This is a genomic window from Novosphingobium sp. SG751A, assembly GCF_013149295.1.
Lineage (GTDB): Bacteria > Pseudomonadota > Alphaproteobacteria > Sphingomonadales > Sphingomonadaceae > Novosphingobium.
The window spans coordinates 171,124-280,629 of the sequence record NZ_JABGCB010000007.1 but is presented as its reverse complement, the minus strand read 5'-3'; the positions used below and the strand labels follow the sequence as shown (position 1 = coordinate 280,629).

Below are 109,506 nucleotides of genomic sequence, written 5' to 3'. Positions count from 1 at the left end.
GGCCCACCACACAAACGTCAGGCTTCTTGTCCGATTTCATGCGCCCCATACCTCCTGCGCCAGCGCGTCCACGATGCGGCGCGAGGACTGCCCATCCCCGAACGGGTTATGGGCGCGCGCCATGGCTTCGTAGGCGGCCTTATCGTCAAGAAGGCTGAAGATTTCGGAAACAATACGTGAAGAATCGGTGCCCACCAGCCGCGCCGTTCCGGCAACAACCCCTTCGGGCCGCTCGGTCGTCTCGCGCATCACCAATACAGGCTTGCCCAGCGCAGGCGCTTCTTCCTGCACTCCGCCCGAATCGGTCAGCATGATTTCGGCCATCGAGAGCAGCCGCGCAAAATGCGGATAATCGAGCGGCTCGATCAGCGCGACATTATCGAGGCCCGCAAGCCGCTCATTCATCACCGCGCGCACATTGGGATTGAGATGCACGGGGAAGATGATCGCCGTATCGGGCCTTTCGGCAATCTGGCGAATCGCGCTGGCGATATTTTCCATGCCTTCGCCGAAATTCTCGCGGCGGTGGCTGGTGACGCCGATGATTCGCTTGCCCTTGAAGCGCTCGGCCAGTTCATCCAGCCCGGTGGCCAGTTCCGGCTGCGCCTCGATTCGCGCCAGCACCCAATGCAGCGCATCGATCACGGTGTTGCCCGTAACATGGACCCGGTCCGCGCTGACGTTTTCACGCAGCAGCGCCGCCTCGCTGGTGGTGGTCGGCGCAAAATGCAAAGAAGCGATGCCCCCGATGATCTTGCGGTTCACCTCCTCGGGCCATGGGTGATAGATATTGCCCGAGCGCAGCCCCGCCTCGACATGATCGACCGGCAATTTGCGGTAATAGGCCGCCAGAGCCCCCGCCATGGCGGTGGCCGTATCGCCCTGAACGATCACGCGGTCGGGCTGAACCTTGTCCATCACGGCGCCCAATTCGGTCAGCAGCGCGGCGGTCAGCCCGTCGAGCGTCTGATTCGGGCGCATCAGGTCAAGGTCATGGTCCGGCACGATCCCGGCAATTTCCAGCACCTGATCCAGCATCGCGCGATGCTGGGCCGAAACGCAGACGACGGGTTCGAATCGCGGATCCTGCTTCAGCGCCGCCACCACCGTGAACAATTTGATCGCTTCGGGGCGGGTGCCGAAAATAACGAGAATCTTGGCCGGTTGATCGGTCATGCGAATACTCTGCTTTCTGGTTGCCTTCATGGGCCGTTTGCCGCGGCTGCTTTAGCTTCGCAGGTGTTAACTGTAATATAAGAGCCTTGGGCCTAAGCCTCCGGGCGGCAAATTCCATGCCGAGCCGCCAGAGGGGGTTCGCTTTGACGTATATGTATTCCAAGGTGGCGGTGGATGATGCCGCGCCTGTATCGCTTGGTTCTGTGGATGCGGTCCAGCGGGTGACCCGCGTGGTGGTGGTTGGGCTGGGCTATGTCGGCCTGCCGCTGGCGGTGGCGCTGGCGGGCAAGTTTGAGACGGTCGGCCTCGACATTGACGTGCGCCGCATTGATGAATTGAACTCCGGCCATGACCGCACCGGCGAAATCGACCGCGACCGCCTTGCCGCCAGCACGCTGGCGTTGGCCGCCGATCCGCAGGTCTGCCCCCCGGCCGATTATTATATCGTGACCGTGCCCACGCCCATCGACGGCGCGAATCGTCCCGATCTGCGCATGGTCGAGGCCGCCAGCCGCACCGTGGGCGCGATGCTGCCCGCCGCTATTGCCGAAGGGCGTGTGCCGGTGGTGGTCTATGAAAGCACCGTCTATCCCGGCGTGACCGAGGACATTTGCGCCCCCATCCTTGAGGCGCATTCGGGCCTGCTGTGCGGGCGCGACTTCTTTCTCGGATACAGCCCCGAACGCATCAACCCGGGCGACCGCGAACATACGATCGACAAGATCACCAAGGTCGTTTCGGGCCAGACGCCCGAAGTGCTCGACCGCGTGGCCCATCTCTATGGTTCGGTGACCAGCGGCGGCACCTTCCGTGCGGCCAGCATCAAGGCCGCCGAAGCCGCCAAGGTGATCGAAAACGCCCAGCGCGACATCAACATCGCCTTCATGAACGAGATCGCCCAGATCTTTAACAAGCTCGACATCTCGATCTGGGATGTGCTGGCGGCAGCGCGGACCAAGTGGAACTTCCTGCCCTTCTCGCCCGGCCTTGTGGGTGGACACTGCATCGGGGTGGATCCGTACTATCTGTCGCACCGGGCTGAACAGCTTGGGCTTGATCCGCGCGTGATCCTCTCAGGGCGCGGCATCAACGATTCGATGGCCGGGTGGGTGGCCAAGGAACTGCACAAAGCGCGCGGCGGGAAACCGGGCAGCGTGTTGATGCTGGGCCTGACTTTCAAGGAAAACATCCCCGATCTGCGCAATTCCAAGGTGGCGGATCTGGTCTCGGCGCTGGGCCGTTTGGGCCATGGCGTGGCGGTCCACGACCCCCATGCCGATGGCGATGAGGCGATGCATGAATATGGCATCCCGCTTGTCCATGATGCGCTGGAGCGGACCTATGACATGGTCGTCCTTGCCGTGCCGCACCGCGAATATTACGAACTGGGCGGGGAGGCTCTGCGCGGGCTGTTGAACGCCGGGGGGACTCTGGCTGACCTTAAGGGTGAGTTGGGGGATGCGGCGGATTGGACTTTGTGATTTAGGGGTTTGATGCCTCCGGCGGGCAAAGGGACTCGTCCCTTTGCAATCCCATTTTTGGGGTGTGGTTCGCAGGGGAGACGTTGAATTTGTGGTTTTGAAAGCCTGCGGCGCGGAGAAGTATACCTTCAAGCGCCGCAGGCTTTATCATTTCAACGCCGCGTTGATCAGCCTTGGCCGAGACAGGGCACGACATAGACAATACCGGGATTGTTAAGGGCCCCCGCCCTTAACCCGCCGGAGGCATCTTTAACCCCTAAAAATCAATGACACCAATCCCGCCGATGCCCGGTCCACCGCTCGGCCAGTCCTTCGCTGACCAATACCGCGCCAAGGCTTTTCCCGCCCCGCGTGATATCGCGCAATTTGCGGCCATATTTGTCCACGTCCCGGCTGCCCTCGACCACCACGGAAAACGCGCCCGCATTGAGCAGGCCCATCAGCCGGTCGCGGGCCTTGTCGCCCAACTGCTCCTCGTAATCGCATTGCGGGTGGCTGATTTCGGGAGCGTTGATGTCGGCGATGCGGATCTTCTCGCCCTGAAACCAGATCGTGTCGCCATCGACGACGCAGGTGACGCGGACATGGCCTTTGCACAGGGCGAAATGGGCCGATTCGCGGTCCTGCGCGGCGGGTTTGAGGTCCGATGCCGTTATGCCTGCGGGTTGCGGCGCGCTCCATTGCCGCCAGCGCGTGCTGACCACACTGATCGCCATCAACAGCAGCACGGCGGTGAACACCGTGCCGATGCCTGCCTTACGCCTTGGCCGCGCGCGCTTGGGCATAGCGGCGGCCCATTCTTCATCCCAACGCTGGCTCATGGTGTTACAGCGACAGGAACAGCCCGGCCAGCGCCGCGCTCATCAGATTGGACAAGGCGCCGGCCGCCAGAGCCTTCAGCCCCATCTTGGCGATCAGGGGGCGTTGGTTGGGGGCAAGGCTGCCGGTCACGGCCATCTGGATCGCGATGGACGAGAAATTGGCAAAGCCGCACAGCGCAAAAGTGACGATGGCCACGGTCTTGGCTGACAATTCCTTGGCCTGCCCAAGGTCGATGAAGGAGACGAATTCGTTGAGCACGATCTTGGTCCCGAACATGCCGCCCGCGCGCATCGCCTCGGCCCATGTCGGCGCGCCCAGCAGGCTGAAGATCGGCGCAAACAGATAGCCCAGCAATTTCTGGAATGAGAGATCGGGAATGCCGAACCAGTGCCCCACGCCCCCCACGATGCCATTGGCCAGCGCCACCAGCGCCACAAAGGCCAGCACCATCGCGCCCACGGCCACGGCCAGCTTCACGCCGGTCTGCGCGCCTTCGCTGGCGGCCATAATGATATTGGCGGGGCGTTCCTCGTCATGGGCCAGCGGCACCGGCTCATCCACATGCACGCCGGGCTGATGCGTCACATCGGCGCGGTTCAATGCGGCGGCGGCAAGACCAGCGGGAGGCACCATGTTTTCGGGCAGATCGCCATCGACCGGCGGGGGCGTGCGCGGATCGGGCATCATGATCTTGGCCATGCAGATCCCGCCCGGCGCCGACATAAAGGCGGCGGCCACCAGATAGTCGATGCGGATGCCCATGCTGGCATAGGCGGCCAGAATCGTGCCCGCCACACCCGCCATGCCCACGGTCATCACACAGAACAATTGCGCAGGCGAGAGCGCCGCCAGATAGGGCCGGATCACCAGCGGCGCCTCGGACTGGCCGACAAAGATATTGCTGGCCGCACATAGCGATTCGATCCGGCTGATGCCCGTCAGCTTTTCAAGCCCGCCCCCGATCCAGCGGATCACCAGCGGCATGATGCGCAGATAATAGAGGATCGAGATCAGCGATGCGAAGAAGATGATGACCGGCAGCGCCGAAATGGCAAAGCTGGCCCCGCCGATTTCCGGTTTCGCCAAGGGGCCGAACAGGAAATCCACCCCCGAATGAGCATAGGCCAAGAGCGAGGACACCCCGCCCGCCACGACCTGCAACGCGGCATTGCCCGCAGGCACATAAAGCACCAGTGCCGCCAGCCCCGCCTGAAGCCCAAAGGCGGCCAGCACCACCCTTGGCCGCACCGCGCGCCGGTTGGAGGACAGCGCAAAAGCGATCCCCAGAATGAGCAGCATTCCCAGCAGGCTATGGATGATCGGCATGAAAAAGGTCTATCCCGTCTTGGCGCAACCGCCCATCCGTAAAGCGGGCAAGGCCGGGCCGCAAGCGGCGTTAATGCGCGGGTTTTCCATGGCGCATCAATGCGCGTCTATGCGCCCCAGCATGCGGAAAAAGAACGAGGTGGACCAGCCCAGCAGCAGCATCCCCAGAATGCTCTCAAACGCCCCGATCAGCCGCCAGTTGGCGGTGATGTGAATGTCGCTGTATCCCACCGTCGAATAGGAGATGGTCGAGAAATAGAGCGAGGGCTCCAGCCCATGCACAGCGCCCACCGCGAAATAGACCAGCGCAAAGGCCCAGATTTCCACCCCGTGCAGCGCGATGATCGCCACCACGATGGACAGCGTGAAGATGGCCCCGCGCGGCGAAAGGGGGCGGATATGGCGCAATCTTTCCACATTGGCCTCGCTGCGCAGCGCGCGCGTCAGGCCGAACAGGCCAAAGCCATGCACGATCACGCAGAGCACGACCATGGCCGAGGATACGGCAAATTGCAGGAGCAGCGTGTTGTGCATCAGGCCTCAGACATGACGGCGCGGGGCCGGTTTGTCCATGTCCCCGATCAAGGATGCGGGGCGGCGATTTCAAACATCATCGGCCATTCTTTGCCGGTAACGTAAAGATGCTTGCCCACCGCGTCCCATGCGATGCCGTTGGCAACCTGATCGGGGCCGGTGGCCCCTGCCTCACGCGCCAGCGCGGCAAGGTCGATCCAGCCCTTGACCCGGCCGGTGACAGGATCGATCCGCGCGATGCGGCTGGTCATCCAGACATTGGCGAGGATCTCGCCGTTGACCCATTCCAGCTCGTTGAGCATGTCCACCCCGATCCCGTCGGCGGTAACGCTGAGCAGACGGCGGGTGCGGAATGTGGCGGGGTCGATGAAGCGCAAAGTGCTGCTGCCGTCCGACATGATCAGTTCGGCCCCATCGGGCCGCGCCGTCATGCCCCATCCTTCGCCCATATAGGTGAAGCGGCCAAGCGGCTTGAACCCGGCGCGGGTAAAGCGAAAGCCCATCCCGTCGCGCCATGTCAGCATCAGGATCTGATCACGCCATGGCGCAATCCCTTCGCCAAACAGCGGGCGCGGCAGGTTGGTCTGCTCCAGCACGCGGCCCGTGGCCAGATCGACCCGCCGCAGGCTGGAGCGGCCCTCCATGCCGGTGCTTTCAAAGAGCTGTCCGTTATGAATGAACAGCCCCTCGGTATAGGCATGGGCATCATGGGGCAGGCGGCGCAAGACCTGCGCCGCCGCCATGGGGGTCTTGGGCGCGCGCGCGCTCTGTGCGTCGGCCGCCCCGGAGGAGGCCAGCCCCAGCGGAGCCAGCAAGGCGAGCAGCAGAGCGAAGGCGCGCTTTTTCATGAGCCTTTGCGGTCCCGGATCAGTCGCGCAGCAGATCGTTGATGCCGGTCTTGGCGCGGGTCTGGGCGTCCACGGTCTTGACGATCACGGCGCAATAGAGGCTCGGTCCCGGCGTGCCGTCGGGCAGCGGCTTGCCGGGCATCGAGCCGGGCACAACCACCGCATAGGGCGGCACGCGGCCGATATGGACTTCGCCCGTGGCGCGGTCGATGATCTTGGTCGATGCGCCGATGAACACGCCCATCGAAAGCACCGCGCCCTCGCCGATGATGACGCCTTCAACCACTTCGCTGCGCGCACCGATAAAGGCGCCGTCCTCGATGATGACCGGCCCGGCCTGAAGCGGCTCCAGCACGCCGCCGATGCCCACGCCGCCCGACAGGTGAACACCCTTGCCGATCTGCGCACACGAACCCACGGTGGCCCAGGTGTCGACCATCGAACCTTCGCCCACATAGGCGCCGATGTTCACGAACGAAGGCATCAGCACCACGTTCTTGCCGATGAACGAGCCCGCACGCGCCACCGCGCCCGGCACCACGCGGAAGCCGCCTTCGCGGAACTTGGCGTCGTCATAGCCGTCAAACTTGCTGGCCACCTTGTCGAAGGCGGGCGAGCCTGCCGAACCGCCCGGCACCACCGCATTGTCGTTCAGGCGGAACGAGAGCAGCACGGCCTTTTTCAGCCACTGATTGACCACCCATTCGCCGTCGATCTTTTCGGCCACACGCGCCGCGCCCGATTCCAGCAGGGCAAAGGCCGCCTCCACATGGGCGCGCACATCGGCGCTGGCGGGGGTGACGGTGTCGCGGGCTTCCCAGGCGGCCTCGATGGCGGCGGCAAGGACGGTAGTGTCGGTCATGGTCTTGGCCTCTTTGCGAAGGGGGACGGCATAAGCCTGTTTGATGATAGCGCCTATCGCCTGATGCGCCGCAGAACAAGGGCGAAGGCGGATCGTTACCCGGTGTTTACTGGAAAGGGTGCAGGAAGGGGGCGCAGGGGGACGGGTTTATGAATCGGGATGGGGTGTACAGGTCTTTGGCGCTGATCGGGCGTTTGCCGCTCACGGCGGTGGTAGGCGCGGGGCTGGCCGGGCTTGCGGCCTGTGGCGGGGGCGGGGGCGGCGGCGCGGTCAATTCCACGCCCAGCGGCACCAGCAGCGCCACCGCCACGCCGACCGCCACCGCGACGCCCACGCCCACGCCAACTGCCACCGTCTCTCCAGGCGCGATCATCACCCCGACCCCTTCGGCCAGTTTCCAGACCGCCGAATACAACCGCTCGACCGGACCCTCGCAGCATGGCGCGATCACCGCATGGGCGGCGGGCGCCAGCGGGCAGGGCGTGACCATCGGCATCGTCGATTCGGGGCTGGACACCACCAATCCCGAATTTGCCGGGCGGATTTCCAGCGCCTCCACCGATCTGGCGGGCAGCCGGGGCCTGAACAATGCCGACAGCGATCATGGCACTGCGGTGGCTCAGGTGGCGGCAGCCGCGCGCAATGGGGTGGGGGTGATGGGCATCGCCTTTAACGCCACCATCGCGGCCATGCGCGTCGATACGGCGGGCAGTTGCGCCAGCAGCGCGGGTTGCAGTTTTGGCGACAATGCCATCGCGGCGGGCATCACCGCCGCCATCGCCGCCGGGGCCAAGGTCATCAACCTGTCGCTGGGCGGATCGAGCCCCAATGCCAATATCACCAATGCCATCGCCAGCGCGGCGGGCGCGGGCGTGGTGGTGGTGGTCTCGGCGGGCAATGACGGGTCGGCCCAGGTCGATCCTTTTGCCTCGGGCGTGCGCGCGGCGGGCAATGGCAATGTCATTATCGCGGGCTCTGTGGGATCGACCAATGTCATCTCCAGCTTTTCCAACCGGGCCGGGACCGAGGCGGCCTCCTATCTGACGGCGCTGGGCGAGCAGATCTGCTGCCAGTATGAAAACGGCGTCATCAAAACCACGGTCTCGGGCGGCACGACCTATACGACGGTCTATAACGGCACGAGTTTTTCCGCGCCCCAGATTGCGGGCGCAGTGGCGCTGTTGCGGCAGGCTTTCCCCAACCTGACAGCGGCGCAGGCGGTGTCGATCCTGCTGACTACCGCCACCGACCTTGGCGCGACAGGCCAGGATGCGACTTATGGGCGCGGGAGCCTCGACATTGCCGCAGCGTTCAATGCGCAAGGGGCGACCTCGCTTGCCGGGACATCGACGCAAATGGCTCTGGGCGGGACCAGCGCGGTGACATCGCCCGCGATGGGCGATGCGGCGCAGAGGGCTTCGGTGGCTTCGGTGGTGCTGGATTCATATGGGCGGGCGTTTGGGGTCAATCTGGCCAATGGGCTGCGCGGCGCGTCGCTGATGCCGAAACTGACCCCGGCGCTGGTGAACCGGAATCGCGGCTTTTCGTTGGGCGACGGCGCGGTGGCAATGGCCTTTACGGTGGATGCCACCGGGCGCAATCTGGCGCTGCCATGGTCGGGCGCGCTGCGGCTTAGCCAGGAGGATGCGAGCGCGGCCCGCGTGCTGGCCGGGCGGGTGATCGCGCGGGTGGCGCCGGGGCTGTCGATGGGCTTTGCCATGGCGCAGGGGGCGGACGGGCTGGTCGCCTCCCTGCAGGGGCAGGACCGGCCCGCCTTCATGGTGGCGGGCAATCCGCTGGAGGACACCGGCTTTTTCCGCAGCGGCGAGACCTCGCTGGCGATCAGGCGCAGTTTGGGACAAGGAGGCCTTGGGCAATGGGGCCTGACGGTGATGGGCCAGCAGGGCTATGGTTGGACCGGATCGCCATGGCAGGCGTTCGGCTCGTCGAGTCAGGGCGAGAGCCGCGACCTTGTACAACGCTTCGGTTTTGCCCTCGACCGGCGGCGGGGCGATATCGAGGCCAGTCTTGGCGCAAGCTGGATGAGCGAGCAGCGCGGCATTCTGGGCGCGCGGTTCAATCCGGCGCTGGGGGCGCATGGGGCGGACACGGTGTTTGTGGATGCCGCGCTGGGCTGGCGGCCCTATCCCGATTTCCATTTTGGCGCGGCGTGGCGGCAGGGCTTTACCCGGGCGCGCGGGTCGGGCTTCATCGGCGCGGGGTCGGGGCTGGTGACCAACGGCTGGGTGGTCGATGGCTCGATCGCGAATTTCTTTAAGGTCGGCGATGTGCTGGCGCTGCGCGTCTCGCAACCTTTGCGTGTGGAGCGTGGAGGCATGAATTTCCATCTGCCGGTCGCCTATGACTATGACACCGGTGCGGTCTGGGGGATGCGGCGCCTGTCTTTGGCTCCGACCGGGCGCGAGGTGGATGCCGAATTGGCCTGGCAGTTTCCGCTCAAGGGTGGCTCGGCGGGGCTGAACCTGTTCTGGCGGGGCAATCCGGGGCATTATGCCATGTTGCCCGATGATCGGGGGGTGAGTTTGGGGTGGAAGAAGGGGTTTTAGGTTAAGTGTCTCCGGCGGGTTAAGGGCGGGGGCCCTTAACCCGCCGGAGGCAGAAAACCTTAAAACACCGTCGGATTCTCAATCGCAGCATCTCCCTTATGCGCCGCTGCATAAACCTCAGCCGCCTTCAGCACGCGCAGGAAATTCCCGCTGGCGATCTTTTTCAGATCCTCCTTGGTGTACCCCTTGCGCGCCAGCTCGACGAAGAGCGCGGGATAGGCCGAGGTGTCGGGCAGGCCTTGCAGCCCCACCGAGCCGCCGTCGAAGTCCGAGCCCAGCGCGATATGGTCGATGCCGATGCGCTGCTTGATATGGTCGATATGGGCGACGACATCGGCCAGCGTGGCGACCGGCTTGGGATTGGCCTTTTCCCAATCGGCGAGGGCTGCGGCGGCCACATCGGGCCGGTCGGGGTGCAGCGCCTTTTGTTGCGCCATCACGCCCGCGCGCTGGGCGTTCCACGCGTATTGGCCGGGGCTGATATAGCCGGGGAAGAAATTGACCGCGACCACGCCGCCATTGGCCTTCACCTTGTCCAGAACCTCGTCCGACACATTGCGCGGATGGCCCGAAATCGCCTGCGCGTTGGAGTGTGAGAAGATCACCGGCGCGCCCGAAACCTCCAGCGCGTCCAGCATCGTCTTCTGGCTGACATGCGAGAGGTCCACCAGAATCCCCAGCCGGTTCATCTCGCGCACCACGTCCTTGCCGAAAGGCGTCAGGCCATTGTGCTGGGGCGCATCGGTGCCGCTGTCGGCCCATGGGGTCGTTTTGAAGTGCGTCAGCGTCATATAGCGCACGCCAATCTCATGCAGAGTCCGCAGCACAGCCAGCGAACCGCCGATCGAATGGCCCCCTTCGGCCCCCAGCAGGCTGGCGACTTTGCCCGCCTTCCACGCCTTTTCGACGCAGGCGGCGTCCACGCAGAGCTGCATCTCGGCCGGATTGGCCGCGATGATGCGCTTCATCACATCGACCTGTTCAAGGGTGGCCTGCACCGCCTGCTGATCGTTCAATGCCGCCGAGACATAGACCGACCAGAATACGGCCTGAAGATGCCCCTGCTTCATGCGCGTCAGATCGGTCTGCATCGGCACGATCTTAGGCTTAGCGTCGGTGTTCCACTTGTCATCGCCCGGTTCGCGGGTGGTATCGTGGAAATCGAAGCCTTTGAGGACGTTATGCCGCCGGTCGCGCAATTGTTCGGGCACGTCGATATGGCCGTCCCACACCGGGGCTTCCTTCAGCGCGGCCGCCGCGATCTGTTCGGGCGTCTGGGCCGGGGCGGCCAGCAAGCTGGAGGTGGAGAGCAGGAAGGCAAGAGCGCCGGAAATCGCGTGTCGCATGAAAGCTCCGCAGGAAGAAGGGTTTGGCGCGCACAAAAGGCCATCGTCCCGCCCCGCGCAAGAGGGGCAAAGCGCGTATCAACACCAGTGTAAGGAAAACTCAGGCGACTTGGGCATTTTCTGATAGGCGACGGGCGGTGCCTTCAGGTCCCTCTCCGCGCCGGGCGCTGGCGTAATCGGCAAACAGCGCCTCGAAATGACCCTGCGTGGAAACCACCTTCACCTCGGGCGGAGCCTTGGGCAGGTTGCGGAGCAGGCGAAGCGTGGCGCGCGCCGCAGCCATGGCGCTGCCCGCGCTATAGGTCACTCCCGCCCCCCCGCGCGCATGGTCGGCCGCCCCGCCGCGATCCGGCACGATCACCGGCACCCCGCTGGCCCGCGCCTCGGCGGCGGCCATGCAGAAGGTTTCGGCCTCGCAGCCATGGATCAGCGCATCGGCGCTGGCCAGAATGGTGGCGAATTTGGCGCGGTCTTTCTCGGGTTTCAGCAGCTTGATATGGGGATTGCCCGCCACTTGCTTCAAAATCCGCGTCTTTTGATTGCCTGCGCCCAGCAGAACGAGGCCAATGGGCATCGACTGGCTGGCCGCCGCCACCGCGTCCACGATCATCGGCCAGCGCTTTTCCGGGCTGAGCCGCCCGACGCCGATCAGCAATTTCGCGCTTTCGGGCAGGCCGCACATTTCCAGCAACCGCCGCCGCAGCGCCGGGCTGCGCCGCTTGGGGCTGAACAATCCCGCCTCGATCCCCATCGGATGCAGCACCGTATGGGCAACGCCCCCCGCCGCCAGACGGTCGCGCAATTCGCCGCTGGCGCAGACCACGCGCTCGAACTGATGGCCCAGTTCGCGCAGGTGCTTCCAGAAAGGCTCGAAGCTGCGGTCGATGGCCTCGCGGCTCATGATCGGTTCGAACCAGCGATAGGCATAGGCCGAGAGCGGGTCGGCATGCATCACCAGCGCGCGCGGCGCATCGCCGGGCCAGCGCGCGACCATGCTGGCGCTGCGCCATGGCGATGAAACCTCAAGGAAATCAGGCTTGAGCGCGGTGATTGCCGCGTGCAGCGCTTCTTCATCCTTGAAATACCAATATTTGCGATCCAGCGGAAAGCGCGGCGCCGGGATCGTCACGATCCGCGCCATCGGCCCGCGCTCGATCACCTCATGCCGGTCGCCGGGGGCAAGGATGATGATCTCATGGCCCAGTTCCGGCCCGATACGCATCTTCTGCTCGACATAGGTTTTTACCCCGCCGCCATGGGGCGTGTAAAAGGCGCAAACATCAACGATCCGCAACTGGCCCCTCCTGTCGCCGGACAGGTCTGCATGTCCGATGTCCGCTCTTGATACCTCGGGCGGCATCCGGGGCGCATGTGGCCTCTGGCGGGGCAAAGCGCAAGAGGGAGGGCGCCGGGTGTGACACGGTGTGTCACGCCTGCATCAGTTGGCCTGCATCAGTTGATCGGCGACATGCCCAGACCGTTGCGATAATTCAGCGTGATCGAAACCCGCGTGGGGCCATTGCCTGCCACCGCCTTGGTCGCGGCGGCCTTGGGCTTGTGCCAGCCAAGGCGCGGATTCGAGGCAAAGCCGATGCCATCGACCCACCAGCCGAACTTGCGGTTATTGTCCCGGTCATGCAGCAGCATGATCGAATAGGGGCCCGCCGCCGGAACGCGCACACAGATCTGGACAGCGCCGCTGGCGGGCGTGTCTTCCTCGACCCGGCGGAACGCCTTGCCCTGATAGACCAGCACGTTGTCGTCCATCAGGAAGTCGGTGTCATTGTTGGGATAGACTTCCAGCTTGAGCTTGCCGGTGCGGTCTTTCAAACCGATAACATCGACAAGGAACGCCGGTCCGCTTTCGCCCGCCCGGCACTTGCCCTCCGCCTTGCCCAGCTCGGGCGTGGAGGCCAGCGGCACCGCCGGCTTGGCCGGCGCTTCGGCGGCAAGGATCAGGGGCAACAACAAGGCCATGCTTTATCCTTCTTTGCGCGAGGTGATAAGGTCGACAGTGGCAAACACCGTGCCAACGATGATATGGGCGATCGGGTAAAGGACAGCCATCATCGCCAGCAGGTATGAAATCTGATCATCATGCCCCATCAGGAAGATGGCAAGACCAGAAAAAGCAGCGTCTTTATAAGGCACAAGCGGCAGGCGCGAAATCAACATACGCAGCGTGGCCAGCACCAGCCAGATACCATAGGCCACATCGGGCAGCACCAGATGCCACAGCAGCGCGGTCAGCCCGACATAGGCGATGATGCGCAGGAAATGAACGCCCGTGATAATGAACAATTCGCGCCGGGGCAGCGAAAACAGCTTTTGCCGGAACAGCAGAATGACAAAGGACGTCACCAGCACCACGCCCAGCGAGGTGAACACGGTGGTCGTATCCTTGCCCATCACGCCCGACTGGATGATCTTCCATGCCGCGCCCAGCATCACCAGCGTGGCGATATTGCCGGTCAGCGCCGAGAGGATCGCCATGTCCTTGATCGCGCCGAACGGGGCCGTCACCATGCCAAGGCGCGCTCGCGCCCAGGCATAGAACTGCACTTCGCCCAGATAGGACATCAGCAATTCGTTCGACACCTGCTTGCGCAGCAGCGCCGGGATGCCCGAGGCCGGAATGCGCCACAACCGGCGATAGATCACCCATTCGGACAGCGGCGGCATCATGTAATTGATGACAAACACGATCCAGAACGGGGCCGAACGCGGCACCATCTCGATCAGCCCCTTGGGGTTGAGATCGAGCAGCCGCACCGCCACCACCACCAGAATGGCCAGCGAGATCAGCGAGCTGGCGAAACCGGCGATGCGCGAACGGCGCTGATTGGCCTTGTCGGCCTCCTCCAGCGCGATGTCGCGCACGGGGGCCGGTTCAGATGCCTCGCCATGGGCAAAGCCTTGGGTCAACATCTGTTGTGCTTCCTGGTCTGCCCCGGTGGGTGTCTTGTCGCTCATAGTGGCGCCGCCTTGGCAGGCTTTGCCCGTGATTGCCAGTAGGCAACTTGAGCCATGCTTATGCCGTTTTGGGTTCTAACGGGGGCTGAACGGGCCATGGGGCGAATGTTCAGCTTGCCAGCAATTGGCCATAGCGCGCCGGACGACGGCGGGCGGCAAAGCTGCTGTAGGTGGCGCGGATCGAGGAAATCAGTTCAGGAACAGTGGTATCGCCCGGATGCACCGCGATGCGCGCCACATCCAGCCCATGCAGCCCCACCCGCGCCAGAGATGCAAAGAAGCGCGAAGAAAGCTGGCGGCCCTTCGTCCTGCTGGCCCATGTCACCACCGGGCCGCGCGCCAATGTCTCGCCTGTTGCGGGGCGCCACACGCGCATATGATCCTCGGCCAGAGGAAAGCCCGATTCGGCCAGCGCGGCCATCGCGCCTGGCCCATAAAGCCACGCAGGCGCGATAAAGCCCGCCGTCTCGCGCCCGATAATATCCTCGATCAGCTTGCGCCCGTCGGCCATCCGCCGCGCCGCTTCGGCCTGCGAAAGGCCTAGAAACTCGCCCTCGCTGGCGGTCATGTGTTTCGCCTTGAAGGCCGCCACGCCGCTGTGCTGGGCCAGATCCTTGTGAAACCAGCCGTGGACGAACATTTCCACGCCCATATCCGCCCACCGCCGCAACTTGGCCTGATAGGCCGCATTGCCCGCCAGCGGCGCCTCGCTCCAATGATCGGGCACGACCAGCATGGCGAAATTCATGCCGTCCAGCAATTCGCAGAGCAGATCGGCCAGTTGATCGACCTGCGCCTCGGCGCGCGGGCCGACATCGTGGATCGAGGCCAAAAGCATCTTCTCGCGGCTCATGGCTTTTCCTTCTTATGCACGGGACCAAGCAGCGCAGGCTCAAAGATCAGCGCGCAGATCAGCGTCCAGACCAGCGAAAGCATCAGGATCAGCCCCATGCTGGCCGTACCGGGATGGGCGCTGAACCACAGCGCGCCAAAGGCCGACCCCGTGGCCAGCGCGCTGCACAACACCGCACGCGCCAGCGATGTCTGCAACAGATCGCCCACGCCCGAACGCCACGCCATGACGAAATAGATGTGAAACGCCACGCCCACCCCGAACAGCAGCGGAAAGGCGATGATATTGGCAAAATTCAAAGGCTGGCCGATCGCCACGCATGTGCCCAGCGTGAGAAAGCCCGAGAGCACCACCGGCGCCAGCGTAAAGGCCACCTCGCGCACCGAGCGCAGCACCAGCCACAGCAGCCCCGACACCAGCGCCAGCGCCAGAATGCCCGCCGTGATAAAGGCATGGGCCACGGTCTTGGCGGCCTCTTGCGTGGCCACGGGCAGGCCGGTGGCGCGCGGCGCCTCGGCGCGCACGGCGGCGGTAAAGCGCGCGATGGCGGCATTGTCGGTGCCATTGCCGGTGCTGTCGATCTTGGGCGTCACCTGCACCAGCGCGCGTCCGTCCTTGGCCAGCCAGTCGCGGCGGATCTCTTCGGGCAGGTTCTCGCGCGTCACTTCACTGGCGGTCAGCGAGGCGCGGATCTTGTCCAGCGTCAGGCCCAGCGGCGGTACCAGCATGGCGCTCACCGCCTCGCGCCGGGCCGGGGATGCGGCGGCCAGCGCGGTAAAGCTGGCGGCCAGATGCGCGGCAGGAGCAGCGGTCACACCGGGCCGCGCGGCCAGAGCCTTGAGCGATAAGGCCGCCTTGTTCAGCGCCGCCACGGTGGCCGCATCATCGCTGGCGGGGGCAAAGTCGAAAGGATTGATCGTCGCGTCCAGCAGCAGCGAGGCGTCCGAAATCAGCGCCAGTTTCACCCCCTGCGCCTCGGGCACGAAACTGTCGATGGTGACCGCGCGGGCCACTTCCTTGCGGCGGCTCAGGCGTGCCTCCAGATCGTCGGCGGCGCTCACATTGGGGGCAAGGATCGTGATCGTGTTGGGTGTGCGGTCCGCGTCCTGCATCAGGATCGAAAGCTCGCGCATCGCCGGGCTGTGCGGATCGCGCAGGTGCAGCGGGTTGAAGTCGAATCTGACCCAGACCAGCGTGACCACAGAAAGCAGCATCGCGCCGACAAAGGCGATCAGCACATCGCGCCGATGCCGATGCAAAAACGCATCGAGCGGCGCGGCCCCGGCCCAGCCCACATCCGCCGCCGGAACAGAAGGGCGCAAGACCATCAACAGCGCGGGCAGCAGCGTGATGTTGAGCGCAAAGGCCACGATCATCCCCATGCCCGCGATCACGCCCAGTTCGGCAATGCCGACATAATCGGTGGGCAGAAAAGCTCCCAGGGCGAGGAAGATCGCCGCCGCCGCCAAGGACAAAGGCTCACCAATGGCGGCGGCCATGCGCTCCAGCGCTTCCATCGGCGCGGCCCCGGCGCGGCGCTCATGGTTGAAACGCACCGCCACCTGAATCCCGAAATCGACGCCAAGGCCAACGAAGAGCGGAATAAACGCCACCGAAATCAGATTGAGCCGCCCGACCGCCAACAGCCCCAGCGCCAGCGTGATCGCCAGCCCCGCGATGATCGTCACCAGAATCGCGCCCACGATCTTGGCCGAGCGCGTCGCCAGCCACAGGCAGGCCAGCATCGCGGCCAACATGCCAAGGCCGATCATCCCCATGCCCTCGCGGATCGAGGCGAATTCCTCGTCGGCCAGCGGCACTTCGCCGGTGATGCCCACGCGCATTCCATGGGCGGCGTCCAGTCCCAGCGCGGCGGCCTGCGCGCGGATGGCCTCAACCGCGGCCGCGCCCGGCTCCAGATCGCCATAATCCATGCGCGGCATCACGATCAGCAAACGGCGCGTGGGCGGGGCGAGCGAACCCTTGTCGGTGGAAAACATCCGCTGCCACGAGAAATACTGCACCTTGCCCGCCAGCTTGGCGTCAATCGCGGCCGACAGCTTGCCCAGCGGGTCGGCAAGCCGCGAGGCATTCTGCGTGCCGCGCGCGGCGCCATCGGCCACGGTGTCGATGGTGGCGGCAATGCCATGCAGGCTGGGGTCGCCCGCAAGGCCGCCCAGCAGGGGCTGGGCATCGATCAGGCGCTGCGTGGTCTGCTGCACCTCGGGCAGATCGGCGAAGAGCAGGCCCGAGCGGTCGAAAAACGCCCCGCCATCGGGCCGCCGCACCGCCACAACCGGCCCCTTCGGCCCCAGCTTGCCCAGCGCCTCACTCAACCGGATCGCGCCATCCTCGGCCAGTTCGGGCGTTTGCCCATCGACCACGACAAGGATCGAATCCTTCAATTGCGGAAAGGCCGCCTCGATCGCCGCGCCATCCTGACGCCATGGCGTTTTGGCGCTGATCAGCTCGCCCGTATCGGTGGTCATCGCGAAATGCCCGGCCACATAGGCCAGCGCGCCCGCTACCAGCGCCAGCGCCAGAACCAGCGTGATCGCAGGGCGACGGGATGCCGCGCGGATGGCGCGCAGGATGGCGGGGGTCAATCGGGCGGTGATCATCGCGGGTTGCTCTGACCGAAAACTGGGGCGCAAACAAGGCACAACCTTGCCCAATGCGCCACATCCGCCTATCGCGCCCGCCCATGAGTCAGTCCAGAACCCCGCGCCGGTGGAGCGCCATCCTGCCCTCGGTGCTTTTGCTGGCGGGGCTGTTGGGCATGGTGGCGGCCAACAGCGGGCTGCGGCACATGTTTGCTCAGGCCGTGGCGACCATCGATCCGCTGGCGGTGCTGGCGATCCTGCCGGTGCAATTCGTGGCGATCCTGCTGTGTACCGCCGCGCAACAGGCGCTCAAGGTCGGTATCCCCTTCCGCTCCAGCCTGATCGCGCGATTGGTGCGCGATGCGGCGCACAGCCTGCTGCTGTTTCCCCCCGGCCTTGGCGATGTGGTGGGCGCGCGGGCGGTGGTTCTGCTGGGCGGGCGAGGGCGCGCGGCCGTGGCCCTGCGCGCGCTCGACATCATTGCCGAGGTGATTGCCGAGCTGCCCTATATGGGGCTGGCCGCCTTTGTGCTGTATCATTGGGGCCATTGGGGGCAACAGGCTGCGCCCGCCGCTTCGTCCTCCGGCGCATCGCTGTGGTGGGGGCTGCTGGCGGTGCCGCCGCTGGCCTATGTCGGATGGCGGATCTGGCGCAGCAGCGCCCATCACCGCCGCTTTATCCAGACCCGCACCGGCCGCCGTCTGCGCGCCGAAATCCACCTGATGCGCCGCGAACTGGCCCGTCAGCGCACCGGCCTGCCGCTGGCCATCATCCTCCACTTCTTTGCATGGAGCATGGCCGGGGTGCAGGTCTATATCGCGGCCCACATGTTCGGCATGAACCTCTCGCTCTTCGCCGCCTTCGCCATCGAAAGCGCGGCCACCGCCGCCCGCATGATCCTCTTCTTCGTCCCGGGCGGGCTGGTCATGCAGGAAGCGGGCGCGGTGCTGGCCGGCGCCGCCATGGGCGTGGCCGCGCCTCAGGCGCTGGCGCTGAGCCTGATCCTGCGGTTGCGTGAGCTGACCTTTGGGCTCTCGCTGCTGATGTGGCCGGTGCTGGAATATCGCGCGCGGCGGGAGGCGTCAGAGGGGTAAGATTTGCCTCCGGCGGGCAAAGGGCGGGGGCCCTTGGCAATCCCGATACTGTTGGCGTGGCGTTTCGTCTTTGGCTGATGGGCGCGGCGTTGGAATGATAAAGCCTGCGGCGCTTTTCAGCGCTTGATTGCCGCGCCGCAGGCTTTGCAACCATTGCCTAAAACACGACCTCGCAAGCCTCTCCCCCCATTAACGGGATTGCAAAGGGACTGAGTCCCTTTGCCCGCCGGAGGCGTTCTTTTTAAGGCTTAACCGGCTTGGCCCCCGGATCTTCCAGCGGATCGTCGAATTCGGGCACTTCGGGCGTCTGCCCCGGCGGGACTTTGAGCGCGGCGATCTGTCCGGCGCGGTGTTGCAGATAGGTTGAGCGCAGGGCGGCGTAGAAATCGACCGACTGGGCCTTGAGCGCCTTCAATTCGGGCTCTGCCCGCGCACGCGCGTCGATGCCGCTGGTGACCAGGGCGATGGCGCCGGGAGTGGAGACGGCCACGGCCTCGGTGACGAAGGAGCGGGTACGGCGGTTAGGGGCGACGGCCACCTGCGGGCGCGACACGCGGTCGAGCAGCAGCGGTTGGGTAAAGGCGTCGCCGCCAAGGCCGATCAGGTCGCGGATGGTGGTCGGCCCAAGGATGGGCAGGTAGAGATAGACCCCCGGCCCGGCCCCGGCCACGCCCAGCGTATTGGAGAAGCCGTTGACATGGGCGGGCGTGTTGAAGGGCTTGCGCTTGGCCACGTCGACCAGCCCGCCAAAGCCCAGCGTTGAATTGAGCACGAAGCGTTTGGCGGTCTGCCATGCGCGCGCCGGTTTCAACTGGATCATGTCATTGGCCAGCGTCGAGGGCATGAAGATATTGGCCAGCGCATTATGCACCCCGTCGCGCACCGGTTCGGGCAGGACGGTGCGATAGACGATGGCCATCGGGCGCAGGATGAAGCGGTCGATCGGCTGGGTGATGGCGAAGAACACGCGGTTCATGCCTTCGAGCGGATCGGGATTGGCCAGATTGGCGATGGTGTCGGGGCCTTCGTCGGGTTCCTCGAAGGTCTTGCCGTCGCGCTCGGCGGCCTGCGCCATGCCCATCACGATGATGGGGGCGTTTTCCTGCGGAGTTTGCGCGGCGATGGCGGCCACTTGGGCTGCGGCTTCGGCATCCTCCGGCGAGGGGGCCGGATCGGGCGGGCTGACGGCGGCGGCCAGCGGGGCCAGCGCCAGCGGCAGGACGAGGGGCAGCGCCATCAGGCCACCTGTCGTCCGGCAAATCGGGCAAAAGGCCCGGTTTCCACGCCGCTGGCCCGCAGCGCCGCGATCACGCCCGGATCGGTCAGCGCGGCCAGTTCGGCGCGATATTGATAGCCGGGCGCGGAGCCGGGATAGGCGTCCTGCGTGGCGGGATGGGTGTAAAGCTCGGTCAGGCCCTCGGGCAGGGCGGCCAGCGCGGCGGCCATGCGATCGGCGGTAAAGGCCCCGGTCTGGATCAGGCCCGAAACATTATCATTGGTGGCGATGCCGCCCTTGCGCCAGCGCCGCCCCAGAAAGCGTGCCCAATGCTCCATCATGCCGGTCCCGGCCTGTGCGGGCATACGGATCGCGGGCAGGCCGTGGCGGCGCCCTTCCTCCAGAATGGCGGCGGCGATCATCGGGTGGAGGTGGAAATGTTTGTGCGCGTTGACATGATCGAGCGCGAGGCCCGTTTCGGCAAAGGCGGCAAATTGCGCGGCGACCTCGGCCTGCATCTGCCCTCTCGCCACCGGCGAGAGGGCGATGGCAAAGGCTGTGCGCACCATGGATTCGTGAAACCAGCCATCCGGCCTGACCAGCATCGAAACCTGCTCTGGCGGCAGCACCGGGCGACCATCGGCCAGCACCACATGCAGCCCCACGCCCAACCCCGGCAATCGGCGCGCCCGCGCCGCCGCGTCCTGCGCCGCCTCGCCCGAAACCATCAGGCTGGCGGCGGTCAGGATGCCTTGCGTATGGGCGCGCTCGACCGCTTCGTTCACCGCCAGCGCGGCGCCGAAATCATCGGCGGTCACCACAAGGCGGCGCATGGTCATCGGTTTACGCGGCTTCCTTGCGCTGACGCAGGAACTGGAAGAATTCCACGCCTTCGCGCAACCGCCGCTTCATCATGTCCCAATCGCGCACCATTTCATTGACGATGGCGCCGATCTTGCGCGGGCGGAAATAGAAGCGCTTGTAGAATTCCTCGACCTTGGCGTGGATCACGCTGGCGGGCAGGTGGGGATAGGAGAGCTGGGCGATCTGGTGGCCGCCATCGTCGGTCATCGGCTTGCCGCCCGCGAACCAGCCGTTTTCCACCGCCTGATTATACAGGAACGTGCCGGGATAGGGCGCGGCCAGCGACACCTGAATCGTGTGCGGGTTGATTTCCTGCGCATAGCGGATGGTTTCCTCGATCGTTTCCAGCGTTTCGCCGGGCAGGCCGAGGATGAAGGTGCCGTGGATGGCGATGCCAAGCTCGTGGCAATTCTTGGTGAACTCGCGCGCCACTTCGACGCGCAGGCCCTTCTTGATGTTGTGCAGGATCTGCTGATTGCCGCTTTCATAGCCGACGAGCAGCAGGCGGCAGCCATTGGCCTTCATGATTTCCAGCGTCTTGCGCGGCACATTGGCCTTGGCGTTGCAGCTCCACGTCAGCGGGAAGCCAGGCTTGCCAAAGCCCAGTTCGCCCATCGCAATGGCCAGCTTTTCCACGCGGTCGATGTCATCGGTCAGCGTGTCGTCGTCAAAGAAGATCTCCTTGGTTTCGGGGATTTCCTTGAGGATGTACTGGATCTCCTCGATCACCTTGGCGACCGAGCGCGAGCGATAGCGGTGGCCCGAAATGGTCTGGGGCCACAGGCAGAAGGTGCAGCGGCTCTTGCACCCGCGCCCGGTGTAGAAGGACACATAGGGCGCCTTGAGATAGCCGATGAAGTAATTGTCGATCTTCAGGTCGCGCTTGTACATGGGCGAAACCATGGGCAGCGCGTCCATATCCTCGATGATGGCGCGGTTCTTGTTGTTGATGATCGTGCCGTCCGGCCCGCGATAGCTGATGCCGTCGATCTCGGCAAAGGGGCGCCCTTCGGCCAGTTCGACGCAGGTGTAATCATATTCCTCACGCGCGACGAAATCGATCGCGGTGCTGGCCTCAAGGCTCTGCTCCGTTTCGATCATCACCTTGGCGCCGACAAAACCGACGAGGCAATTGGGGTTGCGCGCCTTGATCAGTTCGGCCGTCTTGATGTCCTGCATAAAGCTGGGCGTCGAGGTGTGGAGGATGACCAGTTCGGCGGTGTCGAACTCGTGGGCGATGTCTTCCCAGCTTTGATCGTGGGCGGGCGCGTCGATCAGCTTGGAGCCCGGCACCATCGCGGCGGGCTGGGCCAGCCAGGTCGGATACCAGAAGCTCTTGATCTCACGCTTGGCCTGATAGCGGGCGCCGGCGCCCCCGTCGAAACCGTGGAAGGAGGGGGCTTGGAGAAAAATGGTGCGCTTCATCGGTCTCTCTTGGTGCGGGCGGCGATCCGGCCCTTGGAGGTCATTGTAAGGCTTGCGCCGCGCCAATCAATCGCAGTTGCGAACAAGCTGGCGCAAAAAACGCAAAAGCCGATGAGATCGGCGAGGGGTATCAGCCATAGGGGCAGGGTGATAGGCGCATATTTATGAACCTTTGCTGCAAGCGCAAGGCGTACAAGGATAATTGCCAGCAGCAAAGCCCCGCCGATACCGGGCGCCAATACCGCCGCCAGAACCCCCAGCGGCAATCCATGCGTGACAATCGAGCCGTAATGCCCTGCGCCTGCCAGATCACGCACCGTCACGGCCCAGCGCAAATGCTGGCGCCAGAGCGCGCGAAGGGATGATTCTGCCCCTGCATGGACGAGAATCATCGGCGGAATATCCACCCGCAGCCCCTGCGCGCGAACGCCCGCGCCAATCGCGTGATCGTCGGCCAGCACATCGGCCAGCGCCTCAAATCCGCCCATGGCGTCCAGCGTCTCGCGCCGCAGGGCGATAGTTGACCCCATGCAGGGCTGGGCCATGCCGGTAACCAGACCCACCACCATATTGGGCAGGGTCTGGCCTGCGATCATCATCGCGCCCACCCTGCTCCACAATCCGGCATCGCCCCGCCCGACATAGAGGCACGAGACCGCCCCCACCCCCGGCTGGGCCAAGGCATCGTTGATCCGCATCAGGTAATCAGGCGCGACCACCATATCGCTGTCCGACAGAACCAGCACATCATGCGCGGCCAAAGGCATCATCGCGATCAGCGAGCCGACCTTGCCATTGGCCGCCGCCCTTTTCGACTCCGGCGCGCGCGGGCCGGGGTAATAGGCGATATTGTCATGCGCCGCGATCAAGGCGCGGGCCACCGGCGCGGCGCCATCCTCGGGCGTATTGGTGCCCAGCACGATCTGCACCGGGGCGGGATAATCCTGGACTGTAAATCCATCCAGATTTTCGGCCAGACGCGGTTCTGCGCCATGCAGCGGTTTCAGAATTGTAACGGCCTGCGCGGGCGCATGGGCGGCAGGCGGCGCGGCAAAGAATCGCCCCAGCGCGCCAAGGGCAAAGAGTTGATAGAGCAGGCCAACCCCCGCCAGCGCCAACGCGCCATATGCCAGCACATATCCCATGGCCGATGCCCCTACACCGCTTTGCAGTCGCAGCAAAAGGGTTTAGGGGCATGGCCCATGAGCGGACCCATCACGATCGTTACCGGCGTCGCCGGTTTTCTGGGCAGCGCGGTGGCGCGGGTGCTGGCGGCGGAGGGGCGACAGGTGCGCGGCGTGGTGCGCGGTTCCTCCTCGCGCGTCAATCTGGCCGATTTCCCCGGAGAGATCGTTGAGGCCGACCTGCGCGACGAGGGCGCGGTGCGTGAAGCGATGCGCGGGGGGGCGGAATTGTTCCATGTCGCGGCCGACTATCGCCTCTGGGCGCGCGATCCGGGCGAGATCCTGCGCAACAATGAAGCGATGACGCGCGCCGTGATGCGCGCCGCTCTGGCCGAGGGCGTGGGCAAGATCGTTTACACCTCTTCGGTGGCGACTCTCAAACCGCTGGACAATGGCGTGGCCGACGAAACGCGACCTGCCAGCGTGGCCGAGGCTGTCGGTATCTATAAACAATCCAAGGTCGTGGCCGAAAGGCTGGTCGAGGATATGGTGGCGAGCGAGGGCTTGCCCGCGATTCTGGTCCAGCCATCGACCCCCATCGGCCCGCGCGATGTCAAGCCCACGCCCACGGGGCGCATCCTTGTGGAATGCGCGCATGGGCGGATGCCCGCCTATGTCGAAACCGGCCTCAACCTTGTCCATGTCGAGGATGTCGCGCGCGGCCATCTGTTGGCGGCGCAGCGGGGGCAGATCGGGCGGCGCTACATTCTGGGCGGTCAGGATGTGACGCTGGGGGCGATGCTGGTGGAAATCTGCGCGCAGGTGGGGCGCAAGCCTCCGCGTGTGAAATTGCCGGTGGCGCCTTTGTTTCCCTTGGCCGTGGGCGCGGAATTGTGGGGGCGGATGACGGGGGTTGAGCCTTTCGTCACCGTGGACGCGCTGAAAATGGCGCGCCACCACATGTATTTCTCCAGCGCGCGGGCGCAGGCCGAACTGGGCTATACCGCGCGGCCCTGGCAGGAAGCGGTGCGTGATGCGCTGAACTGGTTTGCCGTGGAAGGGATGATTCCGGCCTCCGCCGAAGGGGGGATGATTCCATGATCTGGCTGGCTGCGCTGGTGCTGGCGATCTGGCTGGGGCTGGTGGCCACCGGCTTCTGGACCTGCCGTGAGGCCGATGACAACGCCCCCTTTGCCGCGCCCGATGTTTGGCCCGAGGTCGTCGCCGTGGTCCCGGCGCGCAATGAGGCCGATGTGATCACCCGCTCCATCGGCAGCCTGTTGCGTCAGGATTATGCCGGGCCTTTCCGCGTGGTGCTGGTGGATGACAATTCCGAGGATGGCACCGGCGATCAGGCCCGCGCGCTGGGCGGCGAGCGATTGACTGTCCTGAGCGGCGCGCCCTTGGCGGCGGGCTGGACCGGCAAGCTCTGGGCCGTGCATCAGGGGATTATCGAGGCCGGGGTGCCGCGTTACCTGTGGCTGACCGATGCCGATATCGAACATGCGCCCGATACGCTGACGCGCCTTGTCGGCATTGCGCATGGCGGCAACCGGCGGCTGGTGTCCTTCATGGCGCTGTTGTCATGCCTGACATGGGCGGAAAAGTGGCTGGTGCCCGCCTTCATCTGGTTCTTTATGATGCTCTATCCGTTCAACTGGATCAACCGGCCCAAAAGCCCGATCTCGGGCGCGGCGGGCGGCTGCGTGCTGGTCGAGCGCGAGGCGCTGGAGGCAGCGGGCGGCATTGGCGCGATGCGCGGGGCGCTGATCGATGATTGCACGCTGGGCGCGCTGATCAAAAAACAGGGGCCGATCTGGCTGGGCCTGACCCGGCGCAGCGTGTCGATCCGGCCCTATGCGAACTGGCGCGAGATCGGCATGATGATCGCGCGCAGCGCTTACGCTCAATTGCGCTATAATCCGTTGATGCTGGTGGGCACGGTGCTGGGGCTGGCCTTGATGTTCGGCGCGCCGGTGTGGCTGGCGCTGGGGGCAAAAGGCGCGGTTCAGGTTATGGGCCTGATCGCTCTGGGGCTGATGCTGGGGTCTTATCAGCCGATTCTGGGCTTTTATGACCGCGCCCCGATGCGCGCGCTGGCTCTGCCTTTGGTCGCGCTGTTCTATGTTTCATGCACAATCTATTCAGCTTGGGCCCATTACCGCGGCAAGGGCGGCATGTGGAAAGGTCGCGCACAGGCATTAGACGCTTCTGGGGACATTTCTGGGGCATGACAGACACCATCCTGACCACGGCCGACCTGCAAAGCGGCAAGGATCACACGGGCGAGAACTTTCCCGTGGCCAGTTTTCTGGTACGCCCCGATGCGCGCGCGCCGGTGATGGCTTATTACCGCTTTGCCCGCGCCGCCGATGATATTGCCGATCACCCCACCGCGCCGCCTGCGGAAAAGCTGCGCCTGCTGGGCCTGATGCGCGCCGGGCTGGAAGGGGGCGAGGCCGGGATCGGCGATCCTCTGGCGCAGGCGCTGGGCACCGTATGCCGCGAGCGGGGCATCAGCCTTGCCCATGCCCATGACCTGTTGACCGCCTTTGAGCGCGACTGCACGATCGACCGCTATCAGGACTGGGCGGGGCTGATCGACTATTGCCGCTATTCGGCGATGCCGGTGGGCCGCTTTGTGCTCGATTGCCACGGCGAGGACCGCGTCCTCTGGCCGATGAACGATTCGCTCTGCGCCGCGCTCCAGATCATCAACCACCTTCAGGATTGCGCCAAGGATTACCGCGCGATCGACCGGGTCTATATCCCGCTCGATTCGCTGCGCGCGGCGGGAATCGGGGTGGAGGCTCTGGCCGAAAAGCGCGCCAATCCGGCGCTGCGCGGGGTGTTGACCGATCTGACGCTGCGCACCCAGGGCCTGCTGCGGGCCAGCGCGCCCTTTGCCGATGCGATCCGCGACTGGCGGCTGGCCGCCGAGGTGGCCATCATCCAGCGGTTGGCGCAGGATCTGTGCGAGGTGCTGCTGGCGCGCGATCCGCTGAGCGAAAAGGTCCACCACACCAAGGGCCGCGCGCTCACCCTTGCGCTTCGTGCTGCAATGCGGCAGGCGGGCCACCGTATCTGGCCGGGCTGAAGATCATGACCGCAACCACCCTATCGCCTATTCCCGACGCTCTGCGCGCCAAGGTCGCGGGCAGCAGCTTTTACGCCGGCATGCGCATCCTGCCCAAGGCGGAGCGCGAGGCGATGTTCGCCATCTATGGCTTTTGCCGCATCGTCGATGACATTGCCGACGACCAGCAGGCCCCCCGTGGGTCACGCGGGGCGATGCTGGCCGACTGGCGACGCTGGATCGGGGCGCTTTATCGCGGAGGGGACACCGGACAGGCCGCGTTCCTCGCGCAGGCGGTGCGCAGCTTCGCGCTGGAGGAGGCCGATTTCCTCGCCGTGATCGAGGGGATGCAGATGGATGTCGATGCCGACATCCAATGGCCCACCTTTGCCCTGCTCGACCATTATTGCGATTGCGTGGCGAGCGCCGTGGGCCGCCTCTCGGTCAACATCTTTGGCATGGACCGGGCGCAGGGCGTCCATCTGGCCTATCATCTTGGCCGGGCGCTGCAATTCACCAATATCCTGCGCGATCTGGACGAAGATGCCGAAATTGCGCGTGTCTATCTGCCCATCGAGGCGCTGACCCATGCGGGCATCCATCCCACTACGCCCATGGCCCTGATGGCCGACCCCGGCATGGACAGCGCGGCGCGCTGGCTGGCCGCGCGGGCCGAGGCGCATTTTGTCGCGGCGGGCGCCTGCCTTGCCGCGCGCCCCAAGGGGCGCCTCATCGCCCCGCGCCTGATGGAGGAAGCCTATGCGCTGGTCCTTCGCCGGATGCTGGCGCAGGGCTGGCACGCGCCGCGCCGCCGCGTCAGCACCTCCAAGCCGCGCCTGCTTTTCTCGCTGATCCGCCATCTGGTGATGGGATAAATGGGTTTCGTCCGCGCACAGGTGATCGGGGCCGGCATGGCAGGGCTGGCGGCAGCGGTGGAATTGTCCGCGGCCGGTTGCCCGGTGTCGCTGTCCGAGGCCGGGCCGCGGGCAGGGGGGCGCTGCCGCTCCTATTTCGACCCCGTGCTGGGTCTGACCATCGATAATGGCAATCATCTGGTGCTGGCGGGCAATCCGGCGGTTTCGCGGTTTCGCGCGATGGTGGGGGCCGACACGCCTCTGGCCGGGCCGCCCCATGCGGATTTCGCCTTTGCCGATCTGGCCAGCGGCGAGCGCTGGACCTTGCGGATCAATGACGGACCGGTGCCGTGGTGGGTGTTGGTGCCGTCTCGCCGGGTGCCGGGGTCGCGTCTGGCCGATTATCTGCCCTTGGGGCGCCTGCTCAAAGGGCGGGCGGATCAGACCATCGGTGATCTGGTGAGGCCGCAGGGCTCGGTGTGGGAGCGGATGCTGCATCCGGTCCTGCTGGCCGCGCTCAACACCGATCCGGCGGCCTCCTCCGCCGCGCTCTGCGCCAATGTGCTGGCCGAAACGCTGGCCAAGGGCGGGCGGGCCAGCGCGCCGCGCGTGGCGGTGCCAACTCTGGCGGCGGCGTTTATTGATCCGGCGGTGGACTGGCTGGAGGCGCAGGGCGTGGCTTTGCAGACCGGGCGGCGGCTGCGCGGCATCCGGTTTGATGGCGATGTGGTGGCCGCGCTGGAATGGGCCGATGGGGCGCAGGCGATTGGCCCGGATGAGGCGGTGGTTTTGGCCGTGCCCGCATGGGTGGCGGCCTCGCTGGTGCCGGATCTGACCGTGCCGGATGATCACCGCTCGATCCTCAACGCCCATTTCGCCGTGGCGCCGCCGCCGGGCGCGCCCGAGATGCTGGGCCTGACCAATGCCACCAGCGAATGGATTTTTACCCATCCCGACCGGATTTCCGTGACGATTTCGGGCGCAGACCGTCTGATGGACGAGGACCGCGAGGCTCTGGCTACGATGATCTGGGCCGAGGTGGCCCGCGCGCTGGGGATTTCCGCGCCCATGCCCCGCTGGCAGATCGTCAAGGAAAAGCGCGCCACCTTTGCCGCCACGCCCGAGCAGGACGCGCGGCGGCCGCACACCAAAACCGGCTGGCGCAACCTGTTTCTGGCCGGAGACTGGGTGCAAAACGGATTGCCCGCGACCATCGAGGGGGCGATCCGCTCCGGCGACAGCGCGGCACGGCTGGTTCTGGGCCAGCCTTTGAAATATGGAAAAGTACGATGAGCCAAGCTGCCCCTGATCGCGCCCTTCTGGACGCCACCATCGCGCGCGCCTCGCAATCGCTGCTCAGCGAGCAGCGCGAGGATGGCCACTGGGTCTATGAACTGGAGGCCGACGCCACCATCCCGTCCGAATACGTCCTGTTGCGCCATTTTCTTGGCGAGCCGGTGGATGAGGAGCTTGAGGCCAAAATCGGCCGCTATCTGCGCCGGATTCAGTCGGATGCCCATGATGGCTGGCCGCTTTATCACGAGGGCGGGTTTGATATTTCGGCCACGGTGAAGGCCTATTACGCGCTGAAGATGATCGGCGATGATGTGAACGCGCCGCATATGGCCCGCGCCCGCGCCGCGATCCTGAAGGCGGGCGGGGCCGAGGCGGTCAATGTCTTTACCCGCATCCAGCTTGCGCTGTTTGGCGCCGGGCCGTGGGATGCTGTGCCCACCATTCCGCCCGAACTGATCCTCGCGCCGCGCTGGTTTCCGGTCCATTTGCTGAAAATGAGCTATTGGGCGCGCACGGTGGTGGTGCCGCTGCTGGTGCTTTGTGCGTTGAAGCCCGTGGCGCGCAATCCGAAACAGGTGTTTGTGCCGGAGCTGTATACCGGCGTGGCGCGCAAGCTGACCAGCCAGGCCGACCATGTTCATGCCCTGTGGAAGAACGGGTTTGAGGCGCTGGACTGGGGGCTCAAGCGCTTTGAAGGGCGATGGCCCAAGGCGATGCGGACCCGCGCCATTCGCCTGTGCAAGGAATGGGTGGTCGAGCGTCTCAACGGTGTCGATGGCCTTGGCGCGATCTATCCGGCCATGGCCAACAGCGTGATGATGTTCGATTGTTTGGGCTATGCCCCCGACCATCCGCATCGCGCGATTGCGCGCGAATCGGTCGAGCGGCTGCTGGTGGTGAAAGAGGACGAGGCCTATTGCCAGCCCTGCGTCAGCCCGGTCTGGGACACCGCTCTTGCCGCCCATGCCATGCTGGAGGTGGGCAGCGAGGAGGCGTTGGCCGGGGCCGACCGCGCGCTCGACTGGCTGGGGCCGCGCCAGATCCTCGATACGGCGGGCGATTGGGTCGAACAGCGCTATGTCCGGCCCGGCGGCTGGGCGTTTCAGTATAATAACGATCATTATCCCGATCTGGACGACACCGCCGTGGTGGTGATGGCGATGGATCGCGCCTCGGGCCTGCGCGGCGACAAGGACAAGGAAGCCATTGCGCGCGGGTTTGAATGGACCGTGGGCCTGCAATCGAAGGATGGCGGATTTGCCGCTTTCGATGCGGATAATGACAAGCTCTATTTGAACAACCTGCCCTTTGCCGATCATGGCGCCCTGCTCGATCCGCCCACGGCCGATGTTTCGGCGCGCGTGGTGTCGATGCTGGCCCAGATGGGCGAGCCCGTCGACAGCCCGCGCATGAAGGCCGCGCTGGGCTGGTTGGAAAAGGAGCAGGAGAAGGAAGGCAGTTGGTTTGGCCGCTGGGGGGTCAACCATGTCTATGGAACCTGGTCGGTGCTGTGCGCATTGGGCCGGGCAGGGATCGGGCGCGACCATCCGATGGTGGCGCGCGCGGTCGAATGGCTCAAAACGGTTCAGAATGCGGATGGCGGTTGGGGCGAAAGCTGCGACTCCTATGCGCTGGATCGCGTTGGCCATGAGAGCTTTGTTTCGAACGCCAGCCAGACGGCATGGGCCACGCTTGGCCTGATGGCGGTGGGCGAGGCGAAAAGCGAGGAGGTCGCGCGCGGGATCGCGTGGCTGATCGCCAATCAGGCCGGGGACGGTCTCTGGGGGCAGGAGCATTATACGGGCGGGGGTTTCCCGCGAGTCTTTTACCTGCGCTATCATGGCTATCCGCGCTATTTCCCGCTTTGGGCTCTGGCGCGGTATCGCAATATGGCGCAGGCCAATGTGGAGCAAGCCCAGTGGGGAATGTGAACGGCAAGCCGGTGATCGTGGTGACAGGCACGCTGCGCGAGGCGGCGGTGCTGGATCAGCATCAGGTCGAGGTGATCGCGGGGGGCAACGACCCCGAACGCCTGCGCGAGGAGTTGATGGAGCGGGCCAAACATGCCGGCGGGCTCATCAGCTATGGCATGTGCGGGGCGGTCGATCATACGCTCAAACTGGGCACGATGGTGATCGGCAAAAGGCTGACCGGGGCGTTTCATACCAAATGCGATGAACGCTGGGTGGCGGTGCTGCAGGAATTGCTGCCCCAGGCTCGGGTGGGCACGGTGCATGCCGATGGCCATCTGCTGACCGATTCGCATGACAAGGCCGAGCGTGCATGGGCCAGTGCGGCCATTGCGGCGGATATGGAAAGCCATATCGTGGCCGAGGTGGCGGCGCATATGAACCTGCCTTTTGTGATTCTGCGCTGTATTTCCGATATTGCCGAGGTGGAATTGCCGCCCGCGGTCAATGTGATGATGGGGCCCAATGGCGAGCTGGCGCTGGGCGCGGTGTTCAAGTCGATCCGTCAGCAGCCCGATCAGATCGGATCACTGACCAAGACGATCATGGGTTTTGCCAAGGCCTATCGTGCGTTGATCAGGGGGTCGAAACAGGCCGGGCCCTATCTGGGCTTTGATTTGCGCTGATGCAAAAAGAGCGGGGGTTTGCGGCCCCCGCCCTTTTTATAACCAGCGCCTTGTTCGGATCAGGCTGCGCGGGTGGCGCGGGCATATCCTTCCGGATCGGAAATCTTGATCTTTTCCAATTCGGCTTCGACCTGCGTGGCATGCACGTCCTGCGCCTTGCGGGCGTTGGACAGGTCGATGTCGGGCGCCATCGGGCCATCGGTGCGGATGCCCTGCATGCCCACTTTGATGAATTCCCACGGGCGCGTCAGCCCTTCCTTGGCCGCCGTGCCTTCAAACCCGCAATGGACCATGCAGTTCGAGCATTTCTCGTACTTGCCGACACCATACTGATCCCAGTCGGTGCCTTCCATCAATTCGGCAAAGGTATCGACATAGCCTTCGCCCACCAGATAGCAGGGCTTTTGCCAGCCAAACACCGTGCGCAGCGGCATCGACCAGGGCGTGCATTCATACGAACGGTTGCCCGCGAGGAAGTCGAGGAACAGCGGCGAATTGGTGAACTTCCACGCCTTGCCGCCGCCTTCGCCCGGCTTGGCATTCTTGGCCGCGCCGCGCTTCAACAAGTCGCGGAACAGGTTCTTGGTCTTTTCGCGGTTCAGGAAATGCTCCTGATCGGCGGCGCGTTCATAGGCATAGCCGGGGCTGATGGTCACTTCGACATCGAGACTGGTCATCAGGTCGAGGAACTTGGCCATGCTCTCAGCCTTGGCATCGTTGAACACGGTGCAGTTGACCTGAACGCGGAAGCCCTTGGACTTGGCCAGATGAATCGCTTCGAGCGCGACGTCATAGGTGCCTTCCTGATCCACGGCCTTGTCGTGCATGGCCTTGTCGCCGTCCAGATGGATCGACCAGGTGAAATAGGAGGAGGGCTTGTAGTCGTTGATCTTCTTTTTCAGCAGCAGCGCGTTGGTGCACAGGATCACGAACTTTTTGCGCGCGATATAGCCTTCGACAATCTTGGGCATATCCCGGTGCAGCAGCGGTTCGCCGCCCGCGATCGACACGGCGGGCGCGCCCGATTCCTCGATCGCCGCCATACATTCTTCCACCGACAGGCGGCGGTTGAGGATCGCGTCGGGATAATCGATCTTGCCGCAGCCCGGGCAGGCAAGATTGCAGCGCAGCAGCGGTTCGAGCATCAGCACGAGCGGATATTTGCCGCCCTTGATCTGGCTGGAAATGGCGTGACCGGCAATGCGAAGGGCAGGGCCAAGGGGAAGGGACAAGGGGGTTACTCCTGGTAGGGCGTCAACCGCGCGCGCGGGCGGGTTCGCCCGCCCGGCGAAGCGCCGCTGGCAGGCTGAACGACACGTTTTCGCGGATGCCGTCAAGCTCTGAGACAGTTATTTTTCTCGAAAGGGCGATTGCGGCAATCACATCTTCGACCAGTTCCTCGGGCGCGCTGGCCCCGGCGGTGACGCCAAGGCGCTCGACCCCGTCCAGCCATTGCGGGTCCAGATCGCCCGCATCGCCCACCAGCCATGCCGGTTTGCCCAGCGAGAGCGCCACATCGCGCAGCCGGTTCGAATTGCTGGAATTGGCCGCGCCCACCACGATCAGCGCATCGCATTCCTCCACCAGCGCGCGCACGGCGTTCTGGCGGTTTTGTGTGGCATAGCAGATGTCGGATACGTCGGGCCCCGCCACATCGTCAAAGCGATCATGGAGCGCGGCGATCACCGAGCGCGTATCGTCGACCGACAGCGTGGTCTGGGTCACATAGGCAATCGAGGAATCCGCGCCCAGCGGCAGCGCGGCCACATCCTCGGGCGTGGCGACCAGATGGACCGGCGCCGGGATCTGGCCCAGCGTGCCCACCACCTCGGGGTGGCCCGCATGACCGATCAGCACGACCTCGCGCCCCTCGCGGGCAAAGCGGCCGCCGTGCAGATGGACCTTGGTCACCAGCGGGCAGGTGGCGTCATAGACCGGCAATCCGCGCTGCTCGGCTTCCTGCTCGACGGTCTGGGGCACGCCATGCGCTGAAAACACCGTGACCGCGCCGGGGGGCACTTCGTCGAGTTCCTCGACAAAGACCGCGCCCATTGCGCGCAACCTGTTTACGACATGCGCGTTATGAACAATCTCATGGCGGACATAAACCGGCGCGCCATGGATTTCGAGCGCGCGTTCGACAATGCGGATCGCGCGCACCACGCCCGCGCAAAATCCGCGCGGCGAGGCAAGTTTGATGGATAAAGGAGCGGCGAGCAGCCGAGCGGGGGAACTCTCTGTCGGTGTCAAACGGTATATCCCTTTTGAACCTGTGCCCTTGGGGGATTTCGGGCAGGGCGCACAGAAGCGCGATAGGCATTGTAACCGCTTCTGTTGGCAGAGAAAAGATTGCGCCAGCCTGAACCGCAGCTTCATTGCGCGCTCATGCCACTTGTTTTACGTATTGCTCTGGCTCAAGGACGCGCAAAGGCCCGCTGCGGCACGGGCATCCGGGGTTAACGCAAGGTTTGATCTGGAGTGAGCATGACACGTCAATCGGGATTCGCATCGTTCAAGGCTGCCGGGGCGCTGGCGCTGCTGGCTCCTTTGTCGCTGGCGGCTGTTCCGGGCGTGGCCATGGCGCAGGCGGGCGATCCGGCGGTTCAGACCATCGAGGGGCTCAATGCGGGCCTGATCGCCACGATGAAGGCGCAGGGCGGACAATCCGCGCGCGCGCGCGTGATCGGCCCGGTGGTCGACCGCGCCTTTGACATTCCCGCGATGGCCCGCCTTTCGGTCGGCCCGCCGTGGACCACCTTTTCTCCGCTCGAACAGGCCAATGTCATTGCCGCCTTTCGCGCGATGACGGTGGCGCAATATGCCGCCAATTTCGACAGCTATTCTGGCGAGAAGCTCAGCCTTGTGGGGGGCGTGGAAACGCGCGGCACGGACAAGCTGGTCCGCACGCAACTGACCGGGCCGGGCACCAATGAATCGCTCAACTATCGCCTGCGCGAAAATGGCGGGCAATGGCGGATCATCGACGTGTTCTATCGCAACGCGATCAGCCAGATCGCCACGCGCCGTTCCGATTTCGCCGGGGTGATCGCCAAGGGCGGCGCGGGCGCGCTGGTGGCGCATCTCAACAAACTGGCCGCCAATCCGAAGTAAGCGGCAGGCATGAAAAAGCCCCGTTGCGTCGATGGACGCAACGGGGCTTTTTCATGCGAACCCAATGGGCTCAGAAATAGCGCTTTTAGAAATAGCGTAGGGCCAGACGGATCACCTGCGGCTTTGCCTCATGGGTGAACACCGCATCGCGCCATTTGGGCGGGCCAAACACGATCTTGGCATCGCGCGAAAAACCGACGCCTTCCCTGGGAATGCCAAGGAAGTTGCGGTCGACTTTCTTGTTGCCATTCTCGTCCTGAAACACCTGCGCCGCCCATTCGCCGGGGGGCACATTGGCAAAGGTCACGCTGGTCGAGCCCTTTTGCGCGGGGGCCGATGCCTCCAGCACGCAATCATCCTTCAAAAAGCTCTTTTGCGGGCAGAGCGCAACATGCACCCGGCCCGCATTCGAGCGGACATTATCCACCGTCACCGTCAGCGACGGGGCAGCCGGGGGCGGCATTATCGCATCGGCCAGCGTCAGAGCGATCAGCGCAAGGCTCAAGCGCGGGCCTCGCCCACGATATCGGCGCTCACGATTTCCGCATCGTTCCAACGCAGCGCCTTGAGCACCGTTTCCACGATATGCGGCGCGTTCAGGCCCGCCGTGTCATACTGCTTGTCGGGCGCATCATGATCCTGAAACACATCGGGCAGACGCATCGTGCGGATCTTCAATCCGCCATCGGTCAGCCCTTCGTCGCTGGCCAGCGTCAGCACATGCGAGCCAAGGCCGCCGATCGCGCCTTCCTCGATGGTGACGACCACCTCATGCGTGGAGGCCAGACGGCGGATCAGATCCTCATCCAGCGGCTTGGCAAAGCGCAGGTCGGCCACGGTCGTGGGCAGGCCCTTGGCTTCCAGTACCTCGGCGGCCTTGACCGCCTCGGCCAGACGGGTGCCCAGCGAGAGGATGGCGATCTTGCCGGTTCCGCCGCGCACGATTCGCCCCTTGCCGATCTCCAGCAATTGCGGAACCGCAGGCATTTCCACGCCCGTGCCATTGCCGCGCGGATAGCGGAAGGCAATCGGCCCGCTGTCATGACAGGCCGCCGTATAGGTCATATGGACCAGTTCGGCCTCATCAGCCGCCGCCATCACCACGAAATTGGGCAGCGAAGCCAGATAGGTGATGTCGAACGTGCCGGCATGGGTCGCGCCATCGGCGCCCACCAGCCCTGCGCGGTCAATCGCGAAACGCACCGGCAGGTTCTGGATCGCCACATCATGTACGACCTGATCATAGGCGCGCTGAAGGAAGGTGGAATAGATCGCGCAGAACGGACGCATCCCCTGCGCGGCCAAACCGGCGGCAAAGGTCACGGCATGCTGTTCGGCAATGCCGACGTCAAAGCTGCGATCCGGGTGCGCCTTGGCGAATTTGTCGACGCCCGTGCCGCTGGGCATGGCGGCGGTGATCGCCACGATCCGCTTGTCCGTATCGGCAATCTTGGCCAGCGTTTCGCCAAACACGTTCTGATAGGCAGGTGCCTTGGCCGGGGCCTTGACCTGTTCGCCGGTGACGACGTTGAATTTCTGGACGCCGTGATACTTGTCCGCCGCCGCCTCGGCCGGGCCATAGCCCTTGCCCTTTTGCGTGACGACATGGATCAGGCAGGGGCCCGCCGCCGCATCGCGGACATTTTCCAGCACCGGGATCAACTGATCCAGATTATGCCCGTCAATCGGGCCGACATAATAAAAGCCCAGTTCCTCGAACAGGGTTCCGCCCATCACCATGCCGCGCGCGAATTCGTCGGTCTTGCTGGCCGCGCGCGACAAAGGCGCGGGCAGGTGGCGCGAGAGCTTCTTGGCCATTTCGCGCAGTTCGAGGAAGGGGCGCGAGGATACCAGCCGCGCGAGGTAAGCCGAAAGCCCGCCGACCGGGGGCGCAATCGACATATCATTGTCATTGAGGATGACGACCAGCCGGTTGCCCGCGCCTTGCGCATTGTTCATCGCCTCATAGGCCATGCCTGCGCTCATCGAACCATCGCCGATGACGGCAATCGCCTTGCCGGGCTGATCGCTCATCTTGTTGGCCATGGCAAAGCCGATGGCGGCGGAAATCGAGGTGCTGGAATGGGCTGCGCCAAAGGGGTCGTATTCTGATTCGCTGCGTTTGGTGAAACCCGACAGGCCGCCCGGCTGGCGCAGGGTGCGGATGCGGTCGCGCCGCCCGGTGACGATCTTGTGCGGATAGGCCTGATGGCCCACGTCCCAGATCACCTTGTCGCGCGGCGTGTCGAACACGTAATGCAGCGCCACGGTCAATTCCACCACGCCAAGGCCCGAGCCCAGATGGCCCCCGGTCTGCCCAACGGTGTGGATCATTTCCTGGCGCACGTCATCGGCCAACTGGCGCAATTCGCCCATCGACAGGCCGCGCATGTCGGCAGGCACCTTCACTCGATCCAGGATCGGCGTCTTCAGTTCAGCTTCCATGGCCCAGCCTTACACGGGTTAATCGGCCCTGTCGATTGATCCCATGGTGTTCATAATGCATTTGCGCCGGGCGGTTGTTGCAAGTGGGACGCGCGAGGCACAGGGCGGCAGGAAAAATGCTCCTGTTCGCTCCCAGCTCTTGTTTTTCCTGCGCGGCTCAAGGACATGCTGTTGGGTCAAAGGCCAAAGGCGCCTCGTCCTATCGGCCATCTTGGCAGGGTGGGGGCGGATCAATAAGGTCGCATCAAAAGCATATTAAGGGGATTTGAGGATGAAACTGGGCGCGCAAAGTCTGCGGGCGATCATGCTTGCCGGGGCGGCTTTGATGCCGGTGGCGGCGCATGCGGCCGATGAAGAGGCTGCTTCGCCGATCATCGTGACCGGCGCGGGGCTCAATGCGGCCCCCGCTGTGCCGGCCTATTCCTCACGCGAAATCGACCGCGAGGCGTTGACCTCTTCGGCCTCGGGTCGGATCGAGGACGTTTTGGCCAATGTGGCAGGTTTTCAACAGTTTCGTCGTTCCGACAGCCGTTACACCAATCCTTCGGCCCAAGGCGCGACCTTGCGCGCGCTGGGCGGCAATGCGGCAGCGCGTACGCAGGTGCTGCTCGATGGCGTGCCGATGGCCGATCCGATGTTCGGCTCGGTGCCGTGGAATGCCATCACGCCTGAGCGCCTCGGCTCGGTGCGGGTGACGCGGGGCGGCGGTTCGGGGGCCTTTGGTTCGGGGGCTGTGGCCGGGACGATTGAGCTCAACAGCGCCGGGCGCGACACGCTGGGCCTGATTTCGGGCGAGGCGCTGGCCAATGATCGCGGCGAAACCTCGCTCTCGGGAGCGGTTGCGCCGAAATTGGGCGCAGGCTTTGCCGAAGTGTCGGGCCGCTGGGATCGAGGCGACGGCTTCTGGACCACGCCGGAAAGCCAGCGCGTGGGGGCCAGTGTCAAATCGCGCTACGACAGCTGGTCGATTGGCGCGCGCGGCGTGGCCCCGATTGCCAACAATGTAGAATTGCAGGCCCGCGCGATGATCTTCGACGATCACCGCGTGCTGCGCTTTGCCGGGGCCACCAGCCATTCGAGCGGCGAGGATTTCTCGCTGCGTCTGGTCGGGCGCGGGCCGTGGCAGTTTGACGCGCTGGCCTATATTCAGGATCGCGGCTTCTCCAACGTCACTATTTCGGCCAGCACGTTCCGCCCCAGCCTTGACCAGCGCCAGACGCCCGCCACGGGCCTTGGCGCCAAGGTCGAGATCCGCCCGCCGGTCGGGCCGGACCATCTGCTGCGCCTCGGCGGCGACTGGCGCAGCGCGAAGGGGGATCTGAACGAAGTGGCCTATAATGCTGCCACCGGGGCGGTCACGGCCTATCGCTGGGCGGGCGGGCGCAACAATGATCTGGGCCTTTATGCCGAGGATGACTGGAAGCTGGGGCCCCTGACGCTGACGGGCGGGGTGCGCGCGGATCGCTGGAGCGTGAATGCGGGCTATAACCGGGCCGCCAATGCAGCGGGCGCCATCACCGCCAACACCGCCTATGCTCCGCGCAGCGACTGGGCGGTGACAGGGCGCGGCGGGGCCTTGCTGAAACTGGCGCCGGGGCTGGAATTGCGCGGCTCGGCCTATTCGGGCCTGCGCCAGCCCACGATCAACGAGCTTTATCGCAGCTTCACGCTGGTGGCTTCGGGCATTTCGACCGTGACCAATGCCAATCCGGCGCTGGGCAATGAAATGATGCAGGGCTATGAGGCGGGCGTCGATTTCACGCCGGTCTCGGCTTTGAAGCTGTCGGCCACGGCCTTTTATAATCGCGTCGCCCATGCCATCGCCAATGTCACCACGGCGCAGACCGCCACGGTGATCACCCGCGTCCGCCAGAATGTCGATGCGATCCGCGCGCGGGGCCTCGAATTTGCCGCCGCCCTCGATCTGGGCAGGATCAGTCTGGATGGCAGCCTTGCGCTGACCGATGCGGTGGTGCGGGCCAGCGGCTCGCAAATCGCGCTCAACGGCATGCGCCCGGCCCAGACGCCCAAGATCGCCGCCAGCGCCACAGTGACGTGGAAACCGCGCGATGGCTGGCAGGGGGCCTTGGTGCTGCGCCATTTCGGTTCGCAATATGAGGACGATCTGCAAGCCTATCTGATGCCTTCGGCCACCACCATCGGCGCCTTTGTTCAGGCCCCGCTGGGCCACGGCGTCAGCTTTATCCTGCGCGGCGAAAATCTGGCCAATGTGACTGTGATCACCCGCAATCAGGCAGGCAGCATGGACATTGGCGCGCCGCGCACGGTTTGGGCCGGGCTCAGGTTCGGCTTGAAGTAAACGGATCATGCGGGCATGGGAGAAGCCATGCCCGCCTTGACCCTCAATGGCCATCCGGTCGATCTGCGCATGGATGCTGCAACGCCTCTGCTGTGGGCGCTGCGTTGCGGGGCCAATCTGACGGGCGCGAAATATGGCTGCGGCACGGGCGAGTGCGGGGCCTGTATGCTCATGGTCGATGGGCAGGCGCTGCCCTCGTGTCAAATGACTTTGGCGCAGGCGCAGGGACGCAGCATCACCACCATCGAGGGGCTGAGCAACGACCGTTCGCACCCCTTGCAACAGGCGATGGTGGCCGAGGGCGCGATCCAATGCGGTTTCTGCACGCCGGGCATCGTCATGGCCGGGGCCGCGCTGCTGGCCGCCAATGCCGACCCCAGCGCGGATGATATCAACAAGGCCGTCACCAATCTTTGCCGCTGCGGCGTCTATCCTCGGCTGGTGCGCGCGATCCAGCGCGCCGGGCGGGTGATGCGCGGGCTGGAAACCATTGCCGCGGCCCCGGCGCCGGGCGGTAGCCCCCAAGCAGGGCGCGGCAATACCGATCAAAGGAGCATCCCATGAAGGCCACCATCTGGCACAATCCGGCCTGCGGCACCTCGCGCAAGACCTTGGCGATTCTGGAGGAAACCCCCGGCGTTGAAGTGAGCGTGGTGGAATATCTCAAGACTCCGCCTTCGGCTGAAAAGTTGGCCCAGCTCTATCGCGATGCGGGCATGACGCCGCAAGCGGGGCTGCGTTTGCGCGGCACGGATGCGGTTGAACGCGGACTGCCCGATGCCGATGACGCCACCGTATTGGCCGCCATGGCGGCCGAGCCGAAACTGATCGAGCGGCCCTTGGTGGAAACTGAAAAAGGCGTGGCGCTGTGCCGCCCGCAGGATGTGGTCGCCCAGATCCTTTAGAACCATATCCGTTATCGTGGATTACTGTTCCGATGGGGCGCGGTTTGCGGCAAATGTTGCGCATGGCCGCTTGCCAACGGGCTTGCAGTTTTGCAAACCTTTGGGCAGAGCACGCAGGTCTTAGGGTAGGGATTTGACAAGAGCATGACAACCGAACTGGCCGGAGAGGCGCCGCTTGCCAAAGTGAAAAGCCGGCTGAAGCGGGCGATAGGGCCTTGGGGGGTCTTTTTCGAAGGCTTCCTGAAAAACCCCGTCATGGTCGGCTCGATCGTGCCTTCCTCGCGCTTTACCATCAATCGCGTGCTGTCCGCCGTCGATTGGGACAATACCAAGCTCTTCGTCGAATATGGGCCGGGCGTGGGCACCTTCTGCCAGCCAGTCCTCGACCGCCTGCGCCGCGACGGAACGCTGCTGGTCATCGACCTCAACCCCGATTTCATCGAATATCTCACCCACACCATCACCGACAGCCGCTTTGTCGCGGTCCACGGTTCGGCCGAGGATGTCGAAGAGATTGTGCGCGCCCATGGCCATGAAAAGGCCGACTACATCATCTCGGGCCTGCCCTTTTCCACCCTGCCGCCCGGCGTCGGTCCGGCCATCGCTGCGGCCACCTATCGCGTCCTGCGCAAGGGCGGGGCCTTCCTCGTCTATCAGTTCACCCCGCGCGCGGGCGACTTCATGGCCCAGTTCTTCAAGCGCATCGACAAGGGGCTGGAGTGGATCAACGTGCCGCCTTGCTTCCTGTTTTGGGGTTGGAAGGACGAGGATTGAGGGGGGGCGGGGGCGGGTTTTATGCCTCCGGCGGGCAATAGAGTCTTAGACCCTTTGCAATCCCTTTAATGGGGTGGCGCTTCGTTTATGGCGGAGCGCCTTTTTTCGTTTTTAGGCCTGCGGCGCGGCGAGCTTGCGCAGGTTGGCGCCGCGGCCTTAAAGTTCCAACCTGCGTTCCATACAAAACGCCGAACCCATGGCGCAACGCAGACAGTAACGGGAGAGCGAGGGCCCAGACCCTCGCATAAACCTCCTTAATTCACTCAAACGTCGCCATAATATCATCCACGCTCGGCCCGGCCAGCTGCCGGTGGATCGCGGCCATCAGCCCGGCGATATAGAGCGTCACTATCGCGGCCAGCAGCGAAGAGACCACCGCCGAGATGATCCGCCCCGTATCCGGCCCGCCCGCCAGCGCGCCGATTGACCCGCCGATTGAAACGACCGCCACCATGGCCACCATCACCACCACGCCCACCAGCAGCGCAAAGCCGAGCAGTCGCCAGCCATTGCCGCGCGTGATGGCCCAGGACCGCATCAGCGCGCGCGCGGGATTATAGACCCGCTCGACCGCCACCACCGGCCCGACCAGCGACATGCGGATATAGGCGGCGATGGCCACGATCATCACGACGATCATGCCGCCCCCGGCCAGCGCGGGCTGTTTGGTCAACGCCAGCACGCCGATCAACCCGCCGCCGACCATTGCGATTGCGGCCGCCAGCATGATCTGCGCCAGCACATAGGGAAACACACCCTTGGCGCCCAGCGACAGCGCCTGGCCCACGGTCGGGCGGCTGCGGTCGGTAAACAGCGTCAGGATGGCCAGCACGCCCACCGCTTGAAACAGGATCATCGGGATCACATAGGGCAGAGCGGTGGCATAGAAGGCCTCCATCGCCTGCATCGCCTGGGCGGGCGATGCCCCTTGCGCGGCGGGCGGATCGGGCATCAGCAGCGCAAAGGCCAGCCTTGGCAGCAGAAAGAACACGCCCGCCAGAGCCAGCAGGACATCCCGATTGGCAAGAATTGCCGAATGGGCCGTCCGCCAGGCCAGATTGCTGTCAAAACGCATCGGGGTACTCCTTTCGCGCCAAGCCCGGCCCATATGCCTGCGGCGCATCTGACCCCTTGATAAGCGGAGCGGATTGCCCCACGCAAGAATCATGGTCATGCAAGATGCAATCAAGGCTGAGATTCTGCTCGAAAACGGCGTGGCCGTGCGGCGGGACTATGAGCCTGTGTCGTATCGCGAGGCTCTGGATTATCAGACCGCGCGCAATAGTGCGATTTATGAAGGGCTTGCGCCCGATCTGATCTGGCTGCTCGAACACCCCCCGGTGTATACGGCGGGCACCAGCGCGCAAGGCTCCGACATGCTCGATCCGCGCTTCGAAGTGGTCGAGGCGGGGCGCGGCGGCAAATATACCTATCATGGGCCGGGCCAGCGGATCGGCTATGTGCTGATCGATCTGAAGCAACGCGCGCGCGATGTGCGCGGCTTTGTCCATGCGCTCGAAGGCTGGGTGATCGACACTTTGGCCGATTTCGGGGTGGAAAGCTGGCGCAGCGAGGCGGGCGTGGGCATCTGGACCCGCGACATTGACGGTTCCGAGGCCAAGATCGGCGCGATTGGCGTGCGCATCCGCCGCTGGGTGACGATGCATGGGTTTTCGGTCAATCTGAACCCGGACCTGTCGCATTTCACCGGCATCGTGCCCTGCGGCATTGCCGAAAAGGGCGTCACTTCGCTGGCCCGCCTCGGCATCAGCGTTTCGGCGCAGCAATGGGACGAGGCGCTGCTGGCCCGCGCGGATCAGTTTCTGGCCAAGCTGGAGCAGGCCTGTCCTCCCGCCACAAAGCCTGAAGGAAATGAGCCATGAAGCGCGCTGTAACTGTCCTTGCCCTCGCGCTGGCGCTGGGCGGATGCTGGGGCAAGAAGGCCAGTAAGGCCGACGACCAGCGCACCGCCTCGGGCCAGATCCTGAACGGTTCGACCAGCGATGCGATGATTGCCTATGACGCGCTGACATCTCGGGCGCCTCTGGCCCCGCGCGCGGTGGCCGCCGCGCCCAGCGCCGCGCCGACCGAAGAAGCCGCCCCCGAGGAAGCGGCCAGCGCCGCCGAATAATTGCGAACCCGGCCCGCCGTAGGGGTTCGGCGGGCCGGGCGGCATTGGGCGAGAGGCTGACCATAGGGGACGGAGTGTGATCCTGCTGGTCAGCATCGCTCGTACTGGCCCGGCCGAGAGGGGGGAGCCGGGGCCAGCGATCAGGCCGAATAGGGCGGAAAGCTGGTATAGCCTTCTGCCGTATTTCCGTACCATGCCGAAGGATCGCCTCCTTCGGTCCAGGGATGCCCATGGGCGATACGGTCGACCAGATCGGGATTGGTAATGAAGGGCCGTCCATAAGAGATGGCGTCCGCCTCACCCTTTTCAAGAGCCGCCGCGCCCGATTGCGCCGTATAATCGGCATTATCGACCACCGGGCCCTTGAAGATGGTTTTGAGATGCGCGGCGCGGCGCGGCCCAAGGCCCGAACCGAACGTGCCGCCGGGCAAGGGATCGCGGATTTCGAGGAAGCCGATTTTGAGGTCGTCCAGCACCTTTGCCGCATGGTCGAACAGGGCATAGGTGTCGCTGTCTTCTACTCCCTGAATGCCGTCATTGGGCGAGAGGCGGACCGAAACGCGCCCCGCGCCCCAGACGCGGATCAGCGCCTCAGTGACTTCTTTCAGCAGGCGGGTGCGGTTTTCGATTGGGCCGCCGTAATCGTCGGTGCGGTGGTTGGTGCCGTCGCGCAGGAACTGGTCGATCAGATAGCCATTGGCGCCGTGCAGTTGCACGCCATCGAACCCGGCCTCTTTGGCAAGGCGCGCGGCATTTTCATAATCGGCGATCAGGCGGGGGATTTCGTGGGTTTCAAGGGCGCGTGCCTTCACATAGGGCTGTTTGCCCTGATAGGTATGCGCTTCGCCGGGCGCGGTGGTGGCGCTGGCTGAAACGGGCTGGATACCGTGGAGTTCGGGGTGCGACACGCGGCCCATGTGCCACAATTGCAGGACGATCCGCCCGCCCGCATCATGCACGGCCTGCGTCACCTGCTTCCAGCTTTCGGCCTGTTCACGGTTCCAGATGCCCGGCGCATTGGGCCATCCGCGGCCTTCGGCGCTGATCGCTGTGGCTTCGGAAATCAGCAGGCCCGCCCTGGCGCGCTGGGCGTAATATTGCGCCATCAGCGGGTTGGCGAGGCCTTCGCGGTTCGACCGTCCACGCGTGAGGGGGGCGAGCAGGATGCGGTTGGGGGCGGCGATATCGCCAAGGGCGATGGGCGTGAGGAGGGGGTTTGTCATGGCACGTGATGTTGTGCCGCGCCGCAGCAATTTCCAGTGCAAGCAGTTCTATCGCGGGGCCAAGAAAGACTAACGGGGCGCAAGACTTGAATCTTGCGCCCCGCAAACAGGGAGAGGGCTGGTGCCGAGGCGTGACACGGATGTGTCACGCCAACCGCATTACGCGGCCAGTTCAAACGGCGCGATTTCGCCCGACAGATAGAGCTTCTTGGCCTTGGCGCGGCTCAGCTTGCCCGAGGACGTGCGCGGCAGGGTGCGCGGGGGCACCAGTTCGACAATGGCCGGGTGGCCCAGAATGGCGCGCACCTTTTCGGCCACGGCATTCTTCAGCTTCAGGCGCTCTGCCGGGTCCGACACGCGGCAATGGACCAGCACGGCGGCGGTTTCCTCGCCGGTGTCGGTCTCAAGGCTGAAAGCGGCAATGTCGCCCTGATGGAAACCGGGGAGCTGTTCCACCGCCCATTCGATATCCTGGGGCCAGTGGTTCTTGCCGTTGATGATAATCATGTCCTTGGCGCGGCCGACGATGAACAGATAACCCTCGGCGTTCTGATAGCCCATGTCGCCCGTGTCCAGCCAGCCATCGACCAGACAGGCCGCCGTGGCTTCGGGATCGCGGAAATAGGAGTGCATGACCGAGGGGCCCTTGCACCACACTTTGCCGATCTGATGATGGGCAAGAATCTTGCCCGAGCCGTCGCGGACCTCGATTTCCATGTCCAGCACCGGCTTGCCGCAATTGACGATGGCGCGATAGCGGGCCGGGCGCGACAGGTCGCGCGGCTGGCCCGACAGGCGCTCTTCCTCGACCAGTTCGACGCGGATGCCTTCGCCCGGCGGCATGATCGTGACCGAGAGCGTGGCTTCGGCAAGACCATAGGAGGGCAGGAAGGCACTGGCCTTGAACCCGGCAGGCGCAAAGGCGTTGACGAAGCCCTGCATCACATCGGGGCGGATCATGTCCGCGCCATTGCCCGCAAGGCGCCAGCGCGACAGGTCGAAGCGCTCGTCCACATGGCTCTGGCTGGAAATGCGGCGGGCGCAGATGTCATAGCCGAAGGTGGGCGAATAGGAGATCGAATGGCCCGGATTGCGGGTGATCATGTCCAGCCATGCCAGCGGGCGGCGGGCGAAATCCTCGGTTTTGAGGTAATCGGTTGAAACCTGATTGGCGATGACCGAGAGGAAGCAGCCGACCAGCCCCATGTCATGATACCACGGCAGCCACGAAACGCAGCGATCATCGCCCTGCAATTGCATGGCCAGACCGTGGCCGCGCAGATTGTTGAGCAGCGAGGCGTGAGTCACGGCCACGCCATGCGGGAAGCGCGTCGAACCCGAGGAATATTGCAGATAACAGATGTCATCGCCCGAGGCCTGCGGCAGTTCGCCCGGCACCACCGGATCGGCGGTCAGAATGTCCCAGCTCAGCCCTTCGCACGCCCCGCCCTTGGCATTATGCGCCTGCGCGGCGGCAAGGCCCAGATGGCCGATTTCGGGCGGATAGAAAAACCACGAGGGATCGCTGCTGGCCAATTGGACGGCGAGCTGGTCGATATAATTGTCCTTGCCGCCAAAGCTGGTGGGCAAGGGCAGCGGCACCGGCCATGCGCCGGCATAGATCACGCCGCAGAACAGCGCGGCAAAATCGGCGCCCGTTTCGGCCACCATAGCGATGCGGTCGCCTTTCTTCACGCCGCGCGCGATCAGGCGATGCGCCATGGCGATCGCATCCTGACGCAGTTCGCGGAAAGGATAGGGCCGGATCAGATTGCCGCGCGGATCGTGAAAATTCAGCCCGCGGGTGCCGGTCGCCGCATAATCCAGCGCCTCGCCAAAGGTGGCGAAATCGCCGAAACGGCGCGGCAGGGCGCAGATATTGGGCGTGGGGATCAGGGCGGTGGGCGCTTCGATCACGGCGGCGTCGGTCATGGTCTAATCCGTCTTGGGTCATGCCCCGGCAACAGGGCATCAGAAACTGGCCCGCAAGTCGGGTGACGCGGGGGGTCCCCTTTGGCGCGCGACTGTGGCACGAATATGGCCAATGGATGATACAGAGCGCCCCAATCGCCGCAAAATGGCCCCAAAGCCCCTCGATTCGGCCCGGATCGAGGAAATGGCGCTGGCCTATGTCGCGCGTTTCGCCACCAGCGCGGGGCGTCTGGAGGATTACTTACTGCGCAAACTTCGCGAGCGCGGCTGGGCCGGGGATGAGTCGCCCGAGGCCACAGTAGCCGCGATTGTCGGCCGCCATGTCGAGCTGGGCTATATTGACGATGAAAGCTATGCCCGGATGAAGACGGGCAGCCTGCTGCGGCGGGGATTGGGGCAGCGGCGGATCGCGCAGGCGCTGGGGCAGGCGGGGATTGACGAGGATATTCGCGCCGAGGTGATGCCGGGTGAGGCGGAGGCGCGTGAGGCGGCGCTGGCCTATGCGCGGCGGCGGGGGCTGGGGCCGTTTGCGCGGCGCGCGATGCCCGATGATCCGATGGAGCGCCGCGCCCGCCGCGAAAAGGAAGTTGCCGCCATGCTGCGCGCAGGCCACGCCATGGGCGCAGCGCGGGCCGTTCTGGAGGCCGCCGACCCACAGGCCGCGCAGGACTGGGTCGAGGAAGCGCGCGAGGAATAGGGTTCCTTGGATGCTGCCCTTTGCCCTTGCCCCCTTTGCCCTTGCCCCCTTTGCCCTTGCCTTGCCCCCCCGCCTTGGGCTAGGCGCTAAACGTCACTGGCCTTAGCGGATTCTGTTCGCGGGCAGACCTGAATTTAGGGAAACTTGCGCAATGCTCTTCACCTGGTGGAACGGCTCCACTTTCGGCACCTGGCTCAACACCAAGTTTGGCGGCGAACAGGTTGGCACCGATTTTCAGGGTAACAAGTATTACCGCTCGAAGAAGGTCGTTCCGGCCGGCACCAACAGCCCCTTTGCGGGCATGGAGCGCCGTTGGGTGATCTATAATGGCGCCAATGATTCGAGCCGCGTTCCGGCCGAATGGCATGGCTGGCTGCACCATTCCTATGACGCCGTGCCGCAGAGCCATCTGCCGCCCCCCCGCATCTGGGAAACCGAATATACGCCCAACGCTACCGGCACCGCCAAGGCCCACCAGCCCCATCCCGAACTGCGCGGCGCGGGCAAGGCCAAGGCGGCCGGCTACGAAGCCTGGACGCCTGAAGGCTGATTGATACCATGCGCCGGACTCTGATGGTGGCTGGCGCCGGTATTTTGCTGGCATGTTTCGCGCTTTCGGCCTGCGGCGGCTCGTCCGAGCCCGAGACGCAGGCCACCGACGTGCCCAAGGCGGTGGCGGGCAATGCCGCCGCTCAGGCGGTTGAAAATCAGTTCGGCACCCCGGTCAAGGATCGCGTGGCCACGCTGGGCCTGCTCAACAAGCGCAACAATGAGCAGCAGGATATCGTCCTGAAAGTGGGCGAGGCGCGGCGCATCGGCAATGTCGTGGTCAAACTGTCGAGCTGCGAAAAGACCCAGCCCTGGGAGCGCCCGCAGGAAACCGGCGCCTTCGTTCAGGTCTTTGTCGAGCAGCGCGCGCAGATCTCCGATCCCCTGCGCTGGCAGAAAGTGTTTTCGGGTTGGCTGTTCCGCAATTCGCCGGGGCTGAACGTGGTTCAGCATCCGGTCTATGACGTTTGGGTCAAGGATTGCGCGATGAACTTCCCCGGCGAGGAAGAGAACCCGGCCGATTTCGCCGCGCCCAAGAGCGTATCGAAGGCATCGGGCAGTGCCAGCGCCACCCCGAGCGTTGAGGCCACGCCGACCCCCGCGCCTGCCAGCCCCGAAAACCCGGACTGAACCGGCAGGCCCGGTTCTTTCGGCCGCATCGCTTCACGCAGCATCGCCAGATAGCGCTTTTGCGGGATCTCCACCGCGCCCAGCGAGGCCAGATGGCTGGTGATGAACTGGCAATCGAGCAATTCGGCGCCCCCGATGCGCAGCGCCGCCACCAGCCAAGCCAGCGCAACCTTTGAGGCATCGGGCACGCGGCTGAACATGCTTTCCCCGCAAAAGACCCGTTCGAAACCAACGCCATAGAGCCCGCCCACCAGCGCGCCGTCAATCCAGCATTCGATCGAATGGGCATGGCCCAGCCGGTGCAATTCGCGATAGGAGGCCGCGATTCGCGCGCTGATCCATGTTTCGCCGCCGTCGTCGCCCTCGGCGCGGCGCGGCGCAGCGCAGGCGTCCAGCACAAGGTCGAAGGCCGCATTGCAGGTGACGGTGAATTTCTCGCGGCGCAAACTGCGCGCCAGTGAATGTGAAACGCGAAAGCCATCAAGCGGCAGGATGCCCCGCCGCTTGGGCTCGACCCAAAAGATTTCGGGATCGTCGCGCGAATCGGCCATCGGAAACACGCCGCCGCGATAGGCCAGCAGCAAGAGGGCAGGATCAATCAGATCTGGGTTTTCCATCGTCACCGGGCCTGTCTAGCATTCTGTTCATCCGGGCGTGAAGAGGGAGAAACAGCGCAAACCCCGCCTTTGAGCTTCCACGAAAAAATACGCGCTCATCGCATATTGCCCACTTGCCAAAGCCGCAAGCCTACCCTAGAGGCGCGTCTCCCGCAGGAGTGTAGCTCAGTTGGTAGAGCATCGGTCTCCAAAACCGAGGGCCGTGGGTTCGAGTCCCTCCGCTCCTGCCAGGGTCGCCAATTATGGTAGCTTTTACAGCTATTTGGCGGCATAATTTGGCTAACCTTTGAGGCAAGGTTAGCCAAATTCAAGTTTTTTGGTTGTCCAGATCGAACTGGATCATCGGCGCCATGGCCGATTTGGCCATCTTCTTTTGATTGGCCGCCTCTGTGTAAACGGACACCTGTTTGTCGGTCGTCCAGCCCCCAAACGCTTTTAATTCCTGATTGGTGGCGCCCAGCTCGGCGGCGCGGCGCGCGGCGGCTTTGCGCAGGCCGTGGGCGGCACAGTGGGGCAGCGAAGCCTCGTTGCACCAATCGCGCATTTTGTTGCCAAGCCCGGCGCGCGTGAACGGATTGCCAAAGGCGGTGGCGAGGAATGTCTTACCGGCTGCTACGGGCATGGCTTCGATAGCCTCGAGCAATTGGGGGGCAACGGGAAGCCAGATGGTTTTGCCGGTCTTGTTCGCGGTTTTGGCGGGCGTGACCTCGATCATGCCATCGCGAAGGTGATGCGGCCCGAATGTTGACGCATCGCCGCGCCGCTGCGCGGTCCAGAGGAAGATTTCCAGCGCGAGGCGCGCGGATGTGCCCAGGGCGTGGTGCGCGCGGTATTGGGCGATCTCTTCCTCGCTCCAGCTATGGAAGCCTCCCTTGGGAACCTTGACCGTATCGGCCTGTTCAACGGGGTTCACCCGTTCGAGGCGAAGCGCCTTTATGGCATAGGCGAAGAAGGGGAGAAGTTCCTTGCGGAGGTTATTAGCCGCGCTGGGGCCACCGATCATCCGGCCTTTGGCATTGGGGCGCTTTGTCGCGGCCCGTTTCAGGATCGATTCGATGTGATCGAATTGAAAATGGATTATCTGATACTTCGCGAATTCCGCGACGAATTTTTCAAGGATCAGCCACGCGGTGCGCTGGGTCTGTTCTGATTTGCCGCCGGTGAAAGTGAGGCTGGCGCGGTAGCGCGCCGCCACCCAGCCCACGGTGCCGCGTTCATAGCGTTCGCCTGAAACAGGCGCGGCACCGCTGCGCAGAGAGGAGAGTTCCTCATCAAACGCGGCAGTGCCGTAGGTTTCTTTGAAATTATGGGTCTTTTGGCCATTCACCCGATAGCGGTAGCGGCGTTTGCCATGCCTATCGAGGTAGGAGGAGACGTTTTCCGGCAGGCGCTCCTTACTGGGGCGCCCCGGTTTGCGGGTTATTTCCATTCAACAGCCAGTCCAGAGGATTCGATTTATCCTCATTTGGCGCATCGGTGGGCTTGTCGGAAAGAACAAAATGCAGCCGATTTTGAACCAGATCGACGGTCATTCGTGCGCCGGGGGCTTCCTGCATCACCACCTTTACCAATCGGCGCAGGTCAGCCTCGCGAATCATCGCGCGTCGGGTCATGGCGCCTCCTGTTGAATTCGCGCCCATTCTTCTGTGATCCGGCGGACGGCGGTTTCGAAGTGGGCCGGGTTGCGTTCAATGCCGATGAAGCTTTTTCCGGTGCGCAGGGCCGCGATGCCGGTGGTTCCTGTGCCCATGAAGGGATCGCAGACGGTGCGGCCGGAAATGTTGCGCAGGATCTTCTCCATCAGCGATATCGGCTTGACCGTGGGGTGGCCCCAGATCTTGCTGGGCATGGTGTTGGCGGTGTGCCAGCGATGCATATCGTGATGATCGCCCACCGGGTGGAATCCGCGGCTCCACGCATGGATGAACAGTTCGGTGTCGGCCAGATAGTGCTTGTTGCGCATCGGGGCCGGGTTGGGCTTGATCCATGTTTGCAGGCAGAAGCGATGGAAGAGGCCGGTCAGATCGCGGAGCAGCTCGGGCAACTGATCGTTGTGACAGAAGACCACCATCGCGCCGGTGAGCAGCGGGTTGATGATCGAGCGGTCGAAGCCCTGATCAAGGCCTTCTTCGCGGATCTGGTTCCATGCTTGCCGCTCTGCCCTGAATTTCCCGCCGCCGGAGCAATCGAAATCATAGGGCGGGTCCATCACATCGGCGTCCATCCAGCCCAGCGCGGGCCGGATGGTATAGGCATCGCCCAGATAGAGCGTGGCCGGGCCGATGATGACCGGCGCGGGGAGCGCATGCGCGGGCAGGCGGCATTCGCAAGGGTCCATGCCGAAGCCAGCATAGTCTTTGAGGCCGGTGTTGTCGCAGCGGGTGCAGTCGGGCTTCATGCCGCGATCCTCTCGTTGAGCAGAGGCCCCCATTGATGAGCCATCGCCGCTGCAATGCCGGGAAAGAAGCGTGACCGTTCCTTGGCCCTGTCTTCTCCGGGTGTCATGCGGTGGACCCGCGCCAGTGGCCGAGCATCATCTGGCAGGCCAAGCGCCATCCGGGCATCGGCCTGTGTCCGATAGGTCGGGACGAGCGGGGGCAGGCCGCGCAGCCAGAGGCAGGTGCGCTTGGTTTCCCAATCACCGTATTCCCATGGCTGCACGCTTTGGGCGGCAGGCCGAAAGCCCATAATCCGCTCTTTGGCGTGTCGATGCATGACCGGGTTTTCTACCGCCACGCGCGGAACCGGGGCATTCCAGACCGTGGAAAAAAGTGCGGCGCCCTCATCCAGTTCGGCCCACATTTCAGCTAGTGTGCGCCCCGGTGGCGGGGCTGTGAGCCAGCGGACGCCAGAGTTACAGAGCCGGGTGCAAGGGGGATGGGCCACGATCAACATTTCCCATCCATCATCCAGCACATCGCGCACATCGCCGACAATGTGGTGGTTTGATCCATCCTCGGCACGGCGAAGGTCGCAGGACCATGCGTCATAACCGAGGGCGGAAAATGCACGGCGGACGGTGCCGCTAAACTCGAAAGCTATCAGGATTCGCGACATGAGAGTGTCCCTCCGATCAGGCTTTCAAGTTCGGCAATTCTGCGGCGGGCTTTTCCTAGTTCGGTCGAAATGGACCGGGACTGGCGTTCAGCCAGTTCGGAATTGCGCTCCGCGATATCGGCACGGTTCGCTAGTTCGCCCATCTTGCGCTTTTGCGTGGAGATGGTCTTTGCCTGCCCAGCTATGGTTTCGGTGAGCCGCTCCACCTTTTTCAGCAGCGATTTTTCAATTTCATCGGCCTTTTTTGCGCTTGGCGTCATGGCCGGGCCTCCTCGACAAAGGCGGTGCAGCGGGGGCCGCGTGCGTCGGTGATCCATTCCTTGGGATAGTTGGGATCATCGATGGTGAAGGCTTCGGTATAGACGGCGATCATGCAGGGTTCGGCATCGGGATCTTCGCGGGAAGGGCGGGCGGCCTCGCAGACGGCGCACCACCGCGCATGGAAGATATCGCCCTCGGTACGGTTTGACGGACGATAGGGCGTAAGGGTGCGATCATGGGGGAGATGATCGAACAGGAGGGGGTCAGCCATGGTTGGCCTCCATAAATTCGGTGGGGGTGGGCCAGTTCCAGAAGCCCTGTTTGCCGCGCATGGGGATGGGTTCGGGCCAGACCTCGATGTCGAGCATCGGCCAGCCCCAATTTGCATGTTGGTCACGGTCGCTGTCGTTCGCGCGGGGGACGCCGAATTCGGCGGCGATATCCGTGCCGAGGCGGGGTTCGCCGACAATGGCGGTGCCGAGGCCAGCGGCCATTGGTAACTGGGCCAAATCAGGGAAAATGCTGGCAGGGCAGGCGCGCTCTAAGATAGGCAGCGCCAGTTCGGCGTGCAGACAAGTCTCGGCAGCATAAATGCGGCCATCCTCATCATAGTCACGCTCCATCAGCGTATTCCACAAGCCAAGGGCTACAATCGGATCGACCTTCGCTTTCCCCGCATGGATCACGATGCGCTGGCCGATCAGGCTGGCGGGAGGGCGCCAGCTTCGGAATTCATAGGGCTTGGCCCCGGCCGTGATCAGGCTGGCCCAAGGTTGCCAGATGGTGAGGGCTTTAAGCTGGGGCATTGATGGGCTCCCGCGTGATGATGGAGTGGGTTCCGGCGGAAACCGGGGCGTTATGAATCGCGCGGTCTTCGTCGAGGCGCGCGGCGGCCTTGATCATCCATGCATCGAGCATACCGGCGTGGTTTTTCCAGTTGCTGGTGATTTCGACACCAGCGCAGCGGAGTTTGTCGGTGCAGGTGACGTAGCCGTAAAAGGCGCCGTGGCTGGCTTGCAGCGACCGGATGATCGAGAGGGGGAGATAGCCTTCGCGCATGAGATCACCGGCGTGGTCATAGGCCGCGATCAGGCGTGCGCGCATCGATGCGGTGAGGGGCTTAGCCATTGGCAAGGGCCTCCATGTCCACGATTCGCAGGCGAACGGGTTCGAGATCGTCGGGCTTGCCTGCACGGTTGATGTAAAAGCCATCGGTGAAGCCGGTTGTCTTGCTGGTGACCGGCCATTCCTCGGTGATGGCAATGTTGAGGCCGTCAACGGGATAGCCACCCCGGCGCTCGATCCTGATTTCCGCGACAAAATAGGTTTCGCCGCGATATTCAGGATAGCTTTCCAGCAAGGAATAGGACGGCTTGACCTGTTGGCCGATATAGGGCCGCCAGTCGCCAGACCGATTGACGCCGCAGCATGAGCAGAAGCTGTTATCCTGCACGGCAACGGTCATGTTCTTGAACGGAGCAGGTTTCGCCGCTTTGATCTTGTTGATGATCTCCAGCATCGCATCAACATTATGCGGGACTGGCACATCGGAGATGATCAGTGCTTCGGAAAAGCAGGTGCAGCCGTTAGCCATTGGCTTGGCCCTCCTGCGAAGTGAAATTGAAGCTGGAGAACGGGCGCACGATCACGATTTCCGGAATTGGCATCGGGGTCCGGTCGCGATGGTTTCGCACCTTCGCTGGAACATCATGACAGAGGTACAGGTAGCCGGGTCGCAAATCGGGGTAGCGGCCACGCATGGGGCGCCAATTATCGATGATGTTGGCGGGGTCGATGCCCAGAATTTCGGCGATCTGTTTCGCATGGCGGGTCTTTCCGCAGGCAGGGGGACCATAGACGATTGCGGTTGGCACTTGCGGGGCTTCCTTTCGGTTAGAGTTCGACCCACCACGGGGCGGTAGTGTCGGATTTTGCGGGTTTGGGAGAGGTGCCGGCCATGCGCGCGGAGAGGCGGGCGTGGGCGGTTTTCCAGCGGTTCCATGCAGCCGTGCTGGCTTCGTGGCGTTCGGCTTCGGCCAGAGAGCAGCCGAGGGATTTGGCCAGGACGAAGGTTTGCCGGTGGGCGCGCAGGCGTTCGGCGTAGGAGCGCGAGACGGGCTTATGCGCCATGGCGGGCGCTCCGGTTCTGATGCTGGGCGGCCGGATCGGCGCGCAGGGCATCGCGGCGGGCGCGGTGATAAAGGGTGCCGTGCAGCCGGTGTTCCTCGGCCTGTTCCGCCTCGGTCAGCGGGCGGGTAAGGCGCAGGGCGGCCAGATCGGCAAGGCGTTCGGCCACGCCGGGGCGGCGGGCCGGGCCGGGGGCGCGGCGGGGCTGCGTCCATGGCAGCGGCGCGGATTTGCGGCGCGTCACCATGGCAGGAGGCCCATATCGCTACACACGATCAGACCGGCGATGGCGCGGTCAACCGCCAGCAGGGCAATAGCGAAAACCAGACCGGCGAGCGAGATGCGGGCGGCGATCATTGCGCGCCGCCTTGGGGCAGATCCACCGCGCAGCCGGGGCAGAAGGCATATTCGGTTTCGCCCACGGGCTCGAGCGCCCAGCCATCGGGCAGATGATCGGGGCGGGTCAGCTCGGTCGCCTCGCAGCAAGCGCAGATCACGGTCGCGATGGGGGTAAAGGGGCGCTTGACCGGCGGGGCGATGGGCTTGCCCACGGCGGCATCGGAAAGGCGGGAATGCAGAAGCGTCACAACGATTTCCTTTCAGCGGGAGAACAGCGGGAGGAGGGCGCCCCAAGCCGAGGCGATCAGCCAGCGACCGGGGAAGGCCCAGAACAGGAGGAGAGCCAGTGCCGCGCGGGGCCAGAAGCGGGCGGCCATGGCGTGGCGGTCGGCGGGATAGGCGGGGCGACAGGTTTTGCAGGCGCAGCCGTGAGGGTGCGGGCGCAGATCATGCGGCATGGCGGGCTTCCTTTTGCGTGGAGGAGAGGGCGCGGGCCGCGTGGGTGCTGGCCGCGTTGGTGCGGGTTTCGATCCAGCGGTCGAGGTGCCAGCGGATGGCCAGAACATGGTGGGCCTGATCCGCGAGGGGTTTGGAAAAGCCGCCAGCCTCGCGCGCCAGATCGGCGATGGTGGCCAGCGATTGTTCGATGGCCGCGATCATGCGGGGCCAGCAGCCGAGCGCCGAGGCGGCGCCTTCGCCCGTCACCATCCATTGCCAATCGGCCACCAGCGCGGTGAAGGTCTCGATGTCGGCGGCGGCGGTGGCCGCGTCGATCTCGCCGCGCTGGATCATTTCCGGGTAGCGGCGGGTACGCTGGCCCAGCATGCGGGTGAGCATGGCCAGCAGATCGTTATGGCAATGGGCCAGCATCGGCGGCTCTGTGGTTTCGATGCCGCCCCAGACGCGCAGGGCCGGGGGATCGAGGTCCATCCGATAGGCGGGGCGCGGGGCGGGCCTCATACCACCCGCTCCTGCGACTTGGGCTGTTCAAAGACCCAGCATTTGACGCCGCGACCGGCGGGATTGTTGACGGTCTTGGTCGCCTGCCATTTACGGGATTTGGAGCCGCGCAGCACTTTGCGCAGGAGGTCCATATTCGGGGTGGTGATGCCTGCGTTGCGGCAGCGCGCTTCGAAATCGTTGAGGTTGATGGCCATCAGCGAGGCGGTGTCGCGGTGCTGGTTGAGGCTCTTGCCTTCGGCATGGGCCTGCGCATCCTCGCGCCCGATCAGGTAATCGACCTTGTCCCAGAAGCTGGAAACCTCGGGGTGGTCGCCGCCTGCGCTATCCTGCCGATCGAGCGCCATGGAATCGACCAGTTCGAGGGTTTGGGCCACCCATTCGGGGCGCATGGTCGGGAAAAGGCCGGTGAGGCATTCGACCGCCGCCGCCAGTTGCGCGTGGCACTTGATCGGGCGGGCGTTGTGCAGACCGGGCACCCGCTTGGGCATTTCGGCATCATGGGTTTCGAAGCGCTTGAAGAAGTGGTCGAGATAGGCCGCTTCCTGCCGCACCACATGGACGATGGTGCCGCTCATCTCCTCGATGGGCCAGCTTTCCAGCTTGCGCGCGGCTTCCTTCGTCACCGGCGACCAGCCCGACTTGTCGATTTTCATCGACATGAGGCGCTCGAGGACGGCGGGGATGCCGTCGATGCGCTCATTCTGCATCAGGTAGATCGAGCCGAGGAAAGGCGGCTCATAGGTTTCGTTGCCGCTGGATTTGGCGCCGAGACTGCGCGGGGAGCGACCGTTATAGAGGACCAGCAGCTCGTTATAGTCGAACTGCGCCTGTCCGGTGCGCTTGTCATCATCGCGGCGGCCCTCGATCAGGCCCACCGGCATATTCGACACCTTGACCAGATTGCGCGCCAGCGCGGCGCGGGTGGCCTTGTTGGGGTCGAACCCTTCATAGCCCACGCGGCCCAGCAGCTTCCAAAGCACTTCGACCAGCGTGGTTTTGCCCGCGCCCGCCTCGCCGGTGATTTCGAGGAAGCCGAGCGATTTATGCCGGGCGCGGATCTGCACCGCGAAAAGGCTCATGGTGAAGAAGGCGAGGGCGACCATGCCGCGCGGCCCCCAAGCGGCCCAGATATGGGGGAGCCAGTCGAAGTTCAGATGATCGGCGTCATAGGCGATATCGAGCAGGCGTTCAGCGCTGCGCAATTTGACCGCGGATTTGCCCAGGTCGAAATAATGCTCTGAATTGACGCGCTCGACTCGCCCGTCGCGCACGGCCATATCGCCCAGCACCCATGCGCCATGGTCGGGGCTGTATCCGGTGAAGGCGATGGGCTGGACCACCTTGAGCTTGCGCATCTGGCTGCGCATGATGCGGTCGAGCTGCTCACCGCCGCCCGCCCACATGCCCGCAAAGGCCATCAGCCGCTTTTTGAATTCGCCGCTGTTGGCGCAGGCCGCCGAGGAAAACCGGGCCTTGACCGTTTCCTGATCGGGGAAGTCGATCTGGAGATAAAAGTTGGTTTCGTCGGCGATCTCGTCGCGCTCACGATAGAGCAGGCGGAAGGCGCAATTGGCGATTTCCTCGACCACAAGGCGGCGCTTGCCCATGCCGCCATCGTCATCATCATCGACCGAGACCTTGGCCCACCACAGCTTGTTGCCATGGCGGAATTCGAAGGAGGCCACGGCCACCTTGCGGTCGGCGATCAGCTTGGCCTTTTCGCGCGCCGTTTTGGCGATGGTGATGGCGCCGTTGTAGCGGTAGGTCTCGAAGGCCTTGTCGCCCAGCGGGGCGTCATCGGGATCGCCATCCCAATTCTGGTGGCGCAGGAGCAGGTCATTCCAGTCGAGCTTGGTGCCCTCACCATCGGGGCGGACCTGCATCGCCTCGGCTTCCCAGCCTTCCTTCTTCGCCCGATCGACAAAGATCCGCGTCCATTTGACGCCCGCCGCGCCCACATCGAAGGCAAAGACCAGCCGGGGGAAATCCTTTCGGCCGGAGGCGACGCAGGCATTGCGCAGATCGGCAAGGAAGCGATCCGGCCAGACATTGACCGACATGGCCGACACCGCGATGCGCTTGACCTGTGTGAGGGCAGTTGCGTCGAAAATGCCCTCGGCGATCAGGATTTCGTCGGCCTTGGCCAGCACCTCCATGGTGGTGACCGGCGGCGCCCAGACATGGCCCTTCCACGATCCGCCATAGGTGAAATGGGCCTTCTTTTCGAAGCGGCCCGGCTTGTCGATGATGCGTTCCCAATGGGTTTCGCCCACCTTGAAGCGCACCGTGGCGCTGGTGGCCTTGCCGTCCGAGAAGGTTTCCTGTGTGAAGCTGCCGCGCAGGAGGCGCAGATCGAGGCCGCGTTCGTGGAGCAAATAGGCATCGGCGGCGGCGGTGGGGTTTTCCTCGGTGCGGGGGAAGCGCTTTGACCAGTCCTCGAACAGGTCGGGGAGCTGGTTACGGACGCTGTCTTCCCAGCCGCATTTCTCTATTCGGTTGCACTTGATGACCTTGGGGTTTTCGGCGGCGCAATAGGCCTCCATCTTGCCGCATTGGGGGCATTTGCCCTTTTGCAGCCATGCGCCCTTCATCGACTTGAATTGAAAGCGCGCTTTCAGGCCCTTGAGGATTTCATCTTGCAGGTTCACCGGCCAGCGCTCCCCATCTTGGCAAGGCGGGCGGTTTGGGCGTCGATGCGGGCCAGCAGGGCGTTGGCGCGTTCAAAGCTGATCTCACCGGAGATACCGGCCATGGCCGCTTCCATCTCCCAGCGGTGGAGCATGTCGCGCAGGTGGCCGATGCGGGAATAGCGCAGTGTGGTGGCGCGGCGGGTGGTCTGGAAATTGGACAAAGCATCCCCCTCGGCAGAAGTGCTGCCGTTTGTGGTTTCGGGTGGTGTTGAGGGTGGGCCGGGCCGGAGCCCGGTTGATCCGGGTTAGTCGGGCGGGGCGAACATGCTCATTTGATCGGGATCGTCATGCGCGCCGGGGCTGGGGGGAAGCACCTGCGGGATGCGTTCACGCGGGCAAGCCTTAAGATGCAGGCCGGGCCGGGGATTGGTGCCCCGGCTGTAATAATGGATAAAGCTAAGCTCCATGCCTCCGGTGGTGCCGCAGCCGGGGTTGGTGCAGATCACATCCATCGTTTTGAGCGTTTGCGTTTGCCGTTCCGACCGGCGGATGACCATCGGAGCATCGCAATCCGGGCAGGTGACAAGGGCGCGATTAGTGGCCTGTGTCCCGCCGCTGCGCAGGCGCAGCTCCATGGGGGCGATGATCAGGGGGCGGGATTGCAGGGTTCCTTCGCCGCTCATGCTTTGGCTTCCTTGCGTTCGGCGGCATCAAGGGCCGCGATACCATCGGTGAGGGCGGCGATGGCCTCTTGGGCTTCGCGGCGGGCTTCGCGGCGCTTGGCCGGGCTGGCGCTGTGTGCGGTCGCCTCGATCATGGCGGACACCGCCTCGCCCGCTTCCTTGGCCGCCGATCCAGCGGCGCGGGCCAGATCAACGTCAGACGCGGCGCGGCCAGCGATATCGAGGCGCAGGGCGTGGAGGCGGTGGAAAGGTGCATGATCGCCGCCATGATCGAGGAAGGCGCGGTCGAGCCGTTCGGCGTCGATCAGGCGGATCTCGGTTTCGCAATCCGGGTCCGACCAGTAGCGCACCGTGCGTTCATTCACACCGCAGATCGCGCCGCAGCGGTCCCAGCCGATCCGGGCGGCGATGACGGTCAGCGTGTGCTGATAGGTGAGGGGTTCGCGCAGCTTTGTCATGCGGCGGCTCCCTTCGAAAAGCCCATTCCATTGAAATGGCGGCGATTCGCGCCCTGATCTACACCATACCAGCGCGGGCCGGGGGCTATGTCGAGCGGATAGAGATCGGGGCGAAGGGAGTGGCGGGAGACGCCGGTTGCCGCCTCGATGGCAAAGACATGGATGTCGGGCACGCGCTTGGAACTTTGCAGCCACTTCCAGACGGCAGGCTGACCAACACCACAAATGCGGGCGAGTGCAGACTGACCACCGGCGCGTTCAACGGCGGAAATCAGGGCCTCGTAAGGGGTAAGGATCGTTTCCATGGCTCGTGACTATTCCAAAAGGCATAGGTCAGTCAATCGCAAAAAGACAATAGCGGTCTATTCCAGAAGGAATAAAGGTTACAGCGTGTTCAGAGGTGATCGACTCGAAGCCCTCATGGCTGAAAAAGGCATCTCGCAGAGCGAGATGTCGCGCCGCGTTGGCATTACCCAATCAACGATCTGGAAGTTGCTCAACGAGCCTAAGCAGGGGTCGAAGCACATCCACGTAATCGCAAGGGAATTGGGTACAACACCTGCCTATCTGATGGGTGAGACGGATGATCCGCAGGAAGGTTTCGTCCCTGCTCCCAGTATCAACGATGTGGCCCGCGAACTTGGTATCGTTGGCCTGCGTGAAATCGATCTGTCGTTGGGCATGGGGGCGACCTATCTGGACGTTCCCGTCACCGAGACCATGCGATATTTCGATGAGGGATGGCTCCGAACCTACACCCGCTCAAAGCCGGAAGACCTTATCTTTGCGCAAGGTATCGGCGATTCGATGGAGCCGACCATCCGGGATAGCGACCTGCTTTTGATCGATGTTTCCCAGCGGACCCTCAACATTTCCGAAAAGATCTGGGTCGTGGCCTATGCCCATTGCGCTTCGGTGAAGCGCCTAAGCCCACGTGCGGATGGTGGCATTGATATGCTGTGCGATAACCAATTGGTTCCTAATCGGACGGCTTATGATGGCGAGATGCATATCATTGGTAGGGTGGTTGCTGTAGTGCGGAAGATATGAGGATATTACGGTCGAAAGCATGATCGAGCCATGAAACGAACCCTCATTGCCAGCGCCATATGCCTGCTTTTGGCATTTTTTATATTTGCAGCCATGCTTAGCCCAACGGTTGCAGCGCTGATGGCAATTCTTCTATTGGGAGGCGGCGCCACCCTAGTGGTTATTGGCGCGTGTATCGTGCTTTTATGGCGAGCCGTAAAACGCTTCTCACGCTGGTCCAAAGACAGATAAATCCTAGTAGGTGTGTAAATAAATACACAAATCAGCTTGCCCTCCTGATATCCAATGTGTATATATCTACACATGGAACGCGATAGCAAAAAGATCATCAAGCGCCTTCTGGTCGAAGGGTGGGAACAGGTTTCGAGCCGGGGTTCGCACCATAAGTTTCGCCGAGACGGAAAGATGATCGTGGTGCCCCATCCCAAGAAGGATCTGCCAATTGGGACGGCCCGCAATATCGCAAAGGATGCGGGCTGGATCTGATCCAGCCCTATCAACAAAGCCAAGGAGGGCACGTTGAAAACCTATTTTGCTATTGTCCATAAGGACGAAGACAGCGCCTTTGGCGTAACCTTTCCCGATCTGCCCGGCTGCTATTCCGCCGCCGACCGGATCGAGGATGTGTTGCCCAATGCCTGTGAAGCGCTCGAACTTTGGTTTGAGGATTCGCAGGATATCGCTCCGCGCGATCTGGCGGCTATTTCCGCCGAGGCCGCGCTGGATCTTGCCCAGGGCGCGTTTATCATCGCGGTTCCGCGGCTTTCGGCATCGAGCAAGACCGTGCGCGTCAACCTATCGCTGGAGGCCGGAATGCTGGCCGATATCGACAGCGCCGCCGCCGCGCGCCGGATGACCCGCAGCGCCTTCATCACCGAGGCCGCGCGCAATGAGATTTGCGGGGCTCATTGAGCGGTGAGAGCGGATATGGCGTTGAAAATTCGGGCGCTTATGGCGCTCCCTCTGGCGCTTTTGGGCGGCTGTGGCGGAAATAATTCGGTTGCGCCTTCACCAACAGAAACCGCAATCCAAGTTCAAGATCAGCCAGCCAGTGTGGCTCCTGCATCAACAAAGGATCTGGCATCTGCCCGCAAAGATGCCTTAGCCAATTGGAAGCAGGTTACTTTGCCCGGATATGCACCTCCGGCCCCTGTCGCCGGAGATTGCCGGACAACGGTTTGTGAAGCCAATAGGGTTCAACTTGAGCGCAACGATTGGCCTAAGGCTTGGAGGGGTAGCTATCAGGGGCAACGCAATGTCGCCTTTTGCCGTTCTAACGGATGCGACGGCGCAGCCATCATCGATAAGGTTGAGGCGTGTGCGTGGCGTCAGGTAATCAGTTCAACGCATGAAGGTAAAGTGGATGATACTGATGCATCCAATCTTCAGATTGACTGCGGTGGACTGATACAAGGCCAGCTTGATGTGGCAATGGAAAGGGCGGGAGTTATGGCCCGGACAATCGTATGGAAGGGAACGGATTAGGCCTGCCGGAGGCGAGCCTACTTCCCCTCTAACCGGACCATCTGCTTGAACCCGCCCGCTTCCATGGTGGTATCGATGCTCTCGATCAGCCACTTTGTCCCGTCTACCGCCTTGCTCCAGCCTTTCAGCGTCACGCCCTGATTCGGCCGCAACCTGCAGTCGGCCACCGCCAGATAATATTCGAACTTGCTCTTAGCCCGCTGCCGCTTGGCGAGGTTCGATTTGGCCGCCCGCGTCGCGCTGCTCCTGCTGGCGTAGATGTGCTTGAGCCGGTAGGCATCGCCGCTGCCCTCGCTCACCGTCTTGCGCGCGCCGGTTGAGCCATCGTGATATTGCGCCTCCACGCCGGTCTGCGCGCCGCGTTCGGCGCGGATGTAGCGCCATGACCACCCATCCTGCCGGGTCAGGGTGATCGCCGGGATGGTCTGGCCGCCCGCCGTAGTGGCGCTGCCCTTGGGCAGGATCAGGATCTTGCGGTCCTTCCATGTCGCGGTGGCGTCGAAGCGTTTGCCCAGATCCTGCACCAAGGCCATGTCGGACTTGTTGTGCTGTTCCAGCGCCTCGATGGGTTCGCTGGCCAGATCGGGATGAACGCGGGCGGTGATACCGTGGCGCGCGGCGATCTCGGCGATCAGCGCGCCCAGCGTGGTGTCATGCCAGACGCGGTTGCGCCGCTTGGCATAGGTGCCGGCCAGATCTGCCGAGCGCGCGCGGATGGTGATCTGATCGGGCGGGCCGCTTTCCTCGACCTCGTCGACGCGGAACCGACCTTTGTCGATCAGGCCCACCGGATGATCGTCGAACCGGCTTTCCCAGCCCAGCGAGAGCGAGAGAATCGCGCCAGCATTGGGTACGGCCAGCTTGCCATCGACATTCTGCAGCGTGAGCGTCAATTCATCCGCCGAGCCGTCGCGCTTTTCCACCAGCGTGAGCGAGAGGAAGCGCGGGTTGATCTTGGCCGCCAGATCCACGCCATTGTCGAGGTGCAAGCGCAGGCCCGCCTTATTCGCCGCCATCATTCCACCCGCGAGAGTTCGAGGGAGAAATCGACCATGCGCGGGATGCCGCCCGCCATGATGACCTTGTGCGTCTGATCCAGCCCATCGATCCGGTAAAAGCCCCAGAGCGTGCCGAGACCGTCGAGCAGCGGGAAGGCATCGCCACTGTCGCCCATCTCGATCAGGAAGGTGAGCGCGCCGTAATTGCCCGCGATTTCGGGGATGATCTCGCCCGCGATGGAGACGCGATCCTCGCCGGGGCCTGCGAACTGGCTGGCCGGGCGGGCCATGAAGCGGTCGTTCTGTTCATGGCGCCATGCGATCCGGCGCGAAAGCTGGTCATAGGCGGCCTGCTCCATGCCGAAGGTGAACAGGCCCAGCGACATCAGGACGGCGGGCGAGAGCAGGTCGCGCTGGCTGATCGTGACCGGGGTGGACAGGTCGATCAGGCTGGAGGAGGTGAGGTCAGCCATCAGCGTCCATCCCCGCCGGTCATGTCGGACCGACCTGCCACGCCCTGGGCGTGATCCATCTTGCGGATGACATGGTTGGCGATGGCTTCCTCGCTTTGGCCGGGGGCGGCATAGATATGCTGCGTGACCGGCGCGCGCGCCGCGCCGCCAGCGGCCACCGCCGCCGGTCGGACCGGGGCGAGGGCGGGGAAGGGGTTGGCAGGCTGTGCCTTTGACCAATCGACGCCGGGACGCCCGCCTCCACTGGGGGAGGCGGCATGCAGGATCGCGCGAGGCGGCCCTGCATGCCGCCAATCAACAGGTGCAGAATAAGATGCTGGGGGCTGGTAAGCTGGCATGGTGGTGCCGTTTAGCCAGGACAGAACAGAAGAAGCTTTCCCGAGCAGATAGGTAAAGGTGGAAAGAACGCCGCCAGATTCAGCCAGCGATAAGTTGAAGTTATCGAGAGACGCCTGATATTTTTCTTTCTCGCCCAGAATGCCGCCGATTACCATTTGATGGGTTTCACCAATCCCCAAGGTCTGGCTATAGGCAGCGCGCGATTTCATCAGCGTATCAAGCTGCTTCTCAATCAGGTTGAACAGTTTGCTACCGGTATTGCCAAATAGCATCATGTTCTCACGCTGGATATCCTTGACGCCAGCGTCGGCATAGCGCTTGCGCATCTGAATATAAAAATCGACCGGACTATTTTGCAGAGTCGCAGCGAGGTCTGAACGCAACGGATTTTCGCCGTTCTTAAATGCCTTAATACCATCAACCTTGTTGAATATAATCTTGCTCTGGTCCCATGCACCGAGGCGGATCATTTCGCGCATCGCAGCTTGATTTTTGACCATGCCATTCGCGCGGGAATAGGCCGTCATCAGGCCAACGCCTGCGGTATCGTGCATTTCCGCGATCAGCGGTTCAAAGTCTGCGAACAGCGCCTGTTTGGACAGGCTCATCCCGGCGGTGCCTGCGCGAGCGAGGAAGCCCTGATAATTGGAAGCGTTGACATTGCCGCCCGAGGAAATAAGCGCTCGGAACAGACCATCGGTCAGTTCCGCTGCCCGCTTGGGATTGGACAGACCTCCCTGCATTTCTACAACGCGCAGGAGATCGCGCTCCAGCTCTGGCGTTAGTTCCTGTCCAAGCGCCGTCATTGAAACGCTTAGGCGGGCCATGATCGGTGCCATCAACTTTGCAGCGGCAACCTGTTCGGAAGGGCTATGCGCGCCACTTTCACGGAAAGCGCCCTGCGCCTCGACGATGAAGCGCATGTTGTCGCGGGCGCTCGACCCGGCGATGTTCATGCCCTTGGCATAGGCCTCAAGATCCTTGACCACCGCTTCATTGAGGCCGAGCGCGCGAAGTCGGTAGCTTAGCGCCTGAAAGTTGCCGCCCACGTCTGCGGCCTGTTCGGCAATTCCAAGCGCAGTCATGGCTGCTTGGCCGCCACGAGATCGCATATTCGACCATCGGCCACGGTCGCGTTGCTCAAGCGATTGCCTTGCCTGATCCTCGCGCCGCTGCTGCGATGCTGCCGACCGTTCATTCCGAAGGTTGGTTTTGAGGCGCCTATCATTCCCATCAAGTAGGGAGTTCTGGCGCTTAAGGCTGGCGTTTGCCTTTTCGATGCGACTGCTAAGGCTGGCTTCGTGCTGCCCAAGGCGCGCGACATCGATCCCGGCGGTGCGCATGTTTGCCACCATTTCCTTGGCGCCGGATGCCGCCTTCTTTTCCGCCTCTTTCATCTTGGTAAGATGCTTCTCGGCGGCCTGAATAGAGGAAACCAGCTTCTTGGTCGGCGCTTCACCGGCCACGATCTGGGCTTTGAGCGCGGCAAGATTGCTGGCCGCCTCGCGCGAGGCTTTCCTGTGCTTGATCAAGTTTTCTGTGGCCTCACGCATGGCCTTGGCATCGGCCAGCCTTTTATTGAGACTGCCGACTTCATCCTTGAGGGCTTTGATCCTGTCGCGCGTGGCAGTGCTGGCGGCGGATAGTTTGCGCGTGGTTGCGGACATCTTGTCCACGCCCACGAAATCGACCGCAAGTGTGAGCTTCTTATCGCTCATCCTTCACCTTCCTTGGCCGCCCACATGCGGTTCCATTTTTCCACGGCTAGGGTGTGCCAGAGCCGCAATTCATTGATGGTGAGCACGCCGATTTCCGAGAGCGGCCAGTGAAAGATGATGGCCAGATCGGCCATCATGCCTTCGACAGTCGGTCCTCGATCAGCGTCTGAAACATGGCCTGCTCGGCCTTGGTCATAAAAAAATCACGCATAACCCCAACGATTTCGGCCACATCGGGCGCTTCGAGTTCCTGAATTTCCTGCTCAATGAGAGGCGGTAGGGTGACGCGTGGAAGCAATTCGAGATAGGCCGAAACCTGTGTTCCCATCAGGTCACGCATCGACAAGCCCATGAGCTGTAGGGCCTTGGGGCGGTTGACCGTGATCTCCTTGATTTCAGTCGCACCGCGTTTGATCGGGAAATCGAGCGTAATGGTGTGGCTGGCAACGGGAGTGGTGGTGTCGGACATGAGCGGGGCTTTCGTGATGCGCGGGGGCTGGAAGGGGCCGGTGGCGGGAGAGGAGCGCCACCGGCCCACCGACCAGACGGCGCCCCGCAAAAGGACCATCTGGCCGGATGTGATGCGCGCGGATTAACCGGCGAGGATGGCCATGATCTCGGCGTAGCGATCCTCGCCGCCGACGATGTAGATGCCGTTCAGCATGTCGATCTCGACCTCGACCACACCGTTCACCTCGCGGCGGTAATAGGTGAGGTCCGCCTTGTATTTGTGCTCGGTGGGATCGCCGGGCTTGTCCTTGCCGAAGTCGATCTCGTTGAAGCTGCCGCGCATGAAAATATCGACGGCCTGCGGGGTGCTGGTCGATTTGGCCTGATAGGCGCAGACGAGGCGGATGCGGGTATCATCGCGCGCAAACAGGCGGACCAGCGCGGTTTCATGGCCGCCGAAGGTGAGCGTGGACTCCATCGGGTTGAGGCCCATCTTGCGCTTGACCGTGCCGGGCATGCCGCCGCCGCGCCAGTCGCCGGTGTTTTCCGAGAGCTTGGGCTGTTCGAATTCGCCGATGATGCCGCGATAATCGGCGCCGTTCACAAAGGTGTTAAGGTTTTGCAGGGTGCGGGGAAGGCCCATGGGACGCTCCTGTCAGAAGGGGGAGGGAAGGATCAGGCCGCGACCTGCGAGGCGAAGTCGCTGTAGAATTCCTCGGTGATGGCAAAATCGACCGTGGGGTTTTCAAACGGCGCGCAGGGGGTGAAGCGCAGGGCGAATTTGGGCCGACCGGCGGCGAGTTCGGCGCTGGTGTTGCCGGTGGCGGCCAGCGCGACCTTGGCGCCCATGATCCAGCCGGAGGTGGCCAGTTCGCTGAATTTGGTGTTGCAGCTTTCGAGCAGGTCTTTGACCAGGGCGACGGTCATCGGCTTGTCGAATTCGGGGGCGAAGGCCTCGATCACGATATCCTGCAGCGCGTGGAGCGTGCGGACGGCGCTTTCGAAGCGATATTCGCTCTGGTCTTCGCCCGCGCAGGTGGTGTTGCCCCAGAAGCGGAAGCCGCCGAATTCGCGGATGATCGTGACGATATCGGCATCGTTGAGGACGCCCGCCTCGGTGCTGCTGTCGAGCAGGTCGAAGGCAATGTTGCGGGTGAGCGCGGTGACGCCATCCATCGCCACATTGCTGATCGTTTTGTGCCAGCCCGTGGTCTCGTCGATCTGGGCGCGCAGGCCCAGCGCGCGGGCGGTGGCATCGCCCACAAAATCGGGCGAAGTGTTGGGCCAGATCAGCGTGAGTTCGCGGGCCGAGAAGGTCTGGCGATAGGCGATGACCGCCGCGTCATCCTCGCCGATCGCACGGGCATAGGCGCGGCCGCGCAGGCGCTTGGCCGCGATCACGAGCTGCGCGGTGACGGTGGCGGCATCGAGGCCGGGGGCGCCGATGATGCGCGGGCGGACATTGACGACGCTTTTGGCCGCGATCAGCGCCTGTAGGCCGGTTTTGACCCCGCCGACATTGCCGCCGATGACGTTGGTGCTGGTTTCGGCATCATCCTCGCCTTCGGCCACGCGGACCACCACCAGCACCGGGGTGACCTGATCGGCGATGGCTTCGAGCGTGGGCAGCAGCGTGCCGCCGGTGCCCGCCTTGCCGATGGCCTCGGCGATGTTGGTGATCAGGACCGGCGTATCGAGCGGGAAGGCAGCATCGAGCGCGGTGGTGGCTGCGCCGTCCGCCGCGCTGGCGGTGGCGATGATGCCGATCACGGCCATGCTGGAGGTGGCGAGGCTGCGCGCCCCGCTGGTGGATTCGGTGAGGGTGAGGCCGTGGGCCATGGCGTGATCCTTCAGGCTGTGATGGAGAGGGTGACGGGCTGGGCGGTGTCGGCGCGTTGGCCGCTGATCTGGATGGTGAGCTTGCCCAAAGCAGGCGCGCCGAACAGGCGGACGCGGGCGATGGAGAGGCGCGGCTCCCACGCGCGGATGGCGAGGACCGTGGCGGCGCGGATCAGCATGGGGGTGGCCGCGTTGATCGGCGCGTCGATGAGGCTGGGGATCAGCGAGCCATAGGCGCGGCGCATGACGCGCGAGCCGATGGGCGTGGTGAGGATATCGGCCACCGATTGCGCCAGATGCGCATCGCCCGAGAGGGGCTTTCCTGTGGTGGCGTCCATTCCGTTCATGGCGGATGGGATGCCTGCCCGCGCGCGCGCGGGCCAGCAGGGGCAGGGGTAAGGGGGCGGTTTACCGAGGATCAGGCGGCGGGTGGATCGCTCAAAGCTGCACCGCGCTGGATATTGGGGTGTTTGTGCCCTTTCAGGCTGATCCCGCCCGCGACCACATTGCCATCGGCGGTGATATCGCCGGTGGCGTGAACCGTTTCCGCATCCAGCGTGATGGTGGTGGCCTTGATCGTGGCGGTGGCGCCATCGGGCAGGGTGGCGGCCAGATGGTGGGTTTCGGGGTCATAGGAGAAGATCGCGCCATCGGCGAAGGCAATCAGTTCGGCCAGCGATGACGCGGGGGCGGGGTTATTGTCATTGTTGAGGCCCGCCAGCGCCACGCCATTGCCGATCTGGCCATCGGGGCAGAGCAGGACGCATTCCTCGCCCACGGTGGGCGCGCTCCAGCGGCGGGTGGCGCCAGCGCGCAGGGCAAGCCAGCGGATGGGCGGGCTTTCGATGGCGCCATCGTCCGCTTCGGGATCGCCAAAGCGGACGCGGCAGCGGGGGGGATCGAGCGTCACGGCGCTGATCACACCGAGGCGGATCAGCGTCGAGGGATCGAGGGGGATATCGTCGTCCGTCACTCGCCGATCCTTTGAGCCCAATCAAAGGCCGCGCGGGCATAGGCATAGTTCGCATCGCAAACCCGCAAATCTGCCTCGCTGATGGTCAGCGTCGCCACGAGTTGGTCTGGGGCGGCGTTCGCAAGAATTGCGGGATTTCCACCTTGGGCGGCGCTGGCGGAATGGGTTGGGGCCGCGATCCGCACGCGGTGATCAGCAATGTAAGCGGCAAGGCGAGCATCGCCCTGCGCTTGCAGCGCGGCATAGTTTTGGCCTGCATCATGGGCAAGAATCCTATATTTCAATTCCGCCAAGGCTTTGATGGCCTTGGCTTGCGATTGTTCGGCCTTCAATTGAGCGATGGCCGCGTGGCTTATGGCCCCGTAATTTCTGACAAGGCGGTACTCCAATCCGGTGCCCGCCAGTGCGAGGATGGCTATTGCCGCCCAAGCCCGCGCAGGCGTTGCGGTGATCCAGCGCAGGAGCGCCAGCGGCCAGCGCCAGAGCGAGCCGGTGAGCAGGGACAGGGCGAGGGAGGCGAGCTTGCCCATCGTCAGGCATCCTTTCGGCAGCGGGGGATCGGGTCAGGGGTTGAGGATGCGCAGGTTCTTGCGAACGACCCATGCATAGAGCGCATCGAGCATCAGCAGCGTCACCAGCGCTTCAAGTTGGGAAGCGGCGCCGCCCGTCACCATCCAGATCGCGAATGCCGAAATCAGCACGGTCTTGCCGATGAGGGTGGCTTCCACCCCGATACGGGCCATCACGAAGGCCAGCAGCCGATTGCCCTCGCCAGCGCGGCCCGACATCAGCCCGGCGCGGGTGGTGCGCCAATCGGCGACAGCGAGGCCGATCAGCAAGAGCGCGAGAAGATACAGAACAATATTCATGGCAATTACTCCAATGGGCGCCAGTGGGCGCGGAAGGGGGAAATCAGGCGGCATCGCGCAGGCAAATCGCCTGCTCTCGTTTGCGGCGCGCGACGATGCCGGGGATCACGCGGCCACCGGCCTTGTTGAACCATGTCAGGCTGTTGCAGGCGGCGCGGATCTGGCCCGCGTTGATCTGGCGGCGCATGGTCGAGCGGCAATAGGTCGGCCAGCCCACATGATGACCCAGACTGAGCGCGGCATAGCGGACGTTATCCCGGCGCGGGATCGAGAGCGCGAGGCCGGGGGTGCAGGCCATGATATGCGCCCCGTCAGCCGTCAGCCGGTCCACCAGCATCTGGGCGCATTGCTGCTCGGTGAACTCCCGGCCCACCTTGATGCCCTCGCCGGTCAGTCCGTCGCAGGCCGTGGCCACGCCGATCATATCGAGGTAGACTCGCAAATACTGCTTGCCGCTGATATTCGTGATCGTGGCGGTCCTGGCTTGAGGCGAGACGGCGACCGCCACCTTGCGGCCACTCTCTTCCTTGGGGATCTCGGTCAGCACCAATTGCGTGGTGGCCGGGCCGATCAGCGCCAGCAGCGCCGCTATCAACACCACCACGCCGCCCTTTTTGACCTGTCCGGTTTCAGGCTGCGTTGCCATCGGGCTTGCTCCCTTGCTGGATCAGACGCAGCGCGGTGGGCGCGGCAAAGACCGCCAGCCCGGCCAGCGCCGAGGCCAGCGGGCGCCAGCGTTCGGGCACATAGGCCACCAGCCCGGTCAGGATCTGGGGCTGGGCCACCAGCGCGCCCGCGACCACACCGGCCAGCGCGGCCATGCGCACCGACCACCAGCGCCAAGCCTGACGCGCATCTTCAACCAAGGTCATCGGATTGCTCCTGTTTTGCGCGCCGCGGATTCCTGATCCAGCCCAGCTCGATCAGCTTCTGCACGGCGGTAAGGCAGACCACGACAAGGCCGCCCAATTGGATAAGGTGAGGCAGGGCCTCCCAGAAATTCGCCAAGGCCATCACCATCAGGGCAAAGAGAGTGTCCCACCAGCCGCGCGCATGAGGCGCGGCCAGCGATGCGGTTGCCAGCACAGGCGATGGCAGGGGCGACAGGTCAGCCATGGGGCACCTGTCAGGTCGCGTTGCCGAAGACGCTGAAGGCCAGCGGCCCGGCGATCTGCGCGTCTTGCCAGCCAAGGACGCCCTGAATGGTCAGCGTCACATTCTTTTCCTCGGGCAGCGCTTCGAGCTGGCCCAACAGAAAATCGGCGCAGGCTTGGGGGAAAGTCGGGTCATTGGCAGGCCGCGCTGCCAGATCGGTGCGCACGTCCTTGATCGGGCCGGACATGGTGAAACCAAAGGGGGTGGACATGGGGAGCCTCTTATTTGGTGCGGTTGAAGATGGGGGCGTAGACGCGGAAAACCGTGTTCAGCGTGACGCCGCTGGCGTAGTTGATGTTGAGCAGCGGCCAGAGGTAGTCGGCCCCATTGTGGAAATAGGCCGCGCCCTCGGTGAGCGTCCGCCCGTAGAGGGCGAAGTTGCTGTTCGGGGTGAAGGCGATGCCGCGCTGCACCAGCAGACTATCCGCCGCGCTGTAGCTGCCGACCTGCATGGTGAGCTTGCCGGATGAGCCGTCGTAACCGGTTTGCGTGGTGCCCGCCGAGAAATCGCCGCTGATGATCCGCATGGGAACGTGGCAGCGATAATTGGACCCGGCCACATAGCTCATGGATTTCTGAGGCTGGAAACGCAGCACCCAGCCGCCAGAGCCGGTCGTGGTGCCGGTGTGCGAAAACTCCACGAAATCGCCATACTGATCAGTGCCGACCTTGGTGACGGCAATGGTCGCGCCCGCCGGGGTGCCGCTCATCGACCAGCCGGTGGGCAGCACTGCCGCCGCGCCGCCGATCAAACGGCGATTGGAAGGCTGGATGCCGCCGAAGCGCGTCAAAGCCTTGTCGCGGCCAGTGCGCCCCGTCCCCTTGGTGAGGATCATGTCGCCCAGCACAAAGGTATCGGCACTGCCCGCGACAATGCCGCTGCCATAGACGCGGAATTGCCACGAGCCGGGATTGGCATTGGCCGCGAGGTAGAACGGCAGCATCAGCTTGGCCGGTGAGCCATTGGCCGGAAGCGGGAAGGTGCGGAGGAATGAATAATAGTTGTTCGAGGTGTTCACCACATCGACCGTCACATAGGACAGCGTATTGCTTGCCGCCTTGGAAAGGCTGACCTCCAAGAACATCGGCCCGCCCGCCCCGGCGTAAGGATCGGTAAAGCCCAGCAAGGCAAGGCCGGTCACCGCCGCGTATTCATTCGCGCCATAGGGATCGGCCACAGCCACCGAAGTCGTGCCGGACGCATAGGATAAGTCATAGCCAGACAGGCCCACCGCGACCGGAACCACCAGCGGGTCATCGCTGATCGGGATCGCGGGCATGGCATTGATATCACCAAGCCAAGCCCCGCTGCGATCATCGAGGCGACCAACCGGCACGTTGGACAGGGCCAGCGGGATATTCGAGGCCGTGTCATCCAATTCAAAGCGGTTGTTATTGTTGGAATAGTTGGGGTTACGCCCAAGCGGGAATTCGATGTATTTCGTCAGCGTTCCGCCTACGAACGTATTGCCGCGCCCATGGAAATAGCGCGTATTGGTCACATAGGAGCGGATGAACGGCGCATTGAACGGCGAGGGATTGCCGACATGGTTGTCGAAAATCTTGAAGCCGGAAATATCGCCGGAAGTATCGGTGAACGAAGGCGGATATTGCGAGTTGCTCCCGCCGAGCGAGGTGTCCTCGTTGGCAATCAGGATGCGCGGCGTAGGATAGGCGCTGTCCAGCAATTCGCCGCCGAAGCGGCAGTTATAGATGATCGAGTTGTGACCGCTGTTGGTTTCGCCGCCGCTCGTATTCGGCTTGAGCCAGATGTCAGCCTTGGTGCGCGGAACGCTCGAATCGTTGCCGCCCTGAAAATAGCAGCGCTGGATCGTGACGTGGCTGCCCGGATGCGGCCCGATGACGATGTGATAGGTGTTGCCACTCATGTAGCAATCTTCGATGATGGTCTGGTCGGCCATGCCGCGCCAAGAGATGCCGCAGGTTTGCAGCCCGGTCGGCATCCCGCCGCCGAACCGGCAATTCTTGACATGCAGCGCGGGGCTATCGGTCGCGGAATTCTGGATCGCGCATTCGGTGTAGTTGTGGAAGCTGTTGTTGGTGAATTCCACCCGCCAAGAAATATTGGTGGCGGTGTTGGTGTTTTTGTAGGCGCCTTTCCCGCCAACAAAAATCAGACCATCCATGACGACAGTGGTGGGATTGCCCGAATGGGTCGCAAAATATTGCCCGGCAGGGATGCGGATCACCACCGTATGGGGAACGCGCGCCCGAATATTGATGGGCTTTCCGGCAAAGACAAAGCCGCCCGCATCATAGACGCCCGGTTCCAAGACGATGCCCACGTCATTAAAGATCGTGTCGCCCGAGCCGAGCGGCAGCGCGGCAGTCCCTTGCGCATAGGCAATGGCGGCGGCAAAGCCCGCCTGATCGGCCACCGCATGAGCGCCATCGCCCACCGCCCCAAAGTCGATGGACGGAACCGCCGAACGATTCTTCAGGCGGTCCACGTAAGGCGTGGTCGGGATGATGCCGAAAGGCGTTGAGGCGCTGGAGGAAACCTTCGTGTAGATCAGGATCTGGGTGCCCGACAGGACCGTATATTGCCGTGTGGCAAGGAGGTTACTGTCAGCCTGCGCCGCCGCCGTGCTGGCATAATTGGGATAGGGCAGCGTGGCGGCCACGGCTTGGGTGCTGGCCAGCGCGGCCAGCGCCACATCGCGCGCGGCACTGGCGGCGGCGACCATCGGCGCGGCCAGAGCGGCCAGACGCGCGCGCCAGCTTTTGCCGCCTTTGACCACCGGCAGGGTTTCGGTGCCGTCGATGGCGTCATCGGCCAAAAGATCGAGGTTGGTGATTTTGACCATGGGGGCTTACTTTCCGAGAGCGCGCCAGAAGACCGCGCGGTCGAGGTCGTCGGAGAACACGTTGAATTGGGTGAGGCTGACCTTGTTGCCGCCCACGCTGTTGCCGCTGACCGCGCCGGGGTTGGGGGTGCGCGCGGTGACCTGAAGGTTGACCGAGGCCAGATCGGTGAAGGGGATGGGGAAGGTCAGCGAGGGCGGCGAGCTGCTCTCGCCCGCCGTCACCTCACCCCATTGTTCGATCAGGCCGTTCGGCATCCTGCGCCAATAGCCGTTGGCATTGGAGCCGAAGGTGGCGGCATCCTCGACCAGGACAAAGGCGGCGGCGTGTTTGCCGTCGAGCAGATCGGCATCAAGATCGGTGCCCGCGCCATCGACCGTTTTGAGCAGGGTGAGGATGGCCGCGCCGGTAAAGCCCACGCTGTCGAAGGGCACATAGCCAAGGCGCGAGACGATATCGGCATACCATGCGCCATGCTGGCCATCGAGCAGATCGGCATCGAGGGTGGAGCCTGCGCCATCGACGCGCAGCAGCAGGGCGAGGATGGCGGCCTGCATCGCTGCCGGGGTCAGGGCGCGCTGGGTGTCGGTGCCTGCGCTGGCCTCGGCATTGGTGGCCAGTTCGACCACGCCTTGACGGGTGGTGGTGGCGGGCGGGTTGAGGAAGTTGGTGTCGCCGAAACTGATGCTCTCGGCCTGCCCTTCGGCCAGCTTGATATCCAGCACGAAGAAGGAGGCCGAGGGCGCGGCCTTGGCGGCGATGGGGCCGCTCTGGCCATAGACGGCAAACAGTGTGCCATCGGCCAGATAGAGCGCGAAACCGCGATAGGAATAGACATCGTCCGAGGCATCGAGCGCGGTCATGTGCAGCGTGTCATCGCCCGCCTGCTGACCCGAAACGTCGATGCGCTTGAATTCGCCGGGCAGGGCCTCGAGCGTGCTGGCCACGGTAAAGACCGCGTCGGTCAGGCCAAGCTGGGTGATGACCACCGGGCCGAGCGAGGGGCTGTCATCGCCGACAATGGCCGAGAGGCCCGCTTTGGTCAGGGTAATCAGCAGCGGGTCCATCAGATGTACTCCCAAGCGATGCCGTCCGCATCCTCGAGCGGCTCGCCATATTCGGTGGTCAGTTTGAGATCGTCGGCGGGGTCGGGGGCGATCATCGTCGCCATGGTGCGGTCCATCCGCCACGCGCGCGCCACGGCGGCCATGGGCAGGGTGACCTTGGCCATGATGCGCTGGCGCAGGGTGAAATGGGCGCGGGCGGGTTTGACGCGCACCAGATCGCGGTAAAGCTCGGTGGCGAAGCTGGCCGTGGCCAGATCGTCGAACGCGCCATCGAGCGGCAGGGTGCAGAAGAAGGTGTAGGGCACGCCGGTGCCGCCTTCCTCCCACCATTCGGTCAGGGTGATGCGCGGGTCGTAATCGGCGATCACCGCCTCGGCGGCGGCGCGGCTGCCCCGGATCTTGGCATTGGGGATGGCCTGCGCGGTGGCGGCGCGGCGCTGCTCCTCGCTCCAGCTTGGGCGCCAGCGGTTGACCGACAGGCCCCAAGCCAGCCACGGCAGGATCGAGGCCGGGATCGCATCGGGGCGCACAAGGTCGGTGAGCGGCGTGGGGATGGCGGTGATGCGCGCCATGGCCCCGGCCAGCGCATGTTCGAGCGGGCGCGCGTTGGGCGGCAGGAGGGAAGGGTTATTCGCCACGGCCCGCCACCGTCAGGTTGATGGCAAGGCAATGGCCGCATTGGGTGTCGTCCATCGGCATGTCCGCCGCCGGGCTGGACAGCGCCACATTGGAGACGCCCGCCACCGCGATGGCGGCAAAGATGTTGGCCCGGTTGATGTCGCGCCCGATCTTGCGCGCGGCAATACGATAGGCTTCGGCCCCAGCCTGCGCATTGGCCAGCACCACATCGCCATCGGGGCCATCGAACACGGTGATCGCGGCGGTGATCGTGTAGGGCACGATGGTGGCAGATTGGACGATGACCTGATCGGTGAGCGGGCGGGCGCCAGCCAGCGCGGCCTCGACATTGGCGATTTGCTGCGCGCTGGCGGTGCCGTCGCCTGATGCCGAGAGGAGCGAGACCAGGACAACACCGGGGCTGGGGCTGGTGACGCTGGCGTCGGCGATGGTGCTGTCGGCGGAAAGGGCGAGATATTCATAGGCGCTTTCCGGGCCAGCGACCGAGAAGGCATCGGGGGCAAGCTGGATACGATAGAGCAGCGCGGTGTCGTCCTCGCCGGTCAGGCGGGTGACGCCCAGCAGCGCGCCGAGGTGATCGAGGTTGCTGTCTTTGGCGTAGGCGAGGAGGCATTGCTTGGCCCGCTCGTTGAATTGCTGGCGGATCAGCAGCTCACGATAGGCGGCGACTTCCAGTACCTTGACCGCCGGGTCGCTCTCGACCGTGGCGTCCCATGTGGGCAGCAGTTCCTGCACATCGGCGATCAGCGCGGCGCGGATCGTCTCATAGTCGAGGCTCTCCACCACCGTGGGGGCGGGGAGCTGCGACAGGTCGATGACGGAGGTGCTGCTGGACATGCCCCCGTTGTGGCGGGCCTTCGCGCGCGCGGGGAGGGGATGGCAGGGTAAGGGGGCGGTTTACCCTAGAGGCCGTCCGGCTCCAGCATCTCCCCTGCCACCTGCAGCGCCAGATCCTCATCATCACGGCCAAAGCCCAGCAGGCGGCGTTCCGCATATTTGGCGCGGATCTTTCGGCCATCGCGGCCCCGGCCCACGGTGACGGTCAGGCCGAACTGGCTGACCGAGCCGACGCGGTCGGCGGTGTTGGTGACGGGTTTGATTTCCACGCCATCGGCGGCGGCATCCACGCGCCATTTTGCCATTTTGCGCAGGCCCTTGAACATCTTGCCGCGCGCGCCCTTGCGCAGGCGACCGCGCAGATCGCGGCGGGGTTTGCGCGCGGCGAAGGCGGAACCATCGGGATCGACGTTGGCGGCGATGCGTTTGAGGTTGGCTTGGCGCAGCAGGCGGCCCAGCTTGAGCGTGGCCTTGCGGCGCTGGGCAGGCGCCATGCCTGCCACGATCCGGCCAAACCATTCATCGAGGCGGGAGAGGTCATTCGCCATCGACCACATCCCATGGCGGCAGATCCTCATCATTGACGGTGATCGATGTCAGGACCGGGGCGACATCGAGGCCGCCGAAGGGCAGATCGTCAGGGAACATCGGAACCGGTTCAGGCAGGTAGCTGGCCTTGGCGCCTTGGGGCGTTATGTCCACCGCCACGCCTTGGCGCAGTTGCAGGCGGATCTGCACATCGGCTTTGCCATTGTCCAGAATATCGACCTCGAAGTCGAAGGCGTCGGCACCCATGGCAAACAGATCGGGCTGGTTGGTGCGCAGCCAGATCAGGAGGGCGAGGGCAAAGTCGGCGATATCGCCCGCGAACTCGACCAGCAGGACGTTGAGCTGGAATTCAAAGGCGAAGGAGAGATCGTCGGTGTCGCGCGACTGCGCCTTGCCGCGATCCACCCACATGATGAGGTTCTTGGGCGCGGCCTTGAGTTCGGGCATGGCCTGCATCAGGGCGGCGCGCAGGAGGTTGATTTTCAGCATCGGCTTAATCCCAGAGCTGCACGATATCGATGGTGGCGGTCTGGGCGGCGCTGGCATCGGGCAGGATCACAGCCGTGCCGCCGGGCAGGCGCGGGCCAATCTCGGCAAGGCCGGGGTTCAGCTCCAGCACCTGTTCGGTGACCGCCGCCGTCTTGCCCAGGATGCGGTGGCAGATCTCGTCGACGGTTTCACCATCCATGGCGGTGGCGGTTTGGGTCATTGGCCTATTTCCCACGCTGGGGTGGCGGGGGGGGATGGGAATTGGCCGGATCTCCCCTCCTTGAAATAGCGGCCATCCGGCCCGCATTTCTGGCGCCCGAACAGCGACCAGTCGTTGCTGCGCTCGGAATAGGCTGAGCGATCAAGATGGGTGATTTTCAGGCCATCGACCGGGCATGCGGCGGCGGCAATGGGGCGTTGGCACCTATTACGGCCCTTCATGATGACCGAGAAATGGCCGCATTGGACGCAAGGCTTTTCGTGTCGTTTGATGGCCATCACAGCATCTCCGCGCGGTTGCGCGCGACCGGAGCGCCGCCAATCGAGAGCAGGTCGGCGATGGCAGCATGGCCCTCGCGGCGGTATTCGTCGGCCAACGCTGCCTTTTCCGAGGCGCGGGCAAGGCCGGTGTCGGAGGAGGCAAGATCGCGGTTGCCGCCCGCCAGATCGGCGGCGGCGTAATAGCCCACCGCGCGGGTCCAGAGCAGCTCGGCGCGGTTCTTTTCGTTGAGCGTGTCGGTGGTCACATCGGCAAGGCTGGCGGCCCCGGCCAGCGCGCGGGCGGTGCGCCAAGCGGCCAGTTGGCGCAGGGCCGAGAGCATGCCGCCCTCGATGGCAAGGGTAAGCTGGATCTGGGTGATCGCGCCGCCGCCGATGTTCATACCTTCGCGCACATCGGCCAGTTTGACCGGCGGGAACCAGCCATCGGCCACCACCTGCGCATCGGCATCATCGGGCGGGGCGATGGGGGTGGGGGTGAAGCTGTTCATGGGCTGGGCCTTTGCGTCAAAACGGGGCATCAAAACGGGGGGTGGGGATGGTGTGGGCTGGCTGTCACCGGAGTGCGCCGTCCGCGCCAACCGCCCCCCGCCGCCGTGGGGCGAACTGGTTATTCGGGGGTGGGGGCGGGCGCCAAGGCGGGTTTGTCCTGCCAATCCGCGTCGGTTACCTCCTCAAAGTAGACCGAAAGGCCATTGAAGAGCGGGATATGCATTTCGCTCCAGCGCGCCATATCGATGGTTTCGGCTGACGATGATCCGCTTTCGTGATGATGGCGGATGGTGACGCGCACCGGTCGGCCAGCGGCATAAATATGGGCAGTGCTCAAGGTTTTGCTCCTTTCTGGGCGTCTCCATCGGTGCCCGACACTTCGGGCGAGGCCAGCTTTTCCAGTACCTTCTTGAGCGCCTTGATTTCCGACCTGACGCCGATGCTGTTGTCGAGCTGGAGCGCGCGCTCCAGATGGGCGACGGCCTCGGTGAGATAGGCGGCCTTGCCACCGGCGGGGGCATTGTCGGCGGCAGGATCGAAGGCCTTGGCGCGGCGGGCGAAGCTGCGGCCCAGCGCCTTGTGCAGTTTGGCCTTGGCCTGATCGGGCATGTCACGCCCATCGATCAGCGCGAGGACGCGGGCCAGCACTTCATGTGGCACGGCTTCGTTCTGGGTCAGGCTGATCGTCGCGACCTGTTCGGCAAGGAAGCACGGAATGGTGCTGTTCATCCGTTCCGGCGAGGCCAGATTGAAGTGGATCGCATGGGCGGCAAGGCGCAGGGCATAATCCCAATCGCGATAGTCGATGGCCCAGATCAGGTTCCACACAAGGATTTCATCCTGCGCGGCCTGTCCCTGTTCGCCTGCCTGCAGCACGCCCTCGATCCATGGAGCGAAGGTACGGGCCATCTCGACCTTAACCGGGTTGCGCGCCTCGATGCTGGCAATGTCGGAGAGGGAGCGCAGATTGTCATGGAGCGCCACGCGCAGGGCGGCATATTCCTGACCGGCGGGGCTTTCCTTCGTCAGTTCGGGCGGGGGCGCGTTGGGGGCGGCTTCCGGCTCGCCCGCTTGGGCAGCAAGGATGCGCTGGCGGTGGCGAAGTGCGGGGCTGAACATGGGGTGGGCCTTTCGTCTGGCGATTTGCCCGCTCTATCTGGCGGCGGGCCGGAGGCGCTGGGACCGGAGGGGTTTATCGCCCCTGATGCCCGGTCGCTCCCTCCTGTGCGTCTCGGCTCCGGCGGTGCCATCCCAGATGACAGGTTGCGCCATGCAGCAGGGGCCTAAACCCCTGCCATCGCCTCTCGGGTGTATGATTACGGAGCCGGGCGGGCCGGGGCGGCGCCGACGACGATGTTCTCGACATAGGCCACCATCTCGTATTCCTCGATCACATAGGCCTCGTTGACGCTCTCATAGTTGGCGATCCGGTTGTATTCCGGCTCGTCCTTGAGCTGGCGGCGGCGGGTACCTTCCTGCACATAGATCGAGAGGTTATCCAGCCGCGTGATCATGATCGCATTGGCGGGGAAGAAGGGGACGCGCACGGCGGGCAGGCCGCCGATCTGTTTGGTCGAGCGCAAGATGCGGTCGGTGGCTTCGACCTGCATCGCCTCGGCGCCGGTGGCCTGGGCGATGTTGAAATATTTGTCATCGACCAGATCATGGCCGACGATCACCACCAGCGAGGTATCACCGCGCCACCATTCGGGGATCAGCCGCTTGGCATCGAGCACCAGCGCATCGAGCGAGCTGTAATCGGCATCGGCGGAAGTGGCGTTTTCAAGGCTGGGATCAAACAGATCCACGCCCGCCTTGACGTAAATGGCATTGAGCGCGGCATTGTTGGCGCCGTTGCTCTTCACCGTCAGATTGCCGTCGCTCATGATCTGGGCGGAGGCATTATCGCGCAGCTTCTTGATCCAGCCGATATTGACGTCCTGCAGCATGGGGTTGGCAGCGCGGTCAGTCTGGGCCGCCGCGCTGGTGCCGTTCCAGCCGATCATGATCCGGTCGCGGCCCTGCTGCTTCAGGATCGCATCGCGCATCAGCGTCTGGAATTCAGGCTTGTGACGCCATGCATCCATCAGGGCATAGGACTGCGCCCAGTCAAAATCGGTCTTCTTGCAGAGGTAGCGGCGCTTTTCCGAACTGTCGTTCGGGTCGGTCGGGTTGCGGCGAGTGCCCCCACTGGTGTCGGTACGACCGGCAATGGTGCGGGCGGTGGAAATGGCCAGCACCTGCCCTTCCTGATCGATGACAGGAATGATGTTGATCGAATTCAGGAATTCGGACGATTCCTTGATCTTGTCTTCGAGCTTTTGCTCGACCGACGGGGCGACCGCGAATTGGGCGGTGGCATCAGGCACACCGTTGAGCAGCGCGATCTGCGATGCATAGGCCATGAAGAGAGCGCGGGTTTCATTGCGCATGGGGTAAATCCTTGTCTTGGCTGCGGCGGTGGATGGGCGCGGGGCTGGGCAGTCGAGGGATCAGCAGTCGGTTTTGGCGGTCTGCGAGGTTCCATTGGCAGGCGGGCGGAAGGTGTAGTTGTGGGCGGGAGTGCCTTCCTGCGTGTCTTCCAGCTTCTTCAACTTGACGGCCAAGGCATCGGCTTCGGCACGGAACTCGCTGCGCAAGCCATCAATGGAGGTGGCAATGCTTTTGCTGAATTCCTCGAACATCGGGCGGAAGGTACTGAAATCGAAAGTGGCCGGCTGCTGCCCCTCGGGCGGGGTCTGGGGCTTGTCTTCCGACTTGGGCGCGGGGGCAAAGCTGGCGGTGAACTTGTCGAACATGGCGCTCATGCTGGCGAGCAGGCCCTTGCCCCCATCGGTGATGCCGCCATCATCGGCCAGTTCCAGCGCGGTGACTTCATCGCGCGACAGGTTGATGGTGCCGGGGCGGTTGCGGTTGAACTGCAGCCTTTCGGTGGCGATGGCCGCCGGGCTGTCGGTCAGCGCGCAGCCCATAAGATAGGCAAAGCCCTTTCCGCCGAAATTCGGTTCGATCTCGATGGAGGAATAGACCTTCTGGTTGGCCTCATTCAGCGCCTTGGCATCGGCGGTGATATCGAAAACGCCATAGAGCGCCTTGCGCTTTTCCATCGTGCCGTTGAAATCGACCTCGACTTCGCCGACCGAGAGCGAATCGACATCGCCATAGGCCTTGAACGGGGCCTGCCCGCTGATGCCCCGGATATGCTCGATATTGAGCCGCGCGCCATAGGTCTTAGGATTATAGCTCGAGGCCATTTCCTCGATCATCTTGTCATCGATCACGCGGCCATCGACGGTCGAACCGGCGGTGGCGAGCAGGAAGGGCTTGGTCTTCATCGGGATACTCCGGGCGTAGACATTGGGGTTTGGGCGGGGCGGATCAGCATGCCCCCTGAAATCCACGGCCACCGGCCATCCTGCAACGCGCGGGCGCGGTAAGGGGGCGCTTTACCCGGCAAGCATGGCGCGCGCGGGCACAAGATCAGGGCATGGCAGGATCATGCCCACCAAAAATGCCCCCGATGATGACGCGCGCCCGGCCCAGAGCCGACAGGTGACGCGCGCCAAATCCCGCGAGGCGCGGTCGATGTATCATCGTGGCTATGACATGGCCGAGATCGCGCGCGAGCTTGGCGAGAAATACGACACCGTGGCCAGTTGGAAGCGGCGCGGGGCGTGGGATGACGACAAGCCGGTGCGCGTGGTGCAGGATCACCTTGAGGCCAAGATCGCCAATTACCTCTGCCGGGAGCCTTACACCGAAGGCGACATGAAGCGCGTCGATCACCTGATGCGGATGATGGAGCGCGCGGCCCGGATCGAGAAGTTTGGCGAGACCGGCAAGGAAGGCGATCTTAACGAGAACGTTGGCCGCCGCAATGATGCCAAGGCCAAGGCGAAGCGGGCGGACAAGCGCAAGAATTTCCTGACGCGCGAGCAGTATGAGGCCCTGCTCGATGACTTCCTCGACTGGTGTTTCGAATATCAGCTCGAATGGTGGGAGCAGCGCGACCAGCGCACCCGCAAGATCCGCAAGAGCCGCCAGATCGGCGCCACGGTCTATTTCGCGCGCGAAGCCTTTGCCAAGGTGGCCGAGGATATCATTGCCGCGTTGGCGGGCGAGGATCGCAAGCCGCGCAACCAGATCTTCCTATCGGCCAGTCAGCGGCAGGCGAACAAGTTTCGCCGGGAAATCGTCAATTGGGTGCGGCGCGTCACCGGCGTCGAGCTTAAGGGCAATCCCATCCTGCTCGACCTCAATTTTCCGGCCGAAACGGATGAGGCGGGCGAGGAGGTATGCGCCGCCCAGTCACTGGATACGGTGGGCTTCTATCCGGTTTCAACCAACAGCGCGACCGCCCAGGGCGAAAGCGGCGACTTCTACTTTGACGAATATGCATGGGTCCACGGCTTCACCCAGCTCAATGGCGTGGCCAGCGGCATGGCCACCCACGAGATTTACAAAAAGACCTATTTCTCCACGCCATCGACAAAGACGCATCAGTCCTATCGCTTCTGGTCTGGCGAGGAATGGAATGCCGGGCGACCCAAAGGGCAGCAAAAACCCTTCGACATCAGCCATAAGAACCTGCGCAAGGGCGCCATCATGCCCGATGGCAGTTGGCAGCAATTGGTCACCATTCACGATGCTGTGGCCAAGGGGCTGGGCAAGCTGGTCAATGTCGAGAACCTGCGGCTTGAATATTCGACAGAGCGCTTTGCCAACCTGTTTGAATGCGAAGACATTGACGACAGCGAGAGCAGCTTTCCCTATGCCCGCATCAATCCGGCGCGCGTGGACAGCTTCCTCAAATGGCGTGATTTCAGGCCCGCGCTCATTGATGTACCGGGTGGGCGGCCCTTCGGCGATAAGCCGGTATGGCTGGGCTATGACCCGAATAAGCAGGGCCGCGATGACGCCGCGCTGGTGGTGGTCGCGCCGCCCGATGTGCTGGGCAAGGGCAAGTTCCGCGTGCTGGAGAAGATCCGGCTTAACGGCAAAGACTTTCAGGGGCAGGCCGATGCCATCCGGGAAGTGGCTGCGCGGTACAACGTCACCGATATCTCTATCGATACGACCGGATCAGGGGCCGCTGTTTGGGAAAACGTGGTCAAATGGTTCCCGCGCGCCCGCAAGATTGACTATTCGGTGGCCACGAAAACCGCGCTGGTGATCAAGGGCCAGAACGTTTTCAACAATGGTCGCATCGAATTCGATGCCGATTGGCTGGACGTTATGCAGGCCTTCATCGCGATCCGCCCGGCCGGAACCGGCAGCGGACGCGGTGTCACCTATATCGCCCGCCGCAATGGCGAGATCGGCCATGCGGACGTCGCATGGGCGATCCTTCACGCACTTTCCAATGAACCGCTTGATGCCGGGGCCGTCAATGGGGCGACCCAAGGCCGGGTGGCGTCCTCTGATGACGATTAAGGAGCCGATTGATGACTGATGCCCCTTCGACCGAATTGGCCGTGATCGAGCAAGAGCAGGCGGGAGCGCCGGAGAAAGCCGCGTCGTTGCGCGGGGAGGTTTTCACCTTTGGCGATGCGGAGAGCGTTTTAGACCGGCGCGACCTGTCGGCCTATTTCGAGCTTTGGCACAATGGCCGCTGGTATGAGCCGCCGATGCCGATGGGGCGCTTGGCGCAGGTTTTCAATGTCTCCCCCTATCACCGGAGCGCGGTGGCCCTGCGGGTCAATTTGCTGGTCTCGCAAATGGTGCCGTCGCGCTGGCTTGGGGCCGATGACTTTGAACGGTTCGCGCTGGATTTTGTCCAGATGGGCAATGGCTATGTGGAGAACGTGCCCAACCTGTCGGGCCGGATCGCGGCGGCCAAGCATAGCCCGGCGGTTCATACGCGGGCCGGGGTCGAGGCCAACGTCTATTGGTTTATCAACGGCGTTTTGGGGCAGGAACACCGATTTGAGCCGGGGCGTGTGTTCCACCTGATGCAGCCCGATGTGGCGCAGGAGATCTATGGCCTGCCCGAATGGCTCTCGGCGCTGCAATCGGCGTTGCTGTCGGAAAACGCGACGCTGTTTCGGCGCCGCTATTACATCAACGGCAACCATGCGGGCTTCATCCTCTACATCAATGACCCGCTGGCCGATCAGTCGATGGTGGACGACATCACCGACAAGATCCGCAAATCCAAGGGCGCGGGCAATTTCAAGAATATGCTGATCTATTCGCCCGGCGGGAAGAAGGATGGCGTTCAGGTCATCCCCATCGGCAACATCACGGCCCATGATGAGTTCACGGCGGTCAAGGGCATCAGCCGTGACGACATGCTGGCCGCGCATCGGATGCCGCCGCCGCTGATCGGGATCATTCCCCAGAACAGCGGTGGCTTTGGCAAGGTCAGCGAGGCGCTCGACACGTTTTACTTGACCGAGATCATCCCCATCATCCGGCGCATGTTGCGGATGAACGACTGGTTCGGGGTGCCGATCTTGTCCTTCCGCGATTGGACCTGCGCCGATGGGCGGCTGATCCAGCAGGACGGCACTATCGTGTCCGTCAGCAGCGCTCCCGGCGCGCGGCGGAACTGATATTCCGCCCGCCGGGTTGGCGGGGGATGGGGCGGTGGCACGCCCAATCCGACGAGGGATCTTCGTCATGGCCCAATCGGTCCCGCCTTGGGACCATCCCGCCTGCCGACTCGGCGCGGGAACATATATGGAACAAATGCGATGATGTCGAATCTCGAATGCCCCCTTGCGCCTGTTGCGCCGGTCCGTCCGCTGGCGCCCTATATCGGAGGGAAGCGCAATCTTTCGAAGCGGTTGGTGGAGCGGATCAATGCGGTGGAGCATGCCACCTATGCCGAGGTGTTTGTGGGCATGGGCGGGGTGTTTTTCCGGCGCGACCGGCGCCCGAATGCCGAGGTCATCAACGATTGGAGCGAGGACGTCTCGACCTTCTTCCGCGTGGTGCAGCGGCATTATCAGCCCTTCATGGACATGCTGCGCTGGCAGGTCACCAGCCGAGCCGGGTTTGAAAAGCTGATCGCTTTGCCGCCGGATAGCCTGACTGACCTCGAGCGGTCGGCGCGGTTTCTTTACCTCCAGCGACTTGCCTTTGGGGGGAAGGTTTCCGGGCGGGGCTTTGGGGTGTCGCTGGATCGGCCTGCGCGGTTTGATGTGACGAAGCTGGGGCCGATGATCGAGGCCGCGCATGAGAGGCTGGCTGGCGTGGTGATCGAGCGCTTGCCCTGGGCAGATTTCGTCGCGCGCTATGATCGGGCGGGGACGCTGTTCTATCTCGATCCGCCCTATCACGGCTGCGAAGGCGATTATGGCAAGGGCATGTTCGGGCGCGAGGAGTTCGAGCAGATGGCGCAGGTGCTGCGGAGGATCGAGGGGAGGTTCATCCTGTCGATCAATGACCGGCCCGAGGTGCGCCGGATCTTTGCCGAGTTCCAGATCGAGGAGGTCGGTGTGCGCTACACGGTGGGCGGTGCGGCCTGCTCACAGCAGGCTAGGGAACTGATCATCAGCGGGTAGCGCCGGGAACGCAAACCCTTCGGGAAAGCTCTGTGAGGGGCCGTGGCGGCGCGCTGCGGCCCCTTTTGCATGCCCGGTCCCCGAGGGCGGGAGGGGAGGGGTGAGCGCCGTCGCCAGACCTGCTGAAACGCCCTCGCCCCCACGCCTCGCTTTCGCCTTTTTCATCGAAATCTGTGCATTTGGGGCCGGACCTGTGCGCCCTCTGTCGAGCTGGCGGACACCCCCCTTTGTCGCAAACGGGTAACATCGGTCACCACCCCTTAGGCATGGCCTCCAAAGGCGCAGAAATCAGCCGTTTTTCAGGTTACCTCCATGGGGTTATTCAGAGGTAACATATTCAAGGGTATGGGGTTATCTCACTGATTTTCAATATATTTATTGATTACATATATTACCATCAATCAAGGTAATCTTATAACCTCAATGTAACCGATAGATTACCGCCTAAACATCTGAAATTCATTGCATGTTACCAATGTTACCAGTTTGCAGATAAGGGGGCGGTAAGATGAGGAACCCCATCTTATGGCCGCAAAAATACCGAGCGAATTGATGTCATGCGGTGATGTGGCTGGCTGGGGCGGCTGTGCGAATCTGTGCGCAGGAGCAACGCGCAGGACAGCCCATAAAGCTAGAAGATAGATGATCGCTGTTAGGGTCGCATTTGGGACCAAAAAGGTTAGCCAAATGGTTCGAGACGCCGCAGACTTCCTTGGGTCACTTTGGGGCGGTTAGCCAAACTATGTCTATGTTTCTAATGAATTCAGGCAGTTCCTCCGCTCCTGCCAGGGTTTTCCCAGAAAGCATGATAATCAAGCCCTTCGGGGCGCCATTTGGCTGACCTGCACACAAAGGTTGGACCAAATCCCCTCGAATGCCGACTTGCCAATCGCGCCGCTGCGGCTAGGGATGCGGCTTCGGGCAATGCTGTGGGGCATCTTCTAGACCATGCGTGTGATTGATCCATCGCCGGCTCTGTCTTCGGCCGCGCGCGCGGGCGAGAGGCGGCTTTACTGGTTCGCGGTGTTGCTGGCGCTGGCTTCGTGCCTGCCCGTTCTGGTCGCGCGCTATCCGCAGATGAGCGATTATCCCGCGCATCTGGCGCGCTATGCGGTGATGCTGGATGGCGGACGCAGCGCGGATCTGGCGCGCTATTATTCGTTCCATTGGGCCTGGACGGGCAATCTGGGCGTGGACATCCTGATCCGCCCCTTTGCCGCGATTTTCGGGCTGGAGACGGGCGGGCGGATCATCACCGGGATCATCCCGCCGCTGACCGCGCTGGGCCTGATCGCGGTGGACCGGCAATTGCACGGGCGCGTCACCATCGCCTCGCTGCTGGCCATGCCTTTTGCGTGGTCGCCGATGATGCTGATCGGCCTGCTCAATTATGCGCTGGGTCAGGCGCTGGCGCTCTGGGCCTTGGCGCTTTGGGTTTGGCTCGATCGAAAAGGGGCCGTCTGGTGGCTGCGCGCGGCGTTGTTCGTGCCGATCGGGCTGGCGGTGTGGCTGTCTCATCTGTCGGCGTGGGGCGTGCTGGGCGTGCTGCTGTTCGGCTATGAGCTGGGCATGGGGCGTGGCTGGCGGGCGTTTATTGCGCCTTGGCCGCTGCTGGCGCCGCTGGTGGTGATGGTGCTGGTGCCGGGCACGGCGGGCACGTTCTCCTATGGGCCCTATTGGTGGGTCTATAAGCAGGCGATCTGGCTCAAGGCCATGCGCGATACGGTCTATGCGCTGGATTACCTGTCGCTGGTGGTGGTGGCGCTGGCCTTTCTGGTGGCCGCGGCGATGCGGCGGCTCGATGGACGGCTGGGCTGGGCGGCGGTGATGCTGTTGGCCATGACAATTGCGGTGCCGCGTCATATTTCGGGCGGCGATTATGCCGATTACCGGCTGGTGACGACCGGGCTGATGATCTGCTGCCTGTCGATTCGCTGGCCGCGCGCGCCGGGCTGGGCGATCACGCCGGTGGTGATGCTTTATGTGGCGCGTCTGCTGATCACCACGCAGGACTGGCACGATGATTCGGCGCGGATGGAAAAGATCTTGGCCGCGCTCGACCATGTGCCGCAGGGGGCCAAAGTGGCCAGCGCCGTGCTGGTGACGCGCGAGCAATGGCCGCTCAACCATTTCGAACATATCGGCGCCTATGCGGTGGTGCGTCGCCATGCGCTGGTGAACGCCAATTTCGCGGTGCCCCATGTCCATATGCTGCAATTGAAGCAGGGCGGGCGCGATTTTGACGATCCCTCGCAGCGATTGCTGCTGCACCATACGCAAAAGGTGGATCTGGCCAATTTCGCCCCCGCACGGCAAGCCGACTGGCTGTGGTATGTGGGTGATCGCGCGCCCGACACGATGCCCGAGGGCGCCGTGGTCGTCTGGCGCGGGCAGGGCAGTTTGCTGGCGAGGCTTAAACCGGCTCCTCTTGCAAAATCGGGCCCTCTTGCAAAATAGAGGAAGTCGGACTAGATCACCGCTATCTCCCGACATCGGAGCCTTGCAAAGCCCCTCCCGGACCTGATCCGGGGCGGCGCGGCGGCAATGGTTCAAGAGGTTTCGGGCATTGTTCGAGGAATCGCGTCGATGGAAGATAAGAAGCCCAAGGTCTCTCCCGGAGAGTTCTTCAACCAGGTCAAGGTTGAGGCGCGCAAGGTGGTGTGGCCGAGCCGTCAGGAAACCATTCAGACCGGCATCTTTGTCGGCATCCTGATGCTGATCCTCGCGATCTTCTTCCTCGGCGTCGATTCGCTCTTCGGCTACATCGTGCGCACGCTGCTGTCGCTCGCCTGAATAAACGCATAGGAACTGTAAGATATGGCCCGCTGGTATATCATCCACGCCTATTCCGGCTTTGAAAACAAGGTCAAAGAGGCCATTCAGGCCGAAGCCGAACGCCTTGGCCTCTCGCAGCTGGTCGAGCAGATCGAAGTGCCCTCCGAGCAGGTCACCGAAGTCAAGCGCGGCAAGAAGGTTCAGGTCGAGCGCAAGACCATGCCCGGCTATGTGCTGGCCAAGCTGACCATGAATGACGATGTGTATCACCTCGTCAAGAACACCGCCAAGGTCACCGGCTTCCTTGGCCACAACGGCAAGCCGCAGGCGATTTCTGAACGCGACGCGGCCCGCTATTTCGGCCACCGCGAAATCGTCGCCACCACGGTCAAGAAGCACGTTTCGGTCGATTTCGAAATCGGCGATTCGGTCAAGGTTTTGGACGGTCCCTTCAACAGCTTCACCGGTATCGTCGAAGAGCTGGATTTCGACAAGAACCGCGTCAAGGTCTCGGTGTCGATCTTTGGCCGCGCGACGCCTGTCGAGCTGGACTTCGAGCATGTCGAACTGGTGAAGTAAGTTTCGCCGGATTGATGCGAAAAAGGGCGGGGTTTCCCTGCCCTTTTTTGTGTTCTCAGAAGGGTAGTTGAAGATGCGAGGGTCTAGACCCTCGCGCTCCCGCTACTGTCTGCGTTGCGTATGGGGTTCGGCCAATGGGTGTCGGACGCAGCGTCAGAAATGATAAAGCCTGCGGCGCATCTGGCGTAACTCCGCCGCGCCGCAGGCTTTCAAACCCTCGCGCAAAACCCGGCATTGCCGACCTTGCCCCCCCCCAATAACGGGATTGCAAAGGGACGAGTCCCTTTGCCCGCCGGAGGCAAAATCCTTACCTTGCCCCCAAATCCCCCATACCCACAGTACCCGAAGCCATGCCCAGCATCCGGTCGAGGCTTTCTTTGGCCTTGAGCCTCAGCCCTTCCTCGATCTCGATCCGCGGCGTCAGGTCGCGCAGGGAGATGTAGAGCTTTTCCATCGTGTTGAGCGCCATATAGGGGCAGATATTGCAGTTGCAGTTGCCATCGGCCCCGGGCGCGCCGATGAAGGTCTTGCCCGGGATGGCCAGCTGCATCTGGTGGATGATGTGCGGCTCGGTGGCGACGATCAGCGTGTCGGCGTCGATGGTCTTGGCATAGTTGAGGATGCCGCTGGTGGACCCCACATAGTCGGCGTGATCGACGATGGTGGGCGGGCATTCGGGGTGGGCGGCGATGGGCGCGCCGGGGTGCTGGGCTTTCAGCTTGAGCAATTCGGTTTCCGAAAAGGCCTCATGCACGATGCACACGCCGGGCCACAGCAACATTTCGCGGTCGAACTTGCGCGAGAGATAGCCGCCAAGGTGGCGGTCGGGGCCAAAGATGATCTTCTGATCGCGCGGGATCTGCGAGAGGATCTTTTCCGCCGAGGAAGAGGTGACGATGATGTCGGAGAGCGCCTTCACCTCGGTCGAGCAGTTGATATAGGTGATGGCGATATGGTCGGGATGCGCCTCGCGGAAAGCCTTGAACTTTTCGGGCGGGCAGGCATCCTCAAGGCTGCAACCGGCGTTGACGTCGGGCAGGATCACCGTCTTTTGGGGCGAAAGGATCTTGGCCACTTCGGCCATGAATTTGACGCCGCAAAAAGCGATGACATCGGCGTCCGTTTCGGCCGCCTTGCGCGACAGCTCCAGCGAATCGCCCACGAAATCGGCAATGTCCTGCAATTCCGGCTTTTGATAATAATGCGCGAGGATGACCGCGTTCTTTTCCTTGCGGAGGCGGTCGATTTCGGCGCGCAGGTCAAGACCGGCGAGGCTGGCGCTCTGGGCAGTCATAATCACATCCCCTTGGGGTTCATTGGCTTTGCCGCCCAGATAGGGAGCATTGCGCAAGACCCCAAGGGAAATCTGCAATTATTGCCCCAGATCACCGGCCAGCGTGATGATCGGCGCGCTTTGTGCCAGCAGCGCGGTCAGGATATGGAGCGCCATATTGCTGCTGGCGCCCAGCATGGTGGCCGGGTGGATATGTCCCATCTGGCGCTGGTCATGGCGGGCCAGCAGCGCAAAGGGCACCATTTCGACCGTCATGCTCAGCCATTCGCCATTCGACCCCAGCAAGGGCATCGGCAAAAGCCGCCCCAGCGCCGGATCGAGCAACAGGACATTGGCGGCCATAATCAGGCGCGCATGCCACGCCGTTTCACGCCGCCGCAGCACCGCCAGCAGGATCAGCGCGGGAAAGCCCAGCAGGAAACAGGCGTTGAGCGCCAGAAAATAGGCGGGCGTGAAGAAGGGCGGCACCAGTTGCCCGCTGATCGCGGCATGCAGCGTTATGCCCCCCACCAGCGGAATGGCCGCGATATAAGCCAGCGCCAGCCACCCCATCCGCCGATGCAGCGCCAGTGTCGGCGCCGAGAGGCGCGCGGCCAGTTGTGTCTGGACCACCGCCAGCGTCAGCCAACTGAGCATAAGCGCGCCATGGACATGGAACCAGAGCGGGACGTGGCGATAATCCACCCGCCCCAGCGCGGCAAACTGGCCAAAGCCAAGCACGATGATCAGCGCAAGACCGATGGTCATGCGGGCAAAGAATTGACGGTCACGGTAAAGCAGAGCGGCAGGCGAGGTCGGCGAATAGGCCATGATTGTTCCCCTCCACGTGTGTTGCCCGAATATTACACCAGGCGAGGGGGCCATGCAAGATGGCGGCTCAGCCTGCCAGTATCCAGAGATCCTCGTCCGCCTGAGCCACCAGATCGCGCCTTTGCAGGTCGATCAGATGGGCCAGCACCGAGCGCCCCGCCGCTCGGTGCAACCGAACGTCCAGCCCCGGATACATCTGCGCCACCATGATCTCGATCGAACTGGCCCCGGTTTCCAGCAGGCGCAGTATCTGGCGTTCGCGCATGCGGCGGTGGCCGATCATGCCGCGCACCATCTGTTGGGGCTTGTCGATCTGCGGGCCATGGGCGGGGTAATAGACCCGGTCGCCCCGTTCATAGAGCTTGTCGAGGCTGATCATATAGTCGCTCATATCGCCATCAGGGGGCGAGACGACCGTGGTGGACCAGCCCATCACATGATCGCCGGTAAACAGCGCTCCGCTTTCGATCAGGGCAAAGCACAGGTGGTTGCTGGTATGGCCAGGCGTGGCCACGGTCATCAGCGTGGCCGAGGGCAGGCGCACCAGATCGCCATCGGCCAGCACCGTGTCGGGCGCATAGGATGTGTCAAAGGCAGCGTCGGCGCGCGGTCCATCATCCTCCAGCGTCAGGGCTGCGCAGCCGATGATCGGCGCGCCCGTGGCGGCCGCCAGCGGGGCGGCGCCCGGCGAATGGTCGCGGTGCGTATGGGTGCACATGATCGCCAGCACCGGCGCATCGCCAATGGCGCTCATCAGCGCGTCAATATGCTCGGCATCGTCCGGCCCCGGATCGATCACCGCCAGCCCGCGCGCATCGCCCACCAGATAGGTCTGCGTGCCGGTAAAGGTAAACGGGCTGGGGTTATTGGCCAGCATGCGCCGGACGAGCGGTTCGAGTCGCTCGGTCTCGCCGGTGGGCCATGGGCGCGGGGGCATGTTCATGAGCCAAGCCTATGCCGCTTTGCCCGCCCTGTGTCGAGGGAAAGGCCTCAGGCCACCGCGCTGCCCAGTCGTGCGCGCAACTGGTCGATGGCGCGCGGGGCGCCGGGGGCCACCTCGCGCCAGCCCCGATCGATGCGCAGCAGGCGTGCGTAGAACTCCTCGGTCGCGGCGATCAGCTTGCGGATTTGGGGGCTGAGCAGGAGCAGCCTTTCAGGATCGGCAGCAGGAAAATCGGGGGCCAGACGGCCATAGCGGCGCAATTGGAATTCGGACAGTTCGCCCATGAAATAGGCGCGATGATTGAGCAACCAGGCCACCGCATGCATCATGCGCGTTGTCGTGCGCAAAGCCTCACAAGAGAGCGCGATGCGGGGGGCATCCTCATGCGTCCCGGTTTCTTCGATACGCCCCGACAGGTCGAAGGCAGCGCGCACTTCGTCCGAGAGGACCAGTGCCTCGCAATAGAGCCCCTCGACGATTCGGGGATTGATGTTGCTGGTGTGCTTCATGATGAAATTGGTTAATCAAATATTAGCGCTTGCTGCAATGTCATTAGGGGCTAGCCCTGATCCCGATTTGGGACATTCCCGGTTTTGGACATTAATCCGGCCGGCAATGGAACGCGCAAGGCGCCCCCCCCTAAGGCAAGGGCGGGGCAAAAACCGCTGTCGCTTGAAAACCGCCTTCAGGCGATGATGTCGGGAATCAGGTAATCCTCGATCAGCGAGATCTGATCCTTGAGCTTGAGCTTGCGCTTCTTGAGCCGGGCAAGCTGCATCTGATCGCCCGCGCCCGAAAGGGTCAGCGCATCAATGGCGGCGTCCAGATCGCGATGCTCGATCCTGAGCGCATCGAGTTTCTTGCGCAGTTCCTCTTCGGTCACCAAAACTTGCTCCCGCCAAGGGTATCTTGCCGCTTGCGTCATGCTCTAATCGCGCGCGCGCCATGGGGCAAGGGGCCAGCGCGGACTGCGGTGAAATGAGTTTGGCGCACGGGTCGTCGAGGCTCAAAAACAATTTGCCGCGCTCATAAACGGCTTACCTAAAATTGTCATATTCGGGGCTTCGCAAGCGGGTCAAAGTATGTTTCTTTGAGCGTCTGATCGATGGAAATGACGCGATTCGAACATGGCCGCAGGAGGCATGTCGCGTCATGCCCCGATCGGGCGGGCGTCTGCAGCCGTCCGCAAATAGGGGGGTAGCCGGTGGCACCCACCACACGGTTTCCCTGATCGGACCTTCGCATGGGGCCGGATCAGGGGGCCGCGCTGGCGCGGAGGTCACTTTCAATGGCTTTATGGCCTATGGAGGAGAGTCCAAAATGGAAGCATCCCACATCAACGCCCTGCACAACAAACACGCCGGTCTTGAACGCCGGATTGCCGAAGAACTCAAGAGTCCCCACCCCGACCCGGTAACGCTTCAGGCGCTTAAGCGCCACAAGCTGCGGATCCGCGACCAGATCGCGCACCATTGATGCAGCATGGCGTGCAGCATGAGGGCGAGGCTTAGCCTGCCGGCTGAACGCTGAAATCCCGACCATCCGAGATCAACCCGGCCCGATCCGGCCTATTGCGCTGGATCGGGCCTTTGCATGAGCTTTTGCGTTATACTTTTGGGCGAAGCGTATTTCGGCCCGTTTTTGCGTGAAACAGGGCGCAAAAAGCAGGGTTAGCGCAAAAATAGGGGCGGGCGCATTTGCAAAGACGCATGTTTGGTCTAACCCCCTTTCATGACCACTGCACCTCTCGGCCCGACCTCGAATTCCAGCGCGGTGGCGGCCGCGCGCACAATCCTGACGCGCCTGCATGAGGTGATGGCCTCGCGCAGCCACGCGCAGGCCAAACTGAACACCGTGGTCGAGGTGATCGGCGCCAGTCTGGATAGCGAGGTCTGCTCGATCTATCTGCTGCGCGAAGGGATGCTCGAACTTTTCGCCACGCGGGGTCTGGCGCAGGAAGCCGTCCACGTCACCCGCATGGCGATTGGCGAGGGGCTTGTCGGCACCATCGCCTCTCGCGCCGAAACGCTCAATCTGGCCGAGGCGACCGCGCATCCGGACTTCTCGTATCGCCCCGAAACGGGCGAGGACAAGTTTCACTCTTTTGCGGGTGTGCCCATCGTACGGCGCGAACGCTGCGTGGGGGTGGTCTGCGTGCAGCATGTCGATCCGCGCCGCTATGAAGAGGTCGAGATCGAGGCGCTTCAGACCGTCGCCATGGTCCTGTCCGAACTGATCGCCAACGCTGATCTGGTGGACGAGGAGGAGGCCGCAGGCCTTGCCGCCGCCCAGACCGGCCCCGAACAACTGCGCGGCCTCACGCTGGTCAAGGGACTGGCCAGCGGGGTTGCCGTCTATCACCAGCCGCGCATCACCATTGAGCATATCGTGGCCGAGGACACCGAGGCCGAGCGCCAGCGCGTATACCTCGCCTTTGACAAGATGCGCGAGCAGATCGACCGCATGGCGTCACAGGCCGAATTCGGCAGCGGGGGCGAGCATGAGGAGGTTTTGGAAACCTATCGCATGTTCGCCTATGACGAAGGATGGAGCCGCCGGATCAACGAGGCGATCGACAGCGGCCTGACCGCCGAGGCCGCCATTGAGCGTGTCCAGCAGCGCACCCGGATGCGGATGCGCCAGATCGACGATCCCTTGCTGGCCGACCGGATGCACGATCTGGAGGATCTGGCCAACCGCCTGCTGCGCATCGTTTCGGGCCAGTTGGGCACCGCGGCCAGCGCGGGCCTGCGTCAGGATGCGATCCTGATCGCGCGCAATCTTGGCCCAGCCGAACTGCTCGAATATGACAAGCGGCGCTTGAAGGGCGTGATCCTTGAGGAAGGCTCGCTGACCGCGCATGTGGTGATCGTTGCCCGGGCGATGGGCATTCCGGTGCTGGGCCGCGTGAAGAGCTTGCGGGGCAAGGTGCGCGAGGGCGATCCGATCCTGCTCGATGCCGATTCGGCGCTGGCCTTTGCCCGGCCCACGCGCGACATGATGATCGGCTTTGACGAGCGCTATGCCAAGAATCGCGAAAAGCAGGCCAAATATGCCGCGCTGCGCGATGTTGTGCCGATCACGCTGGATGGCGAACGGATTGCGGTCAACATCAACGCTGGCCTGCGCGAGGACATGCCCAATCTGCAACTGACCGGAGCGGATGGCGTGGGCCTTTACCGCACCGAGTTTCAGTTCCTCGTTTCGGCCACTTTGCCCAACCGCGAGCGCCAGACGCGGCTTTATCGCGAGGTGCTGGAATCGGCGGGCAACAAGCCGGTGGTGTTCCGCACGGTCGATATCGGCGGCGACAAGAGCCTGCCCTATCTGCGCCATGACGAGGATGGCGAAGAGGAGAACCCGGCGATGGGCTGGCGCGCGCTGCGTCTGGCTCTCGAACGCGACAGCCTGCTCAAGGTTCAGGCCCGCGCGCTGTTGGAGGCCTCGGCCGGCCGGGTGCTTCAGGTGATGTTCCCGATGATTTCCGAACCATGGGAATTTGACGCGGCCAAGGCGGTGTTCGAGGGGCAGCTGGCCCATCTGCGCAAACTGGGCAAGACCCCGCCCGAAGCGGTCAAATATGGCGCGATGCTCGAAGTGCCCGCTCTGGCCGAGGTGCTGGACATCCTGCTGCCCAAACTCTCGTTCCTGTCGATCGGCACGAATGACCTGACGCAATTCCTGTTTGCCGCCGACCGCTCGAACCCCAAACTGGCCGAGCGTTATGACTGGCTTTCTCCGGCGATCCTGCGCTTTGTCCGTCGCATCGCCGTGGCCGGCCATGCGCATAATGTGCCGATGACGGTCTGCGGCGAAATGGGCGGGCGCCAGTTGGAGGCGCTGGCGCTGTTGGGCATAGGCATCCGCCGCCTGTCGATCACGCCGGCGGGCGTGGCGCCGATCAAGGATATGGTCCGCCGCGTCAATCTGGCCGAAATCAGCGCGGCGATGGCGGGCTGGCTGGCCCATCCGCCCGTCAGCCTGCGCGAGGAAATGACCGCATGGGCGGCCCAGCGGGGGCTGATCGGGGACTGAACGGGCGAATTAACAGGCTGTTACGCGTCGACGCATCGATATCTTTGCGTAATCGGGCGCAATATGCCTGTTAACCGGCGCAATGACCTGTCAAGCCTGTTGACTTTCCAGAGCTTCCAGCGTTGTGTCCGGCGCGGGCCGCAAAGGATTTCGGGATCGCCATGAGCGTAGATGAGTCAGAATTCGCTTCTCCAACCAGCGGCCAGCCCGCCAGCGCGGGCCAGCGGCTGGCCGCCGCGCGTGAGGCGGCGGGACTGACTCTGGCGGAACTGTCGGCCCGGACCAAGATTTCCGAACGCCATCTGGGCGCGCTGGAAACCGGCGATTTTGCCGCTCTGCCGGGCCGCACCTATGTTTTCGGCTTTACCCGCACCTTTGCCAAGAGCGTCGGGCTGGACCCGGCCACGTTGGTTGATGCGATGGGCCGCGATTATTCGCGCGCCGCGCCCGAACCCGAAGTGCCCGCCTCGCCCGCCTTTGCGCCGGGCGATCCGGCGCGCGTGCCCTCTTCGCGCTTTGCCTGGATGGCCGGTTTCGTGCTGCTGGTGGCGGCCATCGGCGGCTTCATCTGGTGGCAGAACAATTCCAGATCGACCGACAGCCTGCCCTCGCTGATCCCCGACGAAGTGCCCAGCGCCGTGCCCAGCCAGGCCGCGTCGGCCGCGCCCAGCGAGGCGCCCAGCGCAGAAGCATCGAGCGCGCCCACCGGCCCCGTCGTGCTGACCGCGCAGATGGACAAGCTGTGGATCAAGGTTTCGGACGCCGACGGCAAGCAGTTGGTGCAAAAGCAACTGGCGATGGGTGAGACCTATACGCTGCCCGAGGATGCCAAGGACCCGCGCGTGTGGACCGGCCGCCCCGACAAGCTGGCGATCACTGTGGGCGGTCAGGACGTGCCCCCGATCAGCAAGACGCCTGAGATCGTCAAGAATGTGCCGATCTCGGCCAAGGCTTTGCTGGAGCGTGGCCAACCTGCCCCCGCCGCAACGCCAGCGGCCGGGCTGATCCCCGGCGCGGCCAATGCGCCCGTTGCAGCTCCGTCGCCCGTTGCGGCCCCGCGCCCGTTGCGCCATTTCCCGCGCCCCCGGCCCGCGCCGACGGCTGATGCGCAAGCTGCACCTGCCGCACCCGCCACGCCATCCACCGTTACGCCTTAACCCGCACTCGACAGCAGGGGGTGGCTTGCGGCACTGTGCATTTGGGGCATGGAACAACCGATGATCTGGGCCGCCCGTGATCGGGCGCGCCGTGGGAGTTGAAGAAAGATGATGTATAAGCAGCGGATCAGGCTGGCTGGCGTGGCGCTGGCAGCGCTGCTCTGGACGGGCAGCGCCATTCCGGCGCAGGCGCAGGAAGGCACGGCAGGCGAAATCCGCATGCGCAAGCTGGAGGCCGAGGTCCGGGCCCTGCAACGGCAGGTGTTCCCCGGTGGCGATACCAAGCTGTTCGGCCAGCAGGCGCCCAATCCGGCGCCCGGCGCGGCCCCGGCCGCTGCGGCCGAGGCTCCCGCCGCGCCGCCCGCCAATACGGCGCTGACCGATATTCTGGCGCGCCTTTCGGCGGTGGAATCGCAAAATGCCCGCCTGACCGCGCAGGTTGAGGAATTGACCAACCACGTTCACCAGCTTGAAGGCGCCCGCCCGGCGGCCAATGCCCCGGTCGAACAGGGCGCCGCTGTGGCTGCGCCCGAGCCGGCCCCGCCAGCCGTGGCCGAACCGGCCCCCGCGCCGCGCCCCGTGGTCAAGCCTGCGCCCGCCCCGGCTCCGGTCGCTGCGCCGGTGGTCAAGCCTGCGCCCGCGCCTGCCAGCCGCGTCACGGCGGTCAAGGCTATCACCAAGCCTTCGACCGGCGATGCAGGCGAGGATGAATATTCCTATGGCTACAAGCTGTGGGAGGCCAAGTTCTTCCCCGAGGCGCAGCAGCAGCTCAAGCTCTATCTGGACCAGTATCCCAAGCATAAGCGCGTGAGCTATGCGCGCAACCTGCTGGGCCGCGCCTATCTGGACGATGGCAAGCCGCGCGATGCGGCCCCGTGGTTCCTCCAGAACTATCAGAGCGACAAGAAGGGCGCTCGCGCGTCCGACAGCCTGCTCTATCTGTCCGAGGCGATGATCGAGCTTAAGGACATCAATCGCGCCTGTATCGCTCTGGGCGAATTTGCCGATGGCTATCCGGCGGATGCGGGCGGGCGCTTGAAATCGGCCTATGACGGCATTCGCGCCAAGGTGAAGTGCAACTGATCGCGGATCGTTTCACACAGAGTCTGGCGCAGGTCTGGCCCGAGGGCGCGCGTGATCCGAGCTTGAAGCTGGGGATCGCGGTGTCCGGCGGGCCGGATTCGCTTGGACTGCTGCTGTTGGCGGCGGCGGCGCGGCCCGGCGGGGTCTGCGCGGCCACGGTCGATCATGGGCTGCGCGCGGAAAGCGCGGATGAGGCGGCGCAGGTGGCGGCGGTGTGTCGCGATCTGGGCCTGGCGCATGAGGTGCTGAGCGTTTCGGTCGAGCCGGGCAATGTGCAATCCGAGGCCCGCGCCGCGCGCTATGCTGCTCTGGCCGACTGGATGGCACGCGAGGGCGTGGCGGCGCTGGCCACGGCTCATCATGCCGACGATCAGGCCGAGACGCTGGTGATGCGCCTGAACCGCGCCAGTGGGGTCGCGGGCCTTGCCGGGGTGCGCGAGCGCGGCTGGGTGCCGGGAGCCGAGCATTTGCTGATCCGCCCGGTGCTGGGCTGGCGGCGGGCCGAATTGGCCGCTGTGGTGGCCAGTGCCGGATTAAACGCGGCCGATGATCCCTCGAACCGCAACACCGCCTTTGACCGCGTGCGCGTGCGTCAGGCGTTGGCGGGGGCGGACTGGCTGGATGTGGGCGCATGGGCGCGCAGTGCGGAAAACCTGGCCGATGCCGATGCCGCGCTCGATTGGGCGGCGGACCGGGAATATGGGGCGTGGGTGGTGCGCGAAGGGCTGGGGGTGAATTATCGTCCCGCCGCGCCGCGCGCGATTGCCATGCGCGTCATCGCCCGGATTGTTGAAGAGATCGACGGCCATGCCCCGCGCGGCAATGCCGTGGCCCGCGCCTTTGACAGTCTGCTGGCGCGCCAGCCTGTGTCGATCGGCGATGTGGTGGCCCGGCCTGGTCCGGGCGTGTGGAGCTTTATGAAGGCCCGCCCTCGTCGTGTTTAGTGGGCGCCGGGCTTAATCCACCAGAGCGTCGCCCAGACCCACCTGCTTGCCCCGTGTGATATACACCTTGTCGCCAATATGGGCTTCGCCAAACACCTTGCGGGCGAAATCCAGCGGGACGCCGATGCAGCCATGGCTGGCAAAGCCATTGCGTACATTGGTGGCATGGATCGTGATGCCGTCATCGGTCAACCGCATCATATAGGGCATGGGCGCGTCATAGAGGTTTGAGACGTGGTCCTTGTCCTTCTGGCTGATCGGAAAGGTGCCGGTGGGGGTCGGCTTTTCCTGCGTGCCCAGCAGGACAGCGGTGGCGCCGATTTCAAACCCGTTGCGGAAGACCGAGAGCACCCGCGCCTCCAGGTCAACCGTGATGACCAGCGGGCCGGGCGGCACACCATCCTCGTCCCATGCCCATTGGCCATATTTGATCGGCCCGGAAATCGGCAGGATGCGGCGGATGACAAAGCGGCGGTCGGTGGGCGATTGCGTGGCCATGGGCATCACGCCGCCGCCCTTGCCGGGGTTACGCGTGCCGATGGTGGTGGCGGGCGTGTCGAAGCTGACCCCTTGCGCCGAGGCATAGGGATCGATGCCGAGCGCGATCTGATGCGCCAGTTGCGGGCGCGCGGCGATCACGACATCGCGGGGCAGATGGGCGGTGCCGCTCCGTTCATCTGCCTCGATCAGCGCGAGGCCCGCCAGCACCGCCAGCCCCAGCCCGCCCGTGATGATCAGCGCGCGCGGAGCCAGAAACCGGTCGGCGGCAGGGGAGAGATGGGCGCCGGTGGGCATGATGAGGCAGACTCGCAGGCAAGGTTAAACGCTATGGTTAAAGATGCGTTACCTTGTGCCGGAGCGCCAGAGGTCTGTGAAGCCTGTATCAGGATGGGACGGATTTGCGCCCGCCCCATCCGATCACATTTTACCCATGCGCGCCAAATTCATTGGCAATCGCCGTGCCGATGCGCAGGGCAAGGCCATAGGCGCGCTCGATCGGCTCGATATAATCGCTGCGGATGACGCCATAGCCATGGGCGGCATCGTCGGGGTAATCGGCCGGCTCATCTACCCGGAAATCATCGAGGCTGGGGAAGCTGGTGGGGAAGGCGCGGCGCAATTGCGCCAGCGCTTCGTCGATGCGCAGCGTAAACACCATTTCCAGCACGTCCTCGCGCGCGATGTCATTGGCGCGGCTGAATTGCGGCACCATGACCACGCGCAGGAACATATGCTGGAACAGCGCCAGACGCAGCGCCTGAAGCACACCTATCATCCGGCGCGTATGTTCGCGGTCGGGCAGGGGCGCCTCGTCGGGGATCAGCGAGAGCAGGCGGTGGAGCTTCAAAGCATCGACCCGCAGGCGCGTCGAGAGGCGGCGGAACACGCCCGCCCGATCATCGCCCGTCAGATATTCGGCCAGCGCGAGGCAGCCCTCGGAAATATGATCCTCATGCCCGCGATAGGGGCGGCTGGCCCAATAGGCGCTGTTGAACAGTTCGCCAAAGGCCGTCATCGTCTTGATGCTGGCCAGCGCATTGGCGGCGCGCACCAGACGCACGATCTGGCGCCCGCGTTCGGATGAACGCAGAAGATTGGCCAGTTCCTCGTAATTGCCCTCGGCCGCGCTGCCTGCGCCTGCGATGATGTTCACCGGATAGCCGAGCTGTTGCAGCACCGCATTATGCGGGATCGCGCGGATCTGGCGCAAAGACATCGTGCGGTCGGAGGACACGTCGCTCTGGCGGCGGCTCTTGCGGCTGCCGGTGTCGTTCAGCAGGCCAAGGCCGAAGGCGGTCAGCGCGCGGCTGTAGGTGGCGCTGGCCAGATGGCCCTGCTGAACCCGCCGGATCGCGCGGTAGAAGTCGAGGGACAGGTCTGTGCGGCGATAGAACGGATCGGTCGGCGCATAGGGGTCGGTTTCGGCAGGCGCCAGCTCGATAAAGCGCGTGAGCGTGGCCAAGGCCAGTTCATCGCTGCCAAAGAAGAGATAGCCGTCGCCGCCCTGAAAGCTGACTTCCGGTTCAAGCCGGATGCCCGCCCGCACGAAACGGCGCCGCGCCCATGGCGAGAGCGGCCAAGCCAGACGATCCGCCATCGAGGCCGGATGCGCGCCGCGCCCCATGCTTTCGCCATGGGTGTTGAAAATCAGCGCGGAGACGTCCGAAAGCTGGTTGGCAGTCATCGCCTCGGCAAGGCGGCCCTGAAGGCGCTCGATGGCCAGCGCGGCGGGGATCTGGCCCACAAAGCGCCCGGCGTCCGAAAAGCCGGTCTGGATCGACACACGCCCGCGCCCGCGCGCATATGCGCGATAGGCCGGTTCGGCCAGCAGCGCGTCGAGGAAACGCCCACCATGCTCAAGCGCGGTTTCCGTCTCGAACAGGGGCGAGACATCCACCTTGTCCTCGATCCCGAACAGCTTGGCGAAATAGAGCGCGGCCAGCATCGTGGTGGGCTGTTCGCATTCGGCCACCAGCATGCGGATCGGCGTGTCGGCGTCCACATGGTGCAGGATCTGCGCCATGGTCAGGAACAGGCGGATCGCGGTGCTGTTTTCAATCGCCAGCGCGGCGAAATTGCTGCGCAGCACCTTGGCCGTGGCCAGCAGCTCGCGCATCTTGACCAGGGCTGCCTGGCTGGCCAGATCGAGGCGGCCATCAGGATCGATGCGGCGACGGATGGCGTTCTGAAGCTGGCTGGAGTTGACGCGGAAATGCACCCAGCCCATGCCCAGCCCATCGGCCTGCATCGCGGCCACCGTGGTCAGCAGCACCTCGGCCATATCGTCGGGGGCCGTGGCGGCCAGCGTTTCCAGCTCGGCAATGATGCCCGACAGGCTGGTCATCTTGGCCGGATGATCCCCGGTCAGCGTGTTGGCGGCCTCCGACAGGGTGGCCGGGTCCTTCATGTCGCGGGCAAAGAGCGCGGCCATTTCCTCGGCGCGCTCGGCCCCGGCCAGCAGGCGCGTGGCAATATCGGGCGCGGCCTCGGCCAGATCGGCGGCATAGGCAGAGAGGCGCTGGGCCTTTTCCATCAGGCGATAGCGGATGCAGGTGTTCCACCCGATGTCCGTCCGCCCGTCCATGTCATAGCCCACCCACGAGGCAAAGCGGATCGGCATCGGGCGCAGCGCCCGCCATTGCTGGGGCCAGCGGGCGCGGGCGGTGTTGAACAGGGTCTGGGTGATCTTGGCCCGCGCGGTATGCCCGCGCGCGATGGCGGCCAGCGCGGCGTCATGCTCGGTGTCCAGCGTGATCGTGTCGCGCGCCGCCGTGGCTGCGCAGGTGGCCGGGCCGAAATCGCCCTGGCTGGCCGCATGGGCCACTGTCGCGGTCTGGGCCTTGTTCAGCAGGAAGGTGGGATGCGCGGTGAACACGATATGGGCGGCCGGGCGGCCCCAGCGCGTGGCGAAAGCGGCAAAATCGCCCGCCTCGGCATGGCCCTTCACGCGGGCGATATTGGCCTCCGGCTCGACCGGTTCGAGCAGGCGATGCAGCCGCCGGGCCCGTGCCTGAAGCCCTTCGCATTCCAGCTCGGCCACCATCGCCTCGACCTTGTCGAGGCCAAGCTCGCCGCTTTCAATCTGGCGCGAGAGTTCGAGGGAGAGCTGAAACACCGGGTTGAACAGCGGGGTTTCTTCGGTCGTCGCGTGCAAATCCTGCAAACGCTGCGAAAGGGCGGCAATCTGGCTCATCTTTATGGACACTCCCGTCGGGCGCTGTGGCCCATGTGCTGGCGGCCTGCTTTGCCTCTCCTGCCCTTATGGTCTTGCCCCTGACTATGGCCATGATCGGCGGGCAGGAAAAGAGGGACTGCAAAGCCGCAGACGAATTTGGTTTGGCAAATGGAAGAAGGGAAATGTCTGCCCGCGCCGATGGCTTGCGCGGGCAGGGTATTCAATTTCAGGCTTTAAGCGCCGCCGCCGCCGCGGCAGCAGCGGTAATGGCGGCCGCATCGGCGCCCTTGGGCACCATCCAGCTGCCGCCGACGCAGAGCACCTGCGGCAGGGCCAGATAGTTCGGCGCGGTGGCCAGCGTGATGCCGCCGGTGGGGCAGAAACGGGCCGAGCCGAAGGGGCCTGCGATGGCCTTCAGGGCGCTGACGCCGCCGCTGGCTTCGGCGGGGAAGAATTTGAAGCGGTTGAGGCCCAGATCCATACCCAGCATGATGTCGGCAGCGTTCGCCGTGCCGGGCAGGAAGGGGATGCCAGCCGCAACCGCCGCTTCGCCCAGACGCGGGGTCAGGCCCGGCGAGACGATGAATTCGCTCCCTGCGTCAATCGCGCGCGCCAGATCGTCGGGGTTCAGCACCGTGCCCGCGCCGACAATCGCGCCCGGCACCTGCTTCATAACCTTGATGGCGTCGAGCGCGCATTCGGTGCGCAGCGTCACCTCAAGCACCTTGAGGCCACCGGCCACCAGCGCCTCGGCCAGCGGCAGCGCGTCTTCAAGACGGTCGATCACCAGCACCGGGATCACCGGGGCGGTGCGCATGATGGCGTCGATCCGGGCGGAGGCGGGGGTAGGGCCAGAGGTAGGGATGTCGCTCATCATGCATGTTCCTTCTGAAACGCGGCGGCGGCGCCAAGCAGGCCCGGCTGCGGGTGTGTAATCAGCTTGACCGGCAGGCTGGCCATCAGGCTTTCAAAACGGCCCTTGGCGCGGAAACGTTCGGCAAAGCCGGAGGAGAGGATCGTGTCCTTGATTCGCAGACCAAGCCCGCCCGCGATGACCACGGCCGAACCGCCCTGCGCCAGCGCCAGATCGCCCGCCGCCGAACCCAGCGAGAGGCAGAAACGGTCGATGGCCGCCGCCATCAGCGTGTCCTCGCCCGCGGTGCCCTTGGTCCAGATCGTGCGGTCGTCGGTATGCAGCACGGGGCGCTGCTCCAGCGCGGCCAGCGTTTCGTAAATATCGACAATCGCGGGGCCTGCCACCACGCGCTCCACCGAAACGCGGCGGTGGCGCTGGCGCAGACGGGCCAGAATCGCGTCCTCCACCGCATCGAGCGGGGCGAAATCGAGATGGCCGCCTTCGGTCGCCTGAACGTGATAGAAGCCGTTGCCGTCGCGCCACACATGCGCCACGCCAAGGCCCGTGCCGGGGCCGACGATGGTGATCGTGCCGCTGGCGGGCAGCGGTGTGTCCGGCCCGGTCAGGTGCTGAAAATGCTCTTCGCCCGCGCGGGCCACGGCATGGCCCACCGCGCCAAAGTCATTGACGATGGTGACCTTGTCCACGCCCAAACGCTCGGGCAGCTGATCGGGCAGGATCACCCAGGGATTGTTGGTAAAGCGGATCAGTTCGCCGCCCACCGGCCCGGCCACGGCCAGAGCCAAGGCGCGCGGCAAGGCGCGGCCCGAGATCTGCGCGAAATGCTCCCATGCCGTTTCAAAGCTGGCATGTTCATTGGTTTTCAGTGTGGCCGGTTCGTCCAGCGTGATCGCGCCATCATCGCCGATCGTGGCAATGGTGAAGCGCGCGTGGGTGCCGCCAATATCTACCGTAACGAGTTCCATGAATCCCCTCCGTCGTCAGGCCTTTAGCGTCAAAGACCTGCCAGCGCCAGCATGGCCGAGCCGCCCTTTTCGGCGCCATCGGCCCCGGCGCGGAACATGGCGAACAATTCGCGCCCCACGCCCATCGCGGCGACCGGCGGCGTTGCGGCGGTGCGGGTCGAGAGGTCGGCCTTCACCTCCAGCGTGCCGGTTTGCGCGCAGACGCGGATGATGTCGCCATTTTCCACCAGCGCCAGCGCGCCGCCCGCAAGGGCTTCAGGCGTGACGTGGATGGCGGCGGGAACTTTGCCGGACGCGCCCGACATGCGGCCATCGGTGACCAGCGCCACCTTGAAGCCCTTGTCCTGAAGCACGCCGAGCGGCGGGGTCAGCTTGTGCAGTTCGGGCATGCCATTGGCGCGCGGCCCCTGAAAACGCACGACCACCACGCAGTCGCGCTCCAGTTCGCCCGCCTTGAACGCGGCCTGCACTTCTTCCTGGCTGTTGAAGACCAGCGCCGGGGCCTCGATGGTCCAGCGCTCCTTTTCCACCGAGGAGGACTTGAATGTCGCGCGGCCCAGATTGCCCTGAACCAGACGCATCCCGCCGTCGGGCTGGAACGGCTCGGCCACGGTCGAGAGCATCGCCGGATCATGGCTGACTTGCGGAGCGGGGCGGAAGGCAAGAGCGTCGCCCTCGAGATAGGGCTCGGTGGCGTAAGCCGCAAAACCGCCCTCGGCCACGGTCAGGATGTCGCCATGGCAAAGCCCGGCCCCCAGCAACTCGCGGATGACATAGCCCATGCCGCCTGCGGCGTGGAAATGGTTCACGTCACCCGAGCCGTTGGGATAGACGCGCGCGATCAGCGGCACGACCGAGGACAATTCATCCAGATCCGCCCAGTCGATCAGCACGCCCGCCGCCCGCGCCATCGCGGGCAGGTGGATCGCGTGATTGGTGCTGCCGCCGGTGGCCAGCAGGCCGATGCAGGCGTTCAGGATCGCCTTTTCATCGACCACTTCGCCCATCGGGCGCGGATCGGCGCCCTTGCGGCTGATTTGCGTGAGGCGATGGACGGCGGCGCGGGTCAACTGGCTGCGCAGCGGGGTGTTGGGCGGCACAAAGCTGGAGCCGGGCAATTGCAGGCCCATCATTTCCATCATCATCTGATTGGAATTGGCGGTGCCATAGAAGGTGCAGGTGCCGGGCGAATGGTAGGAACCCATCTCGCTCTTGAGCAATTCCTCGCGGCCCACCTTGCCTTCGGCGTAAAGCTGGCGGGTCTTCTGCTTTTCCTTATTGGCAATGCCGCTGGGCATCGGGCCAGACGGGATAAAGATCGAGGGCAGATGGCCAAAGCGCAAAGCGCCGATCACCAGACCCGGCACGATCTTGTCGCAAATGCCCAGCAGCGCGGTGCTGTCAAACACGGCATGCGAGAGCGAAACGGCGGTGGAGAGCGCAATCGTGTCGCGCGAGAAGAGCGACAGCTCCATCCCGTCCATGCCCTGCGTCACGCCGTCGCACATGGCCGGAACGCCGCCCGCGACCTGTGCCGTCGCGCCCACTTCGCGGGCATAGATCTTCATCGCATCGGGAAAACGCGCATAGGGCTGATGGGCGGAAAGCATGTCATTATAGGCAGTAACGATGCCGATGTTCTGGCCGCGGGTGAAGGCCAGCGTCTTCTGATCCTCCACTGCGCCCGCATAGGCATGGGCAAGGTTGGAGCAGCCATAGGCCGAACGATCGCCATGACGGTCGGTTTCGCGCGCCATCAGGTCGAGATAGGCCGCGCGCGTGTCCTTGGACCGGGCAATCACGCGCTCGGTCACGCGGGCGATAGTGGGGTGCAGTTCAGCCATCAGCTTTATCCTATCGATTATTCGTGCCCGATTATTCGTGCCACGCCACGCCATCCTTGGCGGCAAGGGCGATGGCGGCGGTCGGCCCCCAGCTTCCTGCGCCATAGGGATTGGGCGTGATGCCATTGTCGGTCCACACCTTGCGCACGCCGTCGATCCAGGCCCATTGCGCCTCCACCTCGTCGCGGCGGACGAACAGCGTCTGGTCGCCCTCGATCAGGTCGAGCAGCAGGCGCTCATAGGCAATGCGCTTGGTCGGGCCGGCAAAGGCGTCTTCCATGCTGATGTCGAGCGGCACCTCGCGCAGGCGCAAGCCTCCGCGATCCAGACCCGGCACCTTGGCATTGGTGGTGAAGGTGATGTTTTCCTCCGGCTGGATGCCGATGACCAACCGGTTGGGCTGGGCAATCGCGCCGCGCTGGGCAAACATCGAATGGGGCACCGGGCGGAACTGGACAACGATCTCGGTGGTCCGCTTGGGCAGACGCTTGCCGGTGCGCAGATAGAAGGGCACGCCCTTCCAGCGCCAGTTGTCGATATGCGCCTTGATCGCCACGAAAGTCTCGGTGGCCGAAGGCTTGCCCAGTTCGTCGGAATAGCCCGGCACCGAGGCGCCGTTGATCGCGCCCGCGCGGTACTGGCCGGTCACGGTGTCGCCCGCGGCAACCGTGCGGAGCGAGCGCAGGACCTTGGTCTTTTCGCCCCGGATCGCGGCCGGGTCGAAACGGCTGGGCGGCTCCATCGCCACCAAAGCGAGCAGTTGCAGCATATGGTTCTGCACCATATCGCGCAGCGCGCCCGCGCCGTCGTAAAAGCCCACGCGACCTTCAAGGCCCACGGTTTCGGCCACGGTGATCTGGACATGCTCGATATAATGCGCGTTCCAGATCGGCTCGAACAGGATATTGGCAAAGCGCAGCGCCATCAGGTTCTGGACGGTTTCCTTGCCCAGATAGTGGTCGATGCGGAAAATCCGGTCTTCCGGGAAGGCCGAGGCCACCGCGTCATTGATATGGCGGCTGGTGTCCAGATCCGTGCCCAGCGGCTTTTCAAGGCCGATGCGGCTGGTCTCGTCGGCAAGGCCGCTGGCCTGAAGCCCGGCGATGGTGGGCTCGAACAGGCTGGGCGCGGTGGACAGGAAGATCGCCAGACCATCCTGACGCGGGCCGACCTTGGCCGCCAGATCGGCAAATTGCGCGGTCTGATTCGCGTCGAGCGCCTGATAGGTCAGCCGCTGGAGAAAGCCGGGAATCGCGCTCTTGCGATAATCGGGCAGGAATTTGTTCAAGGCGTCGGCCGCGAAATTGCGGAAGCCATCGTCATCAAGGTCGGAACGCGCCGTGCCGATGATGTTGAGCTTTTCCGGCACCAGAGCGTCGGCATGGAGCGCGCACAGCGAGGGCAGCAGCATGCGCTGCGAAAGATCGCCGGTGGCGCCAAACAGCAGCAGCTTGTCGGCGGTAAAGCTCATCGATGGAGTCCCCTCGGGTGTCACGTCTGTCACGGCATTCTCCTTGGGTTGGAGTGCTTCCGCGCCATGGTTCATCGGGCCGCCTTGGTGGTGGCCCATTGCCCGGATGATCTAGCGCCATGATGGGGTTTGCGCCAGTTCATCGCCCGGGAATGGCGCGGAAATCCTAGGGTTTGAATACGAATTTGCGGTATGAATAGGTTTTCGCCATCGGCCATGCAAGGCCGCGTGGCAGCTCATCCCCGCCTGTTATCGCCGCATCTCACCCTTTGCGCCGGATGGGAATCGGGATGTTGCAGATGTCGGCGTTGCCGGGGGCATAGATGATGAAATCGTCATGCCGGTTGACCCGCGCATTCACATAATCGCGAAACGAGGCGCTGGCGCTGGAGAGATATTCGAAATGCGGTTGATCGGCGGCGGGCAGTTCGTTGCCCAGCCGGATCGAGAGGATCGGCGTGTTCTTCGCCTTGTCATTATACATGCCGTTGCCCGGCGCGCGGGGCAGCGAGGAGAGATGCTCGATGCCCTCGATCACCCGGCCCACCACGGCAATGTTGCGGTCAAGCTGGCGCGGGGGCGTGCCGATCACGGCATAGAGCTCGGCGCCCATGCCGGTGTCGGGCGAATTGTTGCGCCCCACGCCCACCGAGCCATAGCAATGGGTGGGCCAGACATGGCTGTCATCAAAGGCCATGGGGAAGCCCATGTCGATGCCCGTATGCGGCGCATAGGCATCGCGGCCCGGATTGATATATTCCGGCGCAGCAAAGGCGCGCAGCAGATAATCGCTTTCGGGCACTTTGGCCAAACCGGGCGGCAGCGGTTTGGCTTGGGGCGTATCCTCATCGGGATCGCCAAATTGCGCGACCCAATTGTCCTGCACACGATAGACCGCGCCATTGTCCCACCAATGCGCAGCGGCCAGCTTGCGCATATTGCCGATCCAGCCCTGACTGATGGGCGCGGGCAATAGCTGGATGATGACCTGCCGCGACTTGCCATTGCCATCCGGGGCCAGCACCATCACCAGCAGGTCGGCCGGGTCAATCTCGCGCCAGTCGCTCGCCGGGGCCGCCTTGATGATCTCGGCGCTGGGGCGGGTTTTGGGCTTTTCCGGCTGGGCCGCCACGGCCATCTGCGTGATGGAAAGGGCAAAGGCGGCGGACAGAACAATCTTTTTGCACATCAAGGCAATCTGCCTGCGCGCCCTCTCTTGCGCAAGCCGCGTTTCATCGCTAGGGGCCTGCCTTCCAGTGCATGTTGCGGAGCGGTGGCCGAGTGGTCGAAGGCGCTCGCCTGGAAAGTGAGTATACGCCAAAAGCGTATCCAGGGTTCGAATCCCTGCCGCTCCGCCATTGCCCTTTCCGGCCCCACCTGCCTGATCTCCCCACGGATTTGCGCCGCGCTTTGGCTGTGCGATGCCGCGCCGGGAGAATGCGCCGCGCCGACGAGCTTTAGCCCGACAGGTTGAGCGGGCCGGGGCCGCCGCCCGCCGGGTCGGAAAAGGAGGCCTTGCCCGTCTCGATATGGCCCGCCATCCGCCAGACCTGATCGCCCGCTTCGATCCGCCGGTCATACCACCCGTGGCTGGCCGTCAGATCAAGCGCGATGCTGCGCGTTTCATGCGGGGCAAGGGATAGCGTTAAAGGGGCCGCGCCATAGGCGGCATCGCTGATCGTGATCGAGAGCGGGGCCGAGGTCCGATTACGGATCAGCAATTGCGCCGCATCGCTCAGACTGGCTTCGAACCGGTCGGTCGGGCCGGTCAACCGGCGGTGAAAACCGTTGGGCCCGACCACGAAGAGATCGGCCCGCGCCCCCGCCCCCGCAGCTCCCAGATCATGGGCCAACTCGCGCCCCGCCCCCACCGTATAGCGCGCCGGGGGCAGATCGGGCCTTGCCACATCATAGACATGAAACACCGCCGCCCGCGCCGCCGAGCGATTGGCAAAGACCAGTCGCCCGCCTGTCAGTGCCGCATCGAGACGATAGGGCGTTGCCCGCCGGG

The 109,506-nt window shown here is 63.9% G+C and carries 121 protein-coding genes, 2 tRNA genes and 1 pseudogene (2 of these 124 cut by a window edge); 39 read left to right on the top strand and 85 right to left on the bottom strand.

Going from position 1 to position 109,506, the window contains the following annotated elements:
• Nucleotides 1–40: the 5' end (the start) of a UDP-N-acetyl-D-mannosamine dehydrogenase gene (gene wecC, locus FHW96_RS11995; protein WP_172340796.1), read on the bottom strand. 1,262 nt of this gene lie to the left of the window's left edge; 40 of the gene's 1,302 nt are visible here — the first part of the coding sequence; it begins with the start codon at nt 38–40; the stop codon falls past the left edge of the window.
• The gene (gene wecB / locus FHW96_RS11990; RefSeq protein ID WP_172340795.1) at nt 37–1,176 is read right to left on the bottom strand and encodes a non-hydrolyzing UDP-N-acetylglucosamine 2-epimerase; all 1,140 of its coding nucleotides are present in this window, start codon (nt 1,174–1,176) and stop codon (nt 37–39) included. The genes wecC and wecB overlap by 4 nt, the downstream gene beginning before the upstream one ends.
• A gap of 152 nt (nt 1,177–1,328) precedes the next feature.
• Here wecB and FHW96_RS11985 point away from each other — a divergent pair, with 152 nt between their 5' ends.
• Complete coding sequence (locus FHW96_RS11985; RefSeq protein ID WP_172340794.1) at nt 1,329–2,657, top strand: nucleotide sugar dehydrogenase; 1,329 nt, start codon at nt 1,329–1,331, stop codon at nt 2,655–2,657.
• 263 nt (nt 2,658–2,920) lie between these two features.
• On the opposite strand, the gene FHW96_RS11980 is transcribed toward FHW96_RS11985, so the two are convergent.
• From FHW96_RS11980 to dapD, 5 genes are all read right to left on the bottom strand, one after another.
• Nucleotides 2,921–3,478, bottom strand: coding sequence for a thermonuclease family protein (locus FHW96_RS11980; protein WP_253950895.1), 558 nt, complete (start codon nt 3,476–3,478; stop codon nt 2,921–2,923).
• A 4-nt stretch (nt 3,479–3,482) separates the two neighbouring features.
• Nucleotides 3,483–4,805, bottom strand: coding sequence for a NupC/NupG family nucleoside CNT transporter (locus FHW96_RS11975; RefSeq protein WP_172340793.1), 1,323 nt, complete (start codon nt 4,803–4,805; stop codon nt 3,483–3,485).
• 96 nt (nt 4,806–4,901) lie between these two features.
• Nucleotides 4,902–5,339, bottom strand: coding sequence for a potassium channel family protein (locus tag FHW96_RS11970; protein ID WP_172340792.1), 438 nt, complete (start codon nt 5,337–5,339; stop codon nt 4,902–4,904).
• 47 nt (nt 5,340–5,386) lie between these two features.
• On the bottom strand, nt 5,387–6,187 hold the full coding sequence (locus tag FHW96_RS11965; protein WP_172340791.1) for a glutaminyl-peptide cyclotransferase: 801 nt from the start codon (nt 6,185–6,187) through the stop codon (nt 5,387–5,389).
• A gap of 19 nt (nt 6,188–6,206) precedes the next feature.
• A complete protein-coding gene (dapD, locus tag FHW96_RS11960; protein ID WP_172340790.1) occupies nt 6,207–7,049 on the bottom strand; it encodes a 2,3,4,5-tetrahydropyridine-2,6-dicarboxylate N-succinyltransferase in 843 nt (280 codons plus the stop codon).
• Between the two features lie 149 nt (nt 7,050–7,198).
• On the opposite strand from dapD, the gene FHW96_RS11955 reads away from it, so the two are divergent.
• Entirely contained in the window at nt 7,199–9,616 is a 2,418-nt protein-coding gene (locus FHW96_RS11955) for a S8 family peptidase (protein ID WP_172340789.1), read from the top strand.
• A gap of 59 nt (nt 9,617–9,675) precedes the next feature.
• Here FHW96_RS11955 and FHW96_RS11950 read toward each other — a convergent pair whose 3' ends face one another.
• The 6 genes from FHW96_RS11950 to FHW96_RS11925 all read right to left on the bottom strand — a co-directional run bounded on the left by FHW96_RS11950 (nt 9,676) and on the right by FHW96_RS11925 (nt 17,409).
• A complete protein-coding gene (locus FHW96_RS11950; RefSeq protein WP_172340788.1) occupies nt 9,676–10,962 on the bottom strand; it encodes a dipeptidase in 1,287 nt (428 codons plus the stop codon).
• Between the two features lie 100 nt (nt 10,963–11,062).
• On the bottom strand, nt 11,063–12,256 hold the full coding sequence (locus FHW96_RS11945) for a glycosyltransferase (RefSeq protein WP_172340787.1): 1,194 nt from the start codon (nt 12,254–12,256) through the stop codon (nt 11,063–11,065).
• A 158-nt stretch (nt 12,257–12,414) separates the two neighbouring features.
• On the bottom strand, nt 12,415–12,939 hold the full coding sequence (locus tag FHW96_RS11940) for a DUF2141 domain-containing protein (protein WP_172340786.1): 525 nt from the start codon (nt 12,937–12,939) through the stop codon (nt 12,415–12,417).
• A 3-nt stretch (nt 12,940–12,942) separates the two neighbouring features.
• A complete protein-coding gene (locus FHW96_RS11935) occupies nt 12,943–13,935 on the bottom strand; it encodes a hypothetical protein (RefSeq protein ID WP_172340785.1) in 993 nt (330 codons plus the stop codon).
• 109 nt (nt 13,936–14,044) lie between these two features.
• Nucleotides 14,045–14,788 (bottom strand): DUF2334 domain-containing protein, encoded by a 744-nt coding sequence (locus FHW96_RS11930; protein WP_172340784.1) that lies wholly within the window; start codon nt 14,786–14,788, stop codon nt 14,045–14,047.
• Complete coding sequence (locus FHW96_RS11925) at nt 14,785–17,409, bottom strand: MMPL family transporter (protein ID WP_172340783.1); 2,625 nt, start codon at nt 17,407–17,409, stop codon at nt 14,785–14,787. The genes FHW96_RS11930 and FHW96_RS11925 overlap by 4 nt, the downstream gene beginning before the upstream one ends.
• Nucleotides 17,410–17,492: 83 nt before the next feature.
• Here FHW96_RS11925 and FHW96_RS11920 point away from each other — a divergent pair, with 83 nt between their 5' ends.
• The gene (locus tag FHW96_RS11920) at nt 17,493–18,485 is read left to right on the top strand and encodes a lysylphosphatidylglycerol synthase domain-containing protein (protein ID WP_172340782.1); all 993 of its coding nucleotides are present in this window, start codon (nt 17,493–17,495) and stop codon (nt 18,483–18,485) included.
• 241 nt (nt 18,486–18,726) lie between these two features.
• Here the strand turns inward: FHW96_RS11920 and FHW96_RS11915 are convergent, their stop codons facing one another.
• The 4 genes from FHW96_RS11915 to hpnI are packed head-to-tail and all read right to left on the bottom strand — an operon-like array spanning nt 18,727 to nt 23,135.
• A complete protein-coding gene (locus FHW96_RS11915; RefSeq protein WP_172340781.1) occupies nt 18,727–19,722 on the bottom strand; it encodes a VacJ family lipoprotein in 996 nt (331 codons plus the stop codon).
• Nucleotides 19,722–20,540, bottom strand: coding sequence for a hopanoid biosynthesis-associated protein HpnK (hpnK, locus tag FHW96_RS11910; protein WP_253950894.1), 819 nt, complete (start codon nt 20,538–20,540; stop codon nt 19,722–19,724). Before hpnK ends, FHW96_RS11915 begins: the two co-directional genes overlap by 1 nt.
• 4 nt (nt 20,541–20,544) lie before the next feature.
• Nucleotides 20,545–21,990, bottom strand: coding sequence for a hopanoid biosynthesis associated radical SAM protein HpnJ (hpnJ, locus tag FHW96_RS11905; RefSeq protein ID WP_172340780.1), 1,446 nt, complete (start codon nt 21,988–21,990; stop codon nt 20,545–20,547).
• Complete coding sequence (hpnI, locus tag FHW96_RS11900; RefSeq protein ID WP_172340779.1) at nt 21,987–23,135, bottom strand: bacteriohopanetetrol glucosamine biosynthesis glycosyltransferase HpnI; 1,149 nt, start codon at nt 23,133–23,135, stop codon at nt 21,987–21,989. The genes hpnJ and hpnI overlap by 4 nt, the downstream gene beginning before the upstream one ends.
• A 57-nt stretch (nt 23,136–23,192) precedes the next feature.
• Between hpnI and hpnA the strand changes: the two genes are divergently transcribed.
• Genes hpnA through FHW96_RS11865 form a run of 7 tightly spaced genes read left to right on the top strand, consistent with a single transcriptional unit; the run spans nt 23,193 to nt 30,936 of the window.
• Complete coding sequence (gene hpnA, locus FHW96_RS11895; protein WP_172340778.1) at nt 23,193–24,215, top strand: hopanoid-associated sugar epimerase; 1,023 nt, start codon at nt 23,193–23,195, stop codon at nt 24,213–24,215.
• On the top strand, nt 24,212–25,348 hold the full coding sequence (locus FHW96_RS11890; protein WP_172340777.1) for a glycosyltransferase: 1,137 nt from the start codon (nt 24,212–24,214) through the stop codon (nt 25,346–25,348). Before hpnA ends, FHW96_RS11890 begins: the two co-directional genes overlap by 4 nt.
• A complete protein-coding gene (gene hpnC / locus FHW96_RS11885; RefSeq protein WP_172340776.1) occupies nt 25,345–26,211 on the top strand; it encodes a squalene synthase HpnC in 867 nt (288 codons plus the stop codon). Before FHW96_RS11890 ends, hpnC begins: the two co-directional genes overlap by 4 nt.
• Nucleotides 26,212–26,216: 5 nt before the next feature.
• Entirely contained in the window at nt 26,217–27,065 is an 849-nt protein-coding gene (gene hpnD, locus FHW96_RS11880) for a presqualene diphosphate synthase HpnD (protein ID WP_172340775.1), read from the top strand.
• Nucleotides 27,066–28,337, top strand: a complete 1,272-nt coding sequence (hpnE, locus tag FHW96_RS11875) for a hydroxysqualene dehydroxylase HpnE (RefSeq protein WP_172340774.1) — start codon at nt 27,066–27,068, stop codon at nt 28,335–28,337. It abuts the gene before it with no gap.
• The gene (gene shc, locus FHW96_RS11870; protein ID WP_172340773.1) at nt 28,334–30,271 is read left to right on the top strand and encodes a squalene--hopene cyclase; all 1,938 of its coding nucleotides are present in this window, start codon (nt 28,334–28,336) and stop codon (nt 30,269–30,271) included. The genes hpnE and shc overlap by 4 nt, the downstream gene beginning before the upstream one ends.
• Nucleotides 30,259–30,936 (top strand): phosphorylase, encoded by a 678-nt coding sequence (locus tag FHW96_RS11865; RefSeq protein ID WP_172340772.1) that lies wholly within the window; start codon nt 30,259–30,261, stop codon nt 30,934–30,936. The genes shc and FHW96_RS11865 overlap by 13 nt, the downstream gene beginning before the upstream one ends.
• Before the next feature lie 59 nt (nt 30,937–30,995).
• On the opposite strand, the gene hpnH is transcribed toward FHW96_RS11865, so the two are convergent.
• Complete coding sequence (hpnH, locus tag FHW96_RS11860; RefSeq protein WP_172340771.1) at nt 30,996–32,168, bottom strand: adenosyl-hopene transferase HpnH; 1,173 nt, start codon at nt 32,166–32,168, stop codon at nt 30,996–30,998.
• 22 nt (nt 32,169–32,190) lie between these two features.
• Nucleotides 32,191–33,156: a 4-hydroxy-3-methylbut-2-enyl diphosphate reductase gene (gene ispH, locus FHW96_RS11855; protein WP_253950906.1), complete on the bottom strand. Its 966-nt coding sequence runs from the start codon at nt 33,154–33,156 to the stop codon at nt 32,191–32,193.
• Nucleotides 33,157–33,420: 264 nt separating this feature from the next.
• On the opposite strand from ispH, the gene FHW96_RS11850 reads away from it, so the two are divergent.
• Nucleotides 33,421–34,047, top strand: coding sequence for an ABC transporter substrate-binding protein (locus FHW96_RS11850; protein ID WP_172340769.1), 627 nt, complete (start codon nt 33,421–33,423; stop codon nt 34,045–34,047).
• Between the two features lie 85 nt (nt 34,048–34,132).
• Here the strand turns inward: FHW96_RS11850 and FHW96_RS11845 are convergent, their stop codons facing one another.
• Entirely contained in the window at nt 34,133–34,552 is a 420-nt protein-coding gene (locus FHW96_RS11845; RefSeq protein WP_253950891.1) for a DUF2141 domain-containing protein, read from the bottom strand.
• Nucleotides 34,549–36,492 (bottom strand): 1-deoxy-D-xylulose-5-phosphate synthase, encoded by a 1,944-nt coding sequence (dxs, locus tag FHW96_RS11840; protein WP_172340768.1) that lies wholly within the window; start codon nt 36,490–36,492, stop codon nt 34,549–34,551. The genes FHW96_RS11845 and dxs overlap by 4 nt, the downstream gene beginning before the upstream one ends.
• Before the next feature lie 271 nt (nt 36,493–36,763).
• Here dxs and FHW96_RS11835 point away from each other — a divergent pair, with 271 nt between their 5' ends.
• The 4 genes from FHW96_RS11835 to FHW96_RS11820 all read left to right on the top strand — a co-directional run bounded on the left by FHW96_RS11835 (nt 36,764) and on the right by FHW96_RS11820 (nt 40,491).
• Nucleotides 36,764–38,812: a TonB-dependent siderophore receptor gene (locus FHW96_RS11835; protein ID WP_172340767.1), complete on the top strand. Its 2,049-nt coding sequence runs from the start codon at nt 36,764–36,766 to the stop codon at nt 38,810–38,812.
• A gap of 27 nt (nt 38,813–38,839) precedes the next feature.
• Nucleotides 38,840–39,376, top strand: a complete 537-nt coding sequence (locus FHW96_RS11830) for a (2Fe-2S)-binding protein (protein ID WP_172340766.1) — start codon at nt 38,840–38,842, stop codon at nt 39,374–39,376.
• Nucleotides 39,373–39,717 (top strand): arsenate reductase family protein, encoded by a 345-nt coding sequence (locus FHW96_RS11825; RefSeq protein WP_172340765.1) that lies wholly within the window; start codon nt 39,373–39,375, stop codon nt 39,715–39,717. The genes FHW96_RS11830 and FHW96_RS11825 overlap by 4 nt, the downstream gene beginning before the upstream one ends.
• 144 nt (nt 39,718–39,861) lie before the next feature.
• On the top strand, nt 39,862–40,491 hold the full coding sequence (locus FHW96_RS11820) for a class I SAM-dependent methyltransferase (protein WP_172340764.1): 630 nt from the start codon (nt 39,862–39,864) through the stop codon (nt 40,489–40,491).
• A 259-nt stretch (nt 40,492–40,750) separates the two neighbouring features.
• Here the strand turns inward: FHW96_RS11820 and FHW96_RS11815 are convergent, their stop codons facing one another.
• A complete protein-coding gene (locus FHW96_RS11815; protein WP_172340763.1) occupies nt 40,751–41,566 on the bottom strand; it encodes a glycerophosphoryl diester phosphodiesterase membrane domain-containing protein in 816 nt (271 codons plus the stop codon).
• 97 nt (nt 41,567–41,663) lie between these two features.
• On the opposite strand from FHW96_RS11815, the gene lipB reads away from it, so the two are divergent.
• Together lipB and FHW96_RS11805 are read left to right on the top strand one after the other, a co-directional pair.
• Complete coding sequence (gene lipB / locus FHW96_RS11810) at nt 41,664–42,374, top strand: lipoyl(octanoyl) transferase LipB (protein ID WP_172340822.1); 711 nt, start codon at nt 41,664–41,666, stop codon at nt 42,372–42,374.
• Nucleotides 42,371–42,622, top strand: a complete 252-nt coding sequence (locus FHW96_RS11805; protein WP_172340762.1) for a hypothetical protein — start codon at nt 42,371–42,373, stop codon at nt 42,620–42,622. Before lipB ends, FHW96_RS11805 begins: the two co-directional genes overlap by 4 nt.
• Nucleotides 42,623–42,762: 140 nt before the next feature.
• On the opposite strand, the gene FHW96_RS11800 is transcribed toward FHW96_RS11805, so the two are convergent.
• Together FHW96_RS11800 and FHW96_RS11795 are read right to left on the bottom strand one after the other, a co-directional pair.
• On the bottom strand, nt 42,763–43,845 hold the full coding sequence (locus FHW96_RS11800; protein ID WP_172340761.1) for an alkene reductase: 1,083 nt from the start codon (nt 43,843–43,845) through the stop codon (nt 42,763–42,765).
• A 159-nt stretch (nt 43,846–44,004) separates the two neighbouring features.
• Complete coding sequence (locus tag FHW96_RS11795) at nt 44,005–45,777, bottom strand: fatty acyl-AMP ligase (RefSeq protein WP_172340760.1); 1,773 nt, start codon at nt 45,775–45,777, stop codon at nt 44,005–44,007.
• 145 nt (nt 45,778–45,922) lie between these two features.
• Between FHW96_RS11795 and FHW96_RS11790 the strand changes: the two genes are divergently transcribed.
• The 3 genes and pseudogenes from FHW96_RS11790 to FHW96_RS11780 form a co-directional block, all read left to right on the top strand.
• Nucleotides 45,923–46,474: a regulatory protein RecX gene (locus FHW96_RS11790; RefSeq protein ID WP_253950889.1), complete on the top strand. Its 552-nt coding sequence runs from the start codon at nt 45,923–45,925 to the stop codon at nt 46,472–46,474.
• Nucleotides 46,475–46,625: 151 nt separating this feature from the next.
• The gene (locus FHW96_RS11785) at nt 46,626–47,024 is read left to right on the top strand and encodes an NADH:ubiquinone oxidoreductase subunit NDUFA12 (protein ID WP_168605644.1); all 399 of its coding nucleotides are present in this window, start codon (nt 46,626–46,628) and stop codon (nt 47,022–47,024) included.
• A gap of 8 nt (nt 47,025–47,032) precedes the next feature.
• A pseudogene (locus FHW96_RS11780) lies at nt 47,033–47,446 on the top strand (DUF2155 domain-containing protein); the annotation flags it as partial.
• A 35-nt stretch (nt 47,447–47,481) separates the two neighbouring features.
• Here FHW96_RS11780 and aat read toward each other — a convergent pair.
• Nucleotides 47,482–48,270 carry a leucyl/phenylalanyl-tRNA--protein transferase gene (gene aat / locus FHW96_RS11775; protein ID WP_172340758.1) on the bottom strand — a complete coding sequence of 263 codons (789 nt, stop codon included), beginning with the start codon at nt 48,268–48,270 and terminating at the stop codon, nt 47,482–47,484.
• A gap of 154 nt (nt 48,271–48,424) precedes the next feature.
• Between aat and FHW96_RS11770 the strand changes: the two genes are divergently transcribed.
• A tRNA-Trp gene (locus tag FHW96_RS11770) sits at nt 48,425–48,500 on the top strand.
• 77 nt (nt 48,501–48,577) lie between these two features.
• On the opposite strand, the gene FHW96_RS11765 is transcribed toward FHW96_RS11770, so the two are convergent.
• From FHW96_RS11765 to FHW96_RS11670, 20 genes are all read right to left on the bottom strand, one after another.
• Nucleotides 48,578–49,699, bottom strand: a complete 1,122-nt coding sequence (locus tag FHW96_RS11765) for a tyrosine-type recombinase/integrase (RefSeq protein ID WP_172340757.1) — start codon at nt 49,697–49,699, stop codon at nt 48,578–48,580.
• Nucleotides 49,665–49,883 (bottom strand): hypothetical protein, encoded by a 219-nt coding sequence (locus tag FHW96_RS11760; RefSeq protein WP_172340756.1) that lies wholly within the window; start codon nt 49,881–49,883, stop codon nt 49,665–49,667. The genes FHW96_RS11765 and FHW96_RS11760 overlap by 35 nt, the downstream gene beginning before the upstream one ends.
• Nucleotides 49,880–50,668: a site-specific DNA-methyltransferase gene (locus FHW96_RS11755; protein ID WP_253950888.1), complete on the bottom strand. Its 789-nt coding sequence runs from the start codon at nt 50,666–50,668 to the stop codon at nt 49,880–49,882. The genes FHW96_RS11760 and FHW96_RS11755 overlap by 4 nt, the downstream gene beginning before the upstream one ends.
• The gene (locus FHW96_RS11750) at nt 50,665–51,327 is read right to left on the bottom strand and encodes a hypothetical protein (protein ID WP_172340755.1); all 663 of its coding nucleotides are present in this window, start codon (nt 51,325–51,327) and stop codon (nt 50,665–50,667) included. The genes FHW96_RS11755 and FHW96_RS11750 overlap by 4 nt, the downstream gene beginning before the upstream one ends.
• The gene (locus FHW96_RS11745) at nt 51,312–51,587 is read right to left on the bottom strand and encodes a hypothetical protein (RefSeq protein ID WP_172340754.1); all 276 of its coding nucleotides are present in this window, start codon (nt 51,585–51,587) and stop codon (nt 51,312–51,314) included. Before FHW96_RS11745 ends, FHW96_RS11750 begins: the two co-directional genes overlap by 16 nt.
• A complete protein-coding gene (locus tag FHW96_RS11740; protein ID WP_172340753.1) occupies nt 51,584–51,859 on the bottom strand; it encodes a hypothetical protein in 276 nt (91 codons plus the stop codon). Before FHW96_RS11740 ends, FHW96_RS11745 begins: the two co-directional genes overlap by 4 nt.
• Nucleotides 51,852–52,394: an ASCH domain-containing protein gene (locus tag FHW96_RS11735; protein WP_172340752.1), complete on the bottom strand. Its 543-nt coding sequence runs from the start codon at nt 52,392–52,394 to the stop codon at nt 51,852–51,854. Before FHW96_RS11735 ends, FHW96_RS11740 begins: the two co-directional genes overlap by 8 nt.
• Nucleotides 52,381–52,716 (bottom strand): hypothetical protein, encoded by a 336-nt coding sequence (locus FHW96_RS11730; protein WP_172340751.1) that lies wholly within the window; start codon nt 52,714–52,716, stop codon nt 52,381–52,383. The genes FHW96_RS11735 and FHW96_RS11730 overlap by 14 nt, the downstream gene beginning before the upstream one ends.
• Complete coding sequence (locus FHW96_RS11725; RefSeq protein WP_172340750.1) at nt 52,709–53,182, bottom strand: hypothetical protein; 474 nt, start codon at nt 53,180–53,182, stop codon at nt 52,709–52,711. Before FHW96_RS11725 ends, FHW96_RS11730 begins: the two co-directional genes overlap by 8 nt.
• Nucleotides 53,175–53,462 carry a hypothetical protein gene (locus FHW96_RS11720; protein WP_172340749.1) on the bottom strand — a complete coding sequence of 96 codons (288 nt, stop codon included), beginning with the start codon at nt 53,460–53,462 and terminating at the stop codon, nt 53,175–53,177. The genes FHW96_RS11725 and FHW96_RS11720 overlap by 8 nt, the downstream gene beginning before the upstream one ends.
• A 19-nt stretch (nt 53,463–53,481) precedes the next feature.
• On the bottom strand, nt 53,482–53,718 hold the full coding sequence (locus FHW96_RS11715) for a hypothetical protein (RefSeq protein ID WP_172340748.1): 237 nt from the start codon (nt 53,716–53,718) through the stop codon (nt 53,482–53,484).
• Nucleotides 53,708–53,962: a hypothetical protein gene (locus tag FHW96_RS11710; protein WP_172340747.1), complete on the bottom strand. Its 255-nt coding sequence runs from the start codon at nt 53,960–53,962 to the stop codon at nt 53,708–53,710. Before FHW96_RS11710 ends, FHW96_RS11715 begins: the two co-directional genes overlap by 11 nt.
• Before the next feature lie 106 nt (nt 53,963–54,068).
• Nucleotides 54,069–54,302, bottom strand: a complete 234-nt coding sequence (locus tag FHW96_RS11705; protein WP_172340746.1) for a hypothetical protein — start codon at nt 54,300–54,302, stop codon at nt 54,069–54,071.
• 12 nt (nt 54,303–54,314) lie between these two features.
• Nucleotides 54,315–54,512, bottom strand: a complete 198-nt coding sequence (locus FHW96_RS11700) for a hypothetical protein (RefSeq protein ID WP_172340745.1) — start codon at nt 54,510–54,512, stop codon at nt 54,315–54,317.
• On the bottom strand, nt 54,502–55,014 hold the full coding sequence (locus FHW96_RS11695; protein ID WP_172340744.1) for a hypothetical protein: 513 nt from the start codon (nt 55,012–55,014) through the stop codon (nt 54,502–54,504). The genes FHW96_RS11700 and FHW96_RS11695 overlap by 11 nt, the downstream gene beginning before the upstream one ends.
• Nucleotides 55,011–57,665 (bottom strand): toprim domain-containing protein, encoded by a 2,655-nt coding sequence (locus tag FHW96_RS11690; RefSeq protein WP_172340743.1) that lies wholly within the window; start codon nt 57,663–57,665, stop codon nt 55,011–55,013. The genes FHW96_RS11695 and FHW96_RS11690 overlap by 4 nt, the downstream gene beginning before the upstream one ends.
• Nucleotides 57,662–57,868, bottom strand: a complete 207-nt coding sequence (locus FHW96_RS11685) for a hypothetical protein (protein ID WP_172340742.1) — start codon at nt 57,866–57,868, stop codon at nt 57,662–57,664. Before FHW96_RS11685 ends, FHW96_RS11690 begins: the two co-directional genes overlap by 4 nt.
• A gap of 84 nt (nt 57,869–57,952) precedes the next feature.
• A complete protein-coding gene (locus FHW96_RS11680) occupies nt 57,953–58,330 on the bottom strand; it encodes an ogr/Delta-like zinc finger family protein (protein ID WP_172340741.1) in 378 nt (125 codons plus the stop codon).
• Nucleotides 58,327–58,788 (bottom strand): hypothetical protein, encoded by a 462-nt coding sequence (locus tag FHW96_RS11675; RefSeq protein ID WP_172340740.1) that lies wholly within the window; start codon nt 58,786–58,788, stop codon nt 58,327–58,329. Before FHW96_RS11675 ends, FHW96_RS11680 begins: the two co-directional genes overlap by 4 nt.
• Nucleotides 58,785–59,093, bottom strand: coding sequence for a YdaS family helix-turn-helix protein (locus FHW96_RS11670; RefSeq protein ID WP_172340739.1), 309 nt, complete (start codon nt 59,091–59,093; stop codon nt 58,785–58,787). Before FHW96_RS11670 ends, FHW96_RS11675 begins: the two co-directional genes overlap by 4 nt.
• On the opposite strand from FHW96_RS11670, the gene FHW96_RS11665 reads away from it, so the two are divergent.
• The 5 genes from FHW96_RS11665 to FHW96_RS11645 all read left to right on the top strand — a co-directional run bounded on the left by FHW96_RS11665 (nt 59,092) and on the right by FHW96_RS11645 (nt 61,323).
• Entirely contained in the window at nt 59,092–59,838 is a 747-nt protein-coding gene (locus FHW96_RS11665; RefSeq protein WP_172340738.1) for a S24 family peptidase, read from the top strand. The two genes, FHW96_RS11670 and FHW96_RS11665, sit on opposite strands and share 2 nt — an antisense overlap.
• Nucleotides 59,839–59,868: 30 nt before the next feature.
• On the top strand, nt 59,869–60,069 hold the full coding sequence (locus tag FHW96_RS11660; protein ID WP_172340737.1) for a hypothetical protein: 201 nt from the start codon (nt 59,869–59,871) through the stop codon (nt 60,067–60,069).
• 72 nt (nt 60,070–60,141) lie between these two features.
• Entirely contained in the window at nt 60,142–60,324 is a 183-nt protein-coding gene (locus FHW96_RS11655; protein WP_172340736.1) for a type II toxin-antitoxin system HicA family toxin, read from the top strand.
• Between the two features lie 33 nt (nt 60,325–60,357).
• Nucleotides 60,358–60,750, top strand: coding sequence for a type II toxin-antitoxin system HicB family antitoxin (locus tag FHW96_RS11650; protein WP_172340735.1), 393 nt, complete (start codon nt 60,358–60,360; stop codon nt 60,748–60,750).
• Between the two features lie 39 nt (nt 60,751–60,789).
• A complete protein-coding gene (locus tag FHW96_RS11645) occupies nt 60,790–61,323 on the top strand; it encodes a hypothetical protein (protein WP_172340734.1) in 534 nt (177 codons plus the stop codon).
• A gap of 17 nt (nt 61,324–61,340) precedes the next feature.
• Here FHW96_RS11645 and FHW96_RS11640 read toward each other — a convergent pair whose 3' ends face one another.
• Genes FHW96_RS11640 through FHW96_RS11620 form a run of 5 tightly spaced genes read right to left on the bottom strand, consistent with a single transcriptional unit; the run spans nt 61,341 to nt 65,320 of the window.
• Entirely contained in the window at nt 61,341–62,342 is a 1,002-nt protein-coding gene (locus FHW96_RS11640; protein WP_172340733.1) for a contractile injection system protein, VgrG/Pvc8 family, read from the bottom strand.
• The gene (locus tag FHW96_RS11635) at nt 62,339–62,794 is read right to left on the bottom strand and encodes a phage tail protein (RefSeq protein ID WP_172340732.1); all 456 of its coding nucleotides are present in this window, start codon (nt 62,792–62,794) and stop codon (nt 62,339–62,341) included. Before FHW96_RS11635 ends, FHW96_RS11640 begins: the two co-directional genes overlap by 4 nt.
• Nucleotides 62,794–64,851: a hypothetical protein gene (locus tag FHW96_RS11630; protein WP_172340731.1), complete on the bottom strand. Its 2,058-nt coding sequence runs from the start codon at nt 64,849–64,851 to the stop codon at nt 62,794–62,796. The genes FHW96_RS11635 and FHW96_RS11630 overlap by 1 nt, the downstream gene beginning before the upstream one ends.
• Entirely contained in the window at nt 64,848–64,988 is a 141-nt protein-coding gene (locus FHW96_RS11625; RefSeq protein ID WP_253950887.1) for a GpE family phage tail protein, read from the bottom strand. The genes FHW96_RS11630 and FHW96_RS11625 overlap by 4 nt, the downstream gene beginning before the upstream one ends.
• Nucleotides 64,985–65,320 carry a phage tail assembly protein gene (locus FHW96_RS11620; protein WP_172340730.1) on the bottom strand — a complete coding sequence of 112 codons (336 nt, stop codon included), beginning with the start codon at nt 65,318–65,320 and terminating at the stop codon, nt 64,985–64,987. The genes FHW96_RS11625 and FHW96_RS11620 overlap by 4 nt, the downstream gene beginning before the upstream one ends.
• Between FHW96_RS11620 and FHW96_RS26485 the strand changes: the two genes are divergently transcribed.
• Nucleotides 65,319–65,447, top strand: coding sequence for a hypothetical protein (locus FHW96_RS26485; protein WP_256432832.1), 129 nt, complete (start codon nt 65,319–65,321; stop codon nt 65,445–65,447). The genes FHW96_RS11620 and FHW96_RS26485 overlap by 2 nt on opposite strands.
• Here FHW96_RS26485 and FHW96_RS11615 read toward each other — a convergent pair.
• From FHW96_RS11615 to FHW96_RS11510, 22 genes are all read right to left on the bottom strand, one after another.
• Nucleotides 65,444–65,944: a phage major tail tube protein gene (locus FHW96_RS11615; RefSeq protein ID WP_172340729.1), complete on the bottom strand. Its 501-nt coding sequence runs from the start codon at nt 65,942–65,944 to the stop codon at nt 65,444–65,446. The genes FHW96_RS26485 and FHW96_RS11615 overlap by 4 nt on opposite strands.
• Nucleotides 65,945–65,976: 32 nt before the next feature.
• On the bottom strand, nt 65,977–67,140 hold the full coding sequence (locus tag FHW96_RS11610) for a phage tail sheath subtilisin-like domain-containing protein (protein WP_172340728.1): 1,164 nt from the start codon (nt 67,138–67,140) through the stop codon (nt 65,977–65,979).
• Between the two features lie 11 nt (nt 67,141–67,151).
• Complete coding sequence (locus FHW96_RS11605) at nt 67,152–67,487, bottom strand: GPW/gp25 family protein (RefSeq protein ID WP_172340727.1); 336 nt, start codon at nt 67,485–67,487, stop codon at nt 67,152–67,154.
• 71 nt (nt 67,488–67,558) lie between these two features.
• Nucleotides 67,559–68,113: a phage baseplate assembly protein V gene (locus FHW96_RS11600; RefSeq protein WP_172340726.1), complete on the bottom strand. Its 555-nt coding sequence runs from the start codon at nt 68,111–68,113 to the stop codon at nt 67,559–67,561.
• Nucleotides 68,110–68,643, bottom strand: coding sequence for a hypothetical protein (locus tag FHW96_RS11595; RefSeq protein WP_172340725.1), 534 nt, complete (start codon nt 68,641–68,643; stop codon nt 68,110–68,112). Before FHW96_RS11595 ends, FHW96_RS11600 begins: the two co-directional genes overlap by 4 nt.
• 33 nt (nt 68,644–68,676) lie before the next feature.
• On the bottom strand, nt 68,677–68,982 hold the full coding sequence (locus FHW96_RS11590) for a DUF5658 family protein (protein ID WP_172340724.1): 306 nt from the start codon (nt 68,980–68,982) through the stop codon (nt 68,677–68,679).
• A 43-nt stretch (nt 68,983–69,025) separates the two neighbouring features.
• A complete protein-coding gene (locus tag FHW96_RS11585; RefSeq protein WP_172340723.1) occupies nt 69,026–69,628 on the bottom strand; it encodes a lysozyme in 603 nt (200 codons plus the stop codon).
• On the bottom strand, nt 69,612–69,854 hold the full coding sequence (locus FHW96_RS11580; RefSeq protein ID WP_172340722.1) for a hypothetical protein: 243 nt from the start codon (nt 69,852–69,854) through the stop codon (nt 69,612–69,614). Before FHW96_RS11580 ends, FHW96_RS11585 begins: the two co-directional genes overlap by 17 nt.
• Complete coding sequence (locus FHW96_RS11575; protein WP_172340721.1) at nt 69,841–70,098, bottom strand: hypothetical protein; 258 nt, start codon at nt 70,096–70,098, stop codon at nt 69,841–69,843. The genes FHW96_RS11580 and FHW96_RS11575 overlap by 14 nt, the downstream gene beginning before the upstream one ends.
• Before the next feature lie 10 nt (nt 70,099–70,108).
• Nucleotides 70,109–70,348, bottom strand: coding sequence for a hypothetical protein (locus tag FHW96_RS11570; RefSeq protein ID WP_172340720.1), 240 nt, complete (start codon nt 70,346–70,348; stop codon nt 70,109–70,111).
• A gap of 10 nt (nt 70,349–70,358) precedes the next feature.
• Nucleotides 70,359–72,965 carry a hypothetical protein gene (locus tag FHW96_RS11565; protein ID WP_172340719.1) on the bottom strand — a complete coding sequence of 869 codons (2,607 nt, stop codon included), beginning with the start codon at nt 72,963–72,965 and terminating at the stop codon, nt 70,359–70,361.
• 6 nt (nt 72,966–72,971) lie between these two features.
• Nucleotides 72,972–74,030, bottom strand: a complete 1,059-nt coding sequence (locus FHW96_RS11560) for a hypothetical protein (protein WP_172340718.1) — start codon at nt 74,028–74,030, stop codon at nt 72,972–72,974.
• Entirely contained in the window at nt 74,030–74,668 is a 639-nt protein-coding gene (locus FHW96_RS11555; RefSeq protein WP_172340717.1) for a phage tail protein I, read from the bottom strand. The genes FHW96_RS11560 and FHW96_RS11555 overlap by 1 nt, the downstream gene beginning before the upstream one ends.
• Nucleotides 74,658–75,506, bottom strand: a complete 849-nt coding sequence (locus FHW96_RS11550; RefSeq protein WP_172340716.1) for a baseplate J/gp47 family protein — start codon at nt 75,504–75,506, stop codon at nt 74,658–74,660. The genes FHW96_RS11555 and FHW96_RS11550 overlap by 11 nt, the downstream gene beginning before the upstream one ends.
• Before the next feature lie 65 nt (nt 75,507–75,571).
• A complete protein-coding gene (locus FHW96_RS11545) occupies nt 75,572–76,054 on the bottom strand; it encodes a phage virion morphogenesis protein (protein ID WP_172340715.1) in 483 nt (160 codons plus the stop codon).
• Complete coding sequence (locus tag FHW96_RS11540) at nt 76,044–76,544, bottom strand: phage tail protein (RefSeq protein WP_172340714.1); 501 nt, start codon at nt 76,542–76,544, stop codon at nt 76,044–76,046. The genes FHW96_RS11545 and FHW96_RS11540 overlap by 11 nt, the downstream gene beginning before the upstream one ends.
• Nucleotides 76,545–76,548: 4 nt before the next feature.
• Nucleotides 76,549–76,764, bottom strand: coding sequence for a tail protein X (locus FHW96_RS11535; RefSeq protein WP_172340713.1), 216 nt, complete (start codon nt 76,762–76,764; stop codon nt 76,549–76,551).
• Between the two features lie 277 nt (nt 76,765–77,041).
• Nucleotides 77,042–77,533 carry a head completion/stabilization protein gene (locus tag FHW96_RS11530; RefSeq protein ID WP_172340712.1) on the bottom strand — a complete coding sequence of 164 codons (492 nt, stop codon included), beginning with the start codon at nt 77,531–77,533 and terminating at the stop codon, nt 77,042–77,044.
• A gap of 119 nt (nt 77,534–77,652) precedes the next feature.
• Nucleotides 77,653–77,871, bottom strand: a complete 219-nt coding sequence (locus tag FHW96_RS11525) for a hypothetical protein (protein ID WP_172340711.1) — start codon at nt 77,869–77,871, stop codon at nt 77,653–77,655.
• Complete coding sequence (gpM, locus tag FHW96_RS11520; RefSeq protein WP_172340710.1) at nt 77,868–78,653, bottom strand: phage terminase small subunit; 786 nt, start codon at nt 78,651–78,653, stop codon at nt 77,868–77,870. The genes FHW96_RS11525 and gpM overlap by 4 nt, the downstream gene beginning before the upstream one ends.
• Nucleotides 78,654–78,850: 197 nt before the next feature.
• Nucleotides 78,851–79,966 carry a phage major capsid protein, P2 family gene (locus tag FHW96_RS11515; protein ID WP_172340709.1) on the bottom strand — a complete coding sequence of 372 codons (1,116 nt, stop codon included), beginning with the start codon at nt 79,964–79,966 and terminating at the stop codon, nt 78,851–78,853.
• Between the two features lie 60 nt (nt 79,967–80,026).
• Nucleotides 80,027–80,869: a GPO family capsid scaffolding protein gene (locus FHW96_RS11510; RefSeq protein ID WP_172340708.1), complete on the bottom strand. Its 843-nt coding sequence runs from the start codon at nt 80,867–80,869 to the stop codon at nt 80,027–80,029.
• A 163-nt stretch (nt 80,870–81,032) separates the two neighbouring features.
• Between FHW96_RS11510 and FHW96_RS11505 the strand changes: the two genes are divergently transcribed.
• From FHW96_RS11505 to nusG, 6 genes are all read left to right on the top strand, one after another.
• Nucleotides 81,033–82,967: a terminase large subunit domain-containing protein gene (locus FHW96_RS11505; protein ID WP_172340707.1), complete on the top strand. Its 1,935-nt coding sequence runs from the start codon at nt 81,033–81,035 to the stop codon at nt 82,965–82,967.
• Between the two features lie 11 nt (nt 82,968–82,978).
• Nucleotides 82,979–84,088: a phage portal protein gene (locus FHW96_RS11500; protein WP_172340706.1), complete on the top strand. Its 1,110-nt coding sequence runs from the start codon at nt 82,979–82,981 to the stop codon at nt 84,086–84,088.
• A 141-nt stretch (nt 84,089–84,229) separates the two neighbouring features.
• Complete coding sequence (locus FHW96_RS11495; RefSeq protein ID WP_172340705.1) at nt 84,230–85,042, top strand: DNA adenine methylase; 813 nt, start codon at nt 84,230–84,232, stop codon at nt 85,040–85,042.
• 954 nt (nt 85,043–85,996) lie between these two features.
• Nucleotides 85,997–87,499 carry a hypothetical protein gene (locus FHW96_RS11490; protein WP_172340704.1) on the top strand — a complete coding sequence of 501 codons (1,503 nt, stop codon included), beginning with the start codon at nt 85,997–85,999 and terminating at the stop codon, nt 87,497–87,499.
• Nucleotides 87,500–87,628: 129 nt separating this feature from the next.
• Nucleotides 87,629–87,835, top strand: coding sequence for a preprotein translocase subunit SecE (secE, locus tag FHW96_RS11485; protein WP_172340703.1), 207 nt, complete (start codon nt 87,629–87,631; stop codon nt 87,833–87,835).
• A 24-nt stretch (nt 87,836–87,859) separates the two neighbouring features.
• Nucleotides 87,860–88,396: a transcription termination/antitermination protein NusG gene (gene nusG / locus FHW96_RS11480; RefSeq protein WP_172340702.1), complete on the top strand. Its 537-nt coding sequence runs from the start codon at nt 87,860–87,862 to the stop codon at nt 88,394–88,396.
• 307 nt (nt 88,397–88,703) lie between these two features.
• Here nusG and nadA read toward each other — a convergent pair whose 3' ends face one another.
• From nadA to FHW96_RS11455, 5 genes are all read right to left on the bottom strand, one after another.
• The gene (gene nadA / locus FHW96_RS11475; RefSeq protein WP_172340701.1) at nt 88,704–89,690 is read right to left on the bottom strand and encodes a quinolinate synthase NadA; all 987 of its coding nucleotides are present in this window, start codon (nt 89,688–89,690) and stop codon (nt 88,704–88,706) included.
• A 78-nt stretch (nt 89,691–89,768) separates the two neighbouring features.
• A complete protein-coding gene (locus FHW96_RS11470; protein WP_172340700.1) occupies nt 89,769–90,500 on the bottom strand; it encodes a hypothetical protein in 732 nt (243 codons plus the stop codon).
• Between the two features lie 67 nt (nt 90,501–90,567).
• Nucleotides 90,568–91,443 (bottom strand): MBL fold metallo-hydrolase, encoded by an 876-nt coding sequence (locus FHW96_RS11465; RefSeq protein WP_172340699.1) that lies wholly within the window; start codon nt 91,441–91,443, stop codon nt 90,568–90,570.
• 47 nt (nt 91,444–91,490) lie between these two features.
• Complete coding sequence (locus tag FHW96_RS11460) at nt 91,491–91,952, bottom strand: DUF1465 family protein (protein ID WP_172340698.1); 462 nt, start codon at nt 91,950–91,952, stop codon at nt 91,491–91,493.
• A 176-nt stretch (nt 91,953–92,128) separates the two neighbouring features.
• Nucleotides 92,129–92,326, bottom strand: coding sequence for a DUF465 domain-containing protein (locus FHW96_RS11455; protein WP_172340697.1), 198 nt, complete (start codon nt 92,324–92,326; stop codon nt 92,129–92,131).
• A 269-nt stretch (nt 92,327–92,595) separates the two neighbouring features.
• Here FHW96_RS11455 and FHW96_RS26735 point away from each other — a divergent pair, with 269 nt between their 5' ends.
• The 5 genes from FHW96_RS26735 to tilS all read left to right on the top strand — a co-directional run bounded on the left by FHW96_RS26735 (nt 92,596) and on the right by tilS (nt 98,662).
• The gene (locus tag FHW96_RS26735) at nt 92,596–92,919 is read left to right on the top strand and encodes a YdcH family protein (RefSeq protein WP_371815694.1); all 324 of its coding nucleotides are present in this window, start codon (nt 92,596–92,598) and stop codon (nt 92,917–92,919) included.
• A gap of 255 nt (nt 92,920–93,174) precedes the next feature.
• Nucleotides 93,175–95,478, top strand: coding sequence for a phosphoenolpyruvate--protein phosphotransferase (gene ptsP / locus FHW96_RS11445; RefSeq protein ID WP_172340695.1), 2,304 nt, complete (start codon nt 93,175–93,177; stop codon nt 95,476–95,478).
• Between the two features lie 161 nt (nt 95,479–95,639).
• Complete coding sequence (locus FHW96_RS11440) at nt 95,640–96,635, top strand: helix-turn-helix domain-containing protein (RefSeq protein WP_172340694.1); 996 nt, start codon at nt 95,640–95,642, stop codon at nt 96,633–96,635.
• Between the two features lie 108 nt (nt 96,636–96,743).
• Nucleotides 96,744–97,718 carry a tol-pal system YbgF family protein gene (locus FHW96_RS11435; protein WP_253950886.1) on the top strand — a complete coding sequence of 325 codons (975 nt, stop codon included), beginning with the start codon at nt 96,744–96,746 and terminating at the stop codon, nt 97,716–97,718.
• Nucleotides 97,709–98,662, top strand: a complete 954-nt coding sequence (tilS, locus tag FHW96_RS11430) for a tRNA lysidine(34) synthetase TilS (RefSeq protein WP_371815693.1) — start codon at nt 97,709–97,711, stop codon at nt 98,660–98,662. Before FHW96_RS11435 ends, tilS begins: the two co-directional genes overlap by 10 nt.
• Nucleotides 98,663–98,674: 12 nt before the next feature.
• On the opposite strand, the gene FHW96_RS11425 is transcribed toward tilS, so the two are convergent.
• The 7 genes from FHW96_RS11425 to FHW96_RS11395 all read right to left on the bottom strand — a co-directional run bounded on the left by FHW96_RS11425 (nt 98,675) and on the right by FHW96_RS11395 (nt 108,684).
• The gene (locus FHW96_RS11425; protein WP_172340693.1) at nt 98,675–99,457 is read right to left on the bottom strand and encodes a L,D-transpeptidase family protein; all 783 of its coding nucleotides are present in this window, start codon (nt 99,455–99,457) and stop codon (nt 98,675–98,677) included.
• 130 nt (nt 99,458–99,587) lie between these two features.
• Nucleotides 99,588–102,356, bottom strand: coding sequence for a phosphoenolpyruvate carboxylase (locus tag FHW96_RS11420; RefSeq protein WP_172340692.1), 2,769 nt, complete (start codon nt 102,354–102,356; stop codon nt 99,588–99,590).
• A gap of 208 nt (nt 102,357–102,564) precedes the next feature.
• On the bottom strand, nt 102,565–103,215 hold the full coding sequence (locus tag FHW96_RS11415) for a bifunctional 4-hydroxy-2-oxoglutarate aldolase/2-dehydro-3-deoxy-phosphogluconate aldolase (RefSeq protein WP_305849694.1): 651 nt from the start codon (nt 103,213–103,215) through the stop codon (nt 102,565–102,567).
• A complete protein-coding gene (locus tag FHW96_RS11410) occupies nt 103,212–104,180 on the bottom strand; it encodes a glucokinase (protein ID WP_172340691.1) in 969 nt (322 codons plus the stop codon). The genes FHW96_RS11415 and FHW96_RS11410 overlap by 4 nt, the downstream gene beginning before the upstream one ends.
• Nucleotides 104,181–104,209: 29 nt before the next feature.
• Nucleotides 104,210–106,024, bottom strand: a complete 1,815-nt coding sequence (gene edd, locus FHW96_RS11405) for a phosphogluconate dehydratase (protein ID WP_172340690.1) — start codon at nt 106,022–106,024, stop codon at nt 104,210–104,212.
• 31 nt (nt 106,025–106,055) lie between these two features.
• Entirely contained in the window at nt 106,056–107,495 is a 1,440-nt protein-coding gene (zwf, locus tag FHW96_RS11400) for a glucose-6-phosphate dehydrogenase (RefSeq protein WP_172340816.1), read from the bottom strand.
• Nucleotides 107,496–107,757: 262 nt separating this feature from the next.
• On the bottom strand, nt 107,758–108,684 hold the full coding sequence (locus tag FHW96_RS11395) for a peptidylprolyl isomerase (RefSeq protein ID WP_172340689.1): 927 nt from the start codon (nt 108,682–108,684) through the stop codon (nt 107,758–107,760).
• A 78-nt stretch (nt 108,685–108,762) separates the two neighbouring features.
• On the opposite strand from FHW96_RS11395, the gene FHW96_RS11390 reads away from it, so the two are divergent.
• Nucleotides 108,763–108,853 (top strand) — tRNA-Ser (locus FHW96_RS11390).
• Between the two features lie 99 nt (nt 108,854–108,952).
• On the opposite strand, the gene FHW96_RS11385 is transcribed toward FHW96_RS11390, so the two are convergent.
• Nucleotides 108,953–109,506, bottom strand: partial view of a phosphocholine-specific phospholipase C gene (locus FHW96_RS11385; RefSeq protein ID WP_253950885.1) — the 3' end only. The gene runs 1,546 nt beyond the window's last position; only the last 554 of its 2,100 coding nucleotides appear in the window; its start codon lies beyond the right edge, outside the window — the gene reads right to left on this strand; its stop codon occupies nt 108,953–108,955.

Bases quoted from the DNA above. Each gene is read 5' to 3' on its own strand.
- wecB (WP_172340795.1), bottom strand. From the start codon at position 1,176: ATGACCGATCAACCGGCCAAGATTCTCGTTATTTTCGGCACCCGCCCC.
- FHW96_RS11985 (WP_172340794.1), top strand. From the start codon at position 1,329: ATGTATTCCAAGGTGGCGGTGGATGATGCCGCGCCTGTATCGCTTGGT.
- FHW96_RS11980 (WP_253950895.1), bottom strand. From the start codon at position 3,478: ATGAGCCAGCGTTGGGATGAAGAATGGGCCGCCGCTATGCCCAAGCGC.
- FHW96_RS11975 (WP_172340793.1), bottom strand. From the start codon at position 4,805: ATGCCGATCATCCATAGCCTGCTGGGAATGCTGCTCATTCTGGGGATC.
- FHW96_RS11970 (WP_172340792.1), bottom strand. From the start codon at position 5,339: ATGCACAACACGCTGCTCCTGCAATTTGCCGTATCCTCGGCCATGGTC.
- FHW96_RS11965 (WP_172340791.1), bottom strand. From the start codon at position 6,187: ATGAAAAAGCGCGCCTTCGCTCTGCTGCTCGCCTTGCTGGCTCCGCTG.
- dapD (WP_172340790.1), bottom strand. From the start codon at position 7,049: ATGACCGACACTACCGTCCTTGCCGCCGCCATCGAGGCCGCCTGGGAA.
- FHW96_RS11955 (WP_172340789.1), top strand. From the start codon at position 7,199: ATGAATCGGGATGGGGTGTACAGGTCTTTGGCGCTGATCGGGCGTTTG.
- FHW96_RS11950 (WP_172340788.1), bottom strand. From the start codon at position 10,962: ATGCGACACGCGATTTCCGGCGCTCTTGCCTTCCTGCTCTCCACCTCC.
- FHW96_RS11940 (WP_172340786.1), bottom strand. From the start codon at position 12,939: ATGGCCTTGTTGTTGCCCCTGATCCTTGCCGCCGAAGCGCCGGCCAAG.
- FHW96_RS11935 (WP_172340785.1), bottom strand. From the start codon at position 13,935: ATGAGCGACAAGACACCCACCGGGGCAGACCAGGAAGCACAACAGATG.
- FHW96_RS11930 (WP_172340784.1), bottom strand. From the start codon at position 14,788: ATGAGCCGCGAGAAGATGCTTTTGGCCTCGATCCACGATGTCGGCCCG.
- FHW96_RS11925 (WP_172340783.1), bottom strand. From the start codon at position 17,409: ATGATCACCGCCCGATTGACCCCCGCCATCCTGCGCGCCATCCGCGCG.
- FHW96_RS11920 (WP_172340782.1), top strand. From the start codon at position 17,493: ATGAGTCAGTCCAGAACCCCGCGCCGGTGGAGCGCCATCCTGCCCTCG.
- FHW96_RS11915 (WP_172340781.1), bottom strand. From the start codon at position 19,722: ATGGCGCTGCCCCTCGTCCTGCCGCTGGCGCTGGCCCCGCTGGCCGCC.
- hpnK (WP_253950894.1), bottom strand. From the start codon at position 20,540: ATGACCATGCGCCGCCTTGTGGTGACCGCCGATGATTTCGGCGCCGCG.
- hpnJ (WP_172340780.1), bottom strand. From the start codon at position 21,990: ATGAAGCGCACCATTTTTCTCCAAGCCCCCTCCTTCCACGGTTTCGAC.
- hpnI (WP_172340779.1), bottom strand. From the start codon at position 23,135: ATGGGATATGTGCTGGCATATGGCGCGTTGGCGCTGGCGGGGGTTGGC.
- hpnA (WP_172340778.1), top strand. From the start codon at position 23,193: ATGAGCGGACCCATCACGATCGTTACCGGCGTCGCCGGTTTTCTGGGC.
- FHW96_RS11890 (WP_172340777.1), top strand. From the start codon at position 24,212: ATGATCTGGCTGGCTGCGCTGGTGCTGGCGATCTGGCTGGGGCTGGTG.
- hpnC (WP_172340776.1), top strand. From the start codon at position 25,345: ATGACAGACACCATCCTGACCACGGCCGACCTGCAAAGCGGCAAGGAT.
- hpnD (WP_172340775.1), top strand. From the start codon at position 26,217: ATGACCGCAACCACCCTATCGCCTATTCCCGACGCTCTGCGCGCCAAG.
- hpnE (WP_172340774.1), top strand. From the start codon at position 27,066: ATGGGTTTCGTCCGCGCACAGGTGATCGGGGCCGGCATGGCAGGGCTG.
- shc (WP_172340773.1), top strand. From the start codon at position 28,334: ATGAGCCAAGCTGCCCCTGATCGCGCCCTTCTGGACGCCACCATCGCG.
- FHW96_RS11850 (WP_172340769.1), top strand. From the start codon at position 33,421: ATGACACGTCAATCGGGATTCGCATCGTTCAAGGCTGCCGGGGCGCTG.
- dxs (WP_172340768.1), bottom strand. From the start codon at position 36,492: ATGGAAGCTGAACTGAAGACGCCGATCCTGGATCGAGTGAAGGTGCCT.
- FHW96_RS11835 (WP_172340767.1), top strand. From the start codon at position 36,764: ATGAAACTGGGCGCGCAAAGTCTGCGGGCGATCATGCTTGCCGGGGCG.
- FHW96_RS11830 (WP_172340766.1), top strand. From the start codon at position 38,840: ATGCCCGCCTTGACCCTCAATGGCCATCCGGTCGATCTGCGCATGGAT.
- FHW96_RS11825 (WP_172340765.1), top strand. From the start codon at position 39,373: ATGAAGGCCACCATCTGGCACAATCCGGCCTGCGGCACCTCGCGCAAG.
- FHW96_RS11820 (WP_172340764.1), top strand. From the start codon at position 39,862: ATGACAACCGAACTGGCCGGAGAGGCGCCGCTTGCCAAAGTGAAAAGC.
- FHW96_RS11815 (WP_172340763.1), bottom strand. From the start codon at position 41,566: ATGCGTTTTGACAGCAATCTGGCCTGGCGGACGGCCCATTCGGCAATT.
- lipB (WP_172340822.1), top strand. From the start codon at position 41,664: ATGCAAGATGCAATCAAGGCTGAGATTCTGCTCGAAAACGGCGTGGCC.
- FHW96_RS11805 (WP_172340762.1), top strand. From the start codon at position 42,371: ATGAAGCGCGCTGTAACTGTCCTTGCCCTCGCGCTGGCGCTGGGCGGA.
- FHW96_RS11800 (WP_172340761.1), bottom strand. From the start codon at position 43,845: ATGACAAACCCCCTCCTCACGCCCATCGCCCTTGGCGATATCGCCGCC.
- FHW96_RS11795 (WP_172340760.1), bottom strand. From the start codon at position 45,777: ATGACCGACGCCGCCGTGATCGAAGCGCCCACCGCCCTGATCCCCACG.
- FHW96_RS11790 (WP_253950889.1), top strand. From the start codon at position 45,923: ATGGCCCCAAAGCCCCTCGATTCGGCCCGGATCGAGGAAATGGCGCTG.
- FHW96_RS11785 (WP_168605644.1), top strand. From the start codon at position 46,626: ATGCTCTTCACCTGGTGGAACGGCTCCACTTTCGGCACCTGGCTCAAC.
- aat (WP_172340758.1), bottom strand. From the start codon at position 48,270: ATGGAAAACCCAGATCTGATTGATCCTGCCCTCTTGCTGCTGGCCTAT.
- FHW96_RS11765 (WP_172340757.1), bottom strand. From the start codon at position 49,699: ATGGAAATAACCCGCAAACCGGGGCGCCCCAGTAAGGAGCGCCTGCCG.
- FHW96_RS11760 (WP_172340756.1), bottom strand. From the start codon at position 49,883: ATGACCCGACGCGCGATGATTCGCGAGGCTGACCTGCGCCGATTGGTA.
- FHW96_RS11755 (WP_253950888.1), bottom strand. From the start codon at position 50,668: ATGAAGCCCGACTGCACCCGCTGCGACAACACCGGCCTCAAAGACTAT.
- FHW96_RS11750 (WP_172340755.1), bottom strand. From the start codon at position 51,327: ATGTCGCGAATCCTGATAGCTTTCGAGTTTAGCGGCACCGTCCGCCGT.
- FHW96_RS11745 (WP_172340754.1), bottom strand. From the start codon at position 51,587: ATGACGCCAAGCGCAAAAAAGGCCGATGAAATTGAAAAATCGCTGCTG.
- FHW96_RS11740 (WP_172340753.1), bottom strand. From the start codon at position 51,859: ATGGCTGACCCCCTCCTGTTCGATCATCTCCCCCATGATCGCACCCTT.
- FHW96_RS11735 (WP_172340752.1), bottom strand. From the start codon at position 52,394: ATGCCCCAGCTTAAAGCCCTCACCATCTGGCAACCTTGGGCCAGCCTG.
- FHW96_RS11730 (WP_172340751.1), bottom strand. From the start codon at position 52,716: ATGGCTAAGCCCCTCACCGCATCGATGCGCGCACGCCTGATCGCGGCC.
- FHW96_RS11725 (WP_172340750.1), bottom strand. From the start codon at position 53,182: ATGGCTAACGGCTGCACCTGCTTTTCCGAAGCACTGATCATCTCCGAT.
- FHW96_RS11715 (WP_172340748.1), bottom strand. From the start codon at position 53,718: ATGGCGCATAAGCCCGTCTCGCGCTCCTACGCCGAACGCCTGCGCGCC.
- FHW96_RS11710 (WP_172340747.1), bottom strand. From the start codon at position 53,962: ATGGTGACGCGCCGCAAATCCGCGCCGCTGCCATGGACGCAGCCCCGC.
- FHW96_RS11700 (WP_172340745.1), bottom strand. From the start codon at position 54,512: ATGCCGCATGATCTGCGCCCGCACCCTCACGGCTGCGCCTGCAAAACC.
- FHW96_RS11695 (WP_172340744.1), bottom strand. From the start codon at position 55,014: ATGAGGCCCGCCCCGCGCCCCGCCTATCGGATGGACCTCGATCCCCCG.
- FHW96_RS11680 (WP_172340741.1), bottom strand. From the start codon at position 58,330: ATGAGCGGCGAAGGAACCCTGCAATCCCGCCCCCTGATCATCGCCCCC.
- FHW96_RS11675 (WP_172340740.1), bottom strand. From the start codon at position 58,788: ATGACAAAGCTGCGCGAACCCCTCACCTATCAGCACACGCTGACCGTC.
- FHW96_RS11665 (WP_172340738.1), top strand. From the start codon at position 59,092: ATGGCTCGTGACTATTCCAAAAGGCATAGGTCAGTCAATCGCAAAAAG.
- FHW96_RS11670 (WP_172340739.1), bottom strand. From the start codon at position 59,093: ATGGAAACGATCCTTACCCCTTACGAGGCCCTGATTTCCGCCGTTGAA.
- FHW96_RS11660 (WP_172340737.1), top strand. From the start codon at position 59,869: ATGAAACGAACCCTCATTGCCAGCGCCATATGCCTGCTTTTGGCATTT.
- FHW96_RS11655 (WP_172340736.1), top strand. From the start codon at position 60,142: ATGGAACGCGATAGCAAAAAGATCATCAAGCGCCTTCTGGTCGAAGGG.
- FHW96_RS11645 (WP_172340734.1), top strand. From the start codon at position 60,790: ATGGCGCTCCCTCTGGCGCTTTTGGGCGGCTGTGGCGGAAATAATTCG.
- FHW96_RS11640 (WP_172340733.1), bottom strand. From the start codon at position 62,342: ATGATGGCGGCGAATAAGGCGGGCCTGCGCTTGCACCTCGACAATGGC.
- FHW96_RS11635 (WP_172340732.1), bottom strand. From the start codon at position 62,794: ATGGCTGACCTCACCTCCTCCAGCCTGATCGACCTGTCCACCCCGGTC.
- FHW96_RS11630 (WP_172340731.1), bottom strand. From the start codon at position 64,851: ATGAGCGATAAGAAGCTCACACTTGCGGTCGATTTCGTGGGCGTGGAC.
- FHW96_RS11625 (WP_253950887.1), bottom strand. From the start codon at position 64,988: ATGATGGCCGATCTGGCCATCATCTTTCACTGGCCGCTCTCGGAAATC.
- FHW96_RS26485 (WP_256432832.1), top strand. From the start codon at position 65,319: ATGAGCGGGGCTTTCGTGATGCGCGGGGGCTGGAAGGGGCCGGTGGCG.
- FHW96_RS11620 (WP_172340730.1), bottom strand. From the start codon at position 65,320: ATGTCCGACACCACCACTCCCGTTGCCAGCCACACCATTACGCTCGAT.
- FHW96_RS11615 (WP_172340729.1), bottom strand. From the start codon at position 65,944: ATGGGCCTTCCCCGCACCCTGCAAAACCTTAACACCTTTGTGAACGGC.
- FHW96_RS11610 (WP_172340728.1), bottom strand. From the start codon at position 67,140: ATGGCCCACGGCCTCACCCTCACCGAATCCACCAGCGGGGCGCGCAGC.
- FHW96_RS11605 (WP_172340727.1), bottom strand. From the start codon at position 67,487: ATGAACGGAATGGACGCCACCACAGGAAAGCCCCTCTCGGGCGATGCG.
- FHW96_RS11595 (WP_172340725.1), bottom strand. From the start codon at position 68,643: ATGGGCAAGCTCGCCTCCCTCGCCCTGTCCCTGCTCACCGGCTCGCTC.
- FHW96_RS11590 (WP_172340724.1), bottom strand. From the start codon at position 68,982: ATGAATATTGTTCTGTATCTTCTCGCGCTCTTGCTGATCGGCCTCGCT.
- FHW96_RS11585 (WP_172340723.1), bottom strand. From the start codon at position 69,628: ATGGCAACGCAGCCTGAAACCGGACAGGTCAAAAAGGGCGGCGTGGTG.
- FHW96_RS11580 (WP_172340722.1), bottom strand. From the start codon at position 69,854: ATGACCTTGGTTGAAGATGCGCGTCAGGCTTGGCGCTGGTGGTCGGTG.
- FHW96_RS11575 (WP_172340721.1), bottom strand. From the start codon at position 70,098: ATGGCTGACCTGTCGCCCCTGCCATCGCCTGTGCTGGCAACCGCATCG.
- FHW96_RS11570 (WP_172340720.1), bottom strand. From the start codon at position 70,348: ATGTCCACCCCCTTTGGTTTCACCATGTCCGGCCCGATCAAGGACGTG.
- FHW96_RS11565 (WP_172340719.1), bottom strand. From the start codon at position 72,965: ATGGTCAAAATCACCAACCTCGATCTTTTGGCCGATGACGCCATCGAC.
- FHW96_RS11560 (WP_172340718.1), bottom strand. From the start codon at position 74,030: ATGGACCCGCTGCTGATTACCCTGACCAAAGCGGGCCTCTCGGCCATT.
- FHW96_RS11550 (WP_172340716.1), bottom strand. From the start codon at position 75,506: ATGTCCAGCAGCACCTCCGTCATCGACCTGTCGCAGCTCCCCGCCCCC.
- FHW96_RS11545 (WP_172340715.1), bottom strand. From the start codon at position 76,054: ATGGCGAATGACCTCTCCCGCCTCGATGAATGGTTTGGCCGGATCGTG.
- FHW96_RS11540 (WP_172340714.1), bottom strand. From the start codon at position 76,544: ATGCTGAAAATCAACCTCCTGCGCGCCGCCCTGATGCAGGCCATGCCC.
- FHW96_RS11535 (WP_172340713.1), bottom strand. From the start codon at position 76,764: ATGACCCAAACCGCCACCGCCATGGATGGTGAAACCGTCGACGAGATC.
- FHW96_RS11530 (WP_172340712.1), bottom strand. From the start codon at position 77,533: ATGAACAGCTTCACCCCCACCCCCATCGCCCCGCCCGATGATGCCGAT.
- gpM (WP_172340710.1), bottom strand. From the start codon at position 78,653: ATGTTCAGCCCCGCACTTCGCCACCGCCAGCGCATCCTTGCTGCCCAA.
- FHW96_RS11515 (WP_172340709.1), bottom strand. From the start codon at position 79,966: ATGCGCAATGAAACCCGCGCTCTCTTCATGGCCTATGCATCGCAGATC.
- FHW96_RS11510 (WP_172340708.1), bottom strand. From the start codon at position 80,869: ATGAAGACCAAGCCCTTCCTGCTCGCCACCGCCGGTTCGACCGTCGAT.
- FHW96_RS11505 (WP_172340707.1), top strand. From the start codon at position 81,033: ATGCCCACCAAAAATGCCCCCGATGATGACGCGCGCCCGGCCCAGAGC.
- FHW96_RS11500 (WP_172340706.1), top strand. From the start codon at position 82,979: ATGACTGATGCCCCTTCGACCGAATTGGCCGTGATCGAGCAAGAGCAG.
- FHW96_RS11495 (WP_172340705.1), top strand. From the start codon at position 84,230: ATGATGTCGAATCTCGAATGCCCCCTTGCGCCTGTTGCGCCGGTCCGT.
- secE (WP_172340703.1), top strand. From the start codon at position 87,629: ATGGAAGATAAGAAGCCCAAGGTCTCTCCCGGAGAGTTCTTCAACCAG.
- nusG (WP_172340702.1), top strand. From the start codon at position 87,860: ATGGCCCGCTGGTATATCATCCACGCCTATTCCGGCTTTGAAAACAAG.
- nadA (WP_172340701.1), bottom strand. From the start codon at position 89,690: ATGACTGCCCAGAGCGCCAGCCTCGCCGGTCTTGACCTGCGCGCCGAA.
- FHW96_RS11470 (WP_172340700.1), bottom strand. From the start codon at position 90,500: ATGGCCTATTCGCCGACCTCGCCTGCCGCTCTGCTTTACCGTGACCGT.
- FHW96_RS11465 (WP_172340699.1), bottom strand. From the start codon at position 91,443: ATGAACATGCCCCCGCGCCCATGGCCCACCGGCGAGACCGAGCGACTC.
- FHW96_RS11460 (WP_172340698.1), bottom strand. From the start codon at position 91,952: ATGAAGCACACCAGCAACATCAATCCCCGAATCGTCGAGGGGCTCTAT.
- FHW96_RS26735 (WP_371815694.1), top strand. From the start codon at position 92,596: ATGCCCCGATCGGGCGGGCGTCTGCAGCCGTCCGCAAATAGGGGGGTA.
- ptsP (WP_172340695.1), top strand. From the start codon at position 93,175: ATGACCACTGCACCTCTCGGCCCGACCTCGAATTCCAGCGCGGTGGCG.
- FHW96_RS11440 (WP_172340694.1), top strand. From the start codon at position 95,640: ATGAGCGTAGATGAGTCAGAATTCGCTTCTCCAACCAGCGGCCAGCCC.
- FHW96_RS11435 (WP_253950886.1), top strand. From the start codon at position 96,744: ATGATGTATAAGCAGCGGATCAGGCTGGCTGGCGTGGCGCTGGCAGCG.
- FHW96_RS11425 (WP_172340693.1), bottom strand. From the start codon at position 99,457: ATGCCCACCGGCGCCCATCTCTCCCCTGCCGCCGACCGGTTTCTGGCT.
- FHW96_RS11420 (WP_172340692.1), bottom strand. From the start codon at position 102,356: ATGAGCCAGATTGCCGCCCTTTCGCAGCGTTTGCAGGATTTGCACGCG.
- FHW96_RS11415 (WP_305849694.1), bottom strand. From the start codon at position 103,215: ATGATGAGCGACATCCCTACCTCTGGCCCTACCCCCGCCTCCGCCCGG.
- FHW96_RS11410 (WP_172340691.1), bottom strand. From the start codon at position 104,180: ATGGAACTCGTTACGGTAGATATTGGCGGCACCCACGCGCGCTTCACC.
- edd (WP_172340690.1), bottom strand. From the start codon at position 106,024: ATGGCTGAACTGCACCCCACTATCGCCCGCGTGACCGAGCGCGTGATT.
- zwf (WP_172340816.1), bottom strand. From the start codon at position 107,495: ATGAGCTTTACCGCCGACAAGCTGCTGCTGTTTGGCGCCACCGGCGAT.
- FHW96_RS11395 (WP_172340689.1), bottom strand. From the start codon at position 108,684: ATGTGCAAAAAGATTGTTCTGTCCGCCGCCTTTGCCCTTTCCATCACG.